Source organism: Roseovarius sp. MMSF_3281, assembly GCF_030733685.1.
Classification (GTDB): Bacteria; Pseudomonadota; Alphaproteobacteria; order Rhodobacterales; family Rhodobacteraceae; genus Roseovarius.
Genome location: NZ_JASHIM010000001.1, coordinates 268,986 through 383,493 on the forward strand (window position 1 = coordinate 268,986; position 114,508 = coordinate 383,493).

Consider the following 114,508-nt stretch of genomic DNA (forward strand, 5'->3'; position numbering starts at 1 on the left):
CCAACCTGCACCGTGGCGGGTCGGCCAAATCCGTGCGCATCAACAAGGAAGAACGCGATACCGCGATCCGCGCCGCCAAGGCCTTCAACCTCAACATGGCGGGCGTTGACCTGCTGCGCTCGGAAAACGGCCCCAAGGTGCTCGAGGTCAACTCCTCCCCCGGTTTCGAAGGTATCGAGAAATCCACTGGCAAGAATATCGTCGGCATGCTCTACGACCAGATCGAAAGCCGCGTGCGCCCGGCCCCGATCCGCCGCCGCAAGGCGGCCACCGGCACGGCAAAATCCAAGGGCTGACCCCATGTTTTCGTACGACTCGTACGACGCGTGATCTGACCCCGGCGATTTTCGTACGAAACTCGGGATTTTTCGTACGACTCGTACGATGTGTTTCGCTGCACTGGACGTCGCAATCTATAAAACTTATATGTTCTGTCAGGATAACCGCAGGAACCTACCATGACGCACAGCCCCGAACCCCTCGAAGGTGCCCCCCTGATCGCGCCATCCAGCACGGAGCATCCGCTTTACGATCAATTGGTCGAGGCCTGCCGCACGGTCTATGACCCTGAAATTCCAGTGAATATTTACGATCTGGGGTTGATCTACACGATCGAGATTTCCGAGGATAACGCCGTGCGCGTGATCATGACCCTTACCGCGCCGGGCTGCCCCGTCGCCGGTGAAATGCCCGGCTGGGTGGCCGAGGCGATTGAACCTGTCGCAGGCGTCAAGCAAGTCGATGTCGAACTTGTCTGGGATCCGCCCTGGGGCATGGATATGATGAGCGACGAAGCCCGCCTTGAATTGGGCTTTATGTAAAACATTCAACAGGTTGGAGGCCAAACCTAATGTTCGGAATTCCCGGCAAACAAGCGGTCAGCATGACCAATGCCGCCGCCAGCCAGATCGCGAAACTGATGGACAAAGAGGGCCATCAGGGCCTGCGCATCGGCGTCAAGAAAGGCGGTTGCGCGGGCATGGAATACACCATGGAGTATGTCACCGAGGTCGATCCCCACGATGAGGTGGTCGAACAGGATGGTGCGCGGGTGCTGATTGCCCCCATGGCGCAGATGTTCCTCTTCGGGACCGAGATTGATTATCAAACCTCGCTTCTGGAATCGGGGTTCGTGTTCAACAACCCCAATGTGACCGAGGCCTGCGGCTGCGGTGAATCCATCAAGTTCGAAGGCATGTAAGCTTTGCGCTTCATGTCATTGATAAATAATAATAAAACGGAATACCTTTTGCATGACACGTAAACTTGCCGCCGGGAATTGGAAGATGAACGGCACAGGTGCCGCGCTGGATGAACTCAATGCCATCGCCAAGGCCCACAGCGCCCCGGCCGTCGATATCCTGATTTGCCCGCCGGCGACCCTGCTCATGCAGGCCGCGGCGTTAACCGCTGATAAACCACTAGATATAGGGGCACAGGATTGTCATCCGCAGGCCTCCGGCGCCCATACCGGCGATATCTCGGCCCCGATGATTGCCGACGCCGGCGGTGCCGCGGTGATCGTAGGCCATTCCGAGCGCCGGGAAAATCACAACGAAAACAATGATTTGGTGCGCGAAAAGGCGCAGGCTGCGCATGACTCCGGCTTGACCGCCGTGATCTGTATCGGCGAAACCCTCGCCGAACGCGAAAGCGGCGATACACTTCTGATTATCGAAGATCAGCTATCCGGCTCAATTCCGGACGGGGCGACACCCGACAACACCGTTATCGCCTACGAACCCGTTTGGGCCATCGGCACCGGCAAGGTGCCAAGCCTTGACCAGATCGGTGAAGTGCATGATTTCATTCGAAAAAACCTGACCGAGCGGTTTGGCGACACGGCACAGGGGATCCGCATCCTCTATGGTGGGTCGGTCAAGCCGGGCAATGCCGCCGAGATTTTTGCCGTGCCCAATGTCGACGGTGCCCTTGTCGGCGGCGCCAGCCTGAAAGAGGCCGATTTTTCGCCTATTATCAATGCCCTGGAAGACGAAGCTTAATTAACCTCAAGGGGTAACATGGTGGTGGATTTGATCTCTTCCATCGACAATAGCGCCGTCACATTGTGCACCTTCACCTCTGAAATCAGCGCCTGGTAAAAAATATCGTAGGCCCGCGCATTGGCCACCCGCACTTTCAGGATATAATCGATATCCCCCGCCAACCGATGCGCCTCCTGCACCTCCGGCCGATCCCGCAAGGCTTGCAGGAAGGCGCCCTGCCATTCTGCATCATGCTCTGACGTGCGGATCAGCACGAAAAAGCAGGCCTCATATCCAAGCGCCTCGGCATCCAGCAGAAAGGTTTGCTGCTTGATGATCCCGGCTTCGCGCATTTTGCGAATCCGGTTCCAAACCGGTGTCTTCGAGCTCCCCACGATCTTCGCGATTTCATCCAGTGACTGCCCGCCATCGCGCTGCAGCTGCACAAGGATTTTTCGATCCAGCTCATCTATCCGAACAGCCATTCCTGTTTTTCCTTTTTCCGAGAACACGCCCCGCCGGCATCAGCACCATTAGAACGTATGTTCTTAATTGCGCCAGCATATGGCATCAATGTGGGAATAAATTCTATATTAGCCCGAGAGTCAAACAGATCGCGGGGCCTGTCCCATGAAACATTTTCCCATCTTTCTGGCCGTCGAGGGCCGCGGCATCGTTCTGTCGGGCGGTGGTGACGCCGCGCTAGCCAAGCTGCGCCTGCTGCTCAAGACCGAAGGCCGTATCACGGTATTCGCCGCCTCGCCCGCGCCCGAGATCGAAAACTGGGCCGCCGAGGGCCGTTTGACCCTCAAGCGCCGCCCACTGGCACCCGGCGACACGCGCGACGCCGCGCTGTTTTATGCCGCCGACGAGGACGAGGCCGAGGATGCCCGCACGTCGGCCATTGCCCGCACCGACGGCGCCTTGGTCAATATCGTCGATAACCTGGAAGACAGCCAGTTCATCACCCCCGCCATCGTGGACCGTGACCCCGTCACCGTCGCCATCGGCACCGAGGGCGCGGCCCCGGTTCTGGCGCGATCCATCAAGGCAGACCTCGAGGCGCGCCTGCCCGCAACCCTTGGCAGGTTGGCCCGCATCGGCAAGGCCTTCCGCAAGGCGGTTGAGGTGCTGCCCATGGGCCGCCGCCGCCGCGATTTCTGGGCGGATTTCTATTTCAACGAAGGCCCTCGCGCCTTGGAGGATGGCGGAGAGGTGCAGGTCAACAACGCTCTGCAAACCCTTCTATCCAAATATGAAAACGCAAGTGACCGCGAGGGGCACGTGGCCTTCGTCGGGGCCGGTCCGGGCGACCCGGAGCTTTTGACCCTCAAGGCCCGCAAGGCGCTTGATGCGGCCGATGTGGTGATCCACGACCGCCTGGTCACGCCGGAAATCCTTGAACTCGCTCGCCGCGAGGCGGTGCTGGTCAACGCCGGCAAAGAGGGCTTCGGCCCTGCCATGACCCAAGAGGAAATCAACGCCCTCATCACCCACCACGCCGCGCAAGGCGCCCAAGTTGTGCGCCTCAAAGGCGGCGACCCAACGGTCTTTGGCCGCTTGGACGAAGAAATCGAGGCCGTCGAGGCCGCCGGCATCACATGGCACATCGTCCCTGGCATCACCGCCGCCTCGGCCAGTGTCGCCAGCATCGGCCAGAGCCTCACACAACGGGGTCGCAATGCCTCGGCGCGTATCCTGACGGGCCATGACATGAAGGGCTTTGCCGATCACGATTGGCAGGCGCTTGCCCGCCCCGGCGAGGTCGCCGCGATCTACATGGGCAAACGCGCCGCGCGCTTCATCCAAGGCCGCCTGATCATGCATGGCGCGGCGCGCGGCACCCCGGTGACCGTTATCGAAAACGCCTCGCGCCCCGATCAACGGGTGATTGGCACATCCCTCGATCAACTCTCGCAGGATCTTGATGCGGCCAAGGTCACCGGCCCGGCCCTCTTGGTCTATGGCCTTAACCCCCGGGCGGCCCAGGCCCAAATTTTGCATAACAAACAGGAGCTTGCCTGACATGCCCCGTGAATTCACCCCCAAGGTCGTGACCGCCAATGCCCTTGTCGAAGGCGATGTTGTTTACCTGACCGAAAACGATGAATGGACCCGCCATTTGTCCGAGGCCGAGGTCATCACCGATGAGGCCCACGCCCAGTTGCGGCAGCTTCAGGCCGAAACGGAAACCGAAACCGTCGTCGGTGTCTACCTCGCCGATGTCACGCCCGGTGCAACGGGCCCCGAACCCACCCACTTCCGCGAGGATTTTCGCCGCACCGGCCCCTCGAACTATCCCCATGGAAAACAGGCAGAGCTAACCGATGTATGATTATACCGACTTCGACGCGGCCTTCGTGGCCGAGCGTAACCGCCAATTCCGCGCACAGGTGGAACGCCGCCTCGCGGGTGCGCTGACCGAGGATGAGTTCAAGCCCCTGCGCCTGATGAACGGCCTCTACCTGCAACTGCACGCCTATATGCTGCGGGTGGCGATCCCTTATGGCACGCTCAACAGCCGCCAGATGCGCCAACTGGCTTATCTGGCCGAACGGTGGGACAAGGGCTATGGCCATTTCACCACCCGTCAGAACATCCAGTACAACTGGCCCAAGCTGCGCGATGTGCCCGATATGCTGGATGCCTTGGCCGAGGTGAACATGCACGCCATCCAGACCAGCGGGAACACCATCCGCAACGTCACCGCCGATCACTTCGCCGGGGCCGCCGCCGATGAATTGGCCGACCCGCGCCCGGTGGCCGAGCTGATCCGGCAGTGGTCGACCGACCACCCGGAATTCCAGTTCCTGCCCCGCAAGTTCAAGATCGCGGTGACAGGAAGCCCCAATGACCGCGCCGTGACCCGCGCGCATGACATCGGGCTTCAGATCACCGAACAAAACGGCGAGTTGGGCTATCGCGTCATCGTGGGCGGCGGTCTTGGCCGAACGCCGATGATCGGCAAGGTGCTGAATGACTTTGTGACCCAAGAAGATCTGCTGCCCTATCTTGAGGCCGTGGTCAGTGTTTGGAACCTTCTGGGCCGTCGCGACAACAAATATAAATCGCGCATCAAGATCACCGTGCATGAACACGGGATCGACGATATCCGCGCCCGTGTGGATGAACGCTTTGCGGTGATCCGCCCGACCTTCACCGGTGTCGACACGCAGCTTTTCAAGGAGATCAAAGCCGCCTTCGCCGCACCCGCCTTCAAGACCGCGCCGACCGCGCTGCACGACACCACCTATCAGACCGATCCGATCTATCGCGCATGGTGCGATACCAACCTCGCCACGCATCGCGCGCCGGGCTATGCCATCGTACAGATCAGCCTCAAGGCCCATGGCGCCACACCCGGCGATGCCACGGCCGAGCAGATGCGCGTCATGGCCGATCTGGCCGAATTCTATGGCCATGATGAGCTGCGTATCAGCCATGAGCAGAACGTGATCCTGCCGCATGTCCATAAATCCGACCTGCCCGCGATCCATGGCATCCTGAAACGCCATGGGCTGGCCACCGCCAATATCGGGCTGGTCTCGGATATCATTGCCTGCCCCGGCATGGATTACTGCGCGCTTGCCACGGCGCGGTCGATCCCGATTGCCCAACAGATTGCCACCCGGTTCGACGAGTTGAAGCTGGAACATGAGATCGGCGATCTGAAGATTAAAATCTCGGGCTGCATCAATGCCTGCGGGCATCACCACGTGGGTCACATCGGAATTTTGGGTCTCGACCGGGCGGGGGTGGAAAATTACCAGATCACCCTTGGCGGCGACCACACCGAAACAGCCGAAGTCGGTCAACGCACCGGCCCGGGCTTTTCGGCGGATGACATCATCCCGGCCATTGAACGCTTGGTCCAAGCCTACCTGACGCATCGCGACGGTTCGCAGGAAACTTTCCTGCAAACCTATCGCCGGCTTGGCATGGCCCCTTTCAAGGCTGCGCTCTATGACGAGGCACAGGCCTATGCCGCCGAATGATTTGAGCCAACGTGCCGAGGCGCTTAACGCGCGTTACCGGCATCACTCGGCCACCTCGGTGCTATCGCACACGTTGCGAGACCCGGAGGCAGGCGCGCTTGCGCTTGTCTCCAGCTTCGGGGCCGAGTCGGTGGTGCTGTTGCATATGGTGGCCGTCGCCAAGCCCGATACGCCGGTAATTTTCATCGACACACAGATGCTCTTTACCGAAACGCTGGTCTACCAACAGGAGGTTTGCGAACGTCTGGGCCTGTCCGATGTACGCGTGATCCGCGCCTCGGACGAGGCGCTTGAAACCACCGACCCGGCACAGACGTTGCACCGGCACGATACCGACGCCTGTTGCACCCTGCGCAAGACGGTGCCGTTGCAACGCGCTTTGCAAGGATTCGACGGCTGGATCACCGGGCGCAAACGCTTCCAGGGGGCCACCCGCGCCAGCCTTGATTTCTTCGAAGTCGAAGACGGCACAGACCGCCTCAAGGTCAATCCGCTGGCCCATTGGACGCCTGACGATATCCGCACCTACATGGAGGAAAACCGCCTGCCCAAACATCCGCTTGTGGCACGTGGCTACCCGTCCATCGGCTGCCAACCCTGTACCACGCCGGTTGCCCCCGGCGAAGACCCCCGCGCGGGCCGCTGGCCCGGGCAAGACAAAACCGAATGCGGCATCCATTTTGTGGATGGCAAAGTGACCCGCCAAGGAGAAAACGCATGAGTTACATCGTCACCGACAAGGGCTTTCAATCCGACGATTGGACAGCCCCCATCACCGCCCTTGAAGACGCCCGCGAAGGTCACGGCATTGACCTGCCCAGCAGTGCGGACCCCAACGAACTGGCCGGCCGCCTGCGGACTACCCCTTTGATTCGCGTGGATTTTCCCAGTTTCGCCGATGGTCGCGGCTTTACCATTGCCCGGCAATTGCGCCTGATGGGTTTCAAGGGGCGCCTGCGGGCGCGGGGCCATGTGATCGCCGACCAATACGCCATGGCCCGCCGCGCGGGCTTTGACGAGGTGGAAATCAGCGATGATCTGGCCACCCGCCAACCCGAGGATCAATGGCAATTCCGCGCCGATTGGCGCGCGCATGACTACCAAGCGCGCCTGCGCGGATAAACCGCCCTTCACCTGACCTAAATCAAAGATTACTCTGAGGTGTCGGTTTAATTCACCGGCAAGCGACACAATGAATGAGATCAGTAAAGTGACCGAAGCCGCGGCCAAATCTGTGCCCAAAACCCCCACCCTGCCCGATGCCCAGACCGTCACACAGGTCAAGCATTGGACAGACCGCTTGTTTTCCTTCCGGGTGACCCGACCCGCCTCGCTCCGATTCCGCTCGGGCGAGTTCGTGATGATCGGGTTGATGCAGACCGATGAAAAGACAGGCAAGCAAAAGCCTCTCCTGCGGGCCTATTCCATCGCCTCCCCCTCGTGGGACGAGGAGTTGGAGTTCTATTCGATCAAGGTGCAAGACGGCCCGCTTACCTCGCGCCTGCAGCACATCGAACCCGGCGATCAGATCATCCTGCGGCCCAAGCCCGTGGGCACCCTGGTGCATGACGCCCTTCTGCCCGGCAAACGCATCTGGTTCTTTGCCACCGGCACCGGCTTTGCGCCCTTCGCCTCGCTACTGCGCGATCCGCAGACCTATGAGGATTACGACGAGGTGATCATTACCCACACCTGCCGCGAAGTTGGCGAGTTGGAGTATGGCGCGCAATTGATCGAAGACATCCGCAGCGACGAGATGCTCGAAGAGCTTATCGGCGAAGGCTTCCATGAAAAGCTGCGCTACTATCCCACGACCACCCGCGAAGACAGCCCCAAGATGGGCCGCATCACCGACCTGATGCGCAAGGGCGAGGTGTTCGCGGATCTGGGTGTGGAACCGCTCAAGCCGGAAACCGACCGTGCCATGGTTTGTGGCAACCTTGCCTTCAACCTCGAGATCAAGGAAATGCTTGAGGAATACGGCCTGCGCGAGGGGGCCAATTCGGACCCCAAGGAATACGTCGTGGAAAAAGCCTTCCTCGACTAAACCCTTCTCCCGACAACGAAAAAACCCGCGCCAGTCACTGGCGCGGGTTTCTTTTTGGTCGCTAAGCTGTGGCTTACATACCCAGTGCGTCGCGCACCCGGCCCAGAACCTCTTGCAGCGCGTCGGGGTTCTCTTGCGCTTTCTCAAGCGATCCCTTCAGCAGGGTCTTTTGCATATCACCCAACTCCGAGTTGTCGATCATGTCGGATACTTTCGACATGTCGAACCCGTCAACGGTCAGCAACTCGGACATGCCGCCGGTGCTTTCCGCGGCAGCGTCGTTTGCCGCGTCGGTCGCGGTATCAGCAGCGTCCGAGGCGGCATCTTCCGTGGTTGTGTCCACGGCGTCCTCGGCCGCTTCTGCGCCTTCGGTCATGGTGTCGCTGGCGGCGTCTGCCGCACTGTCAACCGAGTCTTCGGTGGCTTCGGCCGCGTCGGTTGCGGCATCCGTTGTACTGTCCACGGCCTCTTCGGTGGCGTCGGCTGCGTCCGTCGCGGTCTCGGTGGCGGCATCCGTGGTGCTATCGACGGCCTCCTCGGTGGCTTCAGCCGCGTCATTCGCCGTTTCACTGGCTGCCTCGGTCGCCGTGTCAACCGCGTCCTCGGTTGCTTCGGCGGCATCCGACCCCATGTCGGTTACGGTATCGGCTGCCCCTTCAGCGGCCTCCGTCGCGGTATCAACCGCATCCGATGCAGCGTCGCTTGCCGCGTCGGCGGCTTCGCTGGCGGTATCCGCCGCTGCATCCGCTGCGTCACCGGCCGCTTCGGTGGCCGTGTCAACCGCATCGCTTGCCGCCTCTGTCGCGGTATCCACGGCATCGTCGGCCGCGTCCGCAGCGGCATCCGCCGCCTCGCCGGCCGCATCCGCCGCCTCGTCAACCGCATCGGCTACGGAGTCCGCGGCCCCGTCGACCGCATCACCGGCGGCATCGGCCGCATCGTTCAGGGCTTCGGGTGCTTCGACATCCTCTCCCCCGGTCACGGTCTCGGTCATCTCCTCAACGGATTTGCCCGTGAACAGCATGTAACCGCCAATCAGCACAACTGCGGCCAGAATGATCCACAACAGGTTTCTCATAGTCATAATCCCCTTGGTATAAAGGCCCACCCAATTAACCGGACCCCCGTTTCATATGGAATTACAGATGCCGACCTAAAAGAGAAGGTGCAAGGGGGAAACCGTTGGATTTCGGCTCAGATCAGCCGATTTTGCTGCTTGAAACACGGCCCCCGCGCGGTTACCTTTCGACTTCAACTTTTTACAACTATCGAAGGAACGAAGCCATAGCCCGCAGACCTCACAACGCGCCGCCCACGCGCGATACCGGCCCCCGCGTCAACGAAAAAATCCGCGCAGCAGAAATCCGGCTCATCGGGGCCGATGGCGACAACGTCGGCGTTGTCTCGCCGGAGCGGGCGATGGACATGGCGGAGGCGGCTGGGTTGGACCTGGTTGAGATTTCGCCGAATGCCAATCCGCCGGTCTGCAAGATCATGGACTATGGCAAGTACAAGTACGAACAGCAAAAACGCGAGTCCGAGGCGCGCAAGAAACAAAAGGTCATCGAGGTGAAGGAGGTGAAGTTCCGCCCCAACACCGACACGCATGACTATGACGTGAAAATGCGCAACGTCCTGAAATTCCTTGAAAAAGGCGACAAGGTAAAGGTTACCCTGCGGTTCCGTGGCCGTGAAATGGCGCACCAGGACCTGGGCCGTGAATTGCTCAATCGCGTGGCCGAGGACGTCAAGGAAGTCGGCAAGGTCGAGAACATGCCGAAGATGGAAGGCCGCCAGATGATCATGATCATCGGTCCCGTCGCCAAGTAATCCAAGACGTACATTTTGTACAAAATTCTTCGAGTTTTGTACATGAATCGCGGCCCATCCGGCGCGCTCTGTACAGACTGTACATAACCGCCCCTGGCGCCATCGGCCCGGGGGCGGTTTTCATGTCAAAAACACCAAGGGAGGCACAAATGTGGGAAGAGCGTTTCCAAACGCCGGACTACGTCTTCGGCACCGAACCGGCGGCCTTTTTGAAAGACCACGTGGAGCTTTTGGCCCCGACTGGCGCCACGGCCTTGTCCGTCGCCGATGGCGAGGGGCGCAATTCGGTGTTCATGGCCGAACAGGGGCTTGAGGTGACGGCCCTGGAATACGCACCCTCGGCGATCACGAAGGCCCGCAAACTGGCCCAGGCGAAAGGGGTCACCGTGGATTTCCACGAGGTGGATGTTCTCGCCCATGACTGGCCCGACACCTACGACATCGTCGCTGGCATATTCATTCAGTTCGTCGGACCAGACGCGCGCCCTGCCCTGTTCGACGGCATGAAGCAAAGCGTGAAGCCCGGTGGGCTGATCCTGCTGCACGGCTACACGCCCGAGCAGTTGACGCATGGCACCGGCGGCCCACCCTGCGCCGAGAACATGTATACCGAAGAGATGCTGCGCACCGAGTTCGCCGATTGGGAGATTTTGGAGTGCCGCGCCTATGAACGGCATATCGAAGAAGGCGAAGGCCACAAGGGCCAATCGGCGCTGATAGACCTGGTGGCGCGGAAGCTGCGTTGACGGTTGTGGTGGTCGTGCGACCCAAGGGGTCTTGAGCGGTCATTGACTGCTGTCAGCCCCAGAGCGGACCAACGGCCCGCGACGCGTATTGCGATAGCTGACCTTCACCGATCATGTCGCGATATGGGAAAATGCATGCGGAGCGTATAGCGACTGCAGCTAATGTATTACGCTGTTGTCTTTCTAGACTGATGATAGCCCGAATAACCAACTGTGCCGAGCTGGCCAACGAGCTTAAGACTAGATTTGTGGGCGTCGTAGGCTACTGAACGATCAATCGGTTCGTCATATCGAGCAGAAGAACGATACGGGATTTTTGGCAGCAGCGGTTCAAGATTGTCTATGCCTACAATTCCACAGTCAGTTCTCAGCTTTTTGAACAAACCATCCAGCCCGTGGACATAAGGTGCTTTTTTATCTGTGACTACAGCATAAAGCCCTTTCATGAACTTTTCGGCGACCTGATAAGACGAATATAAGGATTGACCATAGTCTGGCCTCTGAGCAGTCAAATGCAATGTCGCTGCTGCCCAATCCGCCTCTGCTCTGACGAACAATGGGTTAAATTTCATGAACCGCTTGAACGCGTCTCTCGCATTCAGCCCCAAATTATATAGCTCAACTACCTCGTTGATATCGTCATTGGTGAAGCGGTCGAGGCGAGCTTGAGTAATGCCTGTCAAATGGGCGCATGGGTTATATATTTCCGGACCATTCTGGCTTTTGCCTGAGGTGTCTGGCAAACTGCGACTTGGGGCCACTAAGCCACCAAAAATGATTGGAAGATTGCCTTCCCAAATATCACCATCAGCAATGATCGCGACACGAGCATTGGCAGATGGATCTAGTTTGAGACGGTCACCATAAAACTCTTGATACCATGATGAGATCCTCTGTGTGATCAAATCAGGAAAGCTATCTTTTTCAGGATCGTGCTCGTTAAGTGGAAAGAGCGGCAATCCGGGAAGGTCCAAAGCTTTTGCAACCTTCATAACAGCATGAATTTGCCGTGCATGTGGTGGAACATCGTCGGCTTGAAGTTCTCGATCCGCAGTTTCGATGATCGAGTTCAAATTCTCTGGCAAGTCACTCATACGTTATTCCCTTACCTGTATTTCAGAGCATGCTACACGAATGACAGCTATCGGAAAACGGACCATACTTTGCAAAGGTCACTATCTGCGCAAAGCCGCCATTCGCTCCCCGCGCGGAATCACGGGCCGCAGGCCCGCCGCGCATCGACGGGCCGCCCCCCGGCACGGCGATTGCGTTGGGCTTGGTGCGCCGCTGGGAGGTTACGCGCCAGTGTCCTGGATAAAGTGCTTTCGCTCAACGTGTGGTTCGCCGTACCGCGGCCCGTCGATGCGCGGCTTTGACACAGGCGGCTTGCAACGCGCCACCTGCCCCTAAAGCTGTTCGAACTGGGCCTGTTGCTTGGCGCTCCAGCGGACGGTGAGGGTGAAGCCTTCCTCGGTCTGCTGCTCGTCTTCCACCACGCCTTTTTCAAAAAGCCATGCGCGCTTGCGGCCTTCGTCGAAGCCAAGGGTCAGGGTGGTTTCATGGGTGGCTTCGGTGATGCCTTGGGTGATCGCCGCGATCAGCGGCTCCATCCCCTCGCCCGTCCAGGCCGAAAGCGCCTGCACGTGATCCTGCCGCGCGGCGCGGGTCAGTACCGCCTCGCGCCTGTCCGGGTCCAGCCGGTCGGTCTTGTTCCAGACCTCGATCTGCGGCGTATCCTCGGACACCCCGAGACTGTCCATGATGGCCTTCACATCCTCGGCCTGTTCCTCGGTTTCGGGATGCGAGATATCGCGCACATGCACGATCAGATCGGCGGCCAGCACTTCCTCAAGCGTGGCGCGGAAGGCGGCGACCAGTTCGGTGGGTAGATCGGAAATGAAGCCCACGGTATCGGACAGTATCACCTCGGGGCCACCACCGGGTAATTCGATGCGCCGCATGGTCGGGTCCAGCGTGGCAAACAGCATGTCCTTGGCCATGACCTTGGCCCCGGTCATCCGGTTGAACAGCGTCGATTTCCCGGCGTTGGTATAGCCCACGAGGGCGACGATGGGAAACGGCACCTTGGCGCGGGCCGAGCGGTGCAATTCACGGGTTTTGACCACCTTGTCGAGTTGCCGGCGCAGGCGTACCAGTTGTTCGTCGATGGCGCGGCGGTCGGCCTCGATCTGAGTTTCGCCGGGGCCACCGACAAAGCCAAGCCCGCCGCGTTGCCGTTCAAGGTGGGTCCAGGCGCGGACAAGCCGCGTGCGTTGATAGGACAGCGCGGCCATTTCCACCTGCAACACGCCTTCGCGGGTGGCGGCGCGTTCGCTGAAAATCTCGAGGATCAGGCCGGTGCGGTCCAGCAGCTTCACGCCAAGGGCCTTTTCAAGGTTGCGCTGCTGTACCGGGCTGACCGGCCCGTCGACCAGCACAAGGCCCACCTCGTGGGCTTCCAGCCGCGCCTTCAGTTCCTCAAGCTTGCCCTTGCCGAAAAGCATCCCCGGATGCGGCCGCGGCAGGCGCACGACCTCGCTGCCCACGACATCCAGGCCCGGCAGCGCATGCGCAAGCGAAATTGCCTCTTCCAGGGCAAGATCGGCATCGCGCGCCGCCTCGTGGCCGCGGATGTCGGGATGCAGCACCCATGCACGGGTGTCGTCGCGTTCCGTCGTCGTCGGGATCGTCAACCTTGGTCGTCGCCTTCATAAAGGCTGACCGGTTGCGAGGGCATGATGGTAGAGATCGCGTGCTTGTAGACAAGCTGCGATTGGCCGTCGCGCCGCAGAAGAATGCAGAAATTATCGAACCAGGTGATCACACCTTGCAGCTTGACACCGTTGATCAGGAAGATCGTTACCGGAATCTTGGTTTTGCGGACCTGATTGAGAAATGCGTCTTGAAGATTTTGTCGGTCGGATGCCATGGTGATACTAACCTTTGTTCTTGCGTTGGCCGCGGATCGGCACGGTCTCTCCCTCGGGCGGAGTATGAAGGGGTCGCGCGCGCATTTCCACCCCAAAAATCAATTCCTTGCGGGCCGTCAAATGGCAAGGGTCAATCCCGCCATAGGCCGGGATTTGCCAATGCGATGATGGCAAGGGTTTCAAGGCGCCCAAGGACCATGGCGGCACAAAGCACCAGCTTGGCGGCCGGGGTCATGGCCAGCAGATCAATCGGCGCTTCGGCGGCGGATTGCGTCAGCGGGCCGGTAGTGCTGAGCGCGGCGATGGACAGCACGATCGACTCCTGGAAGCTTTGCCCAAGACCGGCCAGCACGATCGTCACCAAGGCCAGCGACAGCGCGAACAGCATGAAGAAAATCCATGCGATAAAGGCCCCCTGGCGGCGCAACCGGCGGCTTCCGGAATTGGCGCGCCCCACCGACGATGGGTGAACAAGCCGCTCCATCTCGCGGCGGCCATTGAGGTAAAGCGCATAGACCCGCAACAGTTTCACCCCGCCCGCCGTGGTGGCCACACCGCCGCCCACCAAGGCCAGCCCAAGCAGGATCAGCCCCGGCGTGCCCAGACCCGACCAGCCGCGCGCGGCCTCCCACGCGGCGCTTTCAAAGCCGGTGGTCGACAGGAAGGACAGCACCGTGAACATGCCCCCCCACAGCGCGCCCACCGCTTCACCGATGTTTTCCATTTCGTCCACGTCGAAGGCGCCGATGAAATGCCGCGAGAACAGCAAAAGCGGCACGCCCAGCACCAACAGGATACCGATGCGGAATTCGGGATCGTCCCAAAGGCTTTGCCGCCCGGTTGTCAGGGTATCGGTTGAAAAGGTCAGCCGCGACAGCGCGAACAGCAAGAACAGGAAGATCACCACCTCGCCGCCATACCCGGCCGCGCCGTTATGGATACCGCCGATGGGGGAAATCCCGCTGGTGGCCATGGTCGACATGGCATGGATCAGCGCCACGAAGGCGCGTTCGCCGTTGATCATCATCAAAAGGCACAGGATCGCCGTCAGGCCAAGGTACATCGGCCCGAGCGTCGCACTGACCTGTTGCAGGCGCTTGATGGCGCTGGCCCGTTCGAAGCGTTGAAACCCGGTGGCCTCCTGCCCCGGTTCGGCGCTGGCGGTCACTTCGAACCCGCCCAGATTGAGCGGTGCAAGGATGGCCGACGCGGCGATCCAGATCATCAAGCCGCCGAACCAGCCCACCAATCCGCGCCAAAGATGCAGCGGTTCGGGGATTCGGCCGGGATTGTCGAAAAGCGTGGCCCCGGTTGTCGTCAGGCTTGAGACCATTTCGAAATAGGCATTCAGAAAACGGGTGGTCTCAAGCCCCTCGTAAAACGGCAAGGCCAAGAACAGCGGCAGCGCGGTATAGGCCAGGAAAAGCGCCCCGAGGTGTTGGATATCGGTGGTGTTTTCCCTGTCTCGCCCGGATATGGCCAAGCCGATGATCGCCACGCAAGCCAGCCCCAGAACGCTTGAATAGAAGAACGCCCGGGCGACACTGTGATCGTCCAGCATCAGGGCATGCACGGCGGGCAAAAGCATGGCCAGCGCGGCAAGCCCGGCCAGCACAAGGATCAACGGAAAGGTGAGCAACCGGGCGATCATGGCTCAGAAAAAATCAATCGAGACCTGAAGCAATTGCTCCACCCGGCCCACGTCGGCGGCCAGCGCAAACAGGACCACCACATCGCCCGCCTCGATCTTCAGACCGCCGGTCGGCTTGCGGATGTCCGCGCCCTTGCGCACGGCCCCCACAAGAACGCCTTCGGGAAAGTCGATATCGCGGATCGCCTTGCCCGCGATCGAGGAGGTGGACATCACCTCGGCCTCGATCACCTCGGCCTCGGCATCGCCGATGGAATAGACCGATTTCACCCGCCCATGCCGGATGTGCCGCAAAATCGAACTGACGGTCGTGGCACGCGGATTGATATAGGCATCAATGCCCAGTGGCTCCATCAAGGCGGCCAGCGTCGGGTCATTGATCAGCGCGATGGCATAGGGGCAGCCCTCGGCCTTGGCGCGGACGGCGGACAGCATGTTGGTCTTGTCATCGTCGGTGACGCAAAGCACCGCATCGGCCCGGGCGATCCCGGCCTCTTTCAGCAGGCTGCTTTCCAAACCGTCGCCGTTCAACACGATGGTGCGTTCAAGCGCATCCGCCGCGCGTTCGGCACAGCGCCGGTCGCGTTCGATCACCTTGGTGCGGGTGCCGCTGCGGTGTTCTTCAAGGGATTTGGCCACCGCAAGGCCGATATTGCCGCCCCCCACCACGACCAGACGTTCCTGTTTGTCCTGGCTTTTGCCGAACACCTCAAGCGTGCGGGGGATGTCCTCACGCGGGGCGAAGACATAAGCCTCGTCACCGACGAAAAGCTGGTCGCCCGCCTCGGGGGCAAAAAGCCGCCCGTCGCGGCGAATGCCCAGAACCACGACCCGCAGGGTGGAAAACAGATCGCTCAATTGCCGCAAGGGGGTGTTGACGACCGGGCAATCGCCATCCAGCCGCAGGCCCATCAGTTGCGCGCGCCCGCCCATGAATTGCTCGGTATCGAAGGCCGCGGGGGCGGCCAGACGTTGCAGTGCGGCCTCGGCCACCTCGCGTTCGGGGCTGATCACCACGTCGATGGGCATGTGATCGCGGCGGTAAAGATCGGAATAGATCGCGTCGAGGTAGGATTGGCTGCGCAGCCGGGCGATCTTGCGCGGGATGGCAAAGACCGAATGCGCAACCTGGCAGGTGACCATGTTCACCTCGTCCGAATAGGTGGCCGCGATGATCATATCGGCATCGCGCGCCCCTGCCCGATCAAGAATGTCGGGATAGCTGGCAAAACCGGCCAAGCCCTGCACATCCAGCGTATCGGTGGCACGGCGCACCAGATCGGGGTTGTTATCCACGACCGTGACGTCGTTCTTTTCGCCCGACAGGTGGCGCGCGATTTGCCAGCCCACCTGACCGGCCCCGCAGATGATGACTTTCATCGGCCTCCAAGCCTCGTCTTGTCTCGAAACAGTTGCATGACAGGTTGGCTATGCTTGGTCAATTGGTTTGTCCTTGGGCGAATTTGCGGTAAAATACCCCCATGACAAAGGTTTCATCTTTTCGCACCGCGCCCGTTCTCGTGCTTTTCACCCTGTTGGCGGCCTGTGCGCCCCTGACGGTTTATTATAAGCAGGGGGCCTCGGTCGCGGCGATGGAGCAAACGCTGAACGATTGCAAGATAAGCGCCATTCGCAAGGTGCCGCCGCGTATCCTGACGCGTTATATCCCGCCGACAAGGGCGCCCTATACGCAGTGCGACGCCGATGGCAATTGCTATACCTATTACCGGATCACCTCGCCCGGGCGTCATGAACGCTATGACGCCAACGAGGATTTGCGCCGCCAGACAGAGCGGCTGTGCATGGCCGGGGCCGGATACGAGAAAGTCAGCATCAAGGAGTGCGACCCCAAGCAGGTTGAAAACGCCCGCCCGCTAAGCGCCACGCGCACCTTTCCGCCGCTGACCGAGGCCTCCTGCGCGGTGCGCCTGAAATCGGGCCGCTGGAAGATCGTGACACCGGGCGCGGAGTGACGGGCCCCGCAAGGCACGGCCCGCCCTTGGTGCGGCGCGGTTACTTGTGGACGATCTCGGCCTTCAACGATTGCAGTATTGCGTATACCTCGTCCCGCAGGGCCGCGTCATAGTTCAGCGCGGTCATGGTCGTCATGATGTCGTCGGCTGCCGCCTCGTATTCCTCGGGCGCGATATCCATGTCGCGATGCGCCTCGGCCATGCTGCGCCCACGGTAGGCATCGGGCCCGCCACTTCCTGCGGCGAAGAAATCGCAGGTGTGCTGCTTGATCTCTTCTACCCGCTCGGGGCGGTCTTCGTAGGGCAGGAAGCGTGCCTTGATGACCGGGTTGCGCATATGCGCGGCCACGGTGCCGTCGACGATCCGCCGGATTCCGGCGGCTCCACCAAGTTTTTCGAACAGGGTCACGGTGCTAAGGTCTTGCGCCAGTGATCGGGGCATTTCTTGCTCCTTTCCGGTAGGGCTGTTCTGGGGGATGCGACCCGGTCAGGCGGGCGCCGATTGCGCGGCCTTGACCGCCTTGGCGGTCATTGCCTTACCGCCGATGGCCCATTCGCCACTGGCAACCTCCTGCACCCTGACCCAGGTCACACCGCGCAGCGCCTCGCCCTCGATCTTGACCATGGCTTCGGTCACGTCGTGGATCATCTTTTGTTTCTGGCTGTCGTCAAAAACGCCCTCGATCAGTTGAATATCAACAAGTGGCATGGAATTCCTCCCTTGAATTCGGTTGGTTATTTGCTTCACCGGCATCGATCCGGTGCCAGTTCAGGCTGACATCTGGGGCAGGTTTCACACCAGTTCACGAAGTGAACCCCGGCGGTACATTATCTGAACTGGCCGCGGGCGGGGTTTGGATGGCACACTACCCCCACCCCGAGAAAGGAGGCCGGAATGACAAACGAAAGCTACAGGCAGTTCTGCCCCGTCGCCATGGCGGCCGAGGTTCTGTGTACCCGGTGGACGGTTATCGTGCTGCGCGAGTTGATCGCCGGCTCGACACGCTTCAACGAATTGCGCCGTGGCGTGCCGCGGATGTCGCCGGCCCTTCTGTCCAAGCGGCTGGGCGAACTGGAACAGGCCGGTATCGTCAAGCGCAGCCGCATCCCCGGCCCGCCCGAGATCGAGGCCTATTGCCTGACGCAGGCCGGGCGCGACCTGCAACCGGTGGTCGAAGCCATCGGCATGTGGGGCCAGAAATGGGTGGAGACCGAACCCTCGCTGGAAAACCTCGATCCCGAGCTTTTGATGTGGGACATGCGGCGCAACCTGAACACCGATCCGGTACCGCGCCGGCGCACGGTGATCGAGTTCATTTACCCAGAATTGCCCGAATCCCAACGCAAATGGTGGCTTATCGTGGAGCCGGACCGCACGGTGGACCTGTGCCATATCGACCCGGGATTCGATGTCGATCTTTACGCCACGGTCGACCTGCGCACGATGACGGAAATCTGGATGGGCCTGCGCAGTGTCGCCAACGCGGTGGACCGCGAAGCCCTTGTTCTGGTCGGGCCAAGGGCCCTGATCGACACCATGCAAAGCTGGCTGGGCCTTAGCCCCTTTGCGGCGCAGGACAAGCTGGCAGGGTGATCACCCTGCCGCGGTATTCTCATCCTCCACGACGGCTTTTGCCCCGGCCTTGGTGCCTGTCACGACGCCCAGGGACTTCAGCTTGCGGTGCAGCGCGCTGCGCTCCATCCCGACGAATTCCGCCGTGCGGCTGATATTGCCGCCAAAGCGGTTGATCTGGGTCATAAGGTATTCGCGTTCAAAGGCTTCGCGTGCTTCGCGCAGGGGCATGGTGGCCACGGCGCTGGACAAGACAACGCGGCCCTCATCCACAGGCCCGCCTTCGTTGTCGCCGGGCAATTCACGCGCCTCGATCTCGCCGCTGCTGTCGCCAAGGATCAACACCCGCTCGATCACGTTGCGCAGCTGCCGCACGTTGCCGGGCCAGTTCATTGTTTGCAAAAGCGCCGAGGCCTCATCGCTCAGGCCACGGTTTGGCAGGCCCTGCGTCCGGTGCAAACCGTCGATGAAATGCGCGGCCAGTGCGGGGATATCCTCGCGCCGTTCCTCAAGCCCGGGAACATCGATCGGCACCACGTTCAGGCGGTGAAACAGCTCGCGCCGGAAACGCTCGGCGGCAATTTCGGCCTCAAGATCGCGCGAGGTTGAGGAGATCACCCGCAAATCCACCTGCACCTTGCCGCTGCCGCCCACGCGCAGGAAGGTCTGATCGACAAGCACACGCAGAATCTTGGACTGCGTGCCAAGCGGCATGTCCGCCACTTCGTCGAAATACAGCACCCCGCCGTTGGCCTCTTCCAGAAGGCCGGGCTGCACGCCGTCTTCGCCCTCGCGTCCGAACAGCACCTCTTCCATGCGGTCGGGCTCCACGGCGGCACAGCTGACGGTGATAAAGGGCGCATCGGCGCGGTTCGAATTGGCGTGGATGTAACGTGCGGCCAATTCCTTGCCGCTGCCCGCTGGCCCCGACAGCATCACCCGCCCGTTGGATTTGGTCACCTTGTCCAACTGCCCGACAAGCATGCGGAAGGCCGAGCTTTCGCCCAGCATCTCGGTCGGGCCGGTTTCACGCCGCTTGAGTTGCTGGTTCTCGCGACGCAGGCGGCTGGTTTCCATGCCGCGCCGGATCACCACCATCAGTTGGTCGATGTTGAAAGGCTTCTCGATGAAATCATAAGCGCCCTGCTTGATCGCGGCGACGGCGATTTCGATATTGCCGTGCCCGGAAATGATCACCACCGGCACATCGGGGTAATCGCGCTTGACCGTCTTGAGGATGTCGATGCCGTCCATCTGGCTGTCTTTCAGCCAGATATCGAGGATCAAAAGCGCGGGCGGCGCATCGGCGAATTGCGCCATGCATTCGTCGGAATTGCCCGCAAGGCGGGTGCCGAACCCCTCGTCCTGCAAGATGTCCGCGATCAGTTCCCGGATGTCCCGTTCATCGTCGACAATCAGAATATCGCTCATGTGCGCCTCATACCGCCTGTTGTTCCATTTCACTCATACATTCGCCTGCGGGCTTCAACGGCAGGCGTACCACCGCCATTGCCCCGCAATGACCGTTCCCGTCAAAGGCGGGCGCATCGGTCAGTTCCAGCGTCCCGCCATGTTCTTCGATGATCTTTTTCACGATGGGCAGGCCAAGGCCCGTGCCCTTTTCGCGGGTTGTCACATAGGGTTCAAACAGCCGCGTGCGATCCTCGGGAAGCCCGATACCGTTGTCGCAGATGCGGATCACCGCATTGTCGTCCTCGACCGTGCTGGTGACCCGGATCATCGGGCGGTGCCCTTCGGGCGCGCCTTTTTCCTGAAGGCTTTCAATGGCTTCGCCGGCGTTCTTGATCAGGTTGGTCAAGGCCTGCGAAATCATCGTGGAATCCAGATCGGCGGGCATCGCCTCGTGGCGCAGGTCGGTATCGAAACGAACCTCGGGCTGACCGGCCTCTTGCAACAGCACCGCCTCGCGCAGGATCTGGCCCAGATCCTCTTGCTTGGTTTGCGGCTCGGGCATGCGTGCGAACTTGGAAAACTCGTCCACGATCCGCCGCAGATCATTGGTTTGCCGCACCACCACGTCGGTCAGCTCCTCAAGCGATTGCGCCTGGTCGGTGTCCAACAGGCGCGAAAACTTGCGCTTGATCCGTTCGGCCGACAATTGAATGGGCGTCAGCGGGTTCTTGATTTCATGGGCTATGCGCCGGGCCACGTCACCCCATGCCGCCATCCGTTGGGCGGCCACAAGATCGGTCACATCGTCGAAGGCCACAACATAACCCTCACGCCGGCCATCCTCGTTATGGCGGGTCGACATGCGGACCAGAAGGTTTTCAACCCGCCCGCCGCGCGCCACCCGGATTTCTTCCTGGACAAAGCCGCCCGACGTGGACTTGAGCCGCGAGAAAAGCGCGCCGAACTCGGGCACCGCAACGCCGATATCCACCGATTGCTGATCTTCCTGCCAATCCAAAAGGCGCTTGGCCGAGCGGTTGACGAAAGTGACCCGGCCTTTCACATCCAGCCCCACAACCCCGGATGACACCGAGCCAAGCACCGAATCGAACAACCTCCGGCGGCGTTCGATCTGCCGGGTATTGGCCAAAAGCGCCTCGCGCTGGCCTTTCAACTGGCGGGTCATCTGGTTGAAATAGGTGGACAACTGGGCGATTTCGTCGTCGCCCTCTTCCTCGCGCACGCGCACGTCAAGATCCCCCTCGCCCACGCGCTGCGCGGCACTGGTCAGGCGCCCGACGGGCCGCGACAGGCGTTCGGCGAACCAAAGCCCCAGCCAGATCGAGGCAAGGATCAGGATCAGGGCAAAGCCGATGTAAAGCAGGCCAAACTCGAACAGGACACGGCCCCGTTCGCTTTCGCGTTGCTTGTAGAATTCGGCGGTTTCCTTGGTTTCGTCCAGCAGGCTCAGGATATCGCCATCGACATTGCGGCTGACGTAAAGATAGCGGTCGGGAATCTCGCGCAGCGGCATCAGGGCGCGAAACTCGTTATTGTCCCAATCCTGAATGACGATGATGCCCTCTTCGCGGGCCTGGGCAATCTGTTCAGGCGTCGGTTGTTCATAATCGAATAGATAGGATCGTTCGCCGCGCGAGCGCAAATCGCCGGTGCCGTCGATCACGAAGGCCTCGCGCAGGCCGCGTTGAATCTCGCGTTGTCCCCGCGACAAGACCTGCCGGATTTCGCCATCGTCGATGAATACCGCCGCCTGCTTGGTGGCATTGATGACCGAGGCCAAGGCGCGCGCATCGGTGATCAGATCGCGGCGGTGCTCGTCTTCATAGGCCTGCGCCGCGGCGACCGAACTGTCCACCACGCGGCCAACCCGGTCGGAAAACCATGCTTCAAGCCCCATGTTCACCGACAGCGTGGCAAAAACCGCGACCGCCACCGTGGGCAGAAGCGCGATCACCGTGAAAACCCCGGTCAAGCGCAGGTGCAACCGCGACCCGGCCGAGCGCCTGCGCCGCGCCGCCACCATGCGCGCAACCCGTTGCAGCACCAAGCCCGCAACGATGAGAACATAGACCAGATCAAGCAGCATCACGCCGCGCAACACGCGGCTTGAGGCGCCTTGATCCAGCGGCCCCATGACAAGGAAGGTCACAACGGCAAGAATCGGCCCAAGGATGACAAGACCAAGCGTGGCGATGGTCTGAATCCGCCGCTTGCGCCGCATACGGCTCAGACCGTCCCATGTCAGGATCGCAGGTATGCGTGTCCGTGTTGCCACCCATGTCCCCCATCAGCTTGTGGTGCCGCAGGGGCACCGCCGCAATATGTGGCTATTCTTGGGGTGGCAGCCCCCAAAAGCCACAGCGTTGTTGCACTTTTACATCAACTTGCGGCGGCGTGTCACGTGAATATCAAGCTCGGTGATCTTCTTACGCAGCGTATTGCGGTTGATCCCCAGCAGATCGGCGCATTTCGCCTGGTTTCCGCCGGTGGCATCGAGGGCGATTTCGATCAAGGGCAGCTCAACCTCGCGCAGGATTCGCTGGTAAAGGCCCGGTGGCGGCATGACGTTGCCGTGCAAATCGAAATAGCGCCGCAAGTGCCGCGACACCGAGGCCGAAAGCGATTCCCCCTGCCCCTGCGTCAAAACCGGCTGCGCGGCGGGTTGATTGCCCAGAACGGCCTCGACCTCGGTGCGGCTGACCTCTTCGTTCTGCGCGGTCAGCCCGATCCGGCGCACGGCGTTTTCCAACTGTCGCACGTTGCCCGGCCAGCTATAGGCGCGCATCAATTCCAACGCGCCCTCCGACAAGCGGCGCGGCGCGTGGCCCTCGCGTTCGGCGCGCAGCAGGAAATGCTCGACCAGAAGCGGCACGTCATCCACCCTGTCGCGCAGGCTGGGCACGGCCACGACGGCCCCCGACAGCCGGTAATACAGATCCTCGCGGAACCCCTCGTTTTCCAGCTTCTCGGCCAGGCGCCCCTGGCTGGTGGCCATGAAGCGCGGCACGTGATCGCCCGGCGCATCCATCATCCGCACCACCCGCGCCTGTGCCTCGGCGTCCAGATCGCCCACCTCGTCCAGAACGATGGTGCCGCCCTTGGCCCGCGACATCACCTTGGCCGGGCCTTCCAGATCGGTCAGGTCCGATGGCGTGACGGTAACGAAGGGCAAGGTGCGCCTGTCGGAAAAATCATGGATCGCGCGGGCGATCAGGCTTTTGCCGGTGCCCGACTCGCCAGTGATCAGAACCGCCAGATCGGTGTTCATCAACCGCGCCACCACGCGGTACAACCCCTGCATCGCCGGTGTCCGCCCAATCAGCGGCAATTCCTCGGGCCGCTCGTCCTCGGCCGTTGGCGTAAGTTGCCGCGCGCCCGCCTCCAGGGCGCGCGAGGTGCGCTTCATCAGGTCGGGCAAATCGAAGGGCTTGGGCAGGTAGTCGAAGGCATCCGCCTCCTCGGCCTGAATCGCCGTCATGATCGTGTTCTGCGCCGAGATCACGATCACCGGCAGGCCGGGCCGGTCGGCGGCGATCTTGGGCAGCATCTCAAGCCCATTGCCATCGGGCATCATGACATCGGTGATCACCGCGTCGCCCTTGCCTTCGCCCACCCACCGCATCAGCGTGTGCAAGGACGATGTTGCATGCACCTTGCACCCCGCCCGCGTCAGGGCCTGCGTCAAAACCGTGCGGATCGTGCGATCGTCATCGGCAACCAATACCGTGCCATCCATCAGCTTTCCTCCAGCTCCTTGCCTGCCCGTGGCAGGGAAATCCGAAATGCCGTGCGCCCCGGCACCGAGTTGACCGAGATCCAGCCGTCATGCTCGGAAATGATCTTGGCCGCGAGGGCAAGGCCCAGCCCGGTGCCGTTGTCGCGCCCCGAAACGAAGGGGTCGAAAATATCGCCTGCAATCTCTTCGGGCAGGCCGGGGCCATCGTCGATCACCTCGATCTGCAAGGGCAGGCTTTTGCCGCCGCCATCGCGGCGCACCCGCAGGCTTTGTTCGTAATAGCTGTGCAATCGAATCACGCCGCCGCCCTCGCCCGCCGCCTGCGCGGCATTGCGCAGCAAGTTCTGAATGACCTGCAACAATTGGTCCGGGTCGCCCTGTGCCAATGGAAGCGAGGGGTCGTAATCCTCGATGATGGTCATATCGGCGGCCACCCCCACGATGGCCGAGCGCCGCGCCCGGTCCAGCACATCGTGCAGGTTCACCGCCTGCATCTTGGGCGCGCTGACATTGCCGAATTGCTCCACCTGTTCGAGCAGGCCGACGATGCGGCGGCTTTCGCTGACAATCAGATCGGTCAGTTCCAAGTCCTGCGGATCAAGGTTCATCGACAAAAGCTGTGCCGCGCCGGTGATCCCGGCCAGCGGGTTCTTGATTTCATGGGCCAGCATTTCGGCCATGCCGATGGCCGATTTCGCCGCCGATTTCACCGATTGGCCTTGCGTCACCCGCCCCGCCAACTCGCGCGGGGAGATCAGCAAAAGCATATGCCCCGCCTCACCGGCCAAGGGTGCGATTTGCAGGTTGCAATGCAACGGCGCACGATCGCCGGTGCCCACGTCCACGTCATTGACGAACAAGGGTGCATCGTTGTCGCGGGCCCGCTCGAAGGCTTCCTCAAGCGGCGCATCCACGGCCAGTTTGTCCCAAACCGGTTGACCGCGAAGCGCCTTCGACGAGGAATTCAAAAACCCCTCGGCTGCCGGGTTCACGCGGTCTATGCGGTCCATCGCGTCCAGAACCAGCGCCGGCACCGGCAGGGAAGACCAGATCGCCTCGTCACTCATGCGGCGGCCCTTTCACCATCGCGGATGGCCTGCGGGATCAGGCGCAAGACCTCGGCGCTGTCGCGGCTGGTCAACAGCCGTTTGCGCAGCTCAACGCCGGTGCCCGCCTCGTCCAGGTACCAGCCCAGATGCTTGCGCGCGACACGGTTGCCCAGTTCGGGGCCGTAAAACCGCAGCATTTCTTCGTAGTGATCCGCCACCATATCCTCGAATTCCCCGCCCTGCGGGATTTGCGGCGCGGGTGCGCCCCAAAGCTCGGCGGCCACCTGTGCCAAAAGCCATGGCCGCCCCTGTGCGCCGCGCCCGATCATCACGCCATCGGCCCCGCTGGCCGCAAGCGCCTGCTTTGCTGTCTTGCCATCCACGATATCGCCATTGGCCACCACCGGGATATCAACCGCCTCTTTCACCGCCCGAATGGCCGCCCAATCGGCACGGCCCTTGTAAAACTGGCAGCGGGTTCGCCCGTGGATGGTAATCATCTGAATGCCCGCCGCCTCGGCCCGCCGCGCCAGGTCGGGCGCATTCATCAGGTTATCGTCCCATCCCAATCGGGTCTTGAGCGTGACAGGCACGTCAACCGCGCCGACCACCGCCTCGATCAGGCCAAGCGCATGATCAAGGTCTTTCATCAGGGCCGAGCCACTGGCGCCTGCGCCGCTGCTGCTGGTCACTTTTTTCGCGGGGCAACCCATGTTGATATCAATCAGCCGCGCGCCATTGGCCGCGACCATGCGTGCCGCTTCGGCCATCCAATGGGCCTCGCGCCCAGCCAGTTGGACGGATGTGTTTTCAACCCCGAAGCCAAGCTCCGCACGCTCGCGCACGCCCGGCTTGGCCTGCACCATTTCCTGGCTGGCAACCATTTCACTGACCACCAGCCCCGCGCCGAAACCTGCCACCAGATTGCGAAACGGCAAATCGGTGATTCCCGCCAAGGGCGCCAATAGAACCGGGGGTGTCAGGTTTCTGTCTGCGATGGGCAGCATCGTGTGCTTAATCCTTGTGCAATGCCTTCTCTCTACGCGTTTGCCCTCGGCTCAACAACGTTTACAAGGTGTTTTCGACCCATTCTCGGGCGGTTTGCCTATTTTTTATGCACGATCTTCGAGGATTGCGCTTGGCCTGACCACCGCCTATTGCTTCCTCCATGCAATGCGCCGCCATCATCGTCGCCGCCGGGCGCGGCACCCGCGCCGGGGGGGATCAGCCAAAGCAATGGCAACCCCTTGCAGGGCGTCGCGTGATCGATTGGACGGTGGCTGCCTTCCAGGCCACGCCCGAGTTAGACCGTATTGTCGTGGTCCTGCATGCCGACGATCTTGATCGCTATGATCCGCCCGAGGGCGTTGAGGTGACGACCGGCGGGGCCGAGCGGTCAGACTCCGTGCGGCTTGGTCTGGACTACCTTTCCGCAACCGGGTTTTCGTACGACTCGTACGTTGCCATTCATGACGTCGCCCGAAGTTGTACGAAACCGGCGTACGTTTCGTACGTTTTGTACGAATTATCCCAAGGCCCACAGCGCGCCGTGGCCCCCGCGCTGCCCGTCACCGATGCGCTTTGGATCGGGCAGGATGGCGAGGTGGCAGGCACCCGGGATCGCAGCGGGCTGTTTCGCGCGCAAACCCCGCAAGCCTTTGTTTTCGAAGATATTTTAGCCGCGCACCGCGCGCATGCTGGCCCCGCCGCCGACGATGTCGAGGTGGCCCGCGCCGCGGGCCTGCCGGTGCGCATCATCGAAGGCGACGAAAACAACCTCAAGATCACCCATGCGCACGACTTTGCAAGGGCTGAAAAAATACTGGAATTTCAAATGGATATACGCCTTGGCAATGGCTATGACGTGCACCGTTTCGGCGATGGTGACCATGTTGTCCTCTGCGGTGTCAAAATCCCGCATACCCGTGGATTGCAAGGCCACTCCGACGCAGATGTCGGGATGCATGCCCTGACCGACGCTATATATGGGGCGTTGGCCCTGGGTGACATTGGCCGCCACTTCCCTCCGAGTGACCCGCAATGGAAAGGCGCGGAAAGTCATATTTTCCTACGCCATGCCGTTGAGCTGACTCGCCAAAAAGGTTTTGAATTCAGTAACGTAGACGTCACTCTTATCTGCGAGCGCCCCAAGATCGGGCCGCATGCCGAGGCGATGCAACACGCCCTGTCCACGATCATGGGCCTTGAGACATCCCGCATTTCGGTCAAGGCCACGACCTCCGAACGCCTTGGGTTTACCGGCCGTGAAGAAGGTATCGCCGCCCAAGCCACCGCAACATTGGTGAAGACATGACTATAACCCACTCTATTGCAACGTTTTTCGGCATCGGCCATATGCGTCCCGCCCCCGGCACCTGGGGATCACTCGCCGCTATCCCGGTGGCATGGGGCCTGCACGCTTTGGGTGGGCCGATCCTCTTGGCCCTTGGCGTGATCCTGTCGTTTACTTTAGGATGGTGGTCCACCGCATTGGAAACAAAAGGAAAATCCGATCACGACCCTTCCGAGATCGTGATTGACGAGGTCGCGGGCCAATGGCTGGCCTTCCTTCCGGTCTCTATCGGCGCGGCCCACACCGGCGCCGCCCTTACCGCGCTTTGGCCGGGCTGGATCACGGCCTTTGTCCTTTTTCGCCTGTTCGACATCTGGAAACCCGGCCCCGTCGGCTGGGCCGACCGGCGCGGCGACGCGCTTGGCGTGATGCTTGACGATATCATCGCCGGTGTCTTCGCCGCCCTTGGTGTGCTACTCTTTGCGGGCTTGTCACACGGAGTTCTGGGACTGTGATCGCACAGGAGATCCTCGACCTTGCCCGCGCCGATGGCGTGATGATCACCACCGCCGAATCCTGCACAGGCGGCATGGTGGCGGTGGCGCTGACAGATTTGCCGGGGTCGTCGGATGTACTTGAACGGGGCTTTGTAACCTATTCGAATAACGCGAAAAAAGAGCAACTTGGCGTATCGCAAAATACCCTTGATGCGCAGGGCGCCGTGTCGGAACAAACCGCCCGCGAAATGGCCGAGGGGGCGCTGGTCCACTCCCACGCCGATCTTGCCGTTTCCGTTACCGGCATTGCCGGTCCCGGCGGCTCGGATCATAAGCCCGAGGGCCGGGTTTGTTTTGGTCTGGCCCGCAAGGGCCTGAAAACGTTCACGGAAACCAAGGAATTCGGCGCCCAAGGCCGGGCAGAGGTGCGCCGCCTGTCACGCGATTACGCCCTGGCCCTTCTCAAACGGGCCCTGACCTGAAGGGTTCCATTTGCATCAACTCTGAAAGGGCATCCAGATCGGGGGCCCTTTCTGTCTGCACCGCCTGCCATAGCTGTGCCTCGTGCTCCCCGACAAGGGCCGCCCCCTTACGGCGCAGCGCCTGCCATTTCTGATCCGGGTCTTGCGCTGCCATCAGGTCATGATGCCCCTCGCGCTGTGGACCGTCCTTGAGGTCAAGCGCGACCCGCGCCTCGGTTTCGGCCAAGCCCTCGTCGGCCACGACCCGAACCTTGTCGCGAAACGCCACAAGCGCGGCATCCTGCGCGCAGGCATCCGAGAAACTGGCGATATCGGCGGTGTTCCAGCCATGCAGCACCATCCCGGCCACATGGGCATAGGAAAACTTTGCCCCAAGCCCGGTGTCAGGGGCGGGTTGATTGCAGACCGTCAGCCAGCGGGGGTGCGTGGTGATCGTGATGGCCTTCACAGCCTCGGCCTCTGCCTTCAAGGGCGTCAGCGCCTCGATCGTCGCGTGCAGACCGTGACAACAGGCGTGCAGTTTATGCGACACTTCGGCCATCTGCCAAACCTCGCCCAGGCCGTCCCATGCAGCCATATTCGCCTCGCCCGCATGTGTCGGGCCAAAGCCCTGCGGGCCATCCAATCCGTCCGGGTTGGAAACAAAGCCGCGCGCCGCCAGATCGGCACAGACCACCCCGCATTCGGCGGCAAGCCCCGCATTCATCGGCTTGCCCATGGTGCCGAACTGCGATTTGAGGCCCGCGGCCTTCGTTGCGGCCAAGCCGAACGCATGGGCCACCTGCCCCGCGTCCAGCCCTTTCAGGCGGGCGACGGCCGCCGTGGCCCCAAAAGCGCCTGCCGTCGCCGTCTGATGAAAGCCGGCCTGATAATGCCCCCGGCCCAGCCAAAGGCCCACCCGCGTGGCCACCTCGAACCCGATACAGGCGGCCTCAAGCGCGGCCAGACCGTCCTTGGGCGCAGCGGCCATCACGGCGGGCAGCACCCCCACCGACAAATGCCCGATATGGGCGAAATGCGTGTCGTCGTAATCCAGGGCATGGGAGATCGTCCCATTGACCAAGGCCGCCGCCCGCGCCGGGACATGACCCCCGCCAAACATCGACGCCTGTGCCGTGCCGCCATCGTCAAGCGCCTGCGCGCGCATGATCGCGGCCACGGGCTCGGACACGCCTGCCATCCCGCAGGCCATCCAGTCGTAAAGCGATTGGGCCATGATCCCGCGCGCCGCCTGCGCGGGTTCCGCGTTTGCCACAAACGTCGCGATGTCACGCGCCAATGTCATCCGTAAAGCTCCTTTGCGCGGGTTTCGAAGGCGCGCACGATCCGCTGCATCGCCTCGTAGAAAAACAGGCCCGCCGCTTTTTGCAGGATCATGTTCTTGAATTCGAAATCAACGTCGAAATGCACGATACAGCCCTCGTCATCCTCTTCGAACCGCCAGTTCGAGCGCATGTATTTGAACGGCCCGTCCAGATATTCGGTTTCGATCACCCGATCCCCGGGCCACAGGACGACGCGGCTGCCGAAACGTTCGCGAAAGACCTTGAAGCTGATCACCAGGTCGGCCTCCATGACCCTGGAGCCATCCGCCTGATCGGTGACGCTGCGCACCCGGGCCGCCGCAGTCCACGGCAAGAACTTGGGATAGCTGCCCACATCGGCCACAAGGTCATACATCTGTTGCGCCGAGTAAGGTAGCGGGCGGCTTTCGGAATGGGAGGGCATTGATGAAGCAAGCCTTGATTTTCGCGTGACAGTATCTGGCTTTTTCATAGACTGGCCCACGAAATTCAAGGGGGCGGAATGACCAAACACCCATATGTAATCGACCAGATGATCGGCAGCGCCGAGATTTCCGCGCGGATCGACGCGTTGACCCAAGAGATCAAGGCAGAGTTCACGGATACCCGGAAACTGGTGGTCGTCGGGCTTTTGCGCGGCTCTTTCATCTTTATCGCCGATCTGGTGCGGCAGCTTGAGATGGAGGTCGAGGTGGATTTCATCGAAACCTCGTCTTACGGCAACAGCACCGAATCCAGCCGCGAAGTGCGGATATTGAAAGACCTGCGCGGCGATATCGAGGGGCGCGACGTTCTGGTGGTCGAGGATATCGTGGATACCGGCCACACGCTGGCCCATGTTCTGACCCTGCTGCGCAGCCGCCAGCCCGCCAAGCTGCGCAGCATTGCCCTTCTTGACAAGCCCTCGCGCCGCGAGGCCGAGGTCACCGCCGATTGGATCGGCTTTACCATCCCGGACGAATTCGTCGTGGGCTATGGAATTGACTACGCCCAAGCGGGCCGAAACCTGCCCTATATCGGCAAGGTGCGTTTCACGGAATGACCGAAAGGAAAATGGCGCACCTGCAAGGATTCGAACCTTGGGCCTCTGCCTTCGGAGGGCAGCGCTCTATCCAGCTGAGCTACAGGTGCCTTTGGGTGCGGCTATAAGACAAAGCGCTGCGCCCTGCAATCGGAAATCAGGGGGCTTGCACAATCCGCGATACCCGGCCCCAATGGCGACGCCCCACAAGGACAGACTACAGATATGCGCAACACACCCCTTTGGCTTTTGGTTTTTCTGCAAGCCGCCGTTTCCGCGGCCAGCCTGATCGTCGAAATCGTCGCGGGGCGCATGCTTGCGCCTTACGTTGGCATGTCGCTTTACACCTGGACGGCGATCATCGCGGTGGTTCTGGCGGGCTTTTCCGCCGGTCACTGGCTGGGCGGGCGATGGGCGGAAAGGCCCGCAGCACGGGCCATGACGCTAACGGGTTGGGCGCTTTTGGCGGCCGCGATCACCACGGCGCTTGCGGGTATGCTTTTGCGGCTCGGGGCGGGGCCTGTGCTGTCGCTGACGGACAACCCGCTTTGGTCCATTACACTGCTTTGCACGCTGGCCTTCTTTGCCCCATCGTTTTTTGCCGGTGTTCCGGCCCCCGTTCTGGCGCAAATCGCCGTCACCCGCGCCGAACAGTCAGGTCGCGCGCTTGGTGCGATGTTTGCGGCCGGGGCCATCGGAGCGATTGCCGGCACGCTTCTGGCCGGGTTCCTTTTCATCGCGTGGCTGGGCAGCGCCCTGACCATGGTAACCGTGGCCTTGGCCTATGTTCTGGGGGCGGTGCTGTGCTTTCATCTTGCGCGCGGCCTGGTGCGCCTGCCGGTGGCGGCCGTTGCGGCGCTCACCCTCGGGCTTTGCAGCTACAGCGCCACCCAGCCAACCCCCTGCGACAGCGAAAGCCGCTATTTCTGTATCCGCACCGAAAGCATCGGCGCCGACCCGAACAGCCCCGTGCACCTTATGGTGATCGACCATCTGGCCCATGGCATCAGCGCGCGTGACCTGCCCCGCGTCATGTTCACCGATTTCGCCGCCATGCTGGATGGACTGGCCCGGATGCGCATGGGCGAGCGCCCGTTTTCCGCCTTCTTCGTGGGGGGCGGCAGTTTCTCGATACCCCGCGCCTGGGCGGATCGTGGGACCGGGCCGTTGACGGTGGCCGAGATCGACCCCGAGGTCACGCGCATCGCCGCGCGGGATTTCTGGTTCGATCCCGAGACCGCCACCATCCTGACCCAAGACGCCCGCCGTGCCCTGCTGAGCCGGCCAATGGCACGTTATGACGTGATCGTGGGCGATGCCTTCACCGATATCGCGGTGCCGTCGCACCTGATCACGCAAGAGTTTTTCGAGCTGGTCCGCGACCGTCTCAACACCGGCGGAGTCTACGTGATGAACGTGATCGACTTCGAAGACAGGCTTGAGGCGCTGGCCGCGGTACATGCCACCTTGGCAACGGTTTTTCCCAAGGTTGAAATCTGGACCGAGCAACGCCAGCCACAGCCGGGGCAACGCATGGTGTTCGTGCTTGTCGCCTCGGGCGCGCAAAGCCCGGTGGATAGCATCACCCTGCCCGCGCCCGACCCCACAACCTATGGCGCCCTTGGGCGCGGCTTTACCGAAGGCCTTCTTGCCCGGAAAAAACCGCTCATCCTGACGGATGATTACGCGCCCATCGACCGCCTGCTTGGGCCGGGTTAAACCGCCCACCCCGTCCCGGACCTGATCCGGGACCTCAGGCCACCACCCTAACCGAACAGCTCATGCGCCAGTTCCAGCGCATCGACCAGCGCGTCGATTTCCTCGGTCGTGTTGTACATGGCGAAAGACGCGCGGCAGGTCGCCGTGACTCCCAGATGATCCATCAACGGCCCGGCGCAGTGATGGCCCGCGCGCACCGCGACGCCCTTCTTGTCAAGGATCGTGCTGATGTCATGGGCATGGGCCGCCCCCTCCATGGTGAAGGAAAAGATCGCCGCCTTGTCGGGCCGCGTGCCCTGCTGGTGCAGCCAATTGAGGCCGGTCAACCGCTCCTGTGCATAGCGGCTGAGCGTATCTTCGTAGGCGGCAATCGCCTCCATGCCGACGTCCATCATGTATTCCAAGGCCACCCCGAGGCCGATGGTCTGCACGATCCCGGGGGTTCCCGCTTCGAACTTCATCGGCGGGTCGGCATAGCTGACCTCGTCCTTGCTGACCTCGCGGATCATGTCCCCGCCGCCCATGAAGGGGCGCATTTCGGCCAAGCGGTCCTTGTGCACGAAAATCGCGCCGGACCCCGAGGGGCCATACAGCTTGTGACCGGTGATCGCATAGAAATCACAGCCCAGGTCATCTATATTCACCGGCATATGCACCGCCGCCTGTGAGCCATCCACCAGAACCGGCACGCCCTTTTCGCGCGCCGCGTCACAGATCGCCTTTATATCCACCTTGGTGCCCAGAACATTCGACAAATGCGTGATCGCCACCAGTTTGGTCTTGGGGCCGATGGCATCAATCACCTTTTGCGGGTCCAGATGGCCGGTGGCATCCACATCCACCCACTTGAGGTTGACGCCCTGCCGTTCGCGCAGGAAGTGCCACGGTACGATATTGGCGTGATGCTCCATCACCGACAGGACGATCTCGTCGCCTGCTTCCATGCGCGGCATGGCCCAACCGTAGGCGACCATGTTGATGCCCTCGGTGGTGCCGGAATTGAGGATGATCTGATCCTCGTCCGCCACACCAAGGAAGCGCGCGATGATCCCGCGCACGCCTTCGTATTTCTCGGTGGCCAGATTGCTCAGGTAATGCAGGCCACGATGCACATTGGCGTATTCCTCGGCATAGCTCTTGGTGATCGCGTCGATCACCGCCCGGGGTTTCTGCGCACTGGCCCCATTGTCCAGATAGACAAGCGGCTTGCCATTCACCTCGCGCGACAGAATCGGGAAATCACCGCGTATCTTTTTGACATCCAGCATCACGTCGTCCCCACGAATACCGAGGCTACAACCCCGAGGAAAATTGACAGGCCAACCGTCGCCCCGACAATCGAAACGATCAAGACAGCGGCGGATTTCACCATGCTGTCAAACTCATGCGCCACATCCAGCGCCGAAATCACCGCCCAGACCCACCAAACCGCCATGGCCAGGATCAAAAGCGAACTGACGAAAGGCATCAGAACACCCAGCACCGCAATCCCCAGCATCAAGGCGAAGGTCACCGCCTGAAGCCAGGCCATGACGGCCAGAACATCCGACAAACGCCCCTGCCCGCCAAAGACCGTTCCAACCCAATAAAGCACGAAGACCGAAACCACCGCGCGCGCCCATTGCAGCAGGGCAAAGATCAAGGGCGCATCGTAGGCGGGCGTGCCGCGGATCAGTTCGCCCATATCGGCGGCCGGCATCGGGGCCATCTGCAAAAGCCCCGCGAACACCATCGAGGTCACGACCGAGACCAGCGTGAGCGCCATCCAAAGCGCCTGCGCGGGCAGATCAAGCGCCAAGAGGTGGCGGGCGGCCTCCTTCGGGGTTTTCAGCGTCACGAAGAACAACGCCTTCCAGTCTGCAAATACCATGGCTACCCCCAACCGGATTCCCGTAAGTTGGCCAACCAGAACCACAAAAAGACGATGCACCACAAGGCCCCGACCAGCATCAAGGCCCCCCCCGGCCCGATAAACCCGGCCACGAGACCGTTCAAAAGCATCAATGGACTGGCCGCCAGAAAGGCCCAGAAAAGCGCAAGACGCGAGGCAAACCCGCTGGCGCGACCGCCAAACACCCGAAGGATCAGGCCGCTTAGAAACGCCAGCAGATAGAAAATCAACGGTGCGATGAACATCCACGCCAGCAGCGAGGCCCCCATCATCGGGTAAACATCCTGCTCTGTCAGATGTGCCTCGCGCGACAGACGTGGCCATTGCGCAACGAAAGTCACCGCGCAGCCGGCCATCAGGATGGCAAGCGCGCGGCCCTCGTTTTCGCCCATGGACAAAAGCCTGCGAAAAACGGTCCGCGGCCCCCTGTAAGAGGCCGCGATATCGCGTGTGACAGGCATCAGCCGCGCCGCCGCTCCAGCCAGCCTTCCAGCCGTGCGTTGATCTCGTCGCGCAGGGCTTCGTCCTCGATTTCCTCGACCGCTTCGGCAAGGAACGAGAGCGTCAGCATATCTGTCGCGATCGCCTTGGGCACGCCGCGCGCCCGAAGGTAATACAGCGCATCCTCGTCAATCGCTCCCGACGTGGAGCCATGCGAACAGGCCACGTCATCGGCGTAAATCTCAAGCTCGGGCTTGGCGTTGAACTCGCTGTCGCCATCCAGAAGCAAGGATTGGCTGATCTGGTAGCCATCGGTTTTCTGGGCATCGGGTTTGACAAGGATCTTGCCTTGGAAAATCCCCTTGGCCCCGTTGCGCAGCACCTTCTTGAACACCTGGCGGCTTTCGCAATTCTGCGCATCGTGGGTGACGAACACCGTATCGTCGTGGTGGAAATCACCGTCGCCCACACAGGCCCCGGCAATATGGGCCACACCGTTGTCGCCGACCATCTCGACCACGCATTCGTTGCGCGTCAGAACGCCATTGGCAGTCAGCGTGAAGGTCTTGAAGGCGCTCTCCTCGCCCACCCGGGCGAAAACATGCGTTGCCGCGCGCCGCTCGTGGTCACGCCCTTGGGTGCGCACGTGGTTGAAAGCCGCGCCATCGGCGACGTCCACTTCCATCACATTGTTGAAGCGCGCCGCCGCCGGACCGTTTTCCAAAACGGTCAGGTCCGCGCCGGCATCAAGCTTGACAACATGGTGCAAGAGTGCGTCGGAACGTGTTGATTTATGGTGATAAATCAGGTTCACGGGTTTGCTTACCTTGCCGGTGACATGGATCACCACGCCATCTTCCGCCAGCGCGGTGTTCAGCGCCGCAAGCGGGCGATGCACCGGGTCTTGGCCGCGCGCTTCCATGCTGCCGTACAGGTCTTTTGCCCAATGGATATCGGCCTGCGCCACATCTGAAAGCCGCTCGATGCTCAGACCTTCAAGCGAAAGGTCGTCACTGGCCTCGGCGTCGAACACTCCATCGACAAAGACGACCTTAAGGCGGTCCACGCCGTCGAAAATCGGGGCTTCGCCCTCGTCGAACAGTGCCGCCTCGGGCACCTCGGCCTGAACCAGCGTATCGGGCCTTGTGAATTTCCAGTATTCATCGCGTGCCGTGGGCAGGCCCATCTCGCGCACCCGCGCGATGGCGGCTTCACGCAGTTGCGTCAGCCACGCCGCCCCTTGCGGCAAGCTTACCGTGCTCAACCGCGCCTCGGTCGCGTCCTGTTTTGCCTGCGGCAATGCCATTACGCCACCTCCTCAAGCAGATCGCTGTAACCATTCTTTTCGACTTCCAGCGCCAGTTCCGGACCGCCGGTCTTGATGATCTTGCCATCGGCCATGATGTGCACCACGTCTGGTTTGATGTGGTCCAAGAGGCGCTGATAGTGAGTGATCACAAGGAAACTGCGGCCTGCGTCGCGCAGGGCGTTCACCCCCTCCGACACCAGCTTCATCGCGTCCACATCGAGGCCGGAGTCGGTTTCGTCCAGAATGCACATCTTGGGTTCCAGCACAGCCATTTGCAGAATCTCGTTGCGCTTCTTCTCACCCCCCGAAAAGCCCACGTTGACCGGACGCTTGAGCATGTCGTTGCTCATCTTCAGGGTCGCGGCTTTCTCGCGCACCAGCTTGAGGAAATCGGCCGCGCTCATCTCTTCTTGGCCACGTGCCTTGCGCTGCGAATTGAGGGCGGTGCGCATGAAGGTCATGTTGCCCACGCCGGGAATTTCCACCGGGTACTGGAACGCCAGGAAAAGGCCCGCCGCGGCGCGCTCTTCGGGTTCCATATCCAGAATATCCTCACCTTCCAGCGAAGCCGACCCCTCGGTCACCTCGTAACCATCACGGCCGGAAAGGACATAGGACAAGGTCGATTTGCCCGACCCGTTCGGCCCCATGATCGCATGCACCTTGCCCGCTTCCACGGTCAGGTCCACACCCTTGAGGATGGTCTTTTCCTCTTCTTCAAGATCAACGTGCAGGTTCTTGATTTCCAACATGTTTTTCGCTCCTAACTCGTGTATTTCGCGGGGCCGGTCCGCCCCTTGTTCCATTCAGTCCAGCACGACGGCGGTGCCACTGGCCGAGACCATCAGCATCGACTCGCCCACAACCTCGTAATCCAGATCGACACCGACAACGGCATTGGCGCCAAGCGCCGCCGCGCGTTGCTCAAGCTCGTTCAGTGCCGTGTCGCGCGCATCCTGCAACTTGCTTTCATAAGCGCCCGAACGGCCACCGACGACATCGGTGATCTGGGCAAAGAAATCCCGAAAGATATTCGCCCCCATGATCGCCTCACCCACCACGATCCCGCGGTAATCGGTGATCTTGCGACCTTCAACGCCGTTGGTGGTCGTGACAATCATCATGCGCTCCTTGTCAGGCCGGGCGGTGGGCCTTAGCCCACCGAGCCTTCGAGGCTGATCGCAACCAGTTGCTGCGCCTCCATGGCAAACTCCATCGGCAGCGCCTGCAACACGTCCTTGCAGAACCCATTGACAACCAAGGCCACTGCCTCTTCCTCGTCCATGCCGCGCTGACGGCAATAGAACATCTGGTCGTCATCCACCTTGGAGGTGGTCGCCTCATGTTCCACACGGGAAGAGTTGTTCTTAACCTCGATATAAGGCACCGTATGCGCCCCGCATTTGTCGCCAATGAGCAGGCTGTCACACTGGGTGTAGTTCCGGCTGTTCTTGGCCTTGGGGTGCATGCTGACCAGCCCGCGATAGGTATTCTGCGCCACGCCTGCACTGATCCCCTTCGAGACGATCCGCGACTTGGTGTTTTTGCCCAGATGCACCATCTTGGTGCCGGTATCGGCCTGCTGGTGGTTGTTGGTGATGGCGATGGAATAAAACTCGCCCTGGCTTTCATTGCCGCGCAGGATGCAGGACGGATACTTCCAGGTGACCGCCGAACCGGTTTCCACCTGCGTCCACATCACCTTGGCCCGGTCGCCCCGGCAATCGGCCCGCTTGGTCACGAAGTTGTAAATGCCGCCGGTGCCATCCTCGTTCCCGGGGAACCAGTTTTGCACGGTGGAATATTTCACCTCGGCGTCTTCCTCGACGACAATTTCAACCACCGCCGCGTGCAACTGGCTTTCATCGCGCTGCGGCGCGGTGCAGCCCTCAAGATAGCTCACGTAAGAGCCCTTGTCGGCAATGATCAGCGTCCGCTCGAACTGTCCGGTATTTTCCGCATTGATCCGGAAATAGGTGCTCAGCTCCATGGGGCAGCGCACACCGGGGGGCACGTAAACAAAGGAGCCATCCGAGAACACCGCCGAATTGAGCGTAGCATAGAAGTTGTCGCTCACCGGCACCACCGAGCCAAGGTATTTCTTGACCAGTTCGGGGTGTTTCTCGATCGCTTCGGAGATCGAACAGAAAATGACGCCCGCCTTCTCAAGCTCTTTCTGGAAGGTCGTGCCGACCGAAACCGAGTCAAACACCGCGTCAACCGCCACCTTGCGGCCCTCGGCGGGGGCCTCCTCGGCCCCTTCGACACCGGCAAGGATCATCTGCTCCTTCAGCGGGATGCCCAGCTTTTCATAGGTTTCCAGAAGCTTGGGGTCGACCTCGTCCAGCGATTTGGGCTTTTCGGTCATGCTCTTGGGACGGGCATAATAATACTGCTCCTGGAAATCCACTTTCGGGTAATCCAGCATCGCCCAGTCGGGCTCTTTCTTTTGCAACCAGCGCTGATAGGCCTGCAGACGCCACTCGGTCATCCACTCCGGCTCGTTGTTCTTTTCGCTGATCAGGCGCACGATATCTTCGGTCAGGCCCTTGGGCGCATATTCCATCTCGATATCGGTTTCCCAGCCGTATTTGTAAGCGCCGCCAACCTCGCGCACCGCATCGACCGTTTCCTGATCAACGCCTTCCTTGACCTGTGTGTCATCCAGTGCCGCCATAAGGCCACCTCCTTGGTTGTCGTGTCACGCCGCCCGGGCGCGATGCTTGGTCCATTGCTTCAGCCATGCCTCGCCAAAGCGCATGACCTCGTCTTTCGACGTCTCGGGTCCCAGTGAAACCCTCAGCGCACAGGCCGCGTCTTCGGGGGTGAACCCCATGGCCTCCAGCGTCCCGCTGGCGCGCACCTTTCCGCTGGAACAGGCCGAGCCGCTGGACACCGCAAAGCCTGCCAAATCCATCGCCATGACTTGCGTTTCGCCCTTCCATCCGGGCGTTATCATGCAAAGCGTATTGGGCAGCCGCGCGCTATCTTTCCCGACAAAAATAGTCTCTTTTGCCCCGTCTGCAATCACTTTTTCTAGAATCTTTCTAAATTCGGCAGTGCGCGCCCAAACTCCATCCGAAAGATCCCGCATGGCCGCCTCCGCCGCCGCGCCGAATCCGGCAATCCCGATAACGTTCTCGGTCCCCGACCGGCGGCCCATCTCTTGCCCCCCGCCCTTGATCCGCGCCGCCACCTCGGTGCCGCGCTTGACCACCAAGGCACCGACACCCTTTGGCCCACCAAGCTTGTGGGACGAGACAATCGCCATCTCGCACCCCGACCAGTTGAAGGCCAAGGGCAATTTGCCGAAGCCCTGCGTCATATCCGACATGGCCAGCCCCTCGGGCAGGTCCTGTATCACCCCGGTCTCCGAATTGGCCAGTTGCAACACCGATTGCGCCGGATCGCTCACCGTCACATGGCCATTCGAATCCACCGGCAAATCCGCCGTGATCCAGGCCTTGACCGCATCATGCTCCACCGCGGCCCCATGCAACCCCCGCCCGGCACAGGCCAAGGCCGCCGCTTCCGTGGCCCCCGAGGTAAAGATCACATCCGCCCCATCGGCCCCGAGTGCGGAGGCCACCTGCCCCCGGGCCCGCTCGATCAGCCCCTTGGCCGCGCGCCCCTCGCCATGCACCGACGACGGGTTGCCGACCACGTCCATCGCCCGGATCATGGCCGCGCGCGCCTCGGCCCGCAAAGGGGCCGTCGCATTGTAGTCCAAATACACCCGGCTCAAACCGTCCGCTCTTTCTTCTTTTCACAAATATCCTGGGGGGAGCGTTGAAAACCGCAAGGTTTCAACGTGGGGGGCAACGCCCCCCGCCCGGGCGACGCCGAAGGCGGCGCAAATCCTCCGCGACCGGTCCTCATTCCTCATCCACCACGGCAAAGAATGTGGGCACCGCCGGACACGGGGCCAAACCGTTGCCCACCACGTCGCTCAACCGGGTCTGGTGCAGGAAAACGTACACCTGTGCGCTCAACCCCTCCCACAAGCGGTTGGTCATCGACTGCGCCCGCGATCCGCTGGCCGCGCCCGAGGCACCGGCGCCCTTGTGCAGGGCATCCACGGTCTCATCCACCGCCGCCAGCACCTCGAACACCCGGATTTCCGATGCCGGCCGTGACAGGCGATAGCCACCGCCCGGCCCACGGACCGAGGTCACCAGCTCGGCCCGCCGCAGCTTGACAAAAAGCTGCTCCAGATAGGGCAGGGAAATGTCCTGCCGCTTTGCAATATCGCTCAGCGTCACCAGTGTTTCGGCGTCCTGCAAGGCGATATCGACAAGCGCCACCATGGCGTAGCGGCCTTTTGTGCTCAGTTTCATGGCGCTTCCTCCGCGAATAGATTGACCTGACCCCGCGCAACGCTTATCTCGGCTAGGGTCTGGCCTGCCACGCTGGCCTAATTTAGAACATTTCTAAGGTGCTTGAGCAATTCCGTCAAGAATACCGCCCACACCTTAGCAAGAAGGACAAGGGAATCCATGCCCGAGGTAATTTTTCCCGGCCCCGAGGGTCGGCTCGAAGGCCGCTATCACCCCCAAAAGGAAAAAGACGCCCCCATCGCCATCGTGCTGCACCCGCACCCGCAGTTCGGCGGCACGATGAACAACAAGGTCGTCTATAACCTGCATTACGCCTTTTACAACATGGGCTTCACCGTGCTGCGCTTCAATTTCCGCGGCGTGGGCCGAAGCCAGGGCGAATACGATCAAGGCGTTGGCGAACTTTCCGATGCCGCCTCGGCCCTCGATTATCTACAGTCGATGAACAACAACTCAAAGCACTGCTGGGTTGCGGGCTTCTCTTTCGGGGCCTGGATCGGCATGCAGCTTTTGATGCGCCGGCCCGAGATTACCGGATTCATCTCGGTATCGCCCCCCGCCAACATGTACGATTTTTCCTTCCTTGCGCCCTGCCCTTCTTCGGGCTTGATCATCAACGGCGCGGCCGATCGCGTGGCACCCCCCGCCGACACGACGGCGCTGGTCTCGAAGTTGCAGGAACAGCAGGGTATCACCGTAACCCACGACGAGGTCGAAGGCGCCGGTCACTTCTTCGAAGAGCCGTACATGGATTCCATGATCGACAACGTGACCGGTTACGTCAAACGCCGACTGACCGAATCCACGAGGTAACCCATGGGTGTCACCGAGGACTTGGCCGATGAACTGGCTTTGGACGTTATCAAGTATGTCGACGCCACCGGCGACGACAGCATCATTTCCGATATCGTCAAGCTGCTCGGTGCCACCTCGCAAACCGCCGAAGAGGCCTTTTTGACCTCGATGCGCGTGCGCCGCGCCAATATCGCGGCGCGCAAATTGCTTCTTGATCGCGCCAAGGCGTTCAAAGCCAAGGCCGAAAGCGGGTCAGGCAGTGCCGGCTGAACCGTTTCGCCCTTAGCTGGGGATCAGGTTAAGGGCGGACCGCTTTAACGGCGGAACGGTTACGACGACGATACCGATAGCGCACGCCCTCGCCGACCTCCCGGGAATCGGCATCCCGATTCGGTTTGACGTTACTGCGGCGCATCGGTTTCAGGCGGTACCGTCAGTTCGACACTCGCTGTAAACCCCTCGGGCAAGTACGACAGCCGGCGTTCGATGATGTCGCGTTGGCGGGGGCCGCTCACGCGCCCGCGCAGGCGGATCACGTCGCTATCCACCTCCAATGCACCGCGTTCGAGCATCGAAAGCGCCACGATTCCGGCCCGCGCCGCGCCCCACCATTCCGGGCTGGCCAAGACATCGGCAAAACTCAGATCGTCGGCCTGCACCTCGCGCCCAAAGATCGCCCCCTGCGAGGCCACCCCGAGATCCCGCGGCACTTTCCCGGCGCTGACCACCGCTTGGCCATCGAACTGCATCGTCAAGTAGAATGGGCGCCCGTCATCCAGGAAGTCCAACACGATATCCGGGGTGTAACCCTCTGGCATATCGCCAAAAATTTCTTTCACCGAAGCACCGGCATCAGGATCGCGCAACAAGGCATCAAGCCGCAACTGGCGTTCGTCAATCGACAGCTTGCCTTGCTCGGCCAGCGCCAAGGCCTTCACGCCTTTGTCCACCGCCCCGGAAAACCTCGGCTTGACCGGAAGATAGGCCACCGCAATTCCGTCATCCATGACAGGTGCGCCAAAAGTCTCGGCCATGGCGGCGATGTCCATTTCCTCCGGCAGTTTTCCCTTGGCGCGGGCCGTTTTTCCATCCCATTCCAACAGCAGTCGCGCCGGGCTGCCATCGTCTTTCAGCGTCAAATCCAGATCCACGACAACCTGGTCCGCAAGCGGGCGCAGCGCCGCTTCGATCCTGGCGCGCTCATCCGGGCCGAACGCCTGGCCCGAAAGGCGCAACCGCCCGTTCCGAACCCGCATTTCCCCCGCGTCGAACACCCCGAGCGCCTCCAGCCCCCGCGTCGCCGCGTCCCACCATGCCGGATTGGCCGAAACCTGGGCCAAGGTCATGTCGGATGCCGTCATTGGATGGCCCAGAAAAGCCCCTTGGGTGCGCAGGTTCAGATCATTCGGCACCTTGCCCGTGGCTTCGGCCTTGGCGCCATCGAATGTCACGGTCAAATCAAACGGTTGACCATCATCCATCTGGATCACATCGACGCTTGCGATCATTTCCTCGGGCAATTCGGCCATCACATCCTGTACCTGCGCCATGGCCCGGTCCGACCACGCCTCGCCGTTCAGGCTCAGGCTGCGGCCGGTCACGCTCAGATGCCCGATCCGCAGATGGCTCAAGGCCTGCACCCCAAGACGCAGGGCCGTGTCCCAATCCGCCACGGGGGCGGAAACAGGGCTTCGCGCCACCTCGGAAAGGTCATAATCGGCGATTGTCATGCCCTCGGGCAGCTTGCCCGCGAAACGAATATTTCCCTCCACGCTGCGCCGTGCCGAAAGGCGCATCGGGCTGCCGTCATCCAGCAAATCCATATCGACAGACAGGTTGAACGCCGCCGGTGCCGCCTCAAGCAGGCGCTCGGCGCGACCGGCGTCCAGCGGCGTAAGGGCGGTTGCCTCAAGCGTCACCGCATGATCTTCCATCACCACGCGCCCGGCCTCAAGATGGCCTGCGGCCTGCGCCACCAAAGCGGCCATTTCCAGCCATTTCCCCGGCGCACCCGAGGCCAGTTCCAATCCGGCCAGATCGGCCTTGAACACCTGTGACAGCCGCGTTCTGGCGGCCTCGGTCGGCACCGAGCCGGAGGCCGTTACCCCGCCTTCCGCCTGCCATTCGAAACTCGTTACGAAGGGCACCGCGGGGTCCAGGACCTTGACCTCGGCATCGATACTCCCGTGCCCTTCGATCTGGCGCAACCCGTTCAAAAGCCGGGTTTTCTCGGCTTCACTATCGACCAGTCCGGTCAAGGTCAGGTCGCGGCCGTCCACCTCGACCTTTACCGCGTGCCTGGCCTCGCGGATCACCTCGCCCGAGGCGGCCCGCAGCCCCGCTTCGACAAGCGGGTCCTCTTTTTTGAAGTCAAACACCCCAAGCATGAAAAAGGCCGCGATCAAGGCGATCGCACCAAGCACATCTTCCAATCGGGCAAAGGGTTTCCTGCTCATATCAAGGCTGCTTATCCTGCCCTGTGCAACGCGATGTCAAACCCAAAAGACCGTGGCGCCGTCAGGTCAGCCCCATATCGCGGCCAAGCATGGCCGCATGGGTCCGATTGCGCGCCCCCAGTTTGCGCGACAACGTCTTGACATGAAGCTTGACCGTGACTTCCTGGATATTGAGATCACGGGCGATTTCCTTGTTGGATTTACCCTCGGCCACCCCCCGCAACACATCCTTTTCGCGCGGGGTCAGGACGACGCGTTTTTCGGATTGCCCGGGGTCGTTCAGAAACTCCAGGGGCATGTAGGTTTCACCAAGCAGCATGTGGCGCACCGCCGTAACAAGCGACATCGGGTCAAGCGTTTTGGGCAGAAACCCCGCCGCCCCCGACCGCAACGCCCGACGCGCCACATCCGGCGGGGCCGCGCCGGAAAGGATTGCAACCGGACAGGCGACCGCCTCTTTCATGCGGCCAAGACCGCCAAGGGAATCCATCCCCGGCATCGCGTAATCCAACAGCACAAGGTCGAATTCCACCGTCCGCGCCTTTGCAAGCGCCTCTTCCAGAGACGCGGCCACAGCCACCTCCAAGCCATCCTGTTGTCTCAAATACGCAGCAATCGTTTCACGAACAAGGTCGTGATCATCGGCCAACAATAAGTGTTTCTTGTTCATCCTAAAGCGCCCGGCGCTCCCGTAGCCTCAGTTCAAATGCCGTTCCCGGCACACAAGTCCTGTCCCCTACCACACAGGTAATTTACCTTTGACCTATGCCTTTGAATAGGGGGATAGTTCTGAAAGCGGAAAAAACGCTATTATCCGTGGTGTAGTCCTTGGTATCGGAAAGTCTCGTATTTTGCTTGAGCGTCGTCAATTTCTTGCGATCTCGGGGGGCGGTTTGCTGGCGTGGCTTTGTCCGCATCAGGCACAGGCCGAACAGGAAGATCCGCTTTTCACCCTGGTGCAACCGCTTTCGGGCGGGCCGGGCACCCTTACCACCAAGATTACCCGCGCGCATTTGATGTCTCTCCCACTGTCGGGCTTTGAAACCAAGACCGTTTGGACCCAAGGGCAGCAACGGTTCGATGGCGTGTGGCTTGCGGATTTACTGGCCGAGTTCGGTATCACCGAGGGAACCCTGACAGTTCAGGCAATCAACGACTACTGGGTTCAAATACCGGTAAGCGAGGTCAATCGCGGCGGCGCGTTATTGGCCTTGATGCGAAACGACCAACCGATGACAGTGCGCGAGAAAGGACCTGTCTGGCTGATTTACAACTACGACTCCGACCCCGCCTTTCGCACCGAGATGATTTATACCCGAAGTGTCTGGCAACTGGACCGGATCACCGTTTCGCGCTAGCACGATGTGACGCTTCCTTTCGCGAGACCCTTGTCGATGGCTGCCGGAAAACTGATACGACGTCTTTTGCGTCGCAGATTCCAACTTACCGTGTTCAGCGGTCTGGCCGGTATTTGCCTTGTCGCTGCGGTCTACATGACCGCGCAAGTCTTTTTCAAACTGGACGAACTGGGCACAAGCGCAACCGACAACCTGCAATGGACCGTGGCGCAGCTTGAGGTGGAGCAGCTCAAGGCCATCGACGCGCTTGATCGTATGGATGGGGACAACCCGGCCACGATCGACGAAGCGCACCGCAGGTTCAATGCCCTCTACAGCCGGGTCGTCACCCTGTCGCGCGGGCGCGGCTTTGCCGAAATATGGGCCAACAACGAATTATCCCCCAACCTGAAAACGATCAAAGCCGAACTGACGTCGATCCTGTCGGTCATGGATGGCCCCGACGACGACCTCCTGGCGCAACGGGCCCGTCTGATCGACCACCTTGAGAGTCTCACCCCGCCTATTCGGCAACTCTCGATCGCGGGGGTGGCCATCGACGCGCAACAAACCAACAACGAACGCAACGCGCTTTTAGGCCAACTGATCCGGCTGACCGCATTGGTGGTGCTGATGATGGTCGGCATGATCTCTCTGCTGATCCTGTTGTGGCGGCTTTTTCATCTTTACCGCCGCCGGGCGCTTGAAAACCGCAAGACTCTGAACCGCCTGACGACCATTCTGAACACCTCGCAGGATGCCGTATTGGTGGTGGCCCCGAACGGTGACATCGTCGACAAGAACGCCGCCGCCATCCGGATGTTCGGCCTTGCCGAGGCCACCGATGGGCCGCCGCCCAATGTCCGGAACGTTCTTTTCCGGCGCGACGACAGCGGAGAATTGGCCCCCCTGGCCGGGGCACGCCTTATCCAATCCTGCGCGCAGGGGCCAAACCGATGCGCCAATCTCATGGCACGCGCACCGAACGGCGATCATTTTCCCGTCGAGCTTTCGGCCGATATGGCGGATCGCATGGGCGACGAGGTATGCGTAAGTTTCATCCGCGATATCTCGCGCCGGGTCGCGGCGGAATCCGAAATGCAGGTGGCGCGCGACAATGCGCTGGCCGGGGAACGGGCCAAGGCGCGTTTCCTTGCCATGATCAGCCACGAGATGCGCACGCCACTGCATGGTATACTGGGCACCCTCGACCTTCTTGATGAAACCCGCCTGACCAAGGAGCAGCGGCGCTATGCGCGTATCATGCATGGATCGGGGCAACAGTTGCTGAACCAGATCAATGATGCGCTTGAGATTACGCAGGCCGATGGCGGTACGCTGCGCCTGCGCGAAACCGTGTTCAACCTCGACAAGCTTTTGAAGGATTTGACGACCGCGGAACGTCATAACGCCGAAGCCCGCAACACCACGCTTGAGTTTTTGCCGCCGAAGCAACCGCTGGGGCATGTTTCGGGCGACAAGGGCCGTGTTCAACAAGTTCTGATCAACCTCATCGCGAACGCCATAAAATTCACCGAGAACGGCACCATCACCCTTGAGGCAACGCGCCACGAGGGAACGAGCAACGATACATCCATCGTGGAAATCCAGGTTTCCGATACCGGCATCGGCATCGGTGAATCCGACCTGCCCCGCATCTTCGACGATTATGTGCGCCTTGGCGGAGAGGCCTCCGAGATGGTCGAGGGCACCGGGCTTGGACTGGGTATTGCCCGGCAACTGGTCACGCTCATGGGTGGGCAAATCGGGGTCGAAAGCGTCGAGGGGGAAGGAAGCCTTTTCTGGGTCTGGCTGCCTTTGCCCAAGGCCGCGAAGAAGCCGCATCGCGAAACTGTCGACCCCGAGAAACACGGCACCGCCCGCCGTTCGGTTCTGATCGCCGAAGACAACAGCGCAAACCGATACGTCCTGGCACAGATGCTGGAAAAGGATGGCCACAGCGTGCGCGCCGTGGCCGACGGGGCCGCCGCCATTGCCGCCGCCGAGATTGATGCCTTCGACCTGATCCTGATGGATATCTCGATGCCCGGTATCGGCGGTCTCGAAGCGGCGCGCAGGATCACCCAGGGCACTGGCCCCTCCTGCAACGCCCGGGTTCTTTTCCTGACCGCGCATATCAATCTTGAAACCGAAATCGACGCAGAGCTTCACGCCTCGGGCGCCGAAGGCATACTCACCAAACCCCTGCCCCGCAGTGAGCTTCGCGCGATTGTCGCCGGTAAGCAGGCCAATACCGAGCCCCTGCGAAACCCGCCCGCGCCCGACCACCCGGTCCTTGATGACCATGTTCTCAAACAGCTTACCGAGATGATCCCGCCCGATCGCTTGACCCTCACGCTGCAGGATTTCTTTGCCGAGGCAGACACATTGATTGCCGAGGCCGGGGATTTGTTGGAACAGGCAGACTTCGGCACGCTGGCCGACAGGCTTCACAAGCTTGCAGGTTCGGCCGCCATCATTGGCGCAACCGCAATGCAATCCACGCTGAGCCGGGCCGAGGACGCCTGCCTGTCAGGCCGAAAAGATGACATCGGGGCGCATCTCGCCTTGCTGAACGATATCTGGAAAGTAACACGCGCAAGACTGTCCGCCCATCACCGGGCGGCTTGACCCGAGACAATAGATTGTCAATCGCCGGCATGGTATTACCATTCCTGCAAAGCGGGCAACCTTCGAACGCCCCATAACAAAGAAGGGCAAATTCGTGCCGGTCTGGAAACAAATCTTGGTCTTGTGCCTGCTTGCGGCTGTCGGATACGGCGCATACGAAGGCTATCAGCGATATTCATCGACCGGCACCGAAAGCACAGCCGCGCAATCGCGTGGTGCAAGCGCGGCAACAGTCGAAGTGGCCCAGGCCGAGGTGCGCACCCTGCGCGACATTGTCGAAGCCGTGGGCACCAGCCGCGCCAAACGCTCCATCGAGATCGTTCCCGAAACCGATGGCCGTGTCGTCGAACTTGGCATCACACCGGGCGCAGGGGTCGACAAGGGCGCCGTTCTCGTGCGTCTTGACGACACGATTGCACAGGCCGATCTGGTCGAGGCCGAGGCACGCCTGACAGAACGCGAACAAGCCCTGTCGCGCGTAACACAGTTGCGCCGCACCAATGCCGTGGCCGAGGCCGCCTTGGAGGAAGCCACCGCCCGCCTTGCCGAGGCCCGTGCGCAGCTTGATCGCGCCCGTCAAAGGCTGACCGAACGCACCATCCTGGCCCCATTCGCGGGCGTGGTCGGCCTGGCCGAAATCGACGAAGGCGCACGGGTCAGCGCCGGAACGCTGATCACCCGGCTTGACGACCTTTCCGAAGTCGAGGTTGAATTCGCCCTTCCCGAAACCCTGTTCGCCCGGATCAAGATCGGCCAGAAGGTCACCGCCCACAGCGCGGCTTTCCCCGGGCAAAGCTTCACCGGACAGATCGAGGCCGTCGACAGCAGGATTGACCCGATCAGCCGCGCGTTCCGCGCCCGCGCTGTCATCCCCAACCCCGACGGCATCCTGCCCTCGGGCATGTTCATGTCGCTTGACCTGATCATCGACGAGGCCGAGCACCTCGTCGTTCCCGAAGAGGCGATCATTTTTCAGGCCGCTCAAAGCTATGTCTTCACGCTCGACGGCGATATCGCCACCCGCGTTGCTGTCAAAACCGGTGCGCGCCGCGATGGCATGGTTGCCCTTCTCGATGGGCTTGACGCCGGAACGCGCGTTGTCATACGCGGCCTGCACCGGGTTCGTGATGGCCGACAGGTGCAGATTTTGAATGCCGACAGCCCCGCATCAGATCCCGACGGACAAGGCTCATGACGCTTTCGGATATCTCTGTTCGCCGTCCGGTGCTTGCCGCCGTGGCAAGCCTGTTGTTGATCGTCTTCGGCATCGCCGCCCTGCGCGACATCCCGGTGCGTGAATTGCCCGACGTGGACAATGCCGTCGTCACCGTCACCACGAATTACCGCGGCGCCGCCCCCGAGGTGATCGACACCGATATCACCGAAACCGTCGAAGGGGCCGTGGCCTCGATCTCGGGCATCCGGTCCATTTCATCCGAAAGCCGGCAGGGCCGTTCCCGCGTTACGATCGAGTTCGAGGCAGGCCAGGACGTTGACGTCGCCGCCAATGACGTTCGCGATGCCGTCGGGCGCGTGCGCGATGACCTCCCCGAGGAGGCCGAAGCGCCAGAGGTCGAAAAAAGCGATGCCGATGCCGACCCGGTCATGCGTCTTGCCGTCACCTCCGACCGGATGACGACGCCCGAGATCACCGATTATATCGACCGCTTTATCGTCGATCGCCTCGCCACGCTGGATGGTGTGGCCAACCTGCGCATCTATGGCGACCGGCCCTTTGCCGTGCGCATCTGGCTGGATCGCCGCGCGCTGGCCGCGCGCAAATTGACCGTGGCCGATGTGGAACGCGCGCTTTTGCGCAACAACGTGGAACTTCCCGCGGGCGAGGTGCAATCGAAAGACCGCCAGCTTTCCGTGCGCCTCAACAGCCGCCTGCAAAGCGTCGAGGATTTCCGCGACGTGGTGCTGGACCGTGTGGCGGGCTACCCCGTCCGGCTTGGCGATGTCGCGCAGGTCGCCCCCGGCGTGGCCGACGATTCCACCATCGCGCGCAGCGACGGCCGCGTTTCCATCGGCATCGCGGTGCAGCGCCAAAGCCAATCCAACACCTTGCAGATATCCAACGCCGTAAGCGCCGAGATTGATCGCCTGCGCCCCACCCTGCCCGAAGGCATGAAGATCATCGTCGGCTCGGACGATGCGCTTTTCGTCGGGGCTTCCATCCGCGAGGTGCTGCAGGCGCTTGGCATCTCGCTTGTTCTCGTGGTGCTGGTCATCCTTGTCTTCCTGCGCTCACTGCGTGCCACGCTGATCCCGGCCATCACCATCCCGGTTTCACTTGTCGGGGCCTTTGTCCTGATCGGCGCGTGGGGCTTTTCGCTCAATACACTAACACTGCTGGCGCTGCTGCTGGCCATCGGTTTGGTGGTGGATGACGCCATTGTTGTTCTGGAGAATATCCAGCGCCGGATCGAGAACGGTGAAACACCCCTTGTCGCCGCCATGAAAGGCGCCCGGCAAGTGACCTTCGCGGTGCTGGCCACCTCGGCCACCCTGATCGCGGTTTTCGTGCCGCTGTCTTTCATGCCGGGGCAAGTGGGGCGGCTGTTCATCGAATTCGGCTGGGTCATGGCCGGCACGGTGGCCATCTCGACCTTCGTCGCCCTCACGGCCTGTCCTGCCCTGGCCTCCAAGGTTCTGCGCAAGGGGGCCGCCCCCGCCCCTCAGGATAGCCAAGCCCCGCGCGGCGTCGTGCAGAAAAGCTATACCGCGCTTCTGACCCGCGCCTTGCGCATGCCCGTGGTGGTGCTGGCCCTCGCCGTCACGATCATCGGGGGCGCGGCACTGTTTTACGACGGCCTGCCCCGCGAACTGGCCCCCCGCGAAGATCGTGGTGTGGGCTTCGTGCCGCTGACCGCCCCGCAAGGCAGCACCGTGGAGTATACCGACCAGGCCGCCCGACAGGTCGAAGCCATCCTGCAACCGATGCGCGACGAAGGCATCGTCGAAACGGTTTTCACCTTTACCGGCTGGGGCAACCGGGCGTGGCGGTCCTTCGTTGTCTTCCGCCTGGCCCCGTGGGACGAGCGCAGCACACCCATCAGCGACGTGGTCCGCCGTATTTCCCCGCAGATGAACCAGGTCACCATTGCACGCGGCTTTCCCGTCACCCCGGCAGGGCTTGGCCTGCGCGGCAATTCCACACCTGTGCGGGTGGTGATCGGCGGCCCCGATTTCGACAGCGTCAAAGACTGGTCAACGGCGCTGCTTGAACGCGCGGAAACCATCGAAGGGCTTGTGAACCCGGAAATCGATTTCGAACAGAACCTGCCGCAACTCGACCTGCGCATCGACCGCGAACGCGCCGATGATCTGGGCATTTCTGCCGATGTGATCGCCAACACCCTGCAAACCATGCTGGCCTCGCGGCAAATGACCACCTTCGTCAGCCGGGGCCGCGAATACCCGGTGATCGCCCAGGCGCAGGAGGACGACCGCCGCACGCCCTCGGATATCGACAATATCTTCATTCGTGCGAGCGACGGCGAAAGCCTTGTCCCCTTGGGCGCGCTTGTCACGGTCGAAGAAAACGCCGCCGCCCCCTCGCTGCGCCGCTTCGACAGGTTACCCTCGATCCAGCTTTCCGGCGCGCTCGCCCCCGGGTATGACCTCGGGTCGGTCCTGGGCGAGTTGGAGCAGGCCGCGGCCGAGATCCTGCCTGCCGAGGCCAACCTGGGGTACGAGGGCCAATCGCGCACGTTCAAGGATACCGCCTCGGGGGCCAATATGGTTTTTGCGCTTTCGCTATTGATCGTCTTTCTGGTGCTGGCCGCCCAATTCGAAAGCTTCGTGCATCCGGTGACCATCCTGTTGACGGTGCCGGTGGGCGTTGCGGGCGCGATCTATGCCATGGCGCTTGGGGGGCTGTCGCTGAATGTTTACAGCCAGATCGGGATCATCCTTCTTATCGGGCTCGTGGCCAAGAACGGTATCCTGATTGTCGAGTTCGCCAATCAATTGCGCGACGAGGGCAAGGACATCCGCGAGGCCGTGATTGCCGCCGCCACCCTGCGCCTACGTCCGATCATGATGACCGTGCTGTCGACCGTCCTTGGCGCGCTTCCCCTCGTGCTGGCCACTGGCGCCGGGGCCGAAAGCCGCAACGCCATCGGCACGGTAATCATCGCCGGGCTTGCGCTTTCCGCCGTCCTGATGCTCGTGGTCACACCGGTGCTATATGACCTGCTGGCCCGCTTCACCCGGCCGCGTGGCGCCGTGGAACGCGCCCTCGAACAGGAGTTGCAAGACGCGACATGACGCTATCGGAAAAAACTTGCCTAACGCTGATGTGATGCGCTTGACCGTGGCATTCACGGCGCCTGCATGAGATGTATGCGCCAACACTTGGAAGAAAGCTGCCTGACGTGAAAGATTCGCTGCCGAAACGTGCCTGCGCCTTGGTCTTGATGCTGGGCCTTGTGGCCATGCCCATTGGCGCGCGGCCCAGCGAGGTGCGCCTGTCGGCCCCCGGGGCCGGCGAGGATCTGGCCAACCGGCTTCGGGATGGCTCCTTGACGTTGGAAACCGCCAAGCGCGACGACGCGACACCCCAAGACATCCTGGCCGCCGCGCGCGCCGATTACGCCCGCCTGATCGGCGTGATGTTCGAAGCCGGGCGTTACGGCCCGTCGGTTCGCATTACCGTCGACGGGCGCGAGGCTGCTGCGATTCCGCCGCTTGAGGCCCCCGCCCGCATCGACGAGGTTCAAATTACCGTCGATCCCGGCCCGGCCTTCCTGTTTGACCGCGCCGAGGTGACGCCACGGGCCCCGGGCACCGAATTGCCCAAGGGGTTTCGGCGTGGGGCCCTGGCCCGCGCCGATACGATCCGTGACGCCGCACAGGCCGGGGTCGAAGGCTGGCGCGACACCGGCCATGCCAAGGCCCGTGTCGCCGACCAATCCATCACCGCCGATCATGGCAAGCAGGCCCTCACGGCGCGCATCGCCCTTGCGCCCGGCCCCCGCCTGCGGTTCGGCAGCCTGATCCCGCGCGGCGAAAGCCGCGTCAGGCCCGACCGCATCCGGGAAATCGCCGGCTTGCCCGAGGGCACGACTTTCGACCCCGAAGAGGTTGATCGCGCTGCCACCCGCCTGCGTCGCACCGGCACATTCCAATCCGTCGCCATGCAAGAGGCCGAAACCGCCAATCCCGATGGCACGCTCGATATCAACGCCCAGATCGTCGATGCCAAGCGCCGCCGTATCGGCTTCGGCGCCGAGCTGTCCTCGCTCGAAGGGGTGATGCTTTCGGGGTTTTGGCTTCACCGCAACCTTCTTGGCGGGGCCGAACGCCTGCGCATCGATGCCGAGGTCGGCGGCATTGGCGGCGACTCGGGCGGCATGGATTACCTTCTCAAGGGACGATTCGAACGTCCCGCCACCATCACCCCCGACACCGCCCTGTACATCGAAGGCGAACTGGCCGAAGAAGACGAGCCCGACTACCGCGAACGCCGCGTTCGCCTTGGCGCAGGGGCCAGCCATATCTTTTCCGACACCCTCACCGGGGAAGCCGGAATTGCCTATCAATACACCGAGATCGACGACGATCTGGGCAGCCGCACGATCGAACACCTGTTGTTTCCGACCTCGCTCACTTGGGATACCCGCGATAACACGCTGGACGCGCGCAAGGGTTTTTATGTCGCGGTCGAAGCCACCCCGTTCCTGGGCCTTGATCAAGGCGGCTCTGGTGCGCGGCTTTACACCGATGCGCGGGGTTATCTGGCCCTCGATGCCAACGACAGCGTGATCGCCGCAGCCCGCGCACAGATTGGCTCGGTCAATGGCGCGGGCCTGACGGAAGTGCCGCCCAACATGCTGTTTTTCTCGGGGGGTGCGGGTACTGTCCGGGGCCAGCCCTATCAATCGCTGGCCGTCGACCTGGGCGGCGGCAACCGTCTTGGCGGGCGGTCGTTCTTTGCCCTGTCAGGCGAAATTCGCGCCGACCTGAAAGGCAAATTCGGGGCCGTGGCCTTCGCCGATACCGGCTTTGTCGGTCAAGACAGCTGGGGCAGCCGCAACGGCGACTGGCACAGCGGTGCGGGCTTTGGCCTGCGCTATGACACCGGCATCGGCCCCATCCGGGTTGACCTTGCCACGCCGCTGGACAACGGCGCTGGCGAAGACTTCGAACTTTACATCGGTATCGGGCAGGCCTTCTGATGCGCAGCCTTTTGATCTTCATATCCATGCTCATTTGCCTTGCCGCTCCAGCCGCCGCGCAGGACGATGATCGCGGGCTGATCATCGGCTTTCTGGAAGACAACCTGTCGGACGCGGGCCGCGAGGTGCGCATCGAAGGGTTCCGGGGCGCGTTATCCTCGCAAGCTACGCTGGACCGGCTGACCATCGCCGACGACGACGGCATCTGGCTTGAATTGCAGAATGCCGAACTTGATTGGACCCGCAGCGCGCTTTTGAGCGGGCGGCTCAATATCGACAAACTGACCGCCGAAGCCATCATCCTGCGCCGTCTGCCCGACGATGGCGGGCCAAGCCCGGCCGACACCGAGGCGCGAGAGTTCAACCTGCCCGACCTGCCCGTTTCGATCAACATCGGCACCCTGCGTATCGACGAGGTCACCCTCGCCGCGCCTGTGCTGGGCGAAGCTGCCGAATTCAAGTTCGAAGGCGCCATGGCGCTCGATGCCGGGGAAGGCACCGCCGAACTGGCCATCACGCGCCTCGACAAACCGGCCGAGTTGACGCTAGACGCGGGATTCGACAACTCCAGCCGCGAACTTTCCATCGACCTTGCGCTGAGCGAAGCCGAGAATGGCCTTTTGTCGCGTATAATCAACCTGCCCGGGCAACCCGCGATTGACTTTACACTGGCCGGCAACGGGCCGTTGGATGACTACAACGCAGAACTGGCCCTTGCCTCGGACGGGGTTGAACGGTTCAGCGGCACCATCGCGACAATGCGCGAGGCCGACACCGCCACACGCCGCTTTTCGGCGGATCTTGCCGGGGATCTTCGCCCGCTGTTCCAACCAGACCTGCGGCCCTTCTTCGGGCAGGAAACCGCGCTGGAATTGCGCGCAACGCGTCGGGATGACGGGGCGCTGTCAATCTCGCGGTTCCGGGCGGAAAGCGCGGCCATGGACCTGCGCGGCGAAGCACGGATTGCCGCCGATGGCTGGCCCGAACAATTCGCGGTGACAGGGCGTATCGGCACCGACGACACCCCGACCCGCCTGCCCTTTTCCGGCCAGCCGACACAGATACAAAACGCGCGCATAACCGCCAGCTACGACAAGGCGCAAGGCGAGGCTTGGCAAGCCCAGGTTCGGGTCGACAACCTTGAGAACGGCCCCGTGGTGGTGCGTCAGGCCGAATTCACCGCGAAGGGCAGCCTCGACAGCGATGCACCGCGCCGCTTTGACGCCGATCTCATCACCAGCCTGGCAGGCATCAGCCACAAGGACGAGGCCCTGTCGCGGGCGCTTGGCCCATCGGCCAATGCCCAGGCCCGCCTTGCATGGCGCGAGGGACAGCCCCTTGATATTCTGGACCTTGCTGCCAAGGCCGGTGACCTGACCCTTTATGGTGCCGGTCGATTGAAGGCCAGCGGCGAGGGCCTTCCGCTTTCGGTAAACCTGCGGTTGGAGGCCCCGGCGCTTGGGCGTTTCGCACCACTGGCCAACTTGCCGCTTGAAGGCGCTGCAATGCTGACGGTAATCGGCAATTCCGACCTGCTGACCGGCGCGTTCGATGGGGCGCTTTTCGCGGAAACCGCGAACCTTGGCCTTGGCAATCCAACCCTCGATCCCTTGATCGCGGGCGAAGGCCGGTTGATCCTGTCCGCCCTGCGCGATGAAAACGGCATTGCCGTCGATCAGCTTGACCTGGTCACACCCGAGGCGCAAATCCGGGCCATTGGCCATCTCAGCGGCCAATCCGGCACCCTGACCCTTGATGCCGACATCCGCGATCTTGCGCGCGCGGACATCCCGCTTGAGGGGCCCGCCCGCCTGAGCACCGCGATTGAATGGCAAAAGGACAGCCCCCTACGCCTGTCCAATCTGAACGCCTCTGTCGCGCAAACCACGTTCAACGCCAGCGGCACGTTTGACCCCGCCGACGACAGCCTGCCGGTCACGGGCACCGCCCGGATCGACGCCCGCAACCTTGCGCAGTTCTCCCGCCTGGCCGGTCGCCCGCTTCGCGGCGCGGCGCGTTTGTCCCTTGAGGGGCTGGGCCGCATCAATGACCAGACCTTTGATCTTACCCTTGACGGTGACGCCCAAAACCTGCGCACCTCGATTGCCTCGCTCGACGCACTTCTGACCGGGGGGGCAAGCCAGTTCTCGGGCCGGATCGCCAAGGGCGACGGCCCGATCGACCTTCGTGCCCTGACAGTCGATACCCCCGGCCTGACGCTAAGCGCCTCGGGCGATGGCCCCGGTGCACCGATCGACATCAACGCCCGGCTGGCCGATTTGGCGCGGATCGCGCCGGGGCTTTCCGGCGCGATGACGGCGCGTGGCAGTGTCCGCATCCTCGAAGACTGGGCTCGCCGAATGTCACTGACCCTCACCGCCGATGGTCCCGGCGGAACCCGGGCGGATATTTCGGGCCGTCTTGAGGATTACGGTGCCTCGATGGATCTTCAGGCCAATGGCGCCGCGCCCCTTGCCTTTGCCAACCGCTTTATCGAACCGCGCGCCATCCAGGGCACCGCCCGCTATGACCTGCGCCTCAACGGCGCGCCCAGCCTCGCCGCCCTGTCCGGCCAGATCACGACCGAGAACGCCCGCGCGACGCTGCCCACCTACGGCGTGGTGATCGAAGGGATCGACAGCCGCGTCAACCTGACGGCTGGCCGCGCCAACATTTCCGTCACCGGGCGCAGCGGCGCCGGGGGCAACCTGCAGGTGGATGGGCCGATCACCCTTGCGCCACCGTTCCAAGGCACATTGTCCATCACCCTTGATGGGCTACGCATCGTCGATCCCGACCTTTACAGAACCTCGGCCAGCGGCCGAATGACCCTCACCGGCCCCTTGGCCACGGCCCCTCGGTTGCAAGGCACCCTGCGTCTGGATGAAACCTCGATCCGAGTACCAAGCAGCAGCCCGGTCAGCACACGAGTCCTTGAAGGCGTCAACCATATCAACGACAGTCGGACAGCGCGCCAGACACGCGCCAAGGCCGGCCTTGGCCTTGGTGCAGAACCCGACGAAGCGCGCGCCACCTCGCTTTCGCTTGACCTGACGATCAATGCACCCAACAGGATCTTCGTCCGGGGGCGCGGTCTGGATGCCGAACTTGGCGGTCAGCTCATCCTGCGGGGTTCGGCCTCGGATATCGCCCCATCGGGACAGTTCAGGTTGATCCGTGGCCGCTTTGACATCCTTGGCAAGCGCCTCACCCTGACCGAAGGGCAGATAACCCTGCGCGGTGCGCTTGATCCCTACCTGCGCTTCGTTGCGGAAACCGACGCCGGCGAAATCACCGCCCGAATCATCATGGAAGGGCTGGCCAGCGCGCCCGAGGTAAGCTTCACCTCCTCGCCAGAGCTGCCACAGGAAGAGGTGATCGCCCGGCTTATCTTCGGGCGTGGTCTGGACAAGATTTCAGGGTTTCAAGCGGCACAGCTTGCCTCGGCCATTGCCACCCTGCGCGGCGGCGGTCCGGGTATCCTTGGCACCTTCCGGTCGGAACTTGGCCTTGACGATCTGGATGTCACCACCACCGAAGACGGCGCCACCGAGGTCAGCGCCGGAAGCTACATATCCGATAACGTCTATTCCGAGATTTCCGCCGACAGCGACGGCCGCCAGCAGATCGAGCTGAACCTCGATGTCTCGCGCAATGTCACGGTACGCGGCAGCGCCAGCAGCGATGGCAATACCGGGATCGGGGTGTTCTTCGAAAAAGACTACTGACCGGGATCACAGGGGATAGCCGCGCTCGCGAATGACAGCCCAGATATCAAGGTTCAATTGCCGCAACCGGCCAATCGTCTTGTCGATCTGCGCAAGCTGATCCTCGCCCGCGGGTTCCTGTTTGCCCATGATGATCTCATCCTTTCGGTCGGCAATCCGCATCATGATGGTCTGCGGCGTGCCCCCTTCGGGATCAAAGGAATAGATGCAATGGTTGTACTTGTTGCGCAGCCTTGATTCCTTGCGAAACCTTTGCGTCAGCCGGGTAACGGCACGCCGCTCCTCCTCGGGCACGCGCGACAGTTTCGACAAGCGATCCACCAGGTCAAGCCGCGCCGCCGTGGTGTTCAGCGTCAGGAAAACGACAACGGCGGTTTCCTTGTCCATCCCCGCCAAGCCCGCCATGACATGGATGAACAGGCTTTCGGTATTGGTCCAGGTGTAATTCAAGCGCCCCACGCGAAGCAGGATGTCATCAAGGGGATCGTGTTCAGTGGCGGCGGTGCTGGACATGGATCATCGCCGCCTCGGTCCGGTTATGAACACCCAGCTTGGAAATGATGTTCCGCAAATGCAGCTTCACGGTATTCTCCGACAGTTCCAGCCGCGCGGCGATTTCCTTGTTCTGGCAGCCGCCCGCGACAAGCTCCAGTACCTCGCGTTCGCGGGGCGTCAAACAGGCCAGCCGGTCCACCTCGTCGGGGGTATCCAGCGGCGCTGACGCCGGGCGCGACATCAGGTCCGGCGACACGTAGTGATGCCCCGTCAAACATAATTTCAAAACCGAGATCCAGCCGTCGATCCCCATGTTCAGGGGAAACAAGCTTCCCAATGGATCGGGATAGGCGGAATTCTCCATCAATCGCGCGGCGCGTCCGGCGTTGCTGAAGGCGCAGGCAAACTGCGTTCCGATGTTCCGCGTCAACCACCGCGCCTGTACGACGTCCAGCGCCTCGGCCGCGGATTCGTCCAAAACGATCAGCCGCAGGTAATCCCGCCACTGCGGACCGGCGGCCATCACCTCGTGAACATCGTCGAACTTGGTGACATGAACCCCGGGCAATTCCGCCTCGGTCGCGCGGCACAAGCAATCGGAAAACAGGTGCCGCCGCGAAACGAACCCAAGTGACGCTTCTATCGGCACTGGTTGCGCCGCAGGCTCACGTTCTTCCCCGGTCAATATTCTATCGCTATACATTTCAATCGCTCCCCAGTTCTAGCAACAGGCTTCGAAATTCCCCCCAACCTGCCTTGGGACTGCTCGATCTCAACGCGACTATGCCAAGGTTGTCACCCATTGGCATTAACCATTGTCAATGGAACGAAAGTCGGACCTACCCAAAGGAAGCGGGCCCATCACCCACCCTATCCGCGTGGGCTAGTCCCAATTGCCGACTGTTTTTGAATCACCTTCAGACTGATCCTGACTGGGTTGCGGCCTGTCCCCAACAGCCTGCAGCACCAAGGGCAAACGCCCATGAAAGGAGGTGACAGAAACTGCAATGTCCCCGGACAGCCAAAGGGCAAAGCCCCGAAAAACTGTCCTTATCCACCACAACAAATCAACCACGCATCCCCGACATGTCACTTGATAGAAGAGTGGTGACCCGAGGATGCCCAACAAAAAGGGAGCCACACCATGAGTGGTAAGAAGCACTTCATGTTCGGCCTGCAAGGCCAAGGTCAACTTCAAGGCCAGGGCCAAGGTCAACTTCAAGGCCAAGGTCAAGGCCAGGGTCAGGACCAAAGCCAAAGCCAAAGCAGCAACAATGAAAGCATCAACCTGAACGGCAATGGCAACGGGAATGCCAACGGCAATCTCAACGGCAATGCCTCGCTCAATGGCAACGAGAACGGCAATGGCAACTCCAATGGTAACGGGAACGCCAATGGCAACGTGAACGGCAACGCCAATGGCAACGTCAATTCCAATGGCAACTTCAACACCAACACGGCCAACAACGCGGCGACCAATGGCGCAAGCAACACCGCGCATAACAACGCCGTCAACCATGCCTCCAACACGTCCAAGACCGATGTTGATACACATGTCACCACGAAGGTGAACGTGGAACTGGGCCTTGAGGACCTGATGCCGACGTCGGATGACGATTTCGGCGATTTCGACCTCAGCGGCGGCAGCAGCATCGGTGACGTGCTGATGGCCAACAACGGCTCGAAAGCGACCTATGCACCCAACGCCGACTACGGCAACGACATCAAGTTCAATGGCGTGCTCAAAGAGGCGCTGAATGGGCAAGGCAACGATGCCGGTATCGCGATGGGTCAATCGGCCACGCTGAACGACCAGGACGAACTTCACAACGCGACGGTCAGCAATAACGCCAACTGGCAACAGAACGGCAACGCCAATGGCGGCACCGCGACGTCGGATGAAGGCATCGAGGCCCAACCCGGCGGCGGGGCCGGCGGTGACAATGCCGGGTCCCTCGGTGGTATCGGCGGATCGGCCATTGCGGCCACCGGCGGCACCTCCACCAGCAGCGGCAACGGCGGCAGCAACGGCAACACCGATGCGGACGGCGGCGGAGGGGCCAGCGGTACCGGTGTCGGGCTCGGCTCGATCGGTGTCGGCGTCGGTGTCGGCGGCGACAGCGGCGCAGGCGGTGCCGGTGGCAACGGCGGCAATGCCGGGTCCGGTGCGCTTGGCGTGAATGACGCCGAAGGCGGCGATGCAGGCGCCATCGGTGCCGGTCTCGGTGTCGGCGGCCTTGGCCTCGTGCCTGTCGGTCTCGGCCTCGGCGCGGCCAATGCCGTTGCCGGTGAAGGCGGCGACGGCGGCAATGCCGCGTCCGGCGCAATCGGCGGCAACGACGGCGACGGCGGCGCAGGCGGCAGCTCGCCCGGTATGGGCGCTGGCTTCAGCAACGGTCTGGGGGCTGGTCTCGCGGCAGGTGGCGACGGCGGTCATGCCGGTGCGATCGGTGGCGAAGGCGGCAATGCCTTGGGCGGCAAGGCCTTTGGCGGCTGGACTGACGCGACGGCCGGGAACGGTGGCCATGCTGGCAAAGCCATCAATGGCGACGGCGGCAACGGCCACGCTGGCGTCTGGGGGTCGAACAATGGCGATGACGGCTACGTCAACGGCCTGTCCGAGGCACAAGCCTCGGCTGTTGTCGACACCTCGGCCTTCAACCAAAGCATCGTCCAGGGTGCCAACGTGCTGGGCAACACGGTCGACATGACCGTTGTTGGCGGCTCGCTGACCTCCACGATGGTGGGCGAAGACGATACCATGGCCTAAAATGGCCCTGCCCCGCGCGGTTCCGGTCGCGCGGGGTTCTTCTTTTGCGATTGTTATTACTGGTTTTCACGGGGCGGCCCCCCAGGGTTCCGATCAATACGCACCTTTCAGCGGGGTACGATCATGAGCAGGGATCTCACGACCGAAGCCATTTCGCATTTCGTCGGTTTTTTCAGCCAAACAGTCGAAGAAGCCCGCATGCGGCAGGATTACGATGCTTTCAAGGCCATGCAGCGCCTGAACGACCAACACGATGGGCTTTTGAACGTCACGGTGAACGTATCGTCGGATTACAATCTGGCCGACTTTGAACCGAACCTGAACGCCCGCATCACCGATTATTCCGAAGCACGCATCACGCCCGGCCCACCCGCCGACCCGCTGCCCGTCGATCTGGGCGGCCTGGGCATTTTCGGCGCCAACAGCGCGGGCAACCCGGTCATGACCTATCCCATGCAACTCTGGGGTGGCGGGATTTCCCTTGCAAAGCCTGTCCTGCCCCCGCCCTCGTCCGTGGCCACCGCCATCGTCCAGAAAATCAGCCTGCAGGACACCGACCTTCTGATAACCGCAACACCCACGGCCGGGTTCGTGCCTTCCGATTACCATATCGAAACGCTCATGGTCATGGCGCAGATGGCCAAGGATCTATCGCTGGACTGGCCCGCAACACTGCCCGAAACCGGGGACGATATCACGCCCCTCGGCGTGGCCTTCTACCAGTGCGCACAGGATGCCCCCCCGCCCGCCATCGACGGGGCCACCATCCACCACCTCACCGGGGCCGAGGCTGCGGGGATACATGTCAACGGTAGCGAAGCCGGGGAACTGCCCGATCTCGATGCCGCCCTTCCCCCCTTTCTTCAACGCGAGGAAGACGACCATGATGAGCTTCCCCACGAGGTCATCACCGGCGCCAATAACGCAACAAACGCCCTTTCGCTGTCGATCAACTGGATCGACGCGCCGGTCATGGCGGTCATGGGCGACAGCCATTCCATGAATGCCATCGCGCAGGTCAATGTCCTGTCAAACCTCGATCGCGAAAACGGTACGGCCCCGCTTCATGGCGCCGCGGACACCACTCACAATATCGCGGCCATTCTCAACAGCGCGATTCCCCCCGCAACCGACGCGGATGCCCCCGGGGAAGACGCCCCCGAATTTCCCGATACCGCCATCGTGGCGCGGCTTACCGACGATCTGGTGAATTTCAACTGGGTCGAACAATACAACTACCTTGTCGATAACGACATCCTCAGCGTTCAGTTCTCCGGCAACGAAAGCTTCCTGCAAACCGGCGGCAACACTGCCACCAATCTGACCCTGCTTCAGGAGCTTGGATTCCACTACGACCTGATCGTTGTCGGCGGCGACCTGATCAACATCAGCATCATCAACCAGGTCAATGTTCTGCTCGACAACGACAGCGTCACCTACAGCGACGGCTGGTTGACCTCGGGCGATAGCAACCTGCTCTGGAACGAGGCGGTCATCGAAACCCTTGGCCATGATGCCTATGGCGAGCTTAGCATCGCCTACGAAGCACTCGGCGAAAGCCTTGCGGCGGGCTCCGATAACGTCGGGGCCCCGATCCTTGAGAATTCTGCCTTCGAAGGCCTCGATATGCTCAAGGTTCTCTATATCGACGGTGACCTGATCAACTTCCAATACATCAGCCAAACGAACATGGTCGGCGACGCGGATCAGCTACAGTTGCACGCCGCGCAAATGGCCGCGCAAGACGGGGCCGAGGCCTCGCTTGTCGTGGGCGAAAACGCCCTGCTCAACCTCGCAACCATCTACGAGGCCGGCCTCAACTCGGAGATTCAGATCGGCGGCGATCACTATTCCGATGCCCTGATGTATCAGGCCGGACTGATCGTCACCGACGAAAGCCAACTGGCCTCCGACGGCGGCAATGGCCTTGCAAACGAGGCCGTGGTCTTCCTCACCGAGGAGAACAGCGAAACCAACCACCAACAGGATCAAGCCACCCCGCATCCAATCGGCGACGACATGGGCGCCGACCCGATGGGCGGGGTTCTCATCTGATCGCAGGCCCGCGCGAAACGAGTATAGAAAGAAGTCCGTGACATGAATTTCACACCCAAGGATTTGAAACCCGATCCCGAAACCGAGGTTCATGAAACCGAAAGCCGACCTGATCCGCTTGAACTGCGCGAGGACCAACGCATCGAAGATGCCGAGGCCCGCAGCCCCGACAGCGCGCGGCAGGATGGCACCACCGAGCCGATCAATACCGCGCCGATGAAAACCGACACCACCCCGCCCGAAAAGCAATCGGGCGACGGCGATGGCGACGGGGGCGGCAGCAATGGCGGCGGCGGTGGCGGTTTTCACAAGCGGATGGGGCCGGTCGATTTCTCCGGCAATCTGAAAAAGGGCCTCGCCGCGGTTCGGCGCAATCTGTCCATCGTCATGATATTCACCTGCATGACCAACCTTCTGATCCTTGCGATCCCGATCTACCTGTTCCAGATTTCCGACCGGGTCCTGACAAGCCGTTCGGTCGATACGCTGATCATGCTGACAGCGGTGATCATCGGAGCCGTGATCTTGCAAGCTTTCTTCGACGCGATGCGCCGCTTTGTCCTGATGCGCACGGCTGTCGAACTGGCGGCCAAGCTGGGCTCGTCTATCCTGTCGGCGGCGGCACGTGCGGCCCTGACCAGCAATGGCCGCGAATATCAAACACTTGGCGATCTACAGCAATTGCGCGGCTTTCTTGTCTCGGGCACGCTTTTGTCTTTCCTGGACATGCCCTTTGCGCCGCTCTTTATTCTTGCGATCTTCTTGGTGCACCCACACTTGGGGATGATCGTGGTGGTCACCGCGCTGATCCTGCTGGTCATCGCGCTGATCAACCAAAAGACCACCTCGAAACACTTCGCCGTCGCGAACCAACACCAAGGCATGGCGAATATGCACCTCGATTCCATGTCGCGGAACAGCCAGATCATCAATGCCCTCGCCATGATCCCCGAGGCGGTCTCGATCTGGGGGCGCGATACCGCCGCCTCGCTCAAGGCACAGGTCCACGCCCAGGATCGCAACATCACCTCGGCGGCGTTTTCGCGCGGTGTCCGCCTGCTGACGCAGGTCGGGATGTTGGGCTGGGGGGCATTCCTGGCGATCGACGGACAGATTACCGGAGGCATGGTGATCGCCGCCTCGATCATCGCGGGCCGTGCCCTTGCCCCCATCGAGGGCGCGATCGAGGGCTGGAACCAGTTCATCCTGTCGCGCGCCTCCTACGGGCGCATCTCCGGCCTGCTTACCGAATCCCCGCTCAATACCGACCGTTTGCGCCTGCCCCAACCCGAGGGGCGGCTTGATGTCGAACGCCTGCTTTACGTCCCGCAAGGCACCAAAAGCGTTGTTCTCAACGGCCTGTCCTTCAGCCTCGCGCCCGGCACCTCGCTTGCTGTTATCGGCAACTCGGGCGCGGGCAAGACCACCCTTGGCAAGATGCTTGTCGGCGCGATCCTGCCCACCTCTGGCTGTGTGCGGCTGGACCTGATGGACCTGCGCAACTGGGATCAACGGCAATTCGGGGAAAACATCGGCTACTTGCCGCAGGACGTGCAGCTTTTCCCGGGGACCATCAAGGACAATATCGCCCGGATGCGCGCCGACGCCACCGATGCGCAAATCTACGAGGCCGCGCGCCTTGCCGACGTCCACGACATGATCGCCAACCTGCCCCATGGCTACGAAACCTTCGTCGCCGCCGACGGGGCACCCCTGTCTGGCGGGCAGAAACAACGGATCGCGCTTGCCCGGGCCTTCTTTGGCAATCCCCGCCTCCTGGTGCTTGATGAACCCAACTCGAACCTTGACGTCGCAGGCGATCAGGCCCTCGCCCGCGCCCTGCACCACGCCAAGGAACAAAAGATCACCGTGGTCGTGATCACGCAAAAACCCTCGATCCTCGCCCATGTCGACAAGATCGCCCTTCTGGCCGGCGGCAGCCTTGCCTTGATGGGCCCGCGTGACGAGGTTCTGCAATCCATCCGTGGCGGCGGTGGGCCGGGCACGGATGGCCCCGGCACCATTCCCGACAATCGCGGCTGAAACGCGCAACCCGGAGACCCAAGATGAGACAACTCGCCAAGCCCGCAGCCCCCGAATGGTTCGATGAGGTTCCCCGCTCCATCGTCCGGCACACGTTTCTTGGTATTCTGGTCATCGTTCTGGCCTTGGGGGGCTTTGGGGCCTGGGCGTTCCGCGCGCCGCTTGCCGCGGCGGTCATTACCCAAGGCAGCTTCGTGGCCACAGGCAACAACCAGATCGTGCAACACCTCGAGGGCGGAATGATCCGCGAAATTCTCGTCGGCGAAGGCGATTTCGTCAAAGCCGGGCAACCCATCATGCACCTCGATGAAACCGCCGCAGAAGCCAAACTGCGCGAACTTTTCCTGCGCCGCGCGCGGCTTGAAATCCTCACCGCCCGGCTTCTGGCCGAATATCGCGGTGCTGAAACCTTCGACATTCCCCGCTTCCTTGACGGTGAACAGGACGACCCCGCGGTTCAGCAGATCCTGCGCAACCAAACCCTCAATTTCGAAGCTGCCCGCACCAAGCTCAACAAGGACATAAGCGTGCTGGAGCGCAACATTGATGCCCTCGACAGCCGCCTTGATGGTTACAGCGCGCAACTTTCCTCGCTCATCACCCAGATCGCCCTGTTGGACGAGGATATCGAGGCACAATCCATCCTGTTCGAAAAAGGCCTCAGCCCGAAAACGCGTATTAATTCGCTGCGCCGGGCCAAGGCCGACGGCACGGGCCAGATCGGCCGCCTCAAGGCGCAATTGACCGAAACCGCCGCCATGCGCGCGAAATACCAGGGCGAGATCGAACAAGCCCGCATTGCGCACCAACAGGCCGCCCTGGATGAATTGCAATCCGCCGAGGCCGAGCTTGACTCGGTGCGCGAAAATTACCGCAAGGCGGCAGATGTCTATCGCCGGTCCTCGATCAACGCGCCGGTCTCGGGCACCGTCGTCAGGATGAACTACAACACCCCCGGCGGCGTCATCGAAAGCGGCAAGCCGATTGCCGAAATCCTGCCCACAAGCGTCCCGCTCATCATCGAAACCCAAGTGCCGCGCGTTGACATCGACAGCGTCAAACTCGGCCAAGAGGCCACCGTGCGCCTGACCTCGCTCAATCAACGCACGACGCCGGTTCTCTTCGGAACAGTCTATTACATCTCGGCAGACGCCCTGCCCGACGATTCCGAACTTATCCCGCAAGAAGTCTACCTCGCGCGAGTGCAACTCCCGGCAAGTGAGCTGTCCCGCGTTCCCGGTTTCACCCCCACACCCGGCATGCCCGCCGAGGTGATGATTCAAACCGCCGAGCGCACCTTCTTCGAATACCTCAGCAAACCGATCGTCGATTCCATGCAACGCGCCTTCCGCGAGCAATAGGCGACCCGCGCCAGCAAACGACATGAAAGGGAAAATGGCGGAGAGACAGGGATTCGAACCCTGGAGACGGTTTCCCGCCTACACACTTTCCAGGCGTGCGCCTTCGACCACTCGGCCACCTCTCCGTGGCGCCCTCTTTAACGCCGGGCGCAGGCGATGTGCAAGGGGGTTTTGCACCCCAGGGCTCAGCTATCCAAATGAAGCGAAACGCGCCGGTTCTGGCGGCCTTTTTTCTCGATCTTGCCAAGCCGAACGCGCCCGATTTCGCCGGTGCGCGCGACATGCGTGCCGCCACAGGGCTGCAGGTCCACCTGATCGCCTTCGGACCCGATCCGAACCAGCCGCACCTGCCCCGCGCCGCGCGGCGGCGCAACCGACATGGTTTTGACCAAACCGGGATTCGCCGCCAATTCCTCGTCGGTGATCCAATCCTCGGTCACGGCAAGATCGCGGTCGATCAAGGCGTTCAGGCTGTCTTCAAGCGCCTCCTTGTCCTCGGGCGCTTCCGGCATGTCGAAATCCAGGCGGCTTTTCTCGGGGCCGATGGACCCGCCTGTTACCGGCAACGGAATAACCACCGACAGCAAATGCAATGCGCTGTGCATCCGCATATGCTTGTAGCGCCGATCCCAATCCAGAACCTGTTCCACCTCTGTACCGACCGGCGGCAGGGCCTGCGGCGCGGCGGGCACAAGGGCAACCTCGCCGTCGTCGGTCTTCACCGTGGTTGCCAGGTCCAACGCGCCACCGTTCCATTGAACCCGGCCACTATCGCCGGGCTGCCCCCCACCCGTGGGGTAAAACAGGCAACGGTCCAGAATGATCCCGCCCTCGGGGGTATGCGCCGCGACATGCGCCATGGCCCGGGTCATGTAGGGATCGTCGCGAAACAACATCTCGCTCATACATCCCCCCCATCGCCATCGACGTCGATGTCCGGTTCCGCATCGTTAAGATCGGCCTCGGTGATATGCGCGGAGGCGTCGGAGGTGGTGACCCGCGCCGATGTCCCGCCAAAGGCCTCGGGATTGCGCAGCCAGATATCCTGTTGCGCAAAGGGTATCTCGATCCCTTCCTCGGCAAAGCGGCGGGCGACCTCGTGGTTCATGTCCGATTTGACATTCAACACGAAATTCACATCGCGCAGGATCGCGCGTATCTCGAAATCCATCGAACTCGCGCCAAAGCCCTGAAACACCACGTAGGGTGCCGGGTTGGCCAGGACCAAGGGATGCGCCTCACCGATCTCAAGCAATATTTCCTCGACCTTGCGGGTGTCCGAGCCATAGGCCACGCCCACCGGCACGATCACCCGCCCCACGGTATTGCCACGGGTATAATTGGTCACCGTACCGCTGACAAAATCGGCATTCGGGACGATCACATCGGTCCGGTCAAAGGTTTCGATCCGCGTCGAACGGACCGAGATATCCTTGACCGTCCCGTGTTTTCCGCCCACCTCGATCCAGTCGCCTTCCGAGATTGGCCGCTCGATCAACAGGATGATGCCCGACACGAAGTTCGACACGATATTCTGCAGGCCAAAACCAATCCCGACCGAAAGCGCACCGGCGACAATGGCCAGGCTGCTAAGGTCAATTCCCGCACTGGTAATGGCAATCAGGGCCGCAAGGAATATACCGATATAACCAACGCCCGAAACAATGGCGTTACGCCCGCCCGGGTCGATCTTGGTTTTCGGCAATACGCTGTTCTTCAGCGCCCCTTGCAACAGCCGCGTAACCACCAGGCCGATCGCGAAAACAATGGCCAGCGTCAGGAAGATCGTCGGCGAAATCCGCGTTTCCCCGATGGTGACCCCTTCCACGAATTGCGTCCACAATTCCGTCAGGTCCGCCACCCGCGCACCCCAGACAAGGGCGAAAAACGGAAGCGACAGGATAACCAGCACAAAACCGATAAGCACCGGGATCAGGGAATCCGCCGCGCCCTCACGATTGCCGCTCACCAAGACATAGAGTTCCACGAAGAACTTCTGCAGAACCAACAGCACGGCCAGCAGCAACAGCGAGAACAGCGACGGCAGCATCATCCATTGCGCCGCCTTGAAATAGCCAACAGCGGCCAAAACCGGCGCCAGAACGGCCAACAACAGCAGAACCCGCGACAAAAGACGCGCCATGCGCGCGCGATAGGTTTCATCGCCGGACTCGTCGGTGGAATTCACGCCATGCTTGTGAACCAGGTGCGCCAGCCGCCACAGCAACAAGGCAGCCACCACCATTGCCGGGAAAAGGATGGCATTGGTGGCGCCTTCCGCCCATCCCATGAACTCCGATGCGTTCAGCAGCAACATGTAGATGACCATGACAAGGCCAAGCGATGCCCCGTACCAGCGCCCGGCAAGCCGGTCGTCGGCATCAAGGTTCAGTGGCGGCACCCGCAGGTCATCGGCCGGGAATATCCGCGTTGCCAGCCACCGCGCCAGCAGAAAGGCAAAGCTGGCCCCTAGGAACGCCGATAAAAACTGATCCGTCCGCACCCCGACCAACCCGGTGGCATAGGCCGCTTCGGTGATCGCGTAGATCCCGGCATAGGGCAAAAACAAGCTGCCAAGCGACACGAAGAAGCCCGCGATCCAACGCCCTGCCCCCGGTTCCTGTTTCAAGATGCGTCGTGTCAGCCGCTTGCTCCAGCGCCGCCCGCGCAGAACAAGGATCACGCCAAGAACAAGCAACACGGCGACGACGGGCAGGTTTTCCTTGGTCTCGTCGTACTGCGCCGGGTTCGACCACGCCGCCAGGAACTCCGAGTGCAACGCATGGCCGGTGTTGAACAGCGCCGTCACCCCATCGGCCAAATGGATCGGGTTGATCGGCGAGGGCCCGAATTCCAACAACTCGTCGGTCTGTCGGTCGCGAATGATCTGATCAATCCCCTTGATCAGGCCATCCGCGCGGCTGTGCGCCAATTCCGCCCGTTTGATCGGGGATTGCAACTCGGCCAGCCTGTTGTTCAGGGTATCGCGCTGCTGCGCGATATCCGCCGACTCGGGCTCACCGTCAGGTGCCGGCCCAAGCGCGGTCAGCTGGTTGCGGACGGTCTCGATGACCGTGGCGTTGCTCTCTTGGGCCACCTGGAATTGCCGCCGCCAGTCAACCAGTTCTTCCCGCAGACTTTCCAGCGCCGAGGTCGAGGCCCGGCTTGCCTCGATCGCGTCCTCGGCCCGTGTGGCCACGCTTTGCCAGCGGTCGTAATCCACACCCGCAACCGTCGGCTGCGCCATGGCCGCCCCGGTGCCGATGACCGGCGCAAGCGTGATCGCCCCCAAGGCAAGGACAAGCAGCAGGCTGAAAAGACGAAAAACCCGTGTCATTATTCGACAAACACCCCCGGGATGCTGCGCGGGGCCTGATCCAGCCAACCGGGCGTCGGCAAATCCTTCTCGCGCAGGAAGTCAGGATTGAACAGTTTCGATTGATAGCGCGTCCCGTAATCGCACAGCACCGTCACGATGGTATGCCCCGGCCCCATGTCGCGGGCCATCTTCATCGCCCCCGCCACGTTGATCCCCGACGAGGCCCCAAGGCACAGGCCCTCTTCCTCAAGCAAGTCGAAGACAACCGGCAGGGCCTCGGCATCGGTGGCCTGATAGCAATAATCGGGCTTGAGACCTTCCAGGTTCTTGGTGATCCGCACCTGGCCGATGCCTTCCGCGATCGAGCCGCCCTCGGACTCCAACTCGCCGGTCGTGAAATAGGAATACAGCTTGGCCCCCATCGGGTCGACAAGGCCGATCTTCACGTTCTTGGGCTGCAACGCCATCGCCACGCCCGTCAAGGTACCACCCGAGCCACAGGCGCAAATGAACCCATCCACCTTGCCGCCGGTCTGTTCCCAGATTTCCGGCCCGGTGGTCTCAACATGCGCTTGCCGGTTCGCAACATTGTCGAACTGGTTGGCCCAGATCGCGCCCTTCGGTTCGGTTTTGGCAAGTTCTTCTGCCAAACGCTCGGAATAGCGCACGAAGTTATTGGGGTTCGAATAGGGCGCCGCCGGCACCTGTACCAGGTCGGCGCCCGCCAAACGCAGCATGTCCTTCTTTTCCTGGCTCTGCGTTTCGGGAATTACGATCACGGTCTTGAAGCCCATCGACGACCCGACAAGCGCAAGCCCGATCCCGGTGTTGCCTGCCGTTCCCTCAACGATGGTTCCGCCGGGTTCAAGCTCACCGCGCGCCATGGCATCGCGGATGATAAACAGCGCCGCACGGTCCTTGACCGATTGTCCGGGGTTCATGAATTCACATTTCCCCAAAATCTCACAGCCGGTTTCCTCGCTGGCCCGGCGCAACCGGATCAACGGGGTATTGCCAACGGCCTCGGCCAGATCCTTTGCAACCTGCATACGCCCACGACTCCCTGTGGTGATTTGATCATTCAGACTTAGAACCTGCAGCCCATGAACTCAAGCGGATGCACGCAGGCGCGCGCGCTCGCGTTGCAACCACAAAAGCGACAGGACCAAAGGCCCGTTATCCGCTTCGCCACTGTGCAAAAGGTCCATTGCCTGCTCGAATCCAAGCACATGGGTTCGGATATCCTCATCCTCGCTTTCAAGGCCACCCTGCCCCTTTTCCACCTCGGGCAAATCGCACAGCCCAAGAAATAGGTGGAAATATTCCGTTGAACACCCCGGCGAGCAATAATGACTGCTGATATGCTCAAGCCCCCGCAAGGCAAGCCCGGCCTCCTCCTCGCATTCACGGCGCGCGGTCACGGCCGGGTCTTCCCCGCCGTCGACACGCCCCGCCACGGGCTCCAGCATCCAAGGCCGCGCATCACCGCGCCCAAAGGGGCCCATACGGAACTGTTCGACCAAAAGAACCCGGTCGCGCCGCGGATCATAGGGCAAGACAATGGCCGCATCCGTCGCCACGAAAACCTCGCGCCGCACCTGCGGGCTCATGCCGCCCGCGAACCCGGGGTGGCGCAATTCATAGGCACGGGTCAGGAAAAACCCGGCATGCGGCGTCTGGCGGCCAATCACCTCAACGGTATCGCGTCGCGTGGCCGACCGCACCGTCGCAGGCACCGGGGTCCGCGCCGCCACGCGCGCCTCGGCACGTGCATAGACCATCTGCATCTGCCCGCGCACCACGTCGGCCCCGCGCCTGTCCCGCAGGTCCATAAGCTCATCAATGGCCTCAGCCGCGATCGCCTGCCAACGGTCCGCCCACGCCTCAAGCTCCCACCGTGGCAAATCCGGCGGCCCCTCGGGCGGCAAAACCGCCATGACGCGCGCGCCCGCAATGCGTCGCGGCACAATCGTCCAGTCCAGCACATCGGCCAAATAGCAGATCCTGCCCCATGCCGCGTCATCGGCGGCACCGATCACCCCCGACGAAACGCCCGAGTCGCAGATCCGTGAACAGGGAAACACCCAAGAGGCGTCTGTCACAAGCTCAAGACCCGGCAATGACCCGTCCCGCACCTCGCCGGGCAAAAGCCTCTCGCGGATCGGGCCACAGGCCCATGGGCCACACAGGAAGACCGCCGTCATCGGTTTATTGCCACCGCTGTTCGGCCCATTCCCCAAACAGACCGACAACGACGCCCCCGACGACCAAGGCAATGATCAGGTTCTGGTCAAGAAGGTACTGCCCGAAATCGACTGCGATCTCGAAAAGCCCATTGGCGGCATCCATCGGCCCCTTGTATTTCTTCTGCAAGGCCTGATCCAACATCTCGTTGGCGCTTTGAACGAACAGGCCCCAAAACACCAAGGCCGCCGCACCGGTCAATCCCGCGGCGACCCCTTGCCGATAGCCATAGCCAAGGCGCGTGCCCACGGTCACCCAACCGCACAAAATACCCAGGACAAGGTTCACAATGTTGAAAGCCCCGAAATCGGTATGCGGCGGCATCAATGGCCGGATCAAGTCGGACGCGATCCAGCCGACGGCGCCAAGGCCAGCAGCCGCGAACAATTTGCCCGCCGTGGGCATGTGATCGGTATAGGGCATCCTATCGGGGCCTTGCGATTGTGATCTGGGTCACATCGCAATTACCCCCATGGAAGGCCCCCGCACAAGAGGTCAGATAGAAATTCCACATCCGGCGAAACCGGTCATCAAAGCCCATGCGCGCCACATCATCCCATTTGTCGTTAAAGGTTTCATGCCAGCGGCGCAGGGTCTGGCTGTAACTTTCGCCGAACTCGATCGAGCGTTTGACCTGCAGCCCGGCGCGCTCCACCTCGCGGCGCAAGACCGTCGGACTGGGCAACATGCCGCCGGGAAAGATGTATTTCTGGATGAAATCCACGCCCTTGCGATAAACGTCCCAGCGGCTGTCCGCGACGGTGATGATCTGCAAGGTGGCCTGCGCCCCGGGGCGCAGGCGGTCGCGTACGGCGTCGAAATATACCGGCCAATAGCGTTGCCCGACGGCCTCGAACATCTCGATGCTTGCAATCCCGTCATAGGTGCCGCGTTCATCGCGGTAATCCTGCAGCTTGAACTCCACCCGGTCCGAAAGTCCCGCTTTCTCGATCCGTTCGCGCGCGTAATTGTATTGCTCTTGGCTAATGGTCAGGCAGGTCACCTTCAGGCCCCGTTCAGCGGCCGCATATTCCGCAAAGCCGCCCCAGCCACAGCCGATCTCAAGCACATGATCGCCGGCTTTCACGCCCATCTGGTCCACCATCGAGGCGTATTTCTCGACCTGTGCCGCCTCAAGGCTTTCCTGCCCGGTTTCGAACAAGGCCGAGGAATAGGTCATCGTGTCATCCAGCCAAAGACCGTAGAAATCATTCCCCAGATCATAGTGATAGCTGATGTTCTTGCGGGCCTGTGTCTTGGTATTGCGCTGCAGCCAGAAACGGACCTTCTCATAAAACTGCACGAGGCCCTGACCGGGATAGCCATTGTACATGTCATCGTTGCCCGCGTTCACCAGATCCATGAAGGCCTGCAAATCCGGCGTGCTCCACCAGCCCTCGAGATAGGCATCGCAAAACCCAAGGTATCCTTCGCGCACCATCCGGGCGAAGACATCCCCGTCATGCACGACGATCTCGGCAACCGGCCCGGGCTTGGCCCCCTCGGCGCGAAACACCCGCCCGTCCTCCAGGCGAATGTCCAGACGCCCATGCTCAAGCTGCTTGGCCACGCCGAAGCATTGCGAAAAGTAACGCGGCAGGTTGGCCTGCCCTTTTGTCTCGGTCAGGATCATCCCGTTTCCTTGTTGGTCTTCGTTAAAGGCTATGGCGCGCAGGTCGTGTTCGGCAAGGGTTTTTCCCACAATTCAACCTTTCCAACCTTCGTAAGCCTCAAGCGCGCGGCTCCGTCCCTCCTTGAGGCCGACAATCGGCGCCTCGGGATAGGGCATATGCGCATTGAGCTTCCATGACCGGGGCACCGCCTCGAAATACCGTAGCGCGGTCTTGGTCGGCCCCTTTTGCCCTTCCGCGATCCACCGGCGCAAATAGGTGCCCCCCGGGTCGAATTTGCTGGCCTGCGTCTCGGGGTTGAAGATGCGGAAATAGGGCGTCGCATCCGGGCCCGAGCCCGCCGCCCATTGCCAGCCCAAGGCGTTGCTGGCCGGGTCCCAATCGGTCAGGCAGTCCTCGAACCATTTTTGCCCAACGCGCCAATGGGTCATCAAATGCTTGGTCAGATACGAGGCCACGATCATCCGCGCCCGGTTGTGCATCTTGCCCGTGACATACATCTCGCGCATGGCGGCATCCACGAAGGGCACCCCGGTGCGGCCCTGCTTCCACGCCAAAACCTTGCCGTCGTCCTCCTCACCGTCGGACCACGGAAAATCCCGCCACTCCGCGCGCCAGCTTTGCCCGGTGATATGCGGCGTGTGGTAAATCAGGTGATAGGCAAACTCGCGCCAGACCAGTTCTTTCAGCCATGTCTCGGCCCCCGGCTTGCCCTCTTCCATGGCCCGCCGCCCGGCGTGCCAGCACCGGTGCGGTGAAATCTCGCCAAGCGCAAGGTTTTCCGACAACCCCGAGGTGCCATCCTCGGCGGGCAAATCCCGCGCCGCGTCATAGGCCCCAACGGCCTCGCCCATGAACCAGCCAAGCCGCCCCTGCGCGGCCTCCTCGCCCACCCGCTGATAGGGGCGGCACACCTCGGCCCCGCGGTTCATGGCGCGGCCCAGGTCCCAATCGCCCAGGGCATCGCTATCCGGCCAGACGTCGGGCCCCGCAATGTCCGAGGGCGCCGCCAAGGGGGCGGCCACGTCCTTGCCCCGAACCGCCCGCCAAAACGGCGTATAAACCTTGTAAAAGCCCCCCGTGCCGGTCTCGACGGTCCACGGCTCGAACAACAGGTGGCCGGCGTGGCTTTCCACCGCCACACCATCGTCTTTCAACGCCGCTTTCACCTGCTTGTCGCGCTTGATGCTTTCCGGATCGTAAAGCCGCGACCACATGACCGCGCCCGCGCCCAGTTCCTTCACCAAGCCGCGCAACACCTCCAAGGCGCCACCGCGCCGCAGGATCAAGCGGCTGCCCAAAGCCTCCAACCGCCCGGTCATATCCTCCAGCGACAGGCCCAAACGCCACTTCGGCGCGGCGCCAAGCCCCTCGACCAGATCATCGCAGATGAACACCGGCACCACGGGCCCTCCCCGCGCGATCGCCGCATCCAACGCCGGATGATCGCTCAGGCGTAGATCACGGCGCAGCCACAGGATCGTCGGTCGGTTGTCACTCATGCTTTGCCCCCGGTGTGGTTTAGCTTTCTACGCGACGGGGCGCACACCGGATCAAAGAATATCTTCCAAGGCGTTCAAAAGCTTATCCACCTCGGCGCGCGTCGTGTAATGCACGAAACTCAGACGCAACACGCCCTGTTCGGCATCCACGCCCATGGCCCCCAAGGCGCGAAGCGCGTAGAAATCTCCGCCCCCCGCCATGATGCCCCGCGCGGCAAGGTCGCGGGCCGCGTCCGCTCCGGGCCGCGTCAGGGCCAAAGCCACCGTCGGTGCGCGCGCCTCGGCCTGCGCAGGCCCCAACAGCCGGACGGTATTGCGGTCCTTCACCGCGTCCAGCACAGGCTGCAACAACGCCACTTCATGGGCGCGCATCAGGTCATGCAACCCCTGCCCGCGCGCCGCCGCATCGCCTTGGATCCCGTGATGCGCCGCAAGGGTATCCACGTAATCCGCCATCCCCGCACAGGCCGCCACCTGCGCATGATCCGGACCTGCCGGTGTGAACCGCTTGTACAAGACACCCGCGTTGAAATAATGCGCCTGGTTGGGCAGCAACTCACCCAATTCCCGGCGGATCACCATGATCCCCTGATGCGGCCCATAGGTTTTATAGGCCGAGAACAGGTAAATATCCGGCCCCATGCCGCCCACGTCCGGCAATCCGTGCGGCGCGTAACTCACCCCATCGACGCAAACGAACGCCCCCGCCGCATGGGCGGCGGCGGTGATCTCGACCACCGGGTTGATCGCCCCCACCACGTTGGAACAATGCGGAAAACAGACCAGGCGCACCCGCTCATCCAGCAGGTTTTCCAGATCCTCCAACCGCAACAGCCCGCTGTCGGGGTCAATCCGCCACTCGCGCACCTCTATCCCCTCGTCGGCCAAACGCCGCCACGGCCCGGAATTGGCCTCGTGATCCTGATCGGTGACAACGATCACGTCGCCCGGTTGCATCCACTGGCGAAAGGCCTGCGCCAGAACATAGGTATTCTGCGTGGTCGACGGACCGAAACTCACCTCGTCGGCGGCCACGCCCAACAGCGCCGCCAACCGCGCCCGCGCTTCATCCATCTCCTCGCCCGCCAGACGGCTGGCCTCGTAGGGGGCATAGGGCTGCACCTTGCGCTGCCGGTAAAACCTCGTCAGGCGGTCAATCACCTGCCCACAGGTAAAAGACCCTCCCGCATTCTCGAAAAACGCCTGCCCCTCAAGGCTGGCTTCGGAAAATGCCGGAAACTGGGAACGCACGAAATCTGTATCAAGCTGCATCTGCAGGCCTCCTCGCTTTTGGCCTACTGAAATGCAAAAGGCCCCGGGGGACAAGCCCGGGGCCTTCGCAATCGGTTTATCTCGGTTTAGCGCTTCTCGCTCGCCAGACCTTTCCAGATGGCATAGCACATCACCAGCAGAACCAGCGTGAAGGGCAAGCCGGTCGAAATCACCGCCGATTGCAGCGACGCAAGCCCGCCACCGATCAACAGCACGATCGCAACCGCACCTTCGAAGATGCACCAGAACACACGCTGCGACACCGGCGCATCCACTTTACCGCCTGCGGTAATCGTGTCGATCACCAGCGACCCGGAGTCCGAGGACGTCACGAAGAAGACGATCACCAGGATGATCCCGATCACCGAGGTGATGGTTGCCAGCGGCAGTTGCGACAGCATGTAGAACAGCTTGAGTTCAAGTGCCGCGTTCTTCGCCCCTTCGTAGCCATCGGCCACGACCTGGTTCAGCGCGGTACCGCCAAAGACGGTCATCCACAGGATGCAGACAGTGGTCGGAATGATCAACACGCAGATCACGAATTCACGCACCGTACGGCCACGGCTCACGCGGGCGATAAACATGCCCACGAAGGGGGACCAGCTGATCCACCAAGCCCAGTAGAACGAGGTCCAGCCCTGCATGAAGTTCGTGTCTTCGCGTCCGAACGGGTTCGACAGCGCGACAAGGTTCTGCAAGTAGGCCCAGATGCTGTCAAAGAACAGCGTCAGCAGGAAGATCGGGCCACCGACGAGGAACACGAAAACCAGCAGCAGTGCCGCAAGGCCCATGTTGATCTCGGACAGGACCTTCACGCCGCCATCAAGGCCACGCACAACCGACACCAGCGCCACGGCGGTGATCGCGGAAATCAGGATGACCAGCAGAAGCGGATTGTTCTCAACGCCGCTGTCCTCGCTGTTGCCATAGGTGATGCCCATGAAAGAGCGTGTGCCTTCCGCCGCATCGCCCGACCCAAAGAGGAACGTCAGCCCCGAGGCCGTCTGCTCGGCGCCAAAGCCCAGCGAGGTCGCCAGGCCGAAAAGCGTCGCGAAAACGGCCAGCGTGTCGATGATATGGCCGGTCCAGCCCCAGACGCGCTCGCCGAACAGCGGATAGAAGGCCGAGCGCAACGTCAGCGGCAGGCCCTTGTTATAGCTGAACAGCGCCAGCGCCAGCGCCACGACCGCGTAGATCGCCCAGGGGTGCAGACCCCAGTGGAAGATCGTCGCCGCCATGCCAAGACGTTGTGCCGCGGCATCGTCGCCCCCGGCTGCGCCCAGCGGGGCCCAGTCGGTCCGCGCGCCGTTTTCCATCGACGTCCCGCCAAGCGAGCTTGAGAAATGGCTCATCGGCTCGGACACGCCGAAGAACAGCAGGCCGATGCCCATACCGGCCGCGAACAGCATCGCGAACCACCCGATATAGCCATAATCCGGCGAGGCATCCGCCCCGCCAAGTCGCACACTGCCATAGGGCGTGACGATCAGCAGAAGACAGAAGATGACAAAGACGTTCGCCGCGCTCAGAAAGAACCAGTCAAAGCCCTTGGTGACAGCCGAAAACAGCCAGCTGAACACGTTACTGGCCTGCTCGGGCAGCGCCAGCGAATAAAATACGAAGATGACGACCGCCAGCCCCGAGATGAAGAAAACCGGGTTGTGAATGTCCAGTCCGAACGGCCCGATCTTCGCTTCGATATTATCCTGACCGATCTCGTAATCGGTGTCGATGATATCCGCAGGCCCCTCGGGCGCAGGAATACCCTGATTTGTTGATTCATCGGCCATGAAGGCCCCCCTTAGTTAATTGCCGATCCGCCGCTTGCTCCGCGCCGAGTCCTGTCCGTCACCCGGTGCCCTGACACGTCTGGCCTATATCGGCGGCTCCCTAGTTACGCGAACGGCACCGCGGATGAGTCCGTTGCTCTTTTCCTTTGAGAGAAGGCACAGCCCTGTCCGCTCTCCGTATGTCGAGGGTAACAACCCTTTGCTAGGCAGATCAAGCCGTTGCGGCGCTTTCCACTCGGAAAGCGACCTGTACCTTTATCGCAAAGATCGTGAAAACCCCTGCGGCACCTCGCCTATTGCCCTTCCCCGCCAGCCCGCGTAAACCGCGCCAAGATTGCAGCAAGGACGCCCCAATGCCCGTTCTCGTTATGAAATTCGGCGGCACCTCCGTCGCCACGCTCGACCGAATCCGCCGCGCCGCCAAGCGCGTGGGCGTCGAAGTCGCCAAAGGCTATGACGTCATCGTCATCGTCTCGGCCATGTCGGGCGAAACCAACAAGCTTGTGGGCTACGTGGGTGAAACCTCGCCGCTTTACGACGCGCGCGAATACGATGCCGTGGTGTCATCCGGCGAAAACGTCACCGCCGGGCTGATGGCGCTGACCCTGCAGGAAATGGATGTCCCCGCCCGCAGCTGGCAGGGCTGGCAAGTGCCGCTATTGACCACCTCGGCCCATTCCGCCGCCCGGATCGAAGAGATTCCGACGGACAATCTCAATGCCCGGTTCGCCGATGGCATGCGCGTGGCCGTCGTCGCGGGTTTCCAGGGCATCTCGCCCGAAGGCCGCATTACCACCCTTGGCCGGGGTGGATCGGACACCACCGCCGTGGCCTTCGCCGCCGCCTTCGGCGCCGAACGCTGCGATATCTACACCGATGTGGACGGCGTCTATACCACCGACCCCCGCATCGCCGACAAGGCCCGCAAGCTCGACCGCATCGCTTTCGAGGAAATGCTCGAACTGGCCTCGCTCGGGGCCAAGGTGCTGCAAACCCGGTCGGTCGAACTGGCCATGCGCTATAACGTCAAGCTGCGCGTTCTCAGCAGCTTCGAAGAACAATCAGACGACGCAGGAACGCTGGTCTGCGCCGAGGAGGAAATCGTGGAATCAAATGTTGTAAACGGCATCGCCTATTCCCGCGACGAGGCGAAAATGACCCTGATCTCCGTCGCCGACCGCCCCGGTATCGCCGCCGCCATCTTCGGGCCGCTCTCGGATGCCGGCGTCAACGTCGATATGATCATTCAGAACATCTCGGAAGAAGGCCGCACCGACATGACCTTCTCCTGCCCCATCGATCAGGTGGCGCGCGCCGAGAAATCCCTGTCCGAGGCCAAGGACCGCGGCGAAATCAACTATCATGACCTCGTGGCCGACACCAACGTGGCCAAGGTTTCCGCCGTCGGCATCGGCATGCGCAGCCAGTCGGGTGTCGCCGCCAAGATGTTCCAGACGCTGCGCGACGAGGGTGTGAACATCAAGGTCATTGCAACCTCCGAGATAAAAATTTCCGTCCTGATCGACCGGAAATACATGGAACTCGCCGTCCAATCGCTGCATGATGCCTTCGAGTTGGACAAAGTAACCTGAACCCGTCACCCTGAAACGCGAACGGGTTTGGGGCCGGAAAGAACGAGGGCCAGTCGCGGCGCGGGCAAGGATGACGCAAGAGCACCAAACAGACAGCCGCCAGATGCTGGGCCGCCTGCGCAGCGTCATGGCCGAAGATGCCGCCGGTCAGCAACGGCTTGACCGGATCACCACGCTTATCGCCGAGGAAATGAAGACCGAGGTTTGCTCGATCTATCTTTTCCGCGATGAAGACACGCTTGAACTCTGCGCCACCGAAGGCCTCAATCCCGGGGCCGTGCACGAAACCCGCATGCGTCTTGGTGAAGGTCTGGTCGGTCGCGTCGCCCGCACGGGCAAGATCATCAACACCGACGATGCCCCCGGCGCGCGCGGCTTCCGCTACATGCCCGAAACCGGGGAAGAAGCCTATTCCGCCTTCCTTGGCGTGCCCATTCAGCGGCTTGGCGAAATGCTGGGCGTTCTGGTCGTGCAATCCAAGGACAAGCGCGACTTTTCCGAAGACGAGATCTATGCCGTCGAAGTGGTCGCCATGGTCATCGCCGAAATGGCCGAACTGGGGGCCTTCGTGGGCGAAGGTGCGGCCATGTCCGCGCGCCACCAACAGCCCGTGCTGTTTCGCGGCACCTCGGCACAGGAAGGCGCGGCCCAAGGCCATGTCTGGCTGCATGAACCGCGCGTTGTCGTCACCAACCCCATTGCCGAAGACCCCCACCGCGAACGCGACCGGCTAAGCGAGGCCGTCGAAGAACTGCGCGTCGGTGTCGACAGGATGCTGTCGACCGCCAAATCGGGCGACAAGGAACAGCTCCAGGTTCTCGAAGCCTACAGGATGTTCGCCAATTCCAAGGGCTGGATGCGCCGCATGGAAGAGGACATCGCCCGCGGCCTGTCGGCCGAGGCCGCCGTGGAAAAGGAACAATCCACCGCCCGCGCCCGCATGGGTCAGGTCACCGATCCCTACCTGCGCGAACGGCTGCACGATCTGGATGACCTCTCCAACCGGTTGCTGCGTATCCTGACCGGCCAAGGCAGTGAAACCGGCGCCGACATGCCCGCCGATCCCATCCTGATCGCGCGCAATATCGGGCCTGCCGAGTTGCTGGATTATGGCCGTGGCCTCAAGGGTATCGTGCTCGAAGAAGGCTCGGTCGGCTCACATGCCGCGATCGTGGCACGCGCCTTGGCGATTCCGCTGGTGATCCATGCAAACCGCATCACGAACGAGGCGCTGAATGGCGATCACATCCTTGTTGACGGGGAACAGGGCATCGTCCACCTGCGCCCCGACGATACCGTGGTCGGCGCCTTCCGTGACAAGATGGCGATGCAAGCCAAGGCACAGGAACGCTATGCCTCGATCCGCGATAAACCCGCCGAAACCCTCTGTGGTCAGCATATCTCACTGACCATGAACGCGGGCCTGATGGCCGACCTGCCCAGCCTCGAAAGCTCCGGGGCCGAGGGCGTGGGCTTGTTCCGGACCGAGTTGCAGTTTCTGATCCGCAATCACATGCCCAAGCGCGCCGAACTGAGCGAGCTTTACGCCCGCGTCATGGATGCCGCCAAAGGCAAGCGCGTGGTGTTTCGAACGCTGGATATCGGCTCAGACAAGGTCTTGCCCTACATGAAGGCCGTGGATGAACCCAACCCTGCGCTTGGCTGGCGCGCGGTGCGGGTGGCGCTTGACAAACCCGGCGTCATGCGGATGCAGCTACAGGCGCTTGTGCGCGCCGCCGCCGGGCGGCCCCTTTCGATCATGTTTCCCTTCATCGCGCAGCGCGAGGAATATTTCGCGGCCCGCGCCGAGATGGACAAGGCGCTTGAACGCGAACGCATCCTTGGCCATCCCCTGCCCGAGCACCTTGAACTGGGTGCGATGCTGGAAACGCCGTCGCTCGCCTATGCCTCGGACAGTTTTTACGAGGCCGTGGATTTCCTTTCCATCGGCGGCAATGACCTCAAGCAGTTTTTCTTCGCCGCCGACCGCGAGAACGAACTGGTCCGCAAACGCTATGACACCCTGAACGTGTCCTTTCTTGGTTTCATCGAACACATCGTTGACCGCTGCGCGGCCACCAATACCCCGCTCAGTTTCTGTGGCGAGGATGCAGGCCGCCCGATCGAGGCCGCCTGTTTCGCCGCCATTGGCCTCGAAAGCCTGTCGATGCGCCCGGCCTCCATCGGCCCGGTGAAATCCATCCTACGCCGGACCAACCTGATCGAGCTGCGCAACGTGATCGACCGCGCACGCGATGAAGGCGCCCAATCTGTCCGTCCGGCGGTGATGGATTACCTGCGCGGCAAGCTCTGATCCGGGGCGTTTCGTACGACTCGTACGAAAGTTTCGCGCCCGCTATGGATTTTCGTACGAAATACGGGGGGCAAGCGTACGACTCGTACGAAATTTTTGCCCTCTCTTCCCTTTGCAAACGCCCCCGATTTGCCTATATCTGGTGTGTTCCCTTGGGAACTATGGACATAAACGCGCTCGTAATAAGCGGATCGGACCCGGGGGCGGTACCCGGCGGCTCCACCAAAAAAGCCTTTCGTTGGAGGTGGTTAGGGGGCCGAAACAGGATCGACGAACGTCTAAAGGGGTTAGCTTTGTCCCGGTGAGATACCACCGTTATCGGTTCGCTAAAGCATAATTGCCAACGACAATCGTGCTCCGGTCGCCGTTGCTGCGTAAGCGGTAACAAGACCGAAATCTAAGCCCAGCCCTCTAGCAAGGTCTGGCGGGGTTCGCAGGCACCTGGCAACAGAAGCCTGCACTTCTTACCATAACACCCTGATATTGCTAAATTTTTATGACGTCGCGCAAAAGCCTTGCGCGAATCCTGAAGGGCGTTATCACCCTTTTATGCGACCCTCCTACGGTGATCTTTTCCGGGTCTTCGGACGTATCGGCCTGCTGTCTTTCGGCGGGCCAGCCGCGCAAATCGCGCTGATGCACACAGAGTTGGTAGATCGCCATAAGTGGTTGAAAGAAAACCAGTTTCTTGGCGCCCTGTCCTTCTGCATGCTGCTTCCCGGCCCCGAGGCCATGCAACTGGCCACCTACGCCGGCTGGCGCCTGCGCGGCACCTTGGGCGGCCTCATCGCCGGAGGTCTTTTCGTCCTACCCGGTGCAATTGTCATTCTCGTCCTCGCCATGGGGTATTCCGCTTTCGGGCAAGTCCCTGTTATCCAAGCACTTTTTACCGGCATCAAGGCGACCGTGGTGGTGATCGTCATCCAGGCACTCCTGTCGCTGTCCCGCCGTGCGCTCAAAGGCTGGGACAGTTGGGCACTTGCCGGTTTGGGTTTCACCGCGATGTTCTTCCTTTCGGTTCCTTTTCCCGTCATTATCGCCATAGCCGCGCTTTGGGGCGTTGTCATGCGGCCCGAATTCGACGCGCAAAAACGTGAAGATCACAATGTAACCAGTTATATTAAAACAGTAAAAACCGCCCTGATATGGATCGCCATATGGGCCGCGCCTGTCTTTTTGGCATGGGCCTCGGGGGCCAGTTTCCTAACCGAGGTCGCGCTTTTCTTTTCAAAGCTCGCGGTCGTCACCTTCGGAGGTGCCTACGCCGTTCTGGCCTACATGACCCAAGCCGTCGTCGAAACCCACGGCTGGCTTACCACACCTCAAATGATCGACGCCTTGGGCCTTGCCGAAACAACCCCCGGCCCGCTGATCCTTGTCACGCAATTCGTCGGCCACCTCGCGGGGTACCAAGAAGGTGGCGTGACGCTGGCACTCCTGGCGGGTGTCATGACCCTCTGGGTTACCTTTACCCCTTGTTTTCTTTGGATATTTATCGGCGCGCCTTACATCGAAACCTTGTTGTCGCGCCCACGTCTCAAGGGCGCCTTGACCTCCATATCGGCGGCCGTGGTCGGTGTAATCCTCAATTTGTCGGTCTGGTTCGCGCTGCATGTCATCTTTGCCGAGGTTCAAACCACGGCCCTTGGCCCTACCCCCACCCTCGGCAGTTTCAACGCCCTGTCTGCCGCTTTTGTCGGCGTTGCGGCTTTGCTTCTTTTGGGCCTGAGGATGTCCATGATCCTTGCCCTGACGCTCATGGCCATCCTCGCCGGTGGTCTTCACATCCTGATGTAAGGAACCTGCGCCAGAGGCCTTTTGTTTTGCCTCGAATCCCCTATGCTTAGCCAAAAAGTAACGGGGCGAAGAATGTCTGAAACGATTGACTATGGAAAATTGATGCATCGGGCCATGCGCGGCCTGATTCAGGAGGTTCTTTCGGACGTTCGGGATAACGGCCTTCCCGGCGCGCACCATTTCTTTATCACGTTCGATACCACCCACCCCGACGTACAGATCGCGGATTGGCTGCATGATCGCTATCCCTCTGAAATGACTGTCGTAATGCAGCATTGGTTTGATGACCTCGAGGTCACCGATGAGGGATTCTCAGTCACCCTGAACTTCGGCGATGCGCCTGAACACCTTTACGTGCCCTATGATGCGATCCAGACGTTCGTTGACCCGTCGGTCGAGTTCGGTCTCCGGTTTGAAACGCAGGACGAGGACGAACCGACAGATCCCACCGACGACGGTCACGACGAAGAAGAAATGTCTGAGATCCCCGAAGATCATACCGATGCCGAAGTCGTCAGCCTGGATAGCTTCCGCAAGTAGCGCAACATCGCAGCACTGTATTCTACGGTATACATTGTTGATCTTTCCGGCGGGTCAGGTATGACAGGATCAACCGATACGCAGGAGATCCACAATGACCGCAACCCGCATCGAAACCGATAGCTTCGGCCCCTTGGACGTGCCCGCAGACAAGTACTGGGGCGCGCAAACCCAACGTTCCTTGATGAATTTCCCGATTGGCTGGGAACAACAACCCGTCGCCGTCGTGCGCGCGCTGGGCGTAATCAAGAAGGCCTGTGCGCAGGCCAACAAGGAACTGGGCAACCTTGACCCGAAACTGGCCGATGCCATCATTCAGGCCGCGGGTGAGGTGTTCGAGGGCAAGTTCGATGACAATTTCCCGCTGGTCGTCTGGCAAACCGGATCCGGCACGCAGTCGAACATGAACTCGAACGAAGTGATCGCCAACCGTGCGATCGAGATCCTAGGCGGCGAGATCGGGACGAAAGACCCCGTGCACCCCAACGATCACTGCAATATGGGGCAGTCGTCGAACGACACTTTCCCGACAGCGATGCACATTGCCGCAGCGATGAGCGTCCATGACGTTCTGCTTCCCGGCCTTGAGAAACTGGCCGCGTCACTGGAAGAAAAATCAAAAAAATTCAAAGACATAATCAAGATTGGCCGAACCCACACGCAGGATGCAACGCCGCTGACCCTGGGGCAAGAGTTTTCGGGTTATGCCCATCAAGTCCGCCAAGGGATCGCGCGGGTGAAGGCCGCGCTGCCGGCGATTTACGAGTTGGCGCAAGGGGGCACGGCTGTTGGGACTGGCCTGAACACGCAAAAGGGCTGGGGTGAGATGGTTGCGGCCAATATGGCCGAGGTCACGGGCCTGCCGTTTGTGACCGCGCCCAACAAGTTCGAGGCTTTGGCTGCGCATGACGCGATGGTGTTCATGTCCGGTGCGATCGCCACCGTGGCCGGTAGCTGCTATAAAATTGCCAATGATATCAGGTTCTTGGGCAGCGGCCCTCGTTCGGGCCTTGGGGAATTGATCCTGCCCGAGAACGAGCCGGGTAGCTCGATCATGCCGGGCAAGGTGAATCCGACGCAGGCCGAGGCGCTGACCCAGGTGGCGGCGCATGTCATTGGCAACGACGCGGCGATCAAGTTTGCCGGGTCGCAGGGGCATTTCGAACTGAATGTCTACAACCCAATGATGTCCTATAACCTGTTGCAATCTATACAACTTTTGGGTGACGCGGCGGATAGTTTCACCGAGCGGATGCTCAATGGGGTGCAGGCCAACGAAGCGCGGATTGAAAAACTGATGCGCGAGAGCCTGATGTTGGTCACCGCCTTGGCCCCGACCATCGGGTATGACAATGCCACGAAGGTTGCCAAGACCGCGCACAAGAACGGCACGACACTTAAAGAAGAGGCTGTAAACCTCGGATTTGTCGACGAAAAAACCTTTGACGAGGTTGTTCGCCCTGAACAGATGATCGGGCCGAAGGACTAAGGAAAATGTCGAAACCGGTGAACCTGAAGCGGTTTCGCAAGGAAAAGGCCCGGGCGGAAAAACGCGCCCGGGCCGATGAAAACGCGGTCAAGCATGGCCGGACGAAAGCCCAGAGAGAAATTGAAAAAACGCGCAATACCAAGGGCTTGTCCGACCTTTCTAATCATGAGCGAGACAAGGAATGAGCGGGCGGCCCATCAAACGATCGCTGACGCTGCGAGGGCATCGCACCAGCGTGTCGCTGGAGGAAGACTTCTGGCGGGCCTTTCGTGATATTGCTGATGAAAAATCCATTCCAATCAATGCCCTAGCGGCTGAAATTGATGAGGCGCGCGGGGTTGATTCCGGGCTGGCCTCGGCCATTCGGCTTTATGTTTTAAGGCATTATCGCGACCGGGCGTGAATTCTGTACAGTTTGTACATCCGCACCCCGGTTTCTGTACGGAATTCGGCAGGGTCGAAAAAACCTCTGTACAGAATGTACAAAAGTCCCGCCTAATCCCTTGGCGTGATCCGAAGCCAGATGCCATCCCTGCCGCGCACCGTCAGATGCGCCACCGGCATAGCGGGGCGATCCGGGACCAGATCGAAGCGATAGGCACGAACCAGCATCGACAGTAAAAGCGGCCCTTCGATCATGGCAAAGCCCGCGCCGGTGCAGACACGCTGTCCGGCGGAGAAAGGCATATAGGCGGTGCGCAGGCAGGTCTTGCCGTTTTCGGTGGCAAAGCGCGCCGGATCAAATTCATCCGGGCGGTCCCAAAGGCGTTCATGGCGATGCTGGTGCCATGGGCTAAGCACGATTTGCGCGCCCTTGGGCACGTCGCGATCCCGGAAGCGTTCGGGGCATTGCGCCTCGCGCACCATCATCGGGACCGGCGGATAAAGCCGCAGGGTTTCGCGAAAGACATCGCGGGCCAGCCGCAGTTTGCCGACCTGTGCGAATTCCGGGCCACCCTCACCGTAGGTCTGCAATGCTTCCTCGGCCAGTTTTTCCTGCCAGTCGGGGTAAAGTGCGAGAAGGTAGAGCGCCCAGGCAAGGGCCGAGGCGCTGGTTTCATGCCCGGCAAGGAAGAAGATCGCCACTTGATCGACCATTTCCTCGGTTTCGAACCTTTCCCCGGTCTGGGGGTCTTTGGTGGTCATGATCTTGGTGGCCAGATCATCGGGGGCGGTGCCGGATTCGATCTCGTCCATCCGGGCGGCGGTGAGTTCGGTGATAAGCCTGCGGATGGCGGCGGCGGTTTTCCGGGCCTCGCCCCGGTGAAAACGCGGCATCCAGCGGGGCAGCGGCAGGAAAGCCCCGAGGTTCAGCACGGGTTGGGCGCGCTGATGATCGCGGAAGGCATGAAAGACACGGCTGGCGATGTCGTTTTCGATGGGAATGGAAAACAGCGTGCGAAAGATCACGTCGGCGGCAGCATGCGAGGTCTGGGCCTCGATCTCATGCGGGGTACCATCGGCGACCCCGGCAAGGCGCGTCACGGCCCCCCGCCCGGCCTTGAGCATCGCCGGGTAGGTATCGCGCAACCGGCCACCTTCGAACGCCGGGTCAATGATGCGGCGTTGGCGTTTCCATGCCTCGCCATTGGTGACGAACACCGAATTGCCCAGAAGCGGGGCCAACCCTTCGCGGATGCGGTTGGATTTCGGGAAATCGTCGGGGCGGTCCTTTAGGACCAAGTCCACAAGCTCGGGCTGATTGCAGAGGTAGGAGCGGAAGAAAGGTGTTTTGAACTCGGCCATCCATGCGCGGTAGAGGCGCGCGGGTTGGGCCGAGAGGATATCCTGGCGGAAAAGCTTCATGTAGCGCCAGAGCGAGACGCGCCCGTCGCGCGCCGGGGGCTTGGGTGGCAGGGTCATGCGGCCATCCCGGTGAATTTATTGGCCGGAAGGGTGATGATGCTGGGCGATGGCGGGCGGCCTTCGAAACGGGCGCCCAAGGTTTGCGGGCCGGCGGTGATCTGGAAATAGTCGTAGTCGCCGGGGCGGTCGAAGGCGCAAAGGTATTGAAAGTGCAGTCGGAAAAAGCGCCAGCGAAGCGCTTTCCAGCGGTCCGGGCTTAGGGTGTGGGTGAAGGCCGCAGAGAGCACCAAAGGGGATTTCTGGCCCTCTGGGGCCACGCCGGACACGGCCACGGGATCGCAGAGCGCGAAGGCGCAGCCATCGCCGGGGGCGGTGACATCGACCCATGAAAGTTCATCGCGGGTTGAGAGGTAATGCAGATCGGCGCGCAGGCGGTGGGCCTTGGGCAGGAAAGAAACCATCGGGACGACCTGCCCGAGGCTGAGAAAGGACAGCGTGGGGCCATTTGCGGGGACGCGGTTTTGGCGGATGAGGTCCGACAGGATCGACACGCCCAGATGTGCGCCCGAGGAATGGCCGACGACGAGCACCTCGTCGAGGTTTTCCGTCAGGGCCTCGGCAATTTCATCGGTGAAGTCGGCCATGCGCGCCTCAAGCTCGGGCGGGTTAGCGCCCTTGTGGCGGGCGGAATAGGCGTAGTCGTGCATCAGGTAGTAGGCAAATAACTTGTTATCCTTCGCCTTGAACCAATGCAGCAGGCCCCATGCGGTTGGCAGAAGGCCCAGCCAATAGGCGATGCTGGCCGCCATTTGGTGGGCGGCGAAGCTGGTGCTTTCTTGCCCTAGCGGCAGGAACTGCGTGGCCCATGCGAGGATTTTGCCGACAATATGCCCGGCGAGAAGCGCGAGGATCAGTTGCAGGATCAGCATCCCCACCGGGTAAAGCGCGGCAATCACCGGCCCCTTGCGCAGGCGCATGAGGCGGAAGAGCGCACCGCAGGCGATATAGGCCCAAGCGGTGCGGATAAGTTGCGCATAGGTGCCAAGGATTCCCTGTTCCATGCTGTCGCGCACGATGTCGGACCAGACGAGGACGTCGAAGGTGGTTTGGGTGGTTTCCCCGTCGATTTGGCCTTGGACGTTCCAGCCGTAGCGCCCCTTGCCTTTGTCGGTTGCCTTGGGGCTGAGGGTGATGTCGTAGCCGGAAATGCGCGCCTGCTCCGCGCCCTCCTTGCGGTAGAGTTCGCGATAGCGGCGGGGGTGGATCGGATCGTACCCCGGGATGTAGAATACGCGCCGTTTGCGCACAGGGCTTGGGCTGCTCATGACCTCGGACCTCTTTACCCGGCAACCCTAGCGCAGGTTTCTGGCAAGAGTAAGGCCTATCCCAGGGCTGCAAGCGACGGGAAGGTTTCCAGCAGCCAGAAGGAGAAATCGGAAAAACCGCCGGTGAGCATGAGAAGGCCGATGGTCCAGAGCAGCAGGCCCATCACGCGCTCGATCTGTTCCATGTGGCGTTTCATCCAGCCCATGAGACCCGTCAGGCGCGGCAGGAAGGCGGCGACCAGCAGGAAGGGCACGCCGAGGCCGATGGCATAGACTGCCAGAAGGAGCGTGCCGCGGGTCACGTTGCCCTCGGAGGCGGCCATGGACAGGATCGCGCCCAGTTGCGGGCCGATACAGGGCGTCCAGCCGAAGGCGAAGGCAAGGCCAAGGATATAGGCCCCGAAAGAAGAGCCGCCCTTATCACCCACGTCGAGCCGCGCCTCGCGATCGAGAAAGCCGATGCGGTAGACGCCGACGAAATGCGCGCCGAAGCCCATCACGAGTAGTCCCGCGACGGTGTTGAAGGTGTCCTGGTATTGCAGGAAGGTTTGCCCGATGGCCGAGGCGGTGAAGCCCAGAAACAGGAACACCGTCGAGAGGCCCAGCACGAAGAAAAGCGCCGGGATCACGGCGCGGGCGCGCTTTTGGCCCTCTTGGCTGAGTTCCGTCAGGGTGACGCCGCTCATGTAGGCGATATAGGGCGGCACGATGGGCAAGACGCAGGGCGACAGGAACGAGATAACCCCCGCCATCAGCGCCACGATCATGGCGGGCAGAAGCCCCGCGTCGATGATTTCGATTCCAAACATAGGCCTCACATAATCCAATTGCGGGAGGGCGTCACGGCACGTCATATCACAACCCTGTGGACAGGCTGTAACAGAGCGCTTAAGTCGCAGATATGGAGATTGCCGAAATCTTGGATGCGCGGGGATTGCTGTGCCCCCTGCCCGTTTTGAAGCTGCGCAAGCGGATGGTGCCGCTGGCGGCGGGCGATTGCATCGAAATGCTGGCCGATGACCCGGCGGCGGTGATCGACGTGCCGCATTTCTGCGCCGAATCGGGGCATGAGGTCATCGAGATGCGCGAAGGCGACGGGCACCAGGTTTACGTGGTGCGCAAGGCGGGCTGACCGGCCTGGTTTTCTCGCCTGGGCAGAGCCGCCATTGCCCCTTTTGGGCATGATACGTCGTTTTCACACAACAGGGCGGCGTGCAGGCCGCGACGCAGAAATCTTCAGCGGACATATCCGTAAGTGAGCCCTTGGGCGGTCGAAACGCGAGGAAACGGGATGATACAGGTTTTAGGGGGCGTTTGGGCCCTGTTGCTTGGAATCGTGTTCATCATGCTGGGCAACGGCATGCATTTTACCCTGATGGGCCTGCGCGGCGGGATCGAAGGGTTTTCGGCCTCGGAACTGGCGATTGTCACCTCGGGGTATTTCGCAGGGTTCCTGTCCGGGGCCCGCCTGTCGCCGGAATTGATCCGCCGGGTCGGCCATGTGCGGGTTTTCGCGGCACTTGGCAGCCTGATGTCCGGCGCGCTCATTGCCTTTCCCTTGTTGCCGGACCCATGGCTCTGGACGATCCTGCGGGTCATCGTGGGGTTCTGCATGTCGGGCATCTTTGTAACCGCCGAAAGCTGGCTGAACGATGCGGCCACGAACGAGACACGCGGCAAGGTCCTATCGGCCTACATGATCGCGCAGACCCTTGGGGTGATCGGCGCGCAGGGGTTGCTGACGCTGGGCGATGCGGGAACCTCGGGTCTGTTCATCGGCGCCTCGATCCTCGTGTCGCTGGCGCTGACACCGATCCTGCTGTCGGTCAGCCCGGTACCCGCCGCCGAGGTGGCACGGCCCATGCCTTTGCGCACCCTGTTTCGCGGCGCGCCGTTGAGCACGGTAGGGATATTCCTGTTGGGCAGTGTTTACGCTGCGCAATCGGGGATGGCCGCTGTTTTTGGCACACAGACGGGCATGACGACCGCCGAAGTGGCCCTGTTCATGGCCATGCTTTTCGGCGGGGCCCTGTTGCTGCAATATCCCATCGGTTGGCTGTCGGACCGGATGGACCGGCGCAAGTTGATCTTCGGGGCGGCCCTGCTTGGCGCGCTGGCGTGTGCGGCGGGCTGGTTTCTGGGCGGGGCGATGTGGCTGTTGATGGCTGCGGCCTTCATGGCAGGCGGCACGACGATGCCGCTTTACGCCCTGTTTCTGGCCTATACCAATGACGCGCTTTCGACCGAGGACATGCCCGCCGCCTCGGGCGGGCTGGTCTTTACCTTCGGTCTTGGGGCCATCGTAGGCCCGATGGTGACAGGCTCGGCGATGCAATGGGGCGGGCCGTTTGCCTTCTGGCTTGTCCTTGGGGCGACCTTTGGGGCCATCGCGCTTTATGCGCTTTACCGAATGACGCAACGCGAGGTGACGCCGGTGGACGAGACCGAGAGCTACCTTGGGGTTCTGCCCTCGGCTTCGCCGGTGGCGGTGGAAGCGGCGGGGGCATGGGCCGCCGAACAAGCCGAAGCCGAGCGCGAGGACGAAGCCCCCTGACACGGCGAGGCACTTGGAATAAAAAACGCCGCGTCCCGAGGGGCGCGGCGTTTTGTGTTTCCGCTTAAAGCGTTCCGCCTTTCACCTGATGCATCAGCGAAAGGCGGAACGCGTGCAACGATTGAGCGGAGCACTGCGTTTCGCGAAAATCTGTGATTCAGGTTTTTCGCGAAACGCTTTAGCGGCCGAGGGACCACCAGCCGCGTTTCTTCGGCTTGGGCGGTTCCGACTCGGCGGTGTCCGTCGCGGTTGTCGTAGGCTCTTTTACAGGCTCTTTGGCGGGCTCGGGTTCGGGGGCCTCTTCAGCCGCGGGGGCGGCTTCTTCCTTGGCCTGCGGTTTTTCCTTTGCCGTGTCCTCCTTGGGGGCTTCCGGGGCGGCCTCGGGCGTATCGGCCTTGGAGTCAGCCTTGGCTTTCGAACTGCTGCGCGGTTTGCGAGTGCGCTTTGGCTTGGGCTTTTCGGCGGTTTCCTCGGTTCCGGCCGCCTCGGCCTCGGCTTCGGCGGGTTTGGCCTCGGATGTCTCTGCCTCGGCGGTTTCCGCCGTATCCTCGGCTTTGGCCGCCTTGGATTTGGAGCGCGAGCGCGAGCGGGTGGTTTTCTTGGGCTTGTCCTCGGCAGGTTTTTCCTCGGACGGCTTATCGTCTGCCTTGGCTTCGGATGCCTCCTCGGGTTTGGCCTCGGTGGCCTTCGCGCCCTCGTCGGCGTCGGACGCCTGCCCGTCATTGTTGGCGTTCTGCGACTCGCCGTTTTGCCCCTCTTCGCCCGATTTGGACTTGGAGCGGCGACGGCGACGACGGCGGCGTTTCTTGGGCTTGCCCTCTTCGCCGTTGTTGTCACCGTTTTCGGCGTTGTTGTCCGATTTGGTTTCGGCCGGTTCGTCGGTGGATTTGTCGATATCGTCCATCAGCGAACTATCGACCGAAACAACCGGCGCGGTGGCCTCGGGGACATTGCGCGTGGCGGTCTTGAACTTCTCGATGCTGAAATCGGGCGAGATCAACAGCGGATCGCCTTCGATGCGCACCGAAAGGCCATAGCGGGCCTCGATCTGCGCGACGTGTTCGCGTTTTTGGTTCATCAGGAAGTTGGCGATGCCCACGGGGCATTTAACCAGTACTTCGCGTGACCGGCCGCGCACACCTTCTTCTTCGATCTGGCGCAGGATCGACAACGCAAGGTTATCGTCCGAGCGGATGAGGCCGGTGCCGTGGCAATGCGGGCACGGCTGTGTCGTCGCCTCGATCATGCCGGGGCGCAGGCGTTGACGGCTCATTTCCATGAGGCCGAAGCCCGAAATGCGGCCCACCTGAATGCGGGCGCGGTCGGTTTTCAGCTTGTCCTTCATGCGCTTTTCGACGGCGCTATTGTTCTTGCGCTCGTCCATGTCGATGAAGTCGATCACGATGAGACCGGCAAGATCGCGCAGGCGCAATTGGCGGGCCACCTCTTCGGCGGCCTCAAGGTTGGTTTTGAGCGCGGTTTCCTCGATCGAGCCTTCCTTGGTGGCGCGGCCGGAGTTCACGTCGATCGCGACAAGTGCCTCGGTCACACCGATGACGATATAGCCGCCCGACTTGAGTTGTACCGTCGGGTTGAACATGCCGCTGAGGTAGCTTTCGACCTGATGGCGGGCGAAAAGCGGCATCGCGTCCTGATAGTGTTTCACGTTCTTGGCGTGGGACGGCATGATCATTTTCATGAAGTCCTTGGCGATGCGGTAGCCGCGTTCGCCTTCGACCAGAACCTCGTCGATCTCGCGGTTGTAAAGGTCGCGGATCGAGCGTTTGATCAGGTCGCCTTCTTCGTAGATTTTCGCCGGCGCGATGGATCGCAGCGTGAGTTCGCGGATCTGTTCCCACAGACGTTGCAGGTATTCGTAATCGCGCTTGATTTCCGCCTTGGTGCGCTTGGCCCCTGCGGTACGGATGATCAGGCCCGCGCCCTTGGGCACGTCGATCTCGCCCGCCGTTTCCTTGAGTTTCTTGCGGTCGGCGGCGTTGGTGATCTTGCGGCTGATGCCGCCGCCACGGGCGGTATTGGGCATCAGGACGCAGTAACGGCCCGCAAGGCTGAGGTAGGTTGTCAGGGCGGCGCCCTTGTTGCCGCGCTCTTCCTTGACGACCTGCACCAGAAGGATCTGGCGGACCTTGATCACTTCCTGGATCTTGTAGCGGCGCGGGCGCGGTTTGCGCGGCGGGCGGATGTCTTCGTGATCGTCGTCATCGGCGACGGATTCGATCGACTCGTCCTTGGCCGTGGCATCCGAGCGCTTGGGCTGCCCCCCGTCGTCGTCGCCCTCTTTCGTTTCGGGGGCGTCTTCGGTTTTGGCGTCAGCGGGGGCCTCGGATTTATCCGCTTTTTCGACGCTTTCGGGCGTGGCGTCGTCGGAGGGTTCCTCGACCGGGGTTTCGGCCACGGTTTCCATCGGCGAGGTGCCTTCGGGCGTGGCATCCTTGCCGTCGGCCTCAAGGTCGATGGTTTCCATGCCGGAAATTTCATCGCGCTTGGCATCGGCCTCGATGCTGATCACGGCATCATTGGTCTCGGCCTTTTCGGCCTTGGACTTGGAGCGCGACCGGGACCGCGAGCGCGACGGTTTCTTGGGTTTCTCGTCGGCTTCTTCCTGGGCGCGCTGTGCCTCGGCATAGGCGCGTTCCTCTTCCAGCAGCGCCTCGCGGTCGGCCACGGGGATCTGGTAGTAATCCGGGTGGATTTCCGAAAACGCAAGGAAGCCGTGGCGGTTGCCGCCGTAATCGACGAAGGCCGCCTGAAGCGAGGGTTCGACCCGTGTTACCTTTGCGAGATAGATATTGCCGGCGAGTTGCCGTTTGTTGTCGGATTCAAAATCAAATTCCTCGACCTTGTTTCCGTCGACCACCACAACGCGGGTTTCTTCCGCGTGGGTGGCATCGATGAGCATTTTCTTAGCCATGTTATCCGTTTGCACCGCGGCATACGCGCAAGCCCCTGCCCGGGTGGACCGAGGGGGCGAGCGGAATGCGGGGGGTGTCTGTTGGGCGCGATGGCGGGCGTACGGAAGGGTGCGCCGGTTTCGGCACCTGCCCCTAGCCTATGTTGTAGCGCGCGCTTCATCGCGGTTCTTCTTCTCCGGCGCTTTGCCTTGCGCCAACTCTTGCACCTGCAGGGCCGCTTATGCGGCGGCAGGCATTCGGGTGATCCCCGGTCGGGGGATCATATCGGTCTGTTTCGAGGTGTGGACGTAGTTATCGTCCGACAGCGGCCCTAAACAGCGAAACTTGTGCTGCGCGGGAGTTTTCCCGGCCTGTAGGTCACACTAAAGGGTAGGATGGACCAATTACAATGGGGAAAATGCAAGGTGCCTGTCGCAGGGCGCCTGAAACGCCCTACAGGTAATCCGAGCGTTGCAGGCCGTACTTGGCCATTTTCTCGTTCAGGGTGCGGCGCGGCAGGCAGAGTTCATCCATCACCGAGGCGATAGAGCCCTTGTGGCGGCGCATGGTGTTGTCGATCAGCATGCGTTCGAACGCCTCGACATATTCCTTGAGCGGTTTGCCCTCGGTGGTCATCACCGGCTGCATTTCCTGATGGTCGGACATCAGGAGCGAGGCAATGGTGCCCGAGCCGCGGCGCGATTGCAGGACGGCGCGTTCGGCCACGTTGATCAGTTGGCGCACGTTGCCCGGCCAAGGCGCCTGCAGAAGCTGTGCGGCCTCCTGTGCGCTGACCTCGGGGGTTTCGCAGCCATAGTCATCGGCGAAATTCTCGGAGAACCGGGTGAAGAGCGTCAGGATATCCTCGCCCCGCTGGCGCAGGGGCGGCACGGTGATCCGCAGCGCGCCGAGCCGGTAAAACAGGTCCGAGCGCAGGGCGTCTTCGCAGGTGCGATCCTGTTCTTGCATGTTGGAAATGGCAACGATGCGGGTTTCGGGCGGCGTGCCTTCGTCGTTGATGTAGGTCAGCAGGCGGGCCTGCGCGGCCTCGGAGAGCGACTCGATATCTTCGAGGACAAGCGTGCCGCCGCGCGCCTCTTCCACCGCCGGGATCTGGCTGTCTTCGGGTTGTACCGGGCCGAACAGGCGTTTGATCAGCGCGTCTTCCTCAAGGGCGGCACAGGAGACCAGCACGAATTTCTTGCCCGCGCGGGAGCCCACGGCATGCAGCGCATGGGCCACGAGCGTTTTGCCGGTGCCGGTTTCGCCTTCGATCATGACATGGCCATCGGCCTGCCCCAGATCGAGGATATCTTCCTTGAGGCGTTCCATCACCGGCGAGGCGCCGATCAGCTTTTTCATCAATTGCCCGCCGTCGGAAAGTTCGCGCCGCAAGGCGCGACTGTCCAACGTCATGCGGCGGGCATTGGTGGCTTTCTTGGCCAGCTGGTTCATCTTGTCGGGATTGAAGGGCTTTTCGAGAAAGTCATAGGCCCCCATGCGCATCGCCTCGACCGCCATGGGCACATCGCCATGGCCGGTGATCATGATCACCGGCAGGCTGGAATCGGTGCCCATCAGTTTCTTGAGGAATTGCATCCCGTCCATGCCCGGCATCTTGATGTCCGACACGACGATGCCGGGGTAATCGGGGCCAAGCACCTTGAGCGCCTCTTCGGCGCTTCCGAAGGCCTCGGTGTCGTAGCCCGAAAGCGCCAGCCATTGGCTTATGGATTGGCGCATGTCCTTTTCGTCGTCGATGATCGCGATTTTCATGGCACTCGGCATGTCAGTCACTCCGCAGCACGGGTTTCTTCAGGTAAGATAGGGAGTTGCATTTCAAATACAGCCCCCCCGTCAACCGCATTGCGCGCGGTCAATCGGCCCCCAAGGTCGTTGACGATCCCCGAGGAAATGGCAAGCCCCAAGCCCACCCCGTCGCCGGGCTGCTTGGTGGTGTAGAAGGGTTCAAACAGGTTTTCGATGTCCTTGAGGCCATGGCCGTTGTCGCGCACGGTCAGCATCGCGGTTTCGCCACCGGCGAGCAGGATGTCGATTGCGGGATCGTCGCTGGCCTCGGTTGCGTCCATGGCATTGCGCAGCAGGTTGATGATTACCTGTTCGATGCGCACCCTGTCGCCCATCACGACCACCGGTTCATCGGGGATGAACCGGGTGATGGTGATCTTGCGCTGACGCAGTTGCGGTTCCATCATGGCAAGGGCGGAATTGAGTGCTTCGCCCATTTTTACAGGCTCGAATGCGTCACGTTCCTGTCGGGCGTAGGATTTCAACTGCTTGGTGATGGCGCCCATCCGTTCGATCAGGTCGTCGATCCGTTGGAAGGACGACAGCGCCTCGTCGGGGCGGTTGCGGGTGAGCAGAAGGCGCGCACCGGCAAGGTAGGTTTTCATCGCCGCGAGCGGTTGGTTCAACTCGTGGCTGACCGCCGCCGACATCTCGCCCAAGGCGGCGAGTTTGGAGCTTTGCGCGAGGGTCTGTTCGGCCACGGCGAGGTTTTCCTGCACCCTTTCGCGTTCGGCGATTTCCCGCTGCAGTCTTGCGTTCAATGCGCGAAGCTCTGCCGACTCGCGTTGGAAAAGCGCCATGCGCACCGCTGTTTTGCGGTTCAGGAAATAGAAGGCGAGCGCCAGAAGAATCGCGAACCCCATGATTTCGAGCGCCAGAACCCCGTTCACCTTGTCACGGACACTAGCGTAGGTGGTGAACGACGCGATGCGCCAGCCACGGAAGGCCACGCGCCCCTCGACCCGCATCACCGCCTCGCCCTGAAGGTAGGCATCGGCGGGAAGGGCCGTCCAATCGGCGGTGGCCTGAATGGCGCGCTCGATGGCGCTGTCCACCGGTTCGCGGCGCAGGGCCTCGGCCTCGCTTAGTCCGCGCCAGCGGGGTTCGGTGGCAAGGATGATGCGGCCCTCGCTATCGGTAACCAGAACGGCATCGGATATCCCGGCCCAGGCGCGTTCGTATTTGCCAAGATCCACCTCGACCACGATGACACCGGCGATCTGGTTCTGGCTGTCGATGCGGCGCGAATAGAAGAAACGGTATTGCCCGGTTTCATCCTCGAGCACCTGGAAAATCGTATCGCGAGAGCGCAGAGCCTCAACGTAATAAGGGGCTTGGCGGTGACTTTCGCCCAGCTTGTTGCGCTCGGTTGCCGCCACGGTGCGCCCGTCACGATCCAGCAGCATGAGCGAGGCGGCGCCGATTTCGTCAAGGAACGACAGGAGGCGCTGTGTGGACTGGGTGTAATCGCCGGTATTGAGCGCCTGAATAAGGGCCGGGTCACGCGCCAGAAGCTGTGGCACGATGGCGTTCTGGCGCAATTCGCTAAGCAAGTTGCCGCTGTAGAGCACAAGCCGCAATTCGGCCCGGTTGCGTGTGTTTTCGGTAAAGCGATCGGTGAGCAGCCGGTTGGTCACATAAACCACGGCGATGGCCATGACGAGGATCGCCAGAAGCGCAAGCCGCGCCCGCCAACTGACTGAACGCGTGCGGCGGCGCATCGAGTTATTTGAGGTTGGCAGAAGGCTCATTACGGTAATTTACGCCCGCATGGGCAAACCGGCAAGGGGATCAGGCCGCCACCACCTGGGCAACAACGCTGTCGAACATCGCCGCGCCATCGGTGCCGCCATGGGCCTCTTCGGCCATGCGTTCGGGGTGCGGCATCATGCCGAGCACGCGGCGATTTTCCGACAGGACACCGGCGATATCGTCGGCCGAACCGTTGGGATTGGCGTTATAGGTGAAAGCCACCCGTGCCTCGCCGTGAAGATGCTTGAGCGTTTCAGCATCGGCGAAATAATTGCCGTCGTGGTGGGCGATGGGGAAGGTCACGGTCTGACCGGGTTCATAGCCGCTGGTGAAGGCGCTGTCGGCGGTTTGCACGGTCAGACCGACCGGCTTGCAGATGTATTTCAGAGCCGCGTTGCGCAGCAGGACACCCGGCAGAAGGCCGGTTTCGGTGAGCACCTGAAAGCCGTTACAGATGCCAAGCACGTAACCGCCCTTTTCGGCATGGGCCACGACCGAGCGGCAGATCGGCGAATTGGCGGCAATCGCGCCGCAGCGCAGGTAATCGCCGAAGGAGAACCCGCCGGGCACGCCGATGAGGTCGATGCCCTCGGGCAGCGCGGTATCCTTGTGCCAGACCATGGAGACCTTGGCCCCTGCCCGCTCAAGCGCGACGGCCATGTCGCGATCACAGTTGGAGCCGGGAAAGACGATGACGGCGGCGTGCATCACGACACCTCGACCGAGTAGCTTTCGATCACGGTATTGGCGAGCAGCTTTTCGCACATCTGCGTGACGGTGTCGCGCGCCTTGTCGGCGTCGGTCTCGGCAAGGTCCAGTTCGATCACCTTGCCCTGACGCACCCCTTCGACCCCGTCAAAGCCCAGTTGGCCAAGGGCGTGGCGCACGGCCTCGCCCTGCGGGTCCAGAACGCCGTTCTTCAGCATGACATGCACGCGAGCTTTCATAAGTCATCTTCCCGTGTTTGCGTGGCGCGGGCGGCGCCGGTTGGCGGATTGGCGGCGCGATCAGTTGATCAACGTCGGTTTGGTCATCTGCGTGGTGTTCTTGGGCATGACACCAAGGCGGGTGGCGACCTCGGTATAGGCATCCGTCAGGCTGCCGAGATCACGGCGGAAGACATCCTTGTCCAGTTTCTCGCCGGTTTCGATATCCCACAGGCGGCAGCTGTCGGGGCTGATTTCATCGGCCACGATCAGGCGCATGAAATCGCCCTCGTAGACGCGGCCGATCTCGATCTTGAAGTCCACCAGCTTGATCCCGACGCCGTACATGACACCGGAGAGGAAATCGTTCACCCGCAACGCGAGGCTGAGGATGTCGTCCATGTCCTGCTGGCTGGCCCAGCCGAAGGCGGCGATATGTTCCTCGGTCACCAGCGGATCACCGAGTTTATCGTCCTTGAGGCAGTATTCCACGATCGGGCGCGGCAATTGCATGCCTTCGTCGATGCCAAGGCGCTTGGCCATGGAGCCCGCGGCATAATTGCGCACGATCACTTCGAGCGGGACGATTTCGCAACTGCGCACCAGTTGTTCGCGCATGTTGAGCCGTTTGAGGAAATGGTTGGGAATGCCGATGCTGGTCAGTCCCATCATGAAATATTCCGACAGGATGTTGTTGAGGACGCCCTTGCCCTCGATCACTGCCTTTTTCTCGGCATTATAGGCGGTTGCGTCGTCCTTGAAATACTGGACGACGGTGCCGGGTTCCGGCCCTTCGTAAAGCGTTTTCGCCTTGCCTTCGTAGATTTTCTTGCGCCGCGCCAATGCAGCCTCCGTCATTGACCGGGGATGAGTCCCGCGGGTCTTTGGCGCCCTCTTAGTGCATGAGGGGAAACGCCGCAAGATGGCTCAACATGCCATAGGGGCCTTGCGATCCGGGCCGCGGGGCGGCATATCTTGGCAAACTGCAACGCTGCACTAGGGGAAATGGCCCAATGACCACCTTCGACGATCGCGAATCCGCATTCGAAAACAAGTTCGCCCATGACGAGGAAATGAAATTCAAGGCCGAGGCCCGCCGTAACAAGCTTTTGGGCATTTGGGCGGCTGAGCTTCTGGGCAAGACCGGCGCGGATGCCGATGCCTATGCCAAGGAAGTCATCCTGTCGGATTTCGAAGAAGCCGGTCACGAAGATGTCGTGCGCAAGGTTGCCGGTGACCTTGGCGATCTGGCCGATGCCGACACCATCCGGGGCAAGATGGACGAGTTGCTGCGCGTCGCCAAGGAGCAGTTGGTGAAAGAGGCCGACTGAGCCGTGGAGCTGTTTTTGAATTTGGGACGGGCCGCGCCATAGCGCGGCCCGTTTTTTATCGCCACAATGCGCAATAACGAGCACCTGCTGGAGCCTGCATGACTGACACAGGTGCAAACTTCATACCAAACGCGGTTCAAAAGATCGGTGCCGCGGCGCTTGAATTGTACTTACCTGGATAAAATCAAGCAGCTCACTACCTGCAGCGTTTCGTGTAAAGCTGTGTTTTACAGTTTTGCCGAAACATTACAGGCAAGCCCCGAAACCAGCGTTTCAGCCATCCCTCTATTTGGTAGGGATCCCTCAAAAAGGCCTCAAGATTGCACAGTGTTGCCGCAAACCCAGATTATCCAAGACATCTGGGATAGTGTCTGGCAGTTTGATGAATGGTGACAAGATACATTCGTTTCACAAACAGTAGAGAGCGGTGCGTTCTGGAAGTGCGAGAAATGCCAATTCAGCGCCTTCGGTAACTGAAACAACTTCGTGCGAGTAATAGATAAAGTTTTGCTATGCTATTTATGAGGATGATCATAGGTGGAATGACTGCGAGCGTTGCACGGAAGACCCAAGCATTGGCGTGTATACCAAAAGGTCGCGCGAGACCGCTTCAGCCGTCCTGCGACATATCTTTCGAGGCGACGAGGGGGTACGCATGAATCCATTGATCAGATCCATTGCTGCTGCACCTTCAAAGCGCCGTAACAAAGCATTGCATCGCCTGATCTTTGGACGCGGTTTCAATCAAGATACTAATCGCCGCCTTTTGATCCTTTTTGAACCAAACCGGATATCCTACTCGTCAGTTTTCCCCTTCCTTGATTATGCGCCTGAGTTCCGCGCGCGCTACGATGCCGAGATCCGTTGCTTACCGGTTGATCAGGCACTGCAACAGGGCATCCCAAGTGGCCTATCGACGGCCACGCACATCATCGCGCAGACTTGGCTCACTAACCCAAAAGAACGGCATGAACAACTTGAGAGGCTCATAGCGAGCCTAACCAGCGGCGTGAGGTGGGCATATCTGGACAGCTTCGCCAATGCCGATATCCGCTGGGCTGGGATCTTTGAAAGTGCAGCTTTATACTACAAGAAATCACTATTTATAGATCACTCCGCGTTCACTCGGCCAAGCTATGGCCATACCAATCTCTCTGAGTACTATGGACGCCTCTACGGTCTCGAAGACGACATCACCGATTGGGGTGTGCCGCAATCGGTGCTTTCCAAGCTTCGTATTGCTCCGAATTTTCTGACGGATCCTGATCTGAGTGCTTCTCTGCTGACTGAACCCGCGGAACATGCGCCCGACAGGGAAATCGACCTGCATGCGCGCCTTGGTGGCGTCGGTGCAGACGGCTGGTATGGGGAAATGCGCCGACACGCCGCACGCGCGGTGGACGAGTTGAGCGGTCTTCGCGTTGCCAAGGGAACCGGCGTATCACGCCCTGTGTTCGCCCGGGAACTCGAACGCTCGAAGGCTTGTTTCAGCCCTTTCGGCTATGGCGAACTGTGTTGGCGGGACATCGAGGCGATCGCGGCCGGTTGCGTGCTTATAAAGCCGGATATGTCGCATCTGAGGACCGAGCCAGACCTTTTTCGAGACGGCGAAACCTATATCGCCTGTCGTTGGGATTTTGCGGATCTTGCAGACAAGCTTACCGAGATACTCGCGGATGATGAGAGAAGGCTCAGCTTGACAGCGAATGCAAAGCACATCGCAAAAACCTATCTTGAATCGGCTGGCCCGGTTTCGACCTATGCCGATCTTTTCGAAAGTTAATTCTCTGATCTAAGATTGATGCTGCTGAACTGACAGCACGTCACAGCAGACCATGGAAATTGGTCGGGCGGAAGAAACAGCCCTGCGTGTTTTGGACTTCGGCTGTGACCACTTGGCTTTATCGGCTTCGCACAGCTGAAATCATGTTCAAACATGCCTGAACCTGCCTAAAGCGGTCCGCCTTTAACCTGATGCATCAGCGAAAGGCGGAACGCGTGCAACGATTGAGCGGAGCACTGCGTTTCGCGAAAATCTGTGATTCAGGTTTTTCGCGAAACGCTTTAGGTGAAAGAAGCGCATGATCCTCATGCAATCTATGAATTTGCCTCACGCACCTACATATGACAGGAAGCATGAAACGGCGGGCGCAACCCCGCCTGAAACCGTTTGAAAGGCGCAACATGAGCAACGCACTCAGCAGAATGATGGAAAACCGCGACTGGATCCTGGCCGATGGGGCGACGGGCACGAACCTGTTCAACATGGGGCTGGAATCGGGGGATGCGCCCGAGTTGTGGAACGATGTGCACCCCGACCGGATCAAGAAGCTGTATACGCTGGCGGTGGATGCGGGCAGCGACCTGTTCTTGACCAATTCCTTTGGCGGCAATGCCGCGCGCCTGAAGCTGCATGGCGCGGAAAAGCGCGCGCGGGAGCTGTCGCGTATGTCGGCCGAGATTGGCCGCGACGTGGCCGATGCGCGGGACCGCGATATCATCGTCGCAGGCTCGGTCGGGCCGACCGGCGAGATCATGGCGCCCATGGGCGAATTGACCCATGAGATCGCCGTCGAGATTTTCCACGAACAGGCCGATGGCCTGAAAGAAGGCGGCGCGGATGTGCTGTGGCTGGAAACGATCAGCGCGCCCGAGGAATACAAGGCCGCCGCGGAGGCTTTCAAACTGGCCGGGATGCCGTGGTGCGGAACGATGAGTTTCGACACGGCGGGGCGTACGATGATGGGCGTCACCTCGGCCGATATGGTGACCATGGTCGACAAGCTTGACAACCCGCCGCTGGCCTTCGGGGCCAACTGCGGTGTCGGGGCCTCGGACCTGATGCGCACGGTCATGGGCTTTATCGCCCAGGGCACCGAGCGTCCGGTGATCGCCAAGGGCAATGCCGGGATTCCCAAGTATGTGGATGGGCATATCCACTATGACGGCACGCCCGAGTTGATGGCGGAATACGCGGTTCTGGCGCGCGATGCCGGGGCCACGATCATCGGCGGCTGCTGTGGCACCATGCCCGAGCACCTGTCGCATATGCGCGAGGCCCTGGAAAACCGCCCGCGCGGCGCGCGCCCGACACTGGAAGAGGTTGCCGAAAAGCTGGGCGGGTTTTCCTCGGCGGTCGATGGCACGGGCGAGGATGACACCCCCAAGCGCCGCACCCGCCGCCGCCGCGGTTAAAACAGGCTGAGTTGGTCGCCCGGTTTCGGGGGCGGCTTGAAGAGATCGCAGCGCAGCCTTGGCTGCGCGCGGTCAAGGCCCAGCCGTTTGGCCGCCAGATCGAAGCGTTGTGCGATCATCCGGGCATAGGTGCCGCTGCCACGCATCCGGCGGCCCCAATCGGCGGAATAGTCCTGCCCGCCGTGCATCTCGCGCACCCGCGCCATGACGCGGCCCGCGCGGTCGGGGTAATGGGCGGCCAGCCATTCACGAAACAGCGGCGAGACCTCCAGCGGCAGGCGCAGCATGATCCATGAGGCCGCCGTGGCCCCGGCGCCCTGCCCGGCCTTGAGCAAGGCCTCGATCTCGTGATCGGTCAGCCCCGGCACGACGGGCGAGGTCATCACCCGCACCGGCACCCCTGCCCCTGCCAGCCGTTCGATCACTTGCAACCGCCGCGCGGGCGACGGCGCGCGCGGCTCCATCCGGCGCGAAAGCCTGGGGTCGAGGGTGGTGAGCGATATGCCGACCCGGACCAAGCCGCGCCCGGCCATATCCGACAGAATATCCAGATCGCGTTCGATCAAGCTGCCCTTGGTGACGATGGCCACGGGATGATTGAAACGCTGCAGCACCTTGAGGCAGGCCCGGGTCACTTCATGGGTCTTTTCAACCGGTTGGTAAGGGTCGGTATTGGTGCCGATGGCAATGGGCGCCACCCGGTAGCGCGGCGCGCGCAATTCGCGGGCCAGGACCCGGGGCGCATCGGGACGGGCCACAAGGCGGGTTTCGAAATCAAGCCCCGCCGACAGGCCCAGCCAGGCATGGCTGGGGCGCGCGAAGCAATAGATACAGCCATGTTCGCAGCCCCGATACGGGTTGATCGAGCGATCGAATGGTAAATCGGGCGAACGGTTGTAGGTGATGATCTTGCGGGGTGTCTCCTCTCGCACCTCGGTGCGCAAGACGCTTTCGCCCGGCGCGGTCGGCTCAAAGCTGCGCGTCACCGCCTCGAAGCGGCCGGTGTCGTTGGACCCTGCCGCCCGGCCGGGGCAGCGCAGCGCGGGATCATGCGTAACCTTGTCTGACATGGCTCCAGACTGGAACAAATAGGGAACATACGCAACAACCCCGTATAGAACATGAAGGATTTTCGAGGGTATTGGCGCGCATAAGGCGTTAAAGGTCGGTAGCGACGCGGCCAGTGTCGCAATTCGGAAAGTTGGTCTGCGGCAAATTGACGAAAGCTGAAGCAGAGACAAACGCGCCGCTGGCGCCACAGGAATCAAGGAAACCGCTCATGTCTGATGAAGAAGACGACATCATCCTGTCGGAACTCGACGACGAGGAACTTGTCCAACAGATGTGGGACGACCTTTACGACGGTCTGAAGGAAGAGATCGAAGAAGGCGTCAATATCCTGCTTGAGCGCGGCTGGGCGCCCTACAAGATCCTGACCGAGGCATTGGTCGGCGGCATGACCATCGTCGGCAAGGATTTCCGCGACGGTATCCTCTTTGTGCCCGAGGTGCTTTTGGCCGCCAACGCCATGAAGTCGGGCATGTCGATCCTCAAGCCGCTGCTGGCCGAAACCGGCGCGCCGCGCGTGGGGTCGATGGTGATCGGCACCGTGAAGGGCGACATCCACGACATCGGCAAGAACCTCGTGTCGATGATGATGGAGGGCGCAGGTTTCGAAGTGGTCGATATCGGCATCAACAACCCGGTCGAAAACTACCTTGAGGCCCTGGAAGAGCATAAGCCCGACATCCTTGGCATGTCGGCCCTGCTGACCACCACCATGCCTTACATGAAGGTCGTGATCGACACGATGGTCGAACAGGGCCTGCGCGACGACTATATCGTTCTGGTGGGCGGCGCGCCCCTGAACGAGGAATTCGGCAAGGCCATCGGGGCCGATGCCTATTGTCGCGACGCGGCCGTCGCGGTGGAGACCGCCAAGGACTACTGCGGTCGCAAGCACAACCAGGGCGCCACGGGCTAAGGGCCGCAGGCCCCCACGGCTTTCCAAGCGGCCCGCCCTCGACGCGGGCCGTTTCTTTATTCAGGATGCGCAGATGACCGACCTGCCGGACGATACAACCCTGACCGAAGACGGCTTTTCCGAGGCCGGGTCAAACGGGCGCATCCTGCTGATTGCCTGTGGGGCATTGGCGCATGAAATCCTTGCGCTCAAGCGTCTCAATGGCTGGCACCACATGGATCTGCAATGTCTGCCCGCCAAATTGCACCTCTACCCCGAGCGTATCCCGCAGGCGGTGGAAGAATCCGTTACCGCGCATCGCGCCGTCTATGACCGTATCTTCGTGGTCTATGCCGATTGTGGAACCGGCGGGCTTTTGCAGGCGAAATGCGCCGCCCTGGGCGTGGAAATGGTGGAAGGCCCGCATTGCTATTCGTTTTTCGAAGGCAACGCGGCTTTTGCCGATCATGGCGAAGAAGAGGTCACCGCCTTTTACCTGACGGATTTTCTGGTCAAGCAATTCGATGCCTTTGTCTGGAAACCCATGGGGTTCGACCGCCACCCCGAACTGCGCGACATGATGTTCGGCAATTACACCAAGCTGGTTTACCAGGCGCAAACCGACGATCCCAAGCTGCGCGCCAAGGCCGAAGACTGCGCCGCGCGGCTTGGTCTTGCCTATGAATACCGCTTTACCGGCTATGGCGATCTGGCCGAGGCCCTTGAGGATCAGGCCGGGAAAACCTGATACCCTTCTTCTTTTTCCAAATATCCCGGGGTGTTCGAGGGGCAGCGCCCCTCATCCCAAGAAACCTGCGCGGCGCAGCCGCACCTTTTGGAAAGACCCGTTCAGGCCGCCTCAGAGGCCACGCTGCGAATGCGTTCGATCATGGCCCGCAATCCGTTGGAACGCTGCGCCGAGAGGTGATCGTTCAGCCCCAGGCGGGACAATTCACCCGGCGCATCCACCCTTGGCACCTCGGCGACCGGCAGGCCGTTGTAGAGCGCGCGCAAAACCGAGATCAGCCCGCGCACGATCATCGCGTCGCTGTCGCCTTCAAAGGAAAACAGCCCGCCTTCGATCCTGGGGTGAAGCCAGACCTGGCTGGCGCAGCCGTCGACCTTGGTCGCGGGCACCTTGAGGGCATCGTCCAGCGGCTCCATCGCCTTGCCGTGGTCGATGACATAGCGATAGCGGTCTTCCCAATCGTCAAGGAATTCGAAATCGGCAACGATATCTTCAAAGGCGTCCTGGGCCATGTCCTACTCCGGTCTGTCTTGGTCCAAGAGGTAAGCGTGGTGCATTGGAAGGTCCAGACCCAGCTTGCACCTTTTCAAAACCGGCGCGATAGGGTAGTCGGGATAAAAGACAAAAAGGCGGTTGCGATGCGGACCTTTCTTTCCCTTCTCGTGATTTCTTCGATGGCCTTGGCGGGCTGTAGCGGATGGCGCGATTCGCGGGCGAACCCTTCGAATTGGTTCGGCTCGGGCGAACCCCGCCGCGTGGTAAAATCCGATGGCAGCGAAGAGGTGAACCCGCTTATTCCCGAACGCACCGGAATTTTCGACCGCACGCCCGAAGACGAGGTTTATGAAGGCACCCCCGTCGATCAGGTGACGGCCCTGAGCATCGAGCCCACCCCCGGGGGCGCCATCGTGCGGGCCACGGGCCTGCCGCTGCGCCAGGAAGCCTTCGACGTGCGCCTTGTCGATGTCAACGCAGAGGATGCGGATGACGATTTGACACCGGTGGACGGGGTTTTGACGTTCCGCCTTTCGGCGGTGCAGTCACGCGTCGCCCCGCAAGGCCCCGAACGGACCCGCCGCGTTCATGTCGGGCGTTTCGTATCCGACCAGACCCTGGCGCAAACCCGTGTCATTCGCGTTGTCGCGGCGCGGAACGAACGTGTTTCGCGGCGCTGACGCCGTTTAAAGTTCGACGGTCCTGATTTCCCCGCCCTTGGCGGCCAGGGCGATCTTGCCCTCGCAAAGGCGCATGGCATCTTGTCCGAAGACATCGTTGCGCCAGCCGTGCAGCGCGGGCACATCGCGCAGGCCAGCCGAGAGTGCATCAAGGTCGGCCGCACTGGCGATGAGTTTCGATGCCACGCCGTAACTTTCGGTTTTCGCCTTCAGCAAAACACGAAGCAAATCGGCCAAGGCCGGGTTCACTTGCAGTTTCTCGCGGCTTTTGTCGGGTTTCGGCATTTTCTCGGGCGGGCAATTCAGCCCGGCCGCGACGGCCTGCAAAATGCCATCGGCCACATCGCCTTTCCGGGCCTCGCGCAAAAGCAGCCGCGACCGGGACAGATCCTTGTGCGAGGTGGGTTTGGTCGAGGCCAGTTCGACAAGCGCGTCATCCTTGAACACGCGGTTGCGCGGGATGTTGCGCGATTGGGCGTGGGCCTCGCGGAAACGGGCCAGTTCGCGGACGATCGCCAGAAACTTGGCCGAGGTATTGCGGGTTTTCACCCGTTTCCACGCCTCGTCGGGTTTGACCACATAGGTCTCGCCATCGGTCAGGCTTTGCAGTTCTTCCTCGACCCAGGCGGCGCGGCCGGTGTCGTGCAGTTTCTTGGCCAGGAACTCGTAAATCTGGCGCAGGTGGGTCACATCGGCGAGGGCATATTTCTTTTGCGCCTCGGTCAGCGGGCGGCGTGACCAATCGGTGAACCGCGAGCTTTTGTCGAGTTGTTGTTTGGCGATCTTGCGCACCAGGGTTTCATAGCCCGCTTGGTCGCCGAAGCCACAGACCATGGCCGCCACCTGTGTGTCGAACAGCGGTGTCGGGATGACGCCGGCATCGACATAGAATATCTCAAGGTCTTGCCGCGCGGCATGGAACACCTTGACCACCGAGCTATCCCGGAACAGCGCATAAAGCGGTTCAAGAGACAGGTCGTTTTCCAAGGGGTCAACCAGGACCGCGTTGCTTTCGTCCTTGCCCGGCATGGCAAGTTGAATCAGGCAAAGCTTGGAATAATAGGTTCGTTCACGCAGGAATTCGGTATCGACGGTGATGTAATCGTGCTGTGCAGCCTCGGTGCAGAAATTGGCAAGCTCTTGGGTCGTTGTCAGGGTTTTCATGTAAAGCTTTTCTAATCTTTGTGGCATGGGGTCTTCGCGGCGCCCGTTCACCCGGTATAGGCAAAGACGCGGGCAATGGGAATGGCCCCTGCCCTAAAGGTTGATCGCGGTCCGATCCCCTTGGGCGAAGCGCTGCAGGACCGCCGGGTAAAGCTTGTGTTCTTGGATCAGGACCCGGGCCGCCAGTGTCTCGGGCGTGTCATCGGGCAGGATCGGCACCCGGGCCTGGCCAAGGATAGGGCCATCATCGAGTTCCGGCGTGACCTCGTGCACGGTGCATCCGGCCTCGGAATCGCCGGCCTCGATCGCGCGGGCGTGGGTGTTGAGGCCACGGTATTTCGGCAATAGCGAGGGGTGGATATTGAGCATCCGGCCCTTGAAGGCGTCGATGAAAACCGGGGTCAGGATTCGCATGAAACCGGCCAGGCAAAGAATATCCGGCTGATAAGGATCAATCGCGGAAATAATTGCCTTTTCAAAGGCTTCCCGATCACCTTTAAAGTCGCGGTGATCGACAACCCCGGTCGCGACGCCGCGTGCTTGCGCCTTGGCCAGCCCACCGGCCCCGGCGCTATTGGCCAGCACGACCGCGGGCCGCGCCGGGTGATCGCCTGTCATGCTATCCACCAGCGAGACCATGTTGGACCCGCCGCCGGAAATCAGGATGGCGACCCGTTTGGTCACGCAAGCGCCCCGGTATAACGGACGCCCTCGCCCGTGGTGACGGTGCCCAGCTTCGACACGGTTTCGCCTTCGACTTCCAGCAGGGTCACAAGGTCTTTCACATGGTCGGGTTTGACCACGAGGATCATGCCGATACCGCAGTTGAAGGTCTTGAGCATCTCCGCCTCGGCCATGCCACCGGTGGCTTGCAACCACTTGAAAACAGGGGGCAATTCCCATGTGGAAAGATCTACATCCGCGCCCAGATCATCCGGCAGGACGCGCGGCAGGTTCTCGGTCAACCCGCCGCCGGTGATATGGGCCAAGGCATGCACGCCCCCGGCCTGGACAGCGGCAAGCGCCTGTTTGACGTAAAGCCGTGTGGGGGTCAGCAGGGCCGCGCCGAGGGTGCCCTCGGCCCATGGGCAATCGGCATCCCATCCGAGGCCGGACATCTCGACCAGTTTACGCACTAGCGAATAACCGTTGGAGTGGATACCATCGCTGGCCAACCCCAGAAGGATATCGCCCTCGGCCACATCGGCGGGCAGGTCCGCGCCGCGTTCCATGGCGCCCACGGAGAAGCCCGCCAAATCAAAATCGCCTTCGGGGTACATGCCCGGCATTTCCGCCGTTTCGCCACCAATCAGGGCACAGCCCGACAATTCACAGCCCTTGGCGATACCTTCGATGATCCGCGCCGCCGTGTCGGTTTCAAGTTTGCCGGTGGCGAAATAATCGAGGAAAAACAAGGGTTCAGCCCCTTGGCAGACCAGATCGTTGACGCACATGGCCACAAGATCGACGCCCACGCCATCGACATTGCCGGTATCAATCGCGATGCGCAGCTTGGTGCCCACCCCATCGGTCGCGGCGACCAGCACAGGATCGGTATAGCCTGCGGCCTTGAGATCGAAGAGCGCGCCGAAACCGCCCAGCCCAGCCATGACACCGGGGCGGTTGGTACGCTTGGCGGCGGGTTTGATCCGGTCGACAAGGGCGTTGCCCGCGTCGATATCCACGCCCGCATCCGAATAGGTGATGCCGTTCTTGCCCTCGGTCATGTCCAAGCCCTTTGCCGTATCCTATGGGCGCGGGATTAGCCCAAGTGAGGGGCGAAGAAAAGCGCCTTGCGGGGCACGGGGCCGCGAATCGCGGATAACGCGTTGAAACGCCGCGAAAATGCCCTGTCGTGACCGTATCCGGGGAGGAATGGCCCAACTGTATGTGCTGGCTGCTTGACCGACCTGCCCCATCTGCTAATGACGGTCACAGGTCGGGCCTGTAGCTCAATTGGTTAGAGCAGAGCGCTCATAACGCTTTGGTTGGGGGTTCGAGTCCCTCCGGGCCTACCAATTATTACCAAGCGGGAAGATGTCATGCGCAAAACAGCCCTGTCCCTTGTCGCGATTGCCTTGCTCTCGGCTTGTGCGGAGACGACACCAGCGGCCTTGGTTCAACAAGACCTTCGTGAGGTTTTTGGTGTTGAAGAGGGTGATATGCTGAAGCTGCGGGCCGGGCCCGGAACGGGGTTTGACACGATTGTCGGCCTGCCCAACGGTACGATGCTGCGCGTGCGGGACTGTTCCCGAAATGGCGGCACGCGGTGGTGCGAGGCCGCATTGGACCGGGCGCCGGGGCTGCGCGGCTATGTGTCGGAAACCTATCTGCGAACGCCTGGCTGACTGGTGCCGGGTATCATCGCCCGATGACAATATCCGCCTTTAGCCCGCCCAGACGGGTGCTTTGCCCAAGGCGCAGCGTGCCGCCGTGGGCGCGGGCAATGTCGAGGGCGATGGACAGGCCAAGCCCCACGCCGGTGCCGGTGTTCTGATTGCGGGCGGGATCGAGGCGGGCGAAGGGTTTCATGGCCTCTTCGCGTTGTTCGGGCGGGATGCCGGGGCCATCATCCTCGACCCGGATGCGCAGGGTCTTGTCAGTGATCAGCACCGAAACATCGGCCCGGGTGCCATAGCGGGTGGCATTGCCGATGAGATTTTCCACCGCGCGACGGATGGCGCCCGCGCGCAGGGCCACCTGCCCCGCGCCTTCGACAAGGGCAAGGGTGGCGGGAACCTCGGCGCGTTGGAAATCCTCGATGATCTGGGAGACAAGGGCGACGGGATCGACCGGCTCGGGCTCGCCTTCCTGTGCGCCCCGGGCAAAGGCGAGGAATTCGTCCAAGAGCCTCTCCATATCGGCGACGTCCTGTTCCAAGGCGTCGCGATCCTCGTCCTCCAGCATGCTGAGGCCCAGTTTGAGGCGGGTAAGCGGCGTGCGCATATCGTGACTCACGCCAGACAGCATCAAGGTGCGCTGTTCGATCTGTCGCTCGATCCGCGCGCGCATGTCGAGAAAGGCATTCCCGGCGGCGCGAACCTCGTTGGCGCCGGCAGGGCGATAGGTGACATGCCGGCCCCGGCCAAAGGCCTCGGCGGCACGGGCAAGGCGCGTGATTGGACGCAGTTGGTTGCGCAGGTAGAAATAGGCCACCACGGTCATCAGCCCGCCGAATACGACCATGTTGACCAAGAGTTGGTGCGGATTGGAGGCCGAGACCCGGCGGCGGTCGAAACTGAGCCTGAGGGCGCCTTCGGGGCGGTCGAAATAAAGGTGAACCGCGTGATCGTCGGGCAAATCAACGGCGACGAGGCTTGGCAGCAATTGATCGAAGTAACGGATCACGAAACGCCCGGTGAAATCGTACCAGCGGCGGCTGTCGCTTTCGGGTAAATCGCCGGGGGTGATCGGAACGGCCTCGATTTCAAGAGTGCGGGCGATTGCGCGCGCTTCGGCCCCTTCTTCCAGAATCAGCAAGACCTCGCGGCTGACCGAGCGGGTCATCTGTTCGGTGACGCCTTCGAAATGGCGTTGGATGAAGACCACCGAAACCACCAAAAGCACGCTGATCACGGGCAAAAGCAGGATCAGGATGGCGCGGCCATAGAGGCTGCGGGGCAGATAGGGTTTGAGCCAGCGAAACGACATGCGCTAAGCCTAGCGGTGAGGCACGGCAAGAGGAAGGGCCATGGCAGAGCAAAGCGCGTTTGATCCACCCGTCGGGGTGGCCGAGGATTTGGGCGGGGTGCGGCGGATCCTGGCGCCCAACCCCTCGCCCATGACCTTTCGGGGGACGAACACCTATTTATTGGGGGCACGTGACCTTGCGGTGATTGACCCCGGCCCCTTGGACGAGGCGCATCTGGAGGCCATTCTGGGCGCGGTCGGGCCGGATCAGCGGATCAGCCATGTGTTCGTGACCCATGCGCATTTGGATCATTCCCCCTTGGCCGAAGTTCTGGGCCGTGCCACCGGCGCGCCGGTTCTGGCCTATGGCGGGCCGCAAGCCGGGCGCAGCGCGGTCATGGATGCCTTGGCTGAAAGCGGTTTGTCGGGCGGGGGCGAAGGCGTGGATGCCGGGTTTGCCCCGGATCGGACGCTGGCGGACGGCGACGTGATCGAAACCGAGGAGTGGCGCCTCAAGGCACATTGGACGCCGGGGCATTTCGGCAATCACATGTGTTTCGAGGTGGGCGGGATGCTGTTCACCGGCGATCTGGTCATGGGCTGGGCCAGTTCCATGGTCTCGCCCCCCGATGGGGATTTGACGGATTTCATGGCATCTTGCCGGCGGATGCAGGCCTTGGGCGCCAAGGTGATGCATTCGGGTCATGGTGCCCCGATCAAGGACCCGGCCGCCCGGTTGGATTGGTTGATTGCACATCGCGAGAGCCGCGAGGCGGATATTCTGCGTGCCCTGCAAGCGGGCGCCGCGACAGCGCAAGAGCTTGCCACGGCCATTTATACGGAAACACCCCCTGCCCTTATTCCGGCGGCCACCCGCAACGTTCTGGCCCATTTGATTGATTTGGCAGGAAAAAACCAGGTTCACAGCCTTGACCGTTTGAGCCGTGACAGCCGTTTTACGCTTGGGCCCGGAGCGGGCTGAGCGCGCGACAATTTTTTGTCAAAAACCCTCTGGACGGGGGAGGAACCTATTGCTATATCCGCGCTCATGTTCCGGCGTAGCTCAGCGGTAGAGCAGTTGACTGTTAATCAATTGGTCGTAGGTTCGATCCCTACCGCCGGAGCCATATCCACCCTAACGTGTTGATATGTATGAGAAAAAGAAAGTGACTCCGCTCACTTTCGGGTTCTCACTTGGATTCGCCTCACTGGCGTCTCGCAAAAGGTTCACAAAGCACTGGTTGCGAAACGTTTCATACGTGATGGCCTCACCATTGAGATCCACTTTGACACAACAAAAATATCCCTACTGCAAACGGAATCGATCCTATTTTCGTCGGCGGGTTCCAGGGTTATCCACATTTCGGTCTCCAATATTCTTTCAAGTTGTGACGCTCCCATAGCGAATTTGTCCGATTGCGCGTCCTTTCGTTCCAAAGAAAGAAACTCTTAATCAAACCATGGGATCAAACACCAAGTTATCACATGGCTACGCTTCGCTCTCAGCAGGTTTCGTCCTGAACCAACGGCAAAGAGGCTTGTAAAAGTCCTGCTCGCGGGAGTTGAGCGGGTAGTTCCGACTGCCTCACCGCCCGTGAGATCTAGTGGCGATCATTGCGAATCATAGACACGGAAAAGATGAAAACGCGCACCTCATGCCTCAAAGCCAATATGTTCTTTTGGAGATATCTAAACAAACCTAAGTTTATTTCAAATATAACCTTAAGTTTATTCGGGTGATGATTTTTGCTCTCACATGGTCAAAATGTAGTCTTATCTTAACCTTTTCCCCCTCTCCATATTGTCATGATCAAATTGATGTGTGCAGCTAGAAGCGGCGTGATGAGCGGGATTAGTTAGATAGCCTCAGTTCTTCACGGTGCCTTGAAAAGAAAACTGCGTCGTTCGCAACACAGACCGTATCCGGTGAGATGGAGCGAGCCAGATTTAGAGAACCTTAGGAGACACCAATGCTGAATCTTTATGTCAAAGCCAAGTCCGCGCTTATCCGTTTCCAGCGCGATGAAGAGGGGGCAACCGCAATCGAATACGGCTTGTTCGCGGCACTGATCGCGGCTGCCATCGTTGGGGTCGTAAGCCAGCTAGGAGATCAGGTTGTGACCGGCTTCGACACTGTATGCCAAGAACTTAATAATGGAACGGCCTGCTCCTGAGTGTAAGCCATGCTTTCACGCCTTGGACTTTCCGGACGCGGCCTTTTGGTTGTTGCAACGTCCTTTGCCGGAGCTGCCGCGGTAGCTTGGGTCGGCTTGGATCGCGATGAAACAGCGATACAGGCTCGCCCAAGCCCCGACATCACGGCCCAAGCCGCAGCGCCCCCCGCCGCGGCAACACTCTCGATCCTGTCCACGACCAATACGATCGAGGCGGGAACCCGGATCGCGCCGGATGAGATCACTCAGATCACGATGGTCCAGTCACCGGGAACAAGGGACCTTGTCTCGGACACCCCCGAGAACCGCCAAGCGCTATCGGACAGGATCGCACATCGTACCATTCCTGCCGGAACGCCATTTGTGATCACCGATCTGCAGCCGACCCCGGTATCGCGCCCCGCGGTTAAGTCGGTCAGCGGTACGGCCGCCCTGCTGACCCCCGGAATGCGCGC

The 114,508-nt window shown here is 61.4% G+C and carries 103 protein-coding genes, 4 tRNA genes and 1 other RNA gene (2 of these 108 only partly in view); 53 read left to right on the forward strand and 55 right to left on the reverse strand.

The window, feature by feature from the left end; all coding sequences use genetic code 11:
* The 4 genes from rimK to tpiA form a co-directional block, all read left to right on the forward strand.
* Positions 1-296: the 3' portion of a 30S ribosomal protein S6--L-glutamate ligase gene (rimK, locus tag RBB32_RS01620; protein ID WP_306150921.1), read on the forward strand. Its footprint begins 1,132 nt before the window's first position; the window shows 296 of its 1,428 coding nt (coding positions 1,133-1,428); its start codon lies off the left edge, out of view; it ends in the stop codon at positions 294-296.
* A gap of 162 nt (positions 297-458) precedes the next feature.
* The gene (locus RBB32_RS01625) at positions 459-821 is read left to right on the forward strand and encodes an SUF system Fe-S cluster assembly protein (RefSeq protein WP_306150922.1); all 363 of its coding nucleotides are present in this window, start codon (positions 459-461) and stop codon (positions 819-821) included.
* Positions 822-850: 29 nt separating this feature from the next.
* Positions 851-1,201: an iron-sulfur cluster assembly accessory protein gene (locus RBB32_RS01630; RefSeq protein ID WP_306150923.1), complete on the forward strand. Its 351-nt coding sequence runs from the start codon at positions 851-853 to the stop codon at positions 1,199-1,201.
* 52 nt (positions 1,202-1,253) lie between these two features.
* Entirely contained in the window at positions 1,254-2,003 is a 750-nt protein-coding gene (gene tpiA / locus RBB32_RS01635) for a triose-phosphate isomerase (protein ID WP_306150924.1), read from the forward strand.
* Here the strand turns inward: tpiA and RBB32_RS01640 are convergent.
* Entirely contained in the window at positions 2,000-2,470 is a 471-nt protein-coding gene (locus RBB32_RS01640; RefSeq protein WP_306150925.1) for an Lrp/AsnC family transcriptional regulator, read from the reverse strand. The two genes, tpiA and RBB32_RS01640, sit on opposite strands and share 4 nt — an antisense overlap.
* A gap of 145 nt (positions 2,471-2,615) precedes the next feature.
* Between RBB32_RS01640 and cysG the strand changes: the two genes are divergently transcribed.
* From cysG to RBB32_RS01670, 6 genes are all read left to right on the forward strand, one after another.
* Positions 2,616-4,010, forward strand: a complete 1,395-nt coding sequence (gene cysG, locus RBB32_RS01645) for a siroheme synthase CysG (protein WP_306150926.1) — start codon at positions 2,616-2,618, stop codon at positions 4,008-4,010.
* A 1-nt stretch (position 4,011) separates the two neighbouring features.
* Positions 4,012-4,320: a DUF2849 domain-containing protein gene (locus RBB32_RS01650; protein WP_306150927.1), complete on the forward strand. Its 309-nt coding sequence runs from the start codon at positions 4,012-4,014 to the stop codon at positions 4,318-4,320.
* Positions 4,313-5,980: a nitrite/sulfite reductase gene (locus tag RBB32_RS01655; RefSeq protein ID WP_306150928.1), complete on the forward strand. Its 1,668-nt coding sequence runs from the start codon at positions 4,313-4,315 to the stop codon at positions 5,978-5,980. Before RBB32_RS01650 ends, RBB32_RS01655 begins: the two co-directional genes overlap by 8 nt.
* Positions 5,967-6,701: a phosphoadenylyl-sulfate reductase gene (locus RBB32_RS01660; protein WP_306150929.1), complete on the forward strand. Its 735-nt coding sequence runs from the start codon at positions 5,967-5,969 to the stop codon at positions 6,699-6,701. The genes RBB32_RS01655 and RBB32_RS01660 overlap by 14 nt, the downstream gene beginning before the upstream one ends.
* Positions 6,698-7,102 carry a DUF934 domain-containing protein gene (locus RBB32_RS01665; protein ID WP_306150930.1) on the forward strand — a complete coding sequence of 135 codons (405 nt, stop codon included), beginning with the start codon at positions 6,698-6,700 and terminating at the stop codon, positions 7,100-7,102. Before RBB32_RS01660 ends, RBB32_RS01665 begins: the two co-directional genes overlap by 4 nt.
* A gap of 70 nt (positions 7,103-7,172) precedes the next feature.
* On the forward strand, positions 7,173-8,027 hold the full coding sequence (locus RBB32_RS01670) for a ferredoxin--NADP reductase (RefSeq protein WP_306150931.1): 855 nt from the start codon (positions 7,173-7,175) through the stop codon (positions 8,025-8,027).
* 73 nt (positions 8,028-8,100) lie between these two features.
* On the opposite strand, the gene RBB32_RS01675 is transcribed toward RBB32_RS01670, so the two are convergent.
* Entirely contained in the window at positions 8,101-9,105 is a 1,005-nt protein-coding gene (locus tag RBB32_RS01675) for a translation initiation factor 3 (RefSeq protein WP_306150932.1), read from the reverse strand.
* Between the two features lie 206 nt (positions 9,106-9,311).
* Between RBB32_RS01675 and infC the strand changes: the two genes are divergently transcribed.
* Both infC and RBB32_RS01685 read left to right on the forward strand, forming a co-directional pair.
* Positions 9,312-9,857 (forward strand): translation initiation factor IF-3, encoded by a 546-nt coding sequence (gene infC / locus RBB32_RS01680; protein WP_306151147.1) that lies wholly within the window; start codon positions 9,312-9,314, stop codon positions 9,855-9,857.
* Positions 9,858-9,979: 122 nt separating this feature from the next.
* Positions 9,980-10,603, forward strand: coding sequence for a cyclopropane-fatty-acyl-phospholipid synthase family protein (locus RBB32_RS01685; RefSeq protein ID WP_306150933.1), 624 nt, complete (start codon positions 9,980-9,982; stop codon positions 10,601-10,603).
* 167 nt (positions 10,604-10,770) lie between these two features.
* Here RBB32_RS01685 and RBB32_RS01690 read toward each other — a convergent pair whose 3' ends face one another.
* The 5 genes from RBB32_RS01690 to trkA all read right to left on the reverse strand — a co-directional run bounded on the left by RBB32_RS01690 (position 10,771) and on the right by trkA (position 16,564).
* A complete protein-coding gene (locus tag RBB32_RS01690) occupies positions 10,771-11,697 on the reverse strand; it encodes a HEPN domain-containing protein (protein WP_306150934.1) in 927 nt (308 codons plus the stop codon).
* Between the two features lie 312 nt (positions 11,698-12,009).
* The gene (gene hflX / locus RBB32_RS01695) at positions 12,010-13,296 is read right to left on the reverse strand and encodes a GTPase HflX (protein ID WP_306150935.1); all 1,287 of its coding nucleotides are present in this window, start codon (positions 13,294-13,296) and stop codon (positions 12,010-12,012) included.
* Positions 13,293-13,532: an RNA chaperone Hfq gene (gene hfq / locus RBB32_RS01700; RefSeq protein WP_154148170.1), complete on the reverse strand. Its 240-nt coding sequence runs from the start codon at positions 13,530-13,532 to the stop codon at positions 13,293-13,295. Before hfq ends, hflX begins: the two co-directional genes overlap by 4 nt.
* A 131-nt stretch (positions 13,533-13,663) precedes the next feature.
* On the reverse strand, positions 13,664-15,184 hold the full coding sequence (locus RBB32_RS01705; protein WP_306150936.1) for a TrkH family potassium uptake protein: 1,521 nt from the start codon (positions 15,182-15,184) through the stop codon (positions 13,664-13,666).
* Between the two features lie 3 nt (positions 15,185-15,187).
* The gene (trkA, locus tag RBB32_RS01710; protein WP_306150937.1) at positions 15,188-16,564 is read right to left on the reverse strand and encodes a Trk system potassium transporter TrkA; all 1,377 of its coding nucleotides are present in this window, start codon (positions 16,562-16,564) and stop codon (positions 15,188-15,190) included.
* A gap of 101 nt (positions 16,565-16,665) precedes the next feature.
* On the opposite strand from trkA, the gene RBB32_RS01715 reads away from it, so the two are divergent.
* On the forward strand, positions 16,666-17,157 hold the full coding sequence (locus tag RBB32_RS01715; protein WP_306150938.1) for a hypothetical protein: 492 nt from the start codon (positions 16,666-16,668) through the stop codon (positions 17,155-17,157).
* Positions 17,158-17,197: 40 nt separating this feature from the next.
* On the opposite strand, the gene RBB32_RS01720 is transcribed toward RBB32_RS01715, so the two are convergent.
* A complete protein-coding gene (locus RBB32_RS01720; protein ID WP_306150939.1) occupies positions 17,198-17,599 on the reverse strand; it encodes a group 1 truncated hemoglobin in 402 nt (133 codons plus the stop codon).
* Positions 17,600-17,644: 45 nt separating this feature from the next.
* A complete protein-coding gene (locus RBB32_RS01725; protein WP_306150940.1) occupies positions 17,645-17,866 on the reverse strand; it encodes a tautomerase family protein in 222 nt (73 codons plus the stop codon).
* 186 nt (positions 17,867-18,052) lie between these two features.
* On the opposite strand from RBB32_RS01725, the gene RBB32_RS01730 reads away from it, so the two are divergent.
* Positions 18,053-18,751 (forward strand): helix-turn-helix domain-containing protein, encoded by a 699-nt coding sequence (locus RBB32_RS01730; protein WP_306150941.1) that lies wholly within the window; start codon positions 18,053-18,055, stop codon positions 18,749-18,751.
* On the opposite strand, the gene RBB32_RS01735 is transcribed toward RBB32_RS01730, so the two are convergent.
* The 5 genes from RBB32_RS01735 to dusB all read right to left on the reverse strand — a co-directional run bounded on the left by RBB32_RS01735 (position 18,752) and on the right by dusB (position 25,956).
* Positions 18,752-20,161: a sigma-54 dependent transcriptional regulator gene (locus RBB32_RS01735; protein ID WP_306150942.1), complete on the reverse strand. Its 1,410-nt coding sequence runs from the start codon at positions 20,159-20,161 to the stop codon at positions 18,752-18,754.
* Positions 20,162-20,168: 7 nt separating this feature from the next.
* Positions 20,169-22,385, reverse strand: coding sequence for a PAS domain-containing sensor histidine kinase (locus RBB32_RS01740; RefSeq protein ID WP_306151148.1), 2,217 nt, complete (start codon positions 22,383-22,385; stop codon positions 20,169-20,171).
* Positions 22,386-22,538: 153 nt separating this feature from the next.
* Positions 22,539-23,900 (reverse strand): response regulator, encoded by a 1,362-nt coding sequence (locus RBB32_RS01745; protein ID WP_306150943.1) that lies wholly within the window; start codon positions 23,898-23,900, stop codon positions 22,539-22,541.
* Complete coding sequence (locus tag RBB32_RS01750; protein WP_306150944.1) at positions 23,900-24,967, reverse strand: nitrogen regulation protein NR(II); 1,068 nt, start codon at positions 24,965-24,967, stop codon at positions 23,900-23,902. The genes RBB32_RS01745 and RBB32_RS01750 overlap by 1 nt, the downstream gene beginning before the upstream one ends.
* Complete coding sequence (gene dusB, locus RBB32_RS01755) at positions 24,964-25,956, reverse strand: tRNA dihydrouridine synthase DusB (RefSeq protein WP_306150945.1); 993 nt, start codon at positions 25,954-25,956, stop codon at positions 24,964-24,966. The genes RBB32_RS01750 and dusB overlap by 4 nt, the downstream gene beginning before the upstream one ends.
* Positions 25,957-26,117: 161 nt before the next feature.
* On the opposite strand from dusB, the gene RBB32_RS01760 reads away from it, so the two are divergent.
* Genes RBB32_RS01760 through RBB32_RS01770 form a run of 3 tightly spaced genes read left to right on the forward strand, consistent with a single transcriptional unit; the run spans position 26,118 to position 28,221 of the window.
* Complete coding sequence (locus RBB32_RS01760) at positions 26,118-27,263, forward strand: bifunctional 2-C-methyl-D-erythritol 4-phosphate cytidylyltransferase/2-C-methyl-D-erythritol 2,4-cyclodiphosphate synthase (RefSeq protein WP_306150946.1); 1,146 nt, start codon at positions 26,118-26,120, stop codon at positions 27,261-27,263.
* Positions 27,260-27,757, forward strand: coding sequence for a phosphatidylglycerophosphatase A (locus RBB32_RS01765; protein WP_306150947.1), 498 nt, complete (start codon positions 27,260-27,262; stop codon positions 27,755-27,757). The genes RBB32_RS01760 and RBB32_RS01765 overlap by 4 nt, the downstream gene beginning before the upstream one ends.
* Positions 27,754-28,221, forward strand: a complete 468-nt coding sequence (locus RBB32_RS01770; RefSeq protein ID WP_306150948.1) for a CinA family protein — start codon at positions 27,754-27,756, stop codon at positions 28,219-28,221. Before RBB32_RS01765 ends, RBB32_RS01770 begins: the two co-directional genes overlap by 4 nt.
* Here the strand turns inward: RBB32_RS01770 and RBB32_RS01775 are convergent.
* Both RBB32_RS01775 and RBB32_RS01780 read right to left on the reverse strand, forming a co-directional pair.
* Entirely contained in the window at positions 28,202-29,506 is a 1,305-nt protein-coding gene (locus tag RBB32_RS01775) for an MmgE/PrpD family protein (RefSeq protein ID WP_306150949.1), read from the reverse strand. The genes RBB32_RS01770 and RBB32_RS01775 overlap by 20 nt on opposite strands.
* Positions 29,503-29,949: a type II toxin-antitoxin system RatA family toxin gene (locus RBB32_RS01780; RefSeq protein ID WP_306150950.1), complete on the reverse strand. Its 447-nt coding sequence runs from the start codon at positions 29,947-29,949 to the stop codon at positions 29,503-29,505. The genes RBB32_RS01775 and RBB32_RS01780 overlap by 4 nt, the downstream gene beginning before the upstream one ends.
* A gap of 78 nt (positions 29,950-30,027) precedes the next feature.
* Here RBB32_RS01780 and hpt point away from each other — a divergent pair, with 78 nt between their 5' ends.
* Positions 30,028-30,567: a hypoxanthine phosphoribosyltransferase gene (gene hpt / locus RBB32_RS01785; RefSeq protein ID WP_306150951.1), complete on the forward strand. Its 540-nt coding sequence runs from the start codon at positions 30,028-30,030 to the stop codon at positions 30,565-30,567.
* Positions 30,568-30,579: 12 nt separating this feature from the next.
* On the opposite strand, the gene RBB32_RS01790 is transcribed toward hpt, so the two are convergent.
* Positions 30,580-30,656: transfer RNA gene (locus tag RBB32_RS01790), tRNA-Arg, on the reverse strand.
* Between the two features lie 115 nt (positions 30,657-30,771).
* Here RBB32_RS01790 and RBB32_RS01795 point away from each other — a divergent pair.
* On the forward strand, positions 30,772-32,265 hold the full coding sequence (locus RBB32_RS01795) for a fused MFS/spermidine synthase (RefSeq protein ID WP_306150952.1): 1,494 nt from the start codon (positions 30,772-30,774) through the stop codon (positions 32,263-32,265).
* Positions 32,266-32,312: 47 nt separating this feature from the next.
* On the opposite strand, the gene RBB32_RS01800 is transcribed toward RBB32_RS01795, so the two are convergent.
* The 9 genes from RBB32_RS01800 to RBB32_RS01840 all read right to left on the reverse strand — a co-directional run bounded on the left by RBB32_RS01800 (position 32,313) and on the right by RBB32_RS01840 (position 40,243).
* Positions 32,313-33,533: a cysteine desulfurase gene (locus RBB32_RS01800; protein ID WP_306150953.1), complete on the reverse strand. Its 1,221-nt coding sequence runs from the start codon at positions 33,531-33,533 to the stop codon at positions 32,313-32,315.
* Positions 33,533-34,135 carry a Yip1 family protein gene (locus RBB32_RS01805; protein ID WP_306150954.1) on the reverse strand — a complete coding sequence of 201 codons (603 nt, stop codon included), beginning with the start codon at positions 34,133-34,135 and terminating at the stop codon, positions 33,533-33,535. Before RBB32_RS01805 ends, RBB32_RS01800 begins: the two co-directional genes overlap by 1 nt.
* 2 nt (positions 34,136-34,137) lie before the next feature.
* Positions 34,138-34,617: a YIP1 family protein gene (locus RBB32_RS01810; RefSeq protein WP_306150955.1), complete on the reverse strand. Its 480-nt coding sequence runs from the start codon at positions 34,615-34,617 to the stop codon at positions 34,138-34,140.
* Entirely contained in the window at positions 34,617-35,903 is a 1,287-nt protein-coding gene (gene sufD / locus RBB32_RS01815) for a Fe-S cluster assembly protein SufD (protein WP_306150956.1), read from the reverse strand. Before sufD ends, RBB32_RS01810 begins: the two co-directional genes overlap by 1 nt.
* Positions 35,903-36,658: a Fe-S cluster assembly ATPase SufC gene (gene sufC / locus RBB32_RS01820; protein ID WP_306150957.1), complete on the reverse strand. Its 756-nt coding sequence runs from the start codon at positions 36,656-36,658 to the stop codon at positions 35,903-35,905. Before sufC ends, sufD begins: the two co-directional genes overlap by 1 nt.
* A gap of 54 nt (positions 36,659-36,712) precedes the next feature.
* Positions 36,713-37,027, reverse strand: coding sequence for a heavy metal-binding domain-containing protein (locus RBB32_RS01825; protein WP_306150958.1), 315 nt, complete (start codon positions 37,025-37,027; stop codon positions 36,713-36,715).
* A gap of 32 nt (positions 37,028-37,059) precedes the next feature.
* Positions 37,060-38,583, reverse strand: a complete 1,524-nt coding sequence (sufB, locus tag RBB32_RS01830) for a Fe-S cluster assembly protein SufB (protein WP_306150959.1) — start codon at positions 38,581-38,583, stop codon at positions 37,060-37,062.
* A 24-nt stretch (positions 38,584-38,607) separates the two neighbouring features.
* Positions 38,608-39,651 (reverse strand): cysteine desulfurase family protein, encoded by a 1,044-nt coding sequence (locus RBB32_RS01835; RefSeq protein ID WP_306150960.1) that lies wholly within the window; start codon positions 39,649-39,651, stop codon positions 38,608-38,610.
* Positions 39,652-39,781: 130 nt separating this feature from the next.
* Positions 39,782-40,243 carry an Rrf2 family transcriptional regulator gene (locus RBB32_RS01840; RefSeq protein WP_306150961.1) on the reverse strand — a complete coding sequence of 154 codons (462 nt, stop codon included), beginning with the start codon at positions 40,241-40,243 and terminating at the stop codon, positions 39,782-39,784.
* 159 nt (positions 40,244-40,402) lie between these two features.
* Here RBB32_RS01840 and RBB32_RS01845 point away from each other — a divergent pair, with 159 nt between their 5' ends.
* Positions 40,403-41,056 carry an alpha/beta hydrolase gene (locus RBB32_RS01845; RefSeq protein WP_306150962.1) on the forward strand — a complete coding sequence of 218 codons (654 nt, stop codon included), beginning with the start codon at positions 40,403-40,405 and terminating at the stop codon, positions 41,054-41,056.
* Between the two features lie 3 nt (positions 41,057-41,059).
* A complete protein-coding gene (locus tag RBB32_RS01850) occupies positions 41,060-41,308 on the forward strand; it encodes a hypothetical protein (protein ID WP_306150963.1) in 249 nt (82 codons plus the stop codon).
* A gap of 131 nt (positions 41,309-41,439) precedes the next feature.
* Here RBB32_RS01850 and RBB32_RS01855 read toward each other — a convergent pair whose 3' ends face one another.
* The gene (locus tag RBB32_RS01855; RefSeq protein ID WP_306150964.1) at positions 41,440-43,494 is read right to left on the reverse strand and encodes a BON domain-containing protein; all 2,055 of its coding nucleotides are present in this window, start codon (positions 43,492-43,494) and stop codon (positions 41,440-41,442) included.
* Between the two features lie 61 nt (positions 43,495-43,555).
* Complete coding sequence (locus RBB32_RS01860) at positions 43,556-44,164, reverse strand: response regulator transcription factor (protein ID WP_306150965.1); 609 nt, start codon at positions 44,162-44,164, stop codon at positions 43,556-43,558.
* 223 nt (positions 44,165-44,387) lie between these two features.
* Here RBB32_RS01860 and RBB32_RS01865 point away from each other — a divergent pair, with 223 nt between their 5' ends.
* From RBB32_RS01865 to RBB32_RS01890, 6 genes are all read left to right on the forward strand, one after another.
* A complete protein-coding gene (locus RBB32_RS01865) occupies positions 44,388-44,852 on the forward strand; it encodes a molybdopterin-dependent oxidoreductase (protein ID WP_306150966.1) in 465 nt (154 codons plus the stop codon).
* Between the two features lie 36 nt (positions 44,853-44,888).
* Complete coding sequence (locus RBB32_RS01870; protein WP_306150967.1) at positions 44,889-47,462, forward strand: ATP-binding protein; 2,574 nt, start codon at positions 44,889-44,891, stop codon at positions 47,460-47,462.
* Between the two features lie 94 nt (positions 47,463-47,556).
* A complete protein-coding gene (locus RBB32_RS01875; RefSeq protein ID WP_306150968.1) occupies positions 47,557-48,657 on the forward strand; it encodes an efflux RND transporter periplasmic adaptor subunit in 1,101 nt (366 codons plus the stop codon).
* Positions 48,654-51,737 carry an efflux RND transporter permease subunit gene (locus RBB32_RS01880; RefSeq protein WP_306150969.1) on the forward strand — a complete coding sequence of 1,028 codons (3,084 nt, stop codon included), beginning with the start codon at positions 48,654-48,656 and terminating at the stop codon, positions 51,735-51,737. The genes RBB32_RS01875 and RBB32_RS01880 overlap by 4 nt, the downstream gene beginning before the upstream one ends.
* A gap of 107 nt (positions 51,738-51,844) precedes the next feature.
* Complete coding sequence (locus RBB32_RS01885) at positions 51,845-53,647, forward strand: autotransporter assembly complex family protein (protein WP_306150970.1); 1,803 nt, start codon at positions 51,845-51,847, stop codon at positions 53,645-53,647.
* Entirely contained in the window at positions 53,647-57,375 is a 3,729-nt protein-coding gene (locus RBB32_RS01890; RefSeq protein WP_306150971.1) for a translocation/assembly module TamB domain-containing protein, read from the forward strand. Before RBB32_RS01885 ends, RBB32_RS01890 begins: the two co-directional genes overlap by 1 nt.
* 6 nt (positions 57,376-57,381) lie before the next feature.
* Here the strand turns inward: RBB32_RS01890 and RBB32_RS01895 are convergent, their stop codons facing one another.
* Together RBB32_RS01895 and RBB32_RS01900 are read right to left on the reverse strand one after the other, a co-directional pair.
* A complete protein-coding gene (locus RBB32_RS01895; RefSeq protein WP_306150972.1) occupies positions 57,382-57,888 on the reverse strand; it encodes a hypothetical protein in 507 nt (168 codons plus the stop codon).
* A complete protein-coding gene (locus RBB32_RS01900) occupies positions 57,866-58,573 on the reverse strand; it encodes a response regulator transcription factor (RefSeq protein WP_306150973.1) in 708 nt (235 codons plus the stop codon). Before RBB32_RS01900 ends, RBB32_RS01895 begins: the two co-directional genes overlap by 23 nt.
* 441 nt (positions 58,574-59,014) lie before the next feature.
* On the opposite strand from RBB32_RS01900, the gene RBB32_RS01905 reads away from it, so the two are divergent.
* From RBB32_RS01905 to RBB32_RS01920, 4 genes are all read left to right on the forward strand, one after another.
* Entirely contained in the window at positions 59,015-60,640 is a 1,626-nt protein-coding gene (locus tag RBB32_RS01905; protein ID WP_306150974.1) for a hypothetical protein, read from the forward strand.
* A gap of 123 nt (positions 60,641-60,763) precedes the next feature.
* A complete protein-coding gene (locus RBB32_RS01910) occupies positions 60,764-62,695 on the forward strand; it encodes a hypothetical protein (RefSeq protein ID WP_306150975.1) in 1,932 nt (643 codons plus the stop codon).
* 42 nt (positions 62,696-62,737) lie between these two features.
* Entirely contained in the window at positions 62,738-64,738 is a 2,001-nt protein-coding gene (locus tag RBB32_RS01915) for a type I secretion system permease/ATPase (protein ID WP_306150976.1), read from the forward strand.
* 23 nt (positions 64,739-64,761) lie between these two features.
* A complete protein-coding gene (locus RBB32_RS01920) occupies positions 64,762-66,099 on the forward strand; it encodes an HlyD family type I secretion periplasmic adaptor subunit (protein ID WP_306150977.1) in 1,338 nt (445 codons plus the stop codon).
* Positions 66,100-66,134: 35 nt separating this feature from the next.
* Here the strand turns inward: RBB32_RS01920 and RBB32_RS01925 are convergent.
* The 10 genes from RBB32_RS01925 to RBB32_RS01970 form a co-directional block, all read right to left on the reverse strand.
* Positions 66,135-66,224, reverse strand: a tRNA-Ser gene (locus RBB32_RS01925).
* A 60-nt stretch (positions 66,225-66,284) separates the two neighbouring features.
* The gene (locus tag RBB32_RS01930; RefSeq protein ID WP_306150978.1) at positions 66,285-67,004 is read right to left on the reverse strand and encodes an alanyl-tRNA editing protein; all 720 of its coding nucleotides are present in this window, start codon (positions 67,002-67,004) and stop codon (positions 66,285-66,287) included.
* On the reverse strand, positions 67,001-69,436 hold the full coding sequence (locus tag RBB32_RS01935; RefSeq protein WP_306150979.1) for a DUF3772 domain-containing protein: 2,436 nt from the start codon (positions 69,434-69,436) through the stop codon (positions 67,001-67,003). The genes RBB32_RS01930 and RBB32_RS01935 overlap by 4 nt, the downstream gene beginning before the upstream one ends.
* A complete protein-coding gene (locus RBB32_RS01940) occupies positions 69,436-70,467 on the reverse strand; it encodes a cysteine synthase A (protein WP_306150980.1) in 1,032 nt (343 codons plus the stop codon). The genes RBB32_RS01935 and RBB32_RS01940 overlap by 1 nt, the downstream gene beginning before the upstream one ends.
* Positions 70,468-70,527: 60 nt before the next feature.
* Positions 70,528-71,622, reverse strand: coding sequence for an NUDIX domain-containing protein (locus RBB32_RS01945; protein ID WP_306150981.1), 1,095 nt, complete (start codon positions 71,620-71,622; stop codon positions 70,528-70,530).
* A 4-nt stretch (positions 71,623-71,626) separates the two neighbouring features.
* The gene (locus tag RBB32_RS01950) at positions 71,627-72,085 is read right to left on the reverse strand and encodes a TrgA family protein (RefSeq protein WP_306150982.1); all 459 of its coding nucleotides are present in this window, start codon (positions 72,083-72,085) and stop codon (positions 71,627-71,629) included.
* 1 nt (position 72,086) lies between these two features.
* A complete protein-coding gene (locus tag RBB32_RS01955; protein WP_306151149.1) occupies positions 72,087-73,295 on the reverse strand; it encodes a cyclopropane-fatty-acyl-phospholipid synthase family protein in 1,209 nt (402 codons plus the stop codon).
* Between the two features lie 72 nt (positions 73,296-73,367).
* Positions 73,368-74,795 (reverse strand): deoxyribodipyrimidine photo-lyase, encoded by a 1,428-nt coding sequence (locus tag RBB32_RS01960; RefSeq protein ID WP_306150983.1) that lies wholly within the window; start codon positions 74,793-74,795, stop codon positions 73,368-73,370.
* A gap of 51 nt (positions 74,796-74,846) precedes the next feature.
* Positions 74,847-76,067, reverse strand: a complete 1,221-nt coding sequence (locus tag RBB32_RS01965; RefSeq protein WP_306150984.1) for an aminotransferase class V-fold PLP-dependent enzyme — start codon at positions 76,065-76,067, stop codon at positions 74,847-74,849.
* A gap of 86 nt (positions 76,068-76,153) precedes the next feature.
* A complete protein-coding gene (locus RBB32_RS01970; protein WP_306150985.1) occupies positions 76,154-77,857 on the reverse strand; it encodes a BCCT family transporter in 1,704 nt (567 codons plus the stop codon).
* A gap of 353 nt (positions 77,858-78,210) precedes the next feature.
* Here RBB32_RS01970 and RBB32_RS01975 point away from each other — a divergent pair, with 353 nt between their 5' ends.
* From RBB32_RS01975 to RBB32_RS02010, 8 genes are all read left to right on the forward strand, one after another.
* A complete protein-coding gene (locus RBB32_RS01975; protein WP_306150986.1) occupies positions 78,211-79,449 on the forward strand; it encodes an aspartate kinase in 1,239 nt (412 codons plus the stop codon).
* Between the two features lie 70 nt (positions 79,450-79,519).
* Entirely contained in the window at positions 79,520-81,763 is a 2,244-nt protein-coding gene (gene ptsP / locus RBB32_RS01980) for a phosphoenolpyruvate--protein phosphotransferase (RefSeq protein ID WP_306150987.1), read from the forward strand.
* Positions 81,764-81,870: 107 nt separating this feature from the next.
* Positions 81,871-82,225, forward strand: a transfer-messenger RNA (tmRNA) gene (ssrA, locus tag RBB32_RS01985).
* An 87-nt stretch (positions 82,226-82,312) separates the two neighbouring features.
* On the forward strand, positions 82,313-83,560 hold the full coding sequence (gene chrA / locus RBB32_RS01990) for a chromate efflux transporter (protein ID WP_306150988.1): 1,248 nt from the start codon (positions 82,313-82,315) through the stop codon (positions 83,558-83,560).
* Positions 83,561-83,632: 72 nt separating this feature from the next.
* Entirely contained in the window at positions 83,633-84,100 is a 468-nt protein-coding gene (locus RBB32_RS01995; protein WP_306150989.1) for an SspB family protein, read from the forward strand.
* A gap of 94 nt (positions 84,101-84,194) precedes the next feature.
* Positions 84,195-85,589, forward strand: a complete 1,395-nt coding sequence (gene fumC, locus RBB32_RS02000; RefSeq protein ID WP_306150990.1) for a class II fumarate hydratase — start codon at positions 84,195-84,197, stop codon at positions 85,587-85,589.
* Positions 85,590-85,594: 5 nt separating this feature from the next.
* Positions 85,595-85,774 (forward strand): DUF4169 family protein, encoded by a 180-nt coding sequence (locus RBB32_RS02005; protein ID WP_306150991.1) that lies wholly within the window; start codon positions 85,595-85,597, stop codon positions 85,772-85,774.
* On the forward strand, positions 85,771-85,992 hold the full coding sequence (locus tag RBB32_RS02010) for a ribbon-helix-helix domain-containing protein (RefSeq protein WP_306150992.1): 222 nt from the start codon (positions 85,771-85,773) through the stop codon (positions 85,990-85,992). Before RBB32_RS02005 ends, RBB32_RS02010 begins: the two co-directional genes overlap by 4 nt.
* A 92-nt stretch (positions 85,993-86,084) precedes the next feature.
* On the opposite strand, the gene RBB32_RS02015 is transcribed toward RBB32_RS02010, so the two are convergent.
* From RBB32_RS02015 to RBB32_RS02025, 3 genes are read right to left on the reverse strand one after another with little or no spacing between them, the layout of a single operon-like run.
* Complete coding sequence (locus RBB32_RS02015; protein ID WP_306150993.1) at positions 86,085-87,452, reverse strand: cytochrome P450; 1,368 nt, start codon at positions 87,450-87,452, stop codon at positions 86,085-86,087.
* Positions 87,449-88,720 carry a hypothetical protein gene (locus tag RBB32_RS02020; protein WP_306150994.1) on the reverse strand — a complete coding sequence of 424 codons (1,272 nt, stop codon included), beginning with the start codon at positions 88,718-88,720 and terminating at the stop codon, positions 87,449-87,451. Before RBB32_RS02020 ends, RBB32_RS02015 begins: the two co-directional genes overlap by 4 nt.
* Before the next feature lie 56 nt (positions 88,721-88,776).
* On the reverse strand, positions 88,777-89,529 hold the full coding sequence (locus RBB32_RS02025; RefSeq protein ID WP_306150995.1) for a cytochrome c biogenesis CcdA family protein: 753 nt from the start codon (positions 89,527-89,529) through the stop codon (positions 88,777-88,779).
* A 92-nt stretch (positions 89,530-89,621) separates the two neighbouring features.
* Between RBB32_RS02025 and RBB32_RS02030 the strand changes: the two genes are divergently transcribed.
* Positions 89,622-89,852 (forward strand): sulfurtransferase TusA family protein, encoded by a 231-nt coding sequence (locus tag RBB32_RS02030; RefSeq protein ID WP_306150996.1) that lies wholly within the window; start codon positions 89,622-89,624, stop codon positions 89,850-89,852.
* Between the two features lie 159 nt (positions 89,853-90,011).
* Positions 90,012-91,274 carry an MFS transporter gene (locus RBB32_RS02035; protein WP_306150997.1) on the forward strand — a complete coding sequence of 421 codons (1,263 nt, stop codon included), beginning with the start codon at positions 90,012-90,014 and terminating at the stop codon, positions 91,272-91,274.
* Positions 91,275-91,452: 178 nt separating this feature from the next.
* Here the strand turns inward: RBB32_RS02035 and RBB32_RS02040 are convergent, their stop codons facing one another.
* The 6 genes from RBB32_RS02040 to purC all read right to left on the reverse strand — a co-directional run bounded on the left by RBB32_RS02040 (position 91,453) and on the right by purC (position 99,516).
* Positions 91,453-94,206 carry an Rne/Rng family ribonuclease gene (locus tag RBB32_RS02040; protein ID WP_306150998.1) on the reverse strand — a complete coding sequence of 918 codons (2,754 nt, stop codon included), beginning with the start codon at positions 94,204-94,206 and terminating at the stop codon, positions 91,453-91,455.
* 433 nt (positions 94,207-94,639) lie between these two features.
* Entirely contained in the window at positions 94,640-95,974 is a 1,335-nt protein-coding gene (locus RBB32_RS02045; protein WP_306150999.1) for a sigma-54 dependent transcriptional regulator, read from the reverse strand.
* Between the two features lie 5 nt (positions 95,975-95,979).
* The gene (locus RBB32_RS02050) at positions 95,980-97,746 is read right to left on the reverse strand and encodes an ATP-binding protein (protein WP_306151000.1); all 1,767 of its coding nucleotides are present in this window, start codon (positions 97,744-97,746) and stop codon (positions 95,980-95,982) included.
* Positions 97,747-97,786: 40 nt separating this feature from the next.
* Positions 97,787-98,455 (reverse strand): phosphoribosylformylglycinamidine synthase subunit PurQ, encoded by a 669-nt coding sequence (purQ, locus tag RBB32_RS02055; RefSeq protein WP_306151001.1) that lies wholly within the window; start codon positions 98,453-98,455, stop codon positions 97,787-97,789.
* Entirely contained in the window at positions 98,455-98,694 is a 240-nt protein-coding gene (gene purS, locus RBB32_RS02060; protein ID WP_306151002.1) for a phosphoribosylformylglycinamidine synthase subunit PurS, read from the reverse strand. Before purS ends, purQ begins: the two co-directional genes overlap by 1 nt.
* A 60-nt stretch (positions 98,695-98,754) precedes the next feature.
* Complete coding sequence (gene purC / locus RBB32_RS02065) at positions 98,755-99,516, reverse strand: phosphoribosylaminoimidazolesuccinocarboxamide synthase (protein WP_306151150.1); 762 nt, start codon at positions 99,514-99,516, stop codon at positions 98,755-98,757.
* Positions 99,517-99,686: 170 nt separating this feature from the next.
* Between purC and RBB32_RS02070 the strand changes: the two genes are divergently transcribed.
* The 3 genes from RBB32_RS02070 to bmt all read left to right on the forward strand — a co-directional run bounded on the left by RBB32_RS02070 (position 99,687) and on the right by bmt (position 103,199).
* The gene (locus RBB32_RS02070) at positions 99,687-100,004 is read left to right on the forward strand and encodes a DUF1476 domain-containing protein (protein ID WP_306151003.1); all 318 of its coding nucleotides are present in this window, start codon (positions 99,687-99,689) and stop codon (positions 100,002-100,004) included.
* Between the two features lie 655 nt (positions 100,005-100,659).
* Positions 100,660-101,787 (forward strand): glycosyltransferase, encoded by a 1,128-nt coding sequence (locus tag RBB32_RS02075; protein WP_306151004.1) that lies wholly within the window; start codon positions 100,660-100,662, stop codon positions 101,785-101,787.
* 401 nt (positions 101,788-102,188) lie between these two features.
* Entirely contained in the window at positions 102,189-103,199 is a 1,011-nt protein-coding gene (bmt, locus tag RBB32_RS02080; protein ID WP_306151005.1) for a betaine--homocysteine S-methyltransferase, read from the forward strand.
* Here the strand turns inward: bmt and RBB32_RS02085 are convergent.
* Positions 103,196-104,269: a PA0069 family radical SAM protein gene (locus RBB32_RS02085; RefSeq protein WP_306151006.1), complete on the reverse strand. Its 1,074-nt coding sequence runs from the start codon at positions 104,267-104,269 to the stop codon at positions 103,196-103,198. The genes bmt and RBB32_RS02085 overlap by 4 nt on opposite strands.
* Before the next feature lie 209 nt (positions 104,270-104,478).
* On the opposite strand from RBB32_RS02085, the gene RBB32_RS02090 reads away from it, so the two are divergent.
* Complete coding sequence (locus RBB32_RS02090) at positions 104,479-105,183, forward strand: B12-binding domain-containing protein (RefSeq protein WP_306151007.1); 705 nt, start codon at positions 104,479-104,481, stop codon at positions 105,181-105,183.
* A 73-nt stretch (positions 105,184-105,256) separates the two neighbouring features.
* Positions 105,257-105,910, forward strand: a complete 654-nt coding sequence (locus tag RBB32_RS02095; RefSeq protein ID WP_306151008.1) for a DUF1638 domain-containing protein — start codon at positions 105,257-105,259, stop codon at positions 105,908-105,910.
* 101 nt (positions 105,911-106,011) lie between these two features.
* On the opposite strand, the gene RBB32_RS02100 is transcribed toward RBB32_RS02095, so the two are convergent.
* Positions 106,012-106,422, reverse strand: a complete 411-nt coding sequence (locus RBB32_RS02100; RefSeq protein ID WP_306151009.1) for a SufE family protein — start codon at positions 106,420-106,422, stop codon at positions 106,012-106,014.
* 126 nt (positions 106,423-106,548) lie between these two features.
* On the opposite strand from RBB32_RS02100, the gene RBB32_RS02105 reads away from it, so the two are divergent.
* Positions 106,549-107,085 carry a hypothetical protein gene (locus tag RBB32_RS02105; protein WP_306151010.1) on the forward strand — a complete coding sequence of 179 codons (537 nt, stop codon included), beginning with the start codon at positions 106,549-106,551 and terminating at the stop codon, positions 107,083-107,085.
* 6 nt (positions 107,086-107,091) lie between these two features.
* On the opposite strand, the gene rnd is transcribed toward RBB32_RS02105, so the two are convergent.
* The 3 genes from rnd to purM all read right to left on the reverse strand — a co-directional run bounded on the left by rnd (position 107,092) and on the right by purM (position 109,976).
* Positions 107,092-108,249, reverse strand: a complete 1,158-nt coding sequence (gene rnd / locus RBB32_RS02110) for a ribonuclease D (protein WP_306151011.1) — start codon at positions 108,247-108,249, stop codon at positions 107,092-107,094.
* 93 nt (positions 108,250-108,342) lie between these two features.
* Positions 108,343-108,933 carry a phosphoribosylglycinamide formyltransferase gene (gene purN, locus RBB32_RS02115; protein ID WP_306151012.1) on the reverse strand — a complete coding sequence of 197 codons (591 nt, stop codon included), beginning with the start codon at positions 108,931-108,933 and terminating at the stop codon, positions 108,343-108,345.
* Positions 108,930-109,976 carry a phosphoribosylformylglycinamidine cyclo-ligase gene (gene purM / locus RBB32_RS02120; RefSeq protein ID WP_306151013.1) on the reverse strand — a complete coding sequence of 349 codons (1,047 nt, stop codon included), beginning with the start codon at positions 109,974-109,976 and terminating at the stop codon, positions 108,930-108,932. The genes purN and purM overlap by 4 nt, the downstream gene beginning before the upstream one ends.
* A gap of 214 nt (positions 109,977-110,190) precedes the next feature.
* Between purM and RBB32_RS02125 the strand changes: the two genes are divergently transcribed.
* Both RBB32_RS02125 and RBB32_RS02130 read left to right on the forward strand, forming a co-directional pair.
* A tRNA-Ile gene (locus RBB32_RS02125) sits at positions 110,191-110,267 on the forward strand.
* A gap of 24 nt (positions 110,268-110,291) precedes the next feature.
* Positions 110,292-110,597, forward strand: a complete 306-nt coding sequence (locus RBB32_RS02130) for an SH3 domain-containing protein (protein WP_306151014.1) — start codon at positions 110,292-110,294, stop codon at positions 110,595-110,597.
* A 13-nt stretch (positions 110,598-110,610) separates the two neighbouring features.
* Here RBB32_RS02130 and RBB32_RS02135 read toward each other — a convergent pair whose 3' ends face one another.
* Positions 110,611-111,900 carry an ATP-binding protein gene (locus RBB32_RS02135; RefSeq protein WP_306151015.1) on the reverse strand — a complete coding sequence of 430 codons (1,290 nt, stop codon included), beginning with the start codon at positions 111,898-111,900 and terminating at the stop codon, positions 110,611-110,613.
* Between the two features lie 40 nt (positions 111,901-111,940).
* Here RBB32_RS02135 and RBB32_RS02140 point away from each other — a divergent pair, with 40 nt between their 5' ends.
* The 4 genes from RBB32_RS02140 to cpaB form a co-directional block, all read left to right on the forward strand.
* Positions 111,941-112,861, forward strand: a complete 921-nt coding sequence (locus tag RBB32_RS02140; RefSeq protein WP_306151016.1) for an MBL fold metallo-hydrolase — start codon at positions 111,941-111,943, stop codon at positions 112,859-112,861.
* A 70-nt stretch (positions 112,862-112,931) separates the two neighbouring features.
* Positions 112,932-113,006: transfer RNA gene (locus RBB32_RS02145), tRNA-Asn, on the forward strand.
* Positions 113,007-113,849: 843 nt separating this feature from the next.
* Positions 113,850-114,053 (forward strand): Flp family type IVb pilin, encoded by a 204-nt coding sequence (locus tag RBB32_RS02150; RefSeq protein WP_306151017.1) that lies wholly within the window; start codon positions 113,850-113,852, stop codon positions 114,051-114,053.
* A gap of 9 nt (positions 114,054-114,062) precedes the next feature.
* Positions 114,063-114,508, forward strand: the beginning of a protein-coding gene (gene cpaB, locus RBB32_RS02155; RefSeq protein ID WP_306151018.1) for a Flp pilus assembly protein CpaB. It continues 502 nt past the right edge of the window; 446 of the gene's 948 nt are visible here — the first part of the coding sequence; it begins with the start codon at positions 114,063-114,065; its stop codon lies off the right edge, out of view.

What these genes read in the sequence shown, in the direction of transcription:
- RBB32_RS01625 (WP_306150922.1), top strand. Translation starts at nt 459, where the DNA reads ATGACGCACAGCCCCGAACCCCTCGAAGGTGCCCCCCTGATCGCGCCA.
- RBB32_RS01630 (WP_306150923.1), top strand. Translation starts at nt 851, where the DNA reads ATGTTCGGAATTCCCGGCAAACAAGCGGTCAGCATGACCAATGCCGCC.
- tpiA (WP_306150924.1), top strand. Translation starts at nt 1,254, where the DNA reads ATGACACGTAAACTTGCCGCCGGGAATTGGAAGATGAACGGCACAGGT.
- RBB32_RS01640 (WP_306150925.1), bottom strand. Translation starts at nt 2,470, where the DNA reads ATGGCTGTTCGGATAGATGAGCTGGATCGAAAAATCCTTGTGCAGCTG.
- cysG (WP_306150926.1), top strand. Translation starts at nt 2,616, where the DNA reads ATGAAACATTTTCCCATCTTTCTGGCCGTCGAGGGCCGCGGCATCGTT.
- RBB32_RS01650 (WP_306150927.1), top strand. Translation starts at nt 4,012, where the DNA reads ATGCCCCGTGAATTCACCCCCAAGGTCGTGACCGCCAATGCCCTTGTC.
- RBB32_RS01655 (WP_306150928.1), top strand. Translation starts at nt 4,313, where the DNA reads ATGTATGATTATACCGACTTCGACGCGGCCTTCGTGGCCGAGCGTAAC.
- RBB32_RS01660 (WP_306150929.1), top strand. Translation starts at nt 5,967, where the DNA reads ATGCCGCCGAATGATTTGAGCCAACGTGCCGAGGCGCTTAACGCGCGT.
- RBB32_RS01665 (WP_306150930.1), top strand. Translation starts at nt 6,698, where the DNA reads ATGAGTTACATCGTCACCGACAAGGGCTTTCAATCCGACGATTGGACA.
- RBB32_RS01670 (WP_306150931.1), top strand. Translation starts at nt 7,173, where the DNA reads ATGAATGAGATCAGTAAAGTGACCGAAGCCGCGGCCAAATCTGTGCCC.
- RBB32_RS01675 (WP_306150932.1), bottom strand. Translation starts at nt 9,105, where the DNA reads ATGAGAAACCTGTTGTGGATCATTCTGGCCGCAGTTGTGCTGATTGGC.
- RBB32_RS01685 (WP_306150933.1), top strand. Translation starts at nt 9,980, where the DNA reads ATGTCAAAAACACCAAGGGAGGCACAAATGTGGGAAGAGCGTTTCCAA.
- RBB32_RS01690 (WP_306150934.1), bottom strand. Translation starts at nt 11,697, where the DNA reads ATGAGTGACTTGCCAGAGAATTTGAACTCGATCATCGAAACTGCGGAT.
- hfq (WP_154148170.1), bottom strand. Translation starts at nt 13,532, where the DNA reads ATGGCATCCGACCGACAAAATCTTCAAGACGCATTTCTCAATCAGGTC.
- RBB32_RS01705 (WP_306150936.1), bottom strand. Translation starts at nt 15,184, where the DNA reads ATGATCGCCCGGTTGCTCACCTTTCCGTTGATCCTTGTGCTGGCCGGG.
- trkA (WP_306150937.1), bottom strand. Translation starts at nt 16,564, where the DNA reads ATGAAAGTCATCATCTGCGGGGCCGGTCAGGTGGGCTGGCAAATCGCG.
- RBB32_RS01715 (WP_306150938.1), top strand. Translation starts at nt 16,666, where the DNA reads ATGACAAAGGTTTCATCTTTTCGCACCGCGCCCGTTCTCGTGCTTTTC.
- RBB32_RS01720 (WP_306150939.1), bottom strand. Translation starts at nt 17,599, where the DNA reads ATGCCCCGATCACTGGCGCAAGACCTTAGCACCGTGACCCTGTTCGAA.
- RBB32_RS01725 (WP_306150940.1), bottom strand. Translation starts at nt 17,866, where the DNA reads ATGCCACTTGTTGATATTCAACTGATCGAGGGCGTTTTTGACGACAGC.
- RBB32_RS01730 (WP_306150941.1), top strand. Translation starts at nt 18,053, where the DNA reads ATGACAAACGAAAGCTACAGGCAGTTCTGCCCCGTCGCCATGGCGGCC.
- RBB32_RS01735 (WP_306150942.1), bottom strand. Translation starts at nt 20,161, where the DNA reads ATGAGCGATATTCTGATTGTCGACGATGAACGGGACATCCGGGAACTG.
- RBB32_RS01740 (WP_306151148.1), bottom strand. Translation starts at nt 22,385, where the DNA reads ATGCGGCGCAAGCGGCGGATTCAGACCATCGCCACGCTTGGTCTTGTC.
- RBB32_RS01745 (WP_306150943.1), bottom strand. Translation starts at nt 23,900, where the DNA reads ATGGATGGCACGGTATTGGTTGCCGATGACGATCGCACGATCCGCACG.
- RBB32_RS01750 (WP_306150944.1), bottom strand. Translation starts at nt 24,967, where the DNA reads ATGAGTGACGAGGCGATCTGGTCTTCCCTGCCGGTGCCGGCGCTGGTT.
- dusB (WP_306150945.1), bottom strand. Translation starts at nt 25,956, where the DNA reads ATGCTGCCCATCGCAGACAGAAACCTGACACCCCCGGTTCTATTGGCG.
- RBB32_RS01760 (WP_306150946.1), top strand. Translation starts at nt 26,118, where the DNA reads ATGCAATGCGCCGCCATCATCGTCGCCGCCGGGCGCGGCACCCGCGCC.
- RBB32_RS01765 (WP_306150947.1), top strand. Translation starts at nt 27,260, where the DNA reads ATGACTATAACCCACTCTATTGCAACGTTTTTCGGCATCGGCCATATG.
- RBB32_RS01775 (WP_306150949.1), bottom strand. Translation starts at nt 29,506, where the DNA reads ATGACATTGGCGCGTGACATCGCGACGTTTGTGGCAAACGCGGAACCC.
- RBB32_RS01780 (WP_306150950.1), bottom strand. Translation starts at nt 29,949, where the DNA reads ATGCCCTCCCATTCCGAAAGCCGCCCGCTACCTTACTCGGCGCAACAG.
- hpt (WP_306150951.1), top strand. Translation starts at nt 30,028, where the DNA reads ATGACCAAACACCCATATGTAATCGACCAGATGATCGGCAGCGCCGAG.
- RBB32_RS01795 (WP_306150952.1), top strand. Translation starts at nt 30,772, where the DNA reads ATGCGCAACACACCCCTTTGGCTTTTGGTTTTTCTGCAAGCCGCCGTT.
- RBB32_RS01800 (WP_306150953.1), bottom strand. Translation starts at nt 33,533, where the DNA reads ATGCTGGATGTCAAAAAGATACGCGGTGATTTCCCGATTCTGTCGCGC.
- RBB32_RS01805 (WP_306150954.1), bottom strand. Translation starts at nt 34,135, where the DNA reads ATGGTATTTGCAGACTGGAAGGCGTTGTTCTTCGTGACGCTGAAAACC.
- RBB32_RS01810 (WP_306150955.1), bottom strand. Translation starts at nt 34,617, where the DNA reads ATGCCTGTCACACGCGATATCGCGGCCTCTTACAGGGGGCCGCGGACC.
- sufD (WP_306150956.1), bottom strand. Translation starts at nt 35,903, where the DNA reads ATGGCATTGCCGCAGGCAAAACAGGACGCGACCGAGGCGCGGTTGAGC.
- sufC (WP_306150957.1), bottom strand. Translation starts at nt 36,658, where the DNA reads ATGTTGGAAATCAAGAACCTGCACGTTGATCTTGAAGAAGAGGAAAAG.
- RBB32_RS01825 (WP_306150958.1), bottom strand. Translation starts at nt 37,027, where the DNA reads ATGATTGTCACGACCACCAACGGCGTTGAAGGTCGCAAGATCACCGAT.
- sufB (WP_306150959.1), bottom strand. Translation starts at nt 38,583, where the DNA reads ATGGCGGCACTGGATGACACACAGGTCAAGGAAGGCGTTGATCAGGAA.
- RBB32_RS01840 (WP_306150961.1), bottom strand. Translation starts at nt 40,243, where the DNA reads ATGAAACTGAGCACAAAAGGCCGCTACGCCATGGTGGCGCTTGTCGAT.
- RBB32_RS01845 (WP_306150962.1), top strand. Translation starts at nt 40,403, where the DNA reads ATGCCCGAGGTAATTTTTCCCGGCCCCGAGGGTCGGCTCGAAGGCCGC.
- RBB32_RS01850 (WP_306150963.1), top strand. Translation starts at nt 41,060, where the DNA reads ATGGGTGTCACCGAGGACTTGGCCGATGAACTGGCTTTGGACGTTATC.
- RBB32_RS01855 (WP_306150964.1), bottom strand. Translation starts at nt 43,494, where the DNA reads ATGAGCAGGAAACCCTTTGCCCGATTGGAAGATGTGCTTGGTGCGATC.
- RBB32_RS01860 (WP_306150965.1), bottom strand. Translation starts at nt 44,164, where the DNA reads ATGAACAAGAAACACTTATTGTTGGCCGATGATCACGACCTTGTTCGT.
- RBB32_RS01870 (WP_306150967.1), top strand. Translation starts at nt 44,889, where the DNA reads ATGGCTGCCGGAAAACTGATACGACGTCTTTTGCGTCGCAGATTCCAA.
- RBB32_RS01880 (WP_306150969.1), top strand. Translation starts at nt 48,654, where the DNA reads ATGACGCTTTCGGATATCTCTGTTCGCCGTCCGGTGCTTGCCGCCGTG.
- RBB32_RS01890 (WP_306150971.1), top strand. Translation starts at nt 53,647, where the DNA reads ATGCGCAGCCTTTTGATCTTCATATCCATGCTCATTTGCCTTGCCGCT.
- RBB32_RS01895 (WP_306150972.1), bottom strand. Translation starts at nt 57,888, where the DNA reads ATGTCCAGCACCGCCGCCACTGAACACGATCCCCTTGATGACATCCTG.
- RBB32_RS01900 (WP_306150973.1), bottom strand. Translation starts at nt 58,573, where the DNA reads ATGTATAGCGATAGAATATTGACCGGGGAAGAACGTGAGCCTGCGGCG.
- RBB32_RS01905 (WP_306150974.1), top strand. Translation starts at nt 59,015, where the DNA reads ATGAGTGGTAAGAAGCACTTCATGTTCGGCCTGCAAGGCCAAGGTCAA.
- RBB32_RS01910 (WP_306150975.1), top strand. Translation starts at nt 60,764, where the DNA reads ATGAGCAGGGATCTCACGACCGAAGCCATTTCGCATTTCGTCGGTTTT.
- RBB32_RS01915 (WP_306150976.1), top strand. Translation starts at nt 62,738, where the DNA reads ATGAATTTCACACCCAAGGATTTGAAACCCGATCCCGAAACCGAGGTT.
- RBB32_RS01920 (WP_306150977.1), top strand. Translation starts at nt 64,762, where the DNA reads ATGAGACAACTCGCCAAGCCCGCAGCCCCCGAATGGTTCGATGAGGTT.
- RBB32_RS01930 (WP_306150978.1), bottom strand. Translation starts at nt 67,004, where the DNA reads ATGAGCGAGATGTTGTTTCGCGACGATCCCTACATGACCCGGGCCATG.
- RBB32_RS01935 (WP_306150979.1), bottom strand. Translation starts at nt 69,436, where the DNA reads ATGACACGGGTTTTTCGTCTTTTCAGCCTGCTGCTTGTCCTTGCCTTG.
- RBB32_RS01940 (WP_306150980.1), bottom strand. Translation starts at nt 70,467, where the DNA reads ATGCAGGTTGCAAAGGATCTGGCCGAGGCCGTTGGCAATACCCCGTTG.
- RBB32_RS01945 (WP_306150981.1), bottom strand. Translation starts at nt 71,622, where the DNA reads ATGACGGCGGTCTTCCTGTGTGGCCCATGGGCCTGTGGCCCGATCCGC.
- RBB32_RS01950 (WP_306150982.1), bottom strand. Translation starts at nt 72,085, where the DNA reads ATGCCCTATACCGATCACATGCCCACGGCGGGCAAATTGTTCGCGGCT.
- RBB32_RS01955 (WP_306151149.1), bottom strand. Translation starts at nt 73,295, where the DNA reads ATGATCCTGACCGAGACAAAAGGGCAGGCCAACCTGCCGCGTTACTTT.
- RBB32_RS01960 (WP_306150983.1), bottom strand. Translation starts at nt 74,795, where the DNA reads ATGAGTGACAACCGACCGACGATCCTGTGGCTGCGCCGTGATCTACGC.
- RBB32_RS01965 (WP_306150984.1), bottom strand. Translation starts at nt 76,067, where the DNA reads ATGCAGCTTGATACAGATTTCGTGCGTTCCCAGTTTCCGGCATTTTCC.
- RBB32_RS01970 (WP_306150985.1), bottom strand. Translation starts at nt 77,857, where the DNA reads ATGGCCGATGAATCAACAAATCAGGGTATTCCTGCGCCCGAGGGGCCT.
- RBB32_RS01975 (WP_306150986.1), top strand. Translation starts at nt 78,211, where the DNA reads ATGCCCGTTCTCGTTATGAAATTCGGCGGCACCTCCGTCGCCACGCTC.
- ptsP (WP_306150987.1), top strand. Translation starts at nt 79,520, where the DNA reads ATGACGCAAGAGCACCAAACAGACAGCCGCCAGATGCTGGGCCGCCTG.
- chrA (WP_306150988.1), top strand. Translation starts at nt 82,313, where the DNA reads ATGCGACCCTCCTACGGTGATCTTTTCCGGGTCTTCGGACGTATCGGC.
- RBB32_RS01995 (WP_306150989.1), top strand. Translation starts at nt 83,633, where the DNA reads ATGTCTGAAACGATTGACTATGGAAAATTGATGCATCGGGCCATGCGC.
- fumC (WP_306150990.1), top strand. Translation starts at nt 84,195, where the DNA reads ATGACCGCAACCCGCATCGAAACCGATAGCTTCGGCCCCTTGGACGTG.
- RBB32_RS02005 (WP_306150991.1), top strand. Translation starts at nt 85,595, where the DNA reads ATGTCGAAACCGGTGAACCTGAAGCGGTTTCGCAAGGAAAAGGCCCGG.
- RBB32_RS02010 (WP_306150992.1), top strand. Translation starts at nt 85,771, where the DNA reads ATGAGCGGGCGGCCCATCAAACGATCGCTGACGCTGCGAGGGCATCGC.
- RBB32_RS02015 (WP_306150993.1), bottom strand. Translation starts at nt 87,452, where the DNA reads ATGACCCTGCCACCCAAGCCCCCGGCGCGCGACGGGCGCGTCTCGCTC.
- RBB32_RS02020 (WP_306150994.1), bottom strand. Translation starts at nt 88,720, where the DNA reads ATGAGCAGCCCAAGCCCTGTGCGCAAACGGCGCGTATTCTACATCCCG.
- RBB32_RS02025 (WP_306150995.1), bottom strand. Translation starts at nt 89,529, where the DNA reads ATGTTTGGAATCGAAATCATCGACGCGGGGCTTCTGCCCGCCATGATC.
- RBB32_RS02030 (WP_306150996.1), top strand. Translation starts at nt 89,622, where the DNA reads ATGGAGATTGCCGAAATCTTGGATGCGCGGGGATTGCTGTGCCCCCTG.
- RBB32_RS02035 (WP_306150997.1), top strand. Translation starts at nt 90,012, where the DNA reads ATGATACAGGTTTTAGGGGGCGTTTGGGCCCTGTTGCTTGGAATCGTG.
- RBB32_RS02040 (WP_306150998.1), bottom strand. Translation starts at nt 94,206, where the DNA reads ATGGCTAAGAAAATGCTCATCGATGCCACCCACGCGGAAGAAACCCGC.
- RBB32_RS02045 (WP_306150999.1), bottom strand. Translation starts at nt 95,974, where the DNA reads ATGCCGAGTGCCATGAAAATCGCGATCATCGACGACGAAAAGGACATG.
- RBB32_RS02050 (WP_306151000.1), bottom strand. Translation starts at nt 97,746, where the DNA reads ATGAGCCTTCTGCCAACCTCAAATAACTCGATGCGCCGCCGCACGCGT.
- purQ (WP_306151001.1), bottom strand. Translation starts at nt 98,455, where the DNA reads ATGCACGCCGCCGTCATCGTCTTTCCCGGCTCCAACTGTGATCGCGAC.
- purS (WP_306151002.1), bottom strand. Translation starts at nt 98,694, where the DNA reads ATGAAAGCTCGCGTGCATGTCATGCTGAAGAACGGCGTTCTGGACCCG.
- RBB32_RS02070 (WP_306151003.1), top strand. Translation starts at nt 99,687, where the DNA reads ATGACCACCTTCGACGATCGCGAATCCGCATTCGAAAACAAGTTCGCC.
- RBB32_RS02075 (WP_306151004.1), top strand. Translation starts at nt 100,660, where the DNA reads ATGAATCCATTGATCAGATCCATTGCTGCTGCACCTTCAAAGCGCCGT.
- bmt (WP_306151005.1), top strand. Translation starts at nt 102,189, where the DNA reads ATGAGCAACGCACTCAGCAGAATGATGGAAAACCGCGACTGGATCCTG.
- RBB32_RS02085 (WP_306151006.1), bottom strand. Translation starts at nt 104,269, where the DNA reads ATGTCAGACAAGGTTACGCATGATCCCGCGCTGCGCTGCCCCGGCCGG.
- RBB32_RS02090 (WP_306151007.1), top strand. Translation starts at nt 104,479, where the DNA reads ATGTCTGATGAAGAAGACGACATCATCCTGTCGGAACTCGACGACGAG.
- RBB32_RS02095 (WP_306151008.1), top strand. Translation starts at nt 105,257, where the DNA reads ATGACCGACCTGCCGGACGATACAACCCTGACCGAAGACGGCTTTTCC.
- RBB32_RS02100 (WP_306151009.1), bottom strand. Translation starts at nt 106,422, where the DNA reads ATGGCCCAGGACGCCTTTGAAGATATCGTTGCCGATTTCGAATTCCTT.
- RBB32_RS02105 (WP_306151010.1), top strand. Translation starts at nt 106,549, where the DNA reads ATGCGGACCTTTCTTTCCCTTCTCGTGATTTCTTCGATGGCCTTGGCG.
- rnd (WP_306151011.1), bottom strand. Translation starts at nt 108,249, where the DNA reads ATGAAAACCCTGACAACGACCCAAGAGCTTGCCAATTTCTGCACCGAG.
- purM (WP_306151013.1), bottom strand. Translation starts at nt 109,976, where the DNA reads ATGACCGAGGGCAAGAACGGCATCACCTATTCGGATGCGGGCGTGGAT.
- RBB32_RS02130 (WP_306151014.1), top strand. Translation starts at nt 110,292, where the DNA reads ATGCGCAAAACAGCCCTGTCCCTTGTCGCGATTGCCTTGCTCTCGGCT.
- RBB32_RS02135 (WP_306151015.1), bottom strand. Translation starts at nt 111,900, where the DNA reads ATGTCGTTTCGCTGGCTCAAACCCTATCTGCCCCGCAGCCTCTATGGC.
- RBB32_RS02140 (WP_306151016.1), top strand. Translation starts at nt 111,941, where the DNA reads ATGGCAGAGCAAAGCGCGTTTGATCCACCCGTCGGGGTGGCCGAGGAT.
- RBB32_RS02150 (WP_306151017.1), top strand. Translation starts at nt 113,850, where the DNA reads ATGCTGAATCTTTATGTCAAAGCCAAGTCCGCGCTTATCCGTTTCCAG.